This is a genomic window from Pedobacter sp. PF22-3, assembly GCF_026239555.1.
Taxonomy (GTDB): Bacteria; Bacteroidota; Bacteroidia; order Sphingobacteriales; family Sphingobacteriaceae; genus Pedobacter.
The window spans coordinates 173014-274738 of sequence record NZ_JAPIVP010000006.1 but is presented as its reverse complement, the minus strand read 5'-3'; the positions used below and the strand labels follow the sequence as shown (position 1 = coordinate 274738).

The window sequence follows — 101725 nt, the reverse complement described above, 5'->3', positions numbered from 1 at the left end:
CTCAAAAAGAAATACCTAATGCCAATATGTAACCTGGGATACCGCCGGGAGGGGATGTCATAACCATTTTTGTGCCCAAAATAGAATTTCGATCCCAGATCTGTTCAGAAATGCCATCCAAAATGAAATTGCAGCTATAAATATAATTATAGGGGGGATAAAATCAGGTGATATTCATTTTGTAAATTGCCAATATTCATAATTATAACAGACATGCGGATATTAGGAGCTATCGGGTGTAACGCAGCCGAGAACCACGAAGTGCTCAGCGAAGCTAAATCTGCCTAGATAGATCTCTCCATTCCACTGCGTTCCATCCGGTAGCTATCGGATCGAGATGACGGTATCTTCAGGCATAATTCCCTATAAATTGCCGAACCCAAGTAATTTAAACCCGATTGAAATGGAAAGCCCGCATCCCGATTTTTTCAATCGGGAGAGGACTTGTAATGAAAAGCGGGGTCAACCCCAACCGAAGCAATACTGCAATTGCTTTTCAAAAAAGTATAATGGTTCGTGCTAAAGGATTATGAATTTGACGACCAACATTAACTTAAAATTAACCATCTATTAACTCAACCAATTATCATAACATTAAGCCTCAAAACGCTTTATTTATTTAAAAATTATACTAACTTTGATGTTGGGCTTAGTAATTGTACTTTGTACACTAAGCAGGTTAAGAAATCAACAAAAAATTAAAATAAAAATGAGCATAATTGTTAATGTCCATGCGAGACAAATCCTTGATTCAAGAGGAAATCCAACAGTAGAAGTAGAAGTAGTAACAGAGGCAGGTGCATTTGGCCGTGCTGCAGTACCAAGTGGTGCATCTACCGGACAATATGAAGCTGTTGAATTACGCGATGGAGATAAATCTACATATTTAGGAAAAGGCGTTTTAAAAGCAGTAGAAAATGTAAATACCAAAATTGCTGATGCATTAAGAGGTATTGATGTTTTTGAACAAAACGCAATTGACAAACTTATGTTAGAACTTGATGGTACCGAAAACAAAGGTAACTTAGGCGCTAATGCTATTTTAGGTGTTTCTTTGGCTGTTGCAAAAGCTGCTGCTGATGAAATTGGCCAGCCGTTATACCGCTACATTGGCGGTGTTAATGCAAACACTTTACCTATCCCGATGATGAACATCATCAACGGCGGCTCTCACTCTGATGCACCTATCGCATTCCAGGAGTTTATGATTATGCCAGTTGGTGCGCCTTCTTTCTCTGAGGCTTTACGTTGGGGAACTGAAGTTTTCCATAGCTTGAAAAAAATTCTTCACGATAGAGGTTTATCTACTGCTGTAGGTGATGAAGGTGGTTTTGCACCAACTTTTGATGGTACTGAAGATGCGATCGAAACTGTATTAAAAGCAATTGAAACTGCTGGTTACAAACCAGGTTCACAAATCTGTTTGGCTTTAGACTGTGCTTCATCTGAGTTTTACAAAGATGGTAAATATGATTATACCAAATTTGAAGGTGCTACCGGTGTAATCCGTTCAAGCGAAGAGCAGGCACAATACTTAGCAGATTTATCAGCTAAATATCCAATCATTTCTATTGAAGATGGTATGGACGAAAATGACTGGACGGGCTGGAAAAGCTTAACTGATAAAATTGGTGAACATGTTCAATTGGTTGGTGATGATTTATTTGTAACTAACGTTACACGTTTACAACGTGGTATCGACGAGGCTACTGCTAACTCAATCCTGGTAAAAGTAAACCAGATCGGTTCGTTAACGGAAACCATTAATGCAGTTACTTTAGCTCAAAACAGTGGTTACACTTCGGTAATGAGTCACCGTTCTGGCGAAACTGAAGATGTTACAATTGCTGATTTAGCTGTAGCATTAAACTGCGGACAGATTAAAACCGGTTCTGCATCACGTTCAGACAGGATTGCAAAATACAATCAATTATTACGTATTGAAGAAGAATTGGGAGAAAACGCACGTTTCATCGGTTCGAAATTCAAATATGCTAAGAAATAAATCCCTAAATCTCCTAAAGGGGACTTACGGAAAGCTCAAAGCGCCTATAGGGCTTTGGGATGTTAACAAGTTGAAAAATTGAGTTGCGAAACATCCGGAGATTTTAAATCTTCGGATGTTTTTATTTTAATACTATATTTGTTTGTTGGATTTGGATTTTCTCAGATCTCACATCAAAAAACTCATATCAGGATATGAAACGTTTAATAGATCTTTTCCGCAATAAATATTTCCTTGCAACGGTTGCTTTTGCGATGTGGATGCTATTTTTCGACAAAAATGATATGATGTCGCAGTACGAATACCGCAGTCAGGCCAATAAACTGCAGGAAGAAAAAGAATATTTTGAGAAAGAAACCGCTCAGGTTAAAAAAGATTTAAACGAGCTGAATACCAATTTAAATACAGCCGAAAAATTTGCGCGCGAAAAATACTTCATGAAAAAAGATAATGAAGATGTTTTCGTAATTATCCAAGAAGAGAAGAAGGATTAATTTGTTTTTTGATTAGTGGCTGTAAACCTAAAGAAAATATAAATTATGAACACTGTTAAAAAGTTTAAGACATTTGAAGAATTGAAATCTTTTGAAAGTAAACCCGAAAAATATCCAGTAATTAAAAAAAAACATAATGAATTTGAAAAAGTCATTATGAATATCAGATCGATCAAAATTTTACAAGACAACCAGTTTACAGCCACAAAAAAATGATTAACAGTCTTAAAAACTGCTTGTTGACTATTTGCGGATTACTTGAAAAACACAAGGTACAATATATAATTATTGGAGGAACTGCTGTTGCATTGAACGGATATTACAGACTTACAATAAACAACGCAGGAGAACCAACTAATAAACCAGACATTGACATTTGGTATAATCCAAACTATAATAATTATTTCAATATATTAAAAGTTATAGAAGAACTGGGAGCAGATATTACAGATTTTAAAAATGAGCCAGATCCAAATCCACGCAAGTCTTTTTTCAAGTTAGATTTTAATGAATTTAGCCTCGATATATTACCAGAAATAAAAAGCAGCACGAAATTTCTTGCTGCAGACAGAACAAAAGAAACAGTTATATTCCAAGACGTTCCTATTCATTTCATGAACTATTCTAACTTAATTGAAGATAAAATAGCCACTGCCCGCAAGAAGGATTTACAAGACATAGCAGAACTAAAGAAAATTAAAGGCGAAGAATAATAAAAAACTTCATGTAAGAAATCATACCAATCAAAAATTACTCTGATGTTTTCGTGATTTTAAGGAAAAGAAAACGGTTTAGTTTGTTTACAGTTAATTGTTTAGCCATTTAATAATTCGCTATTCATAGTTGACCGATTTAAATAATTATACAGTTAACCCAAAATGCTCCACATCCTCTACATTATTGCCATAACTGCTGAGGCCATGACGGCAGCACTTTCAGCCGGCAGAAGAGATATGGATTGGGTTGGCGTTTGTATAATTGCCTGGGTTGCAGCCTTAGGTGGCGGAACGGTTAGAAATGTATTATTTGGCCATTACCCGATGAGTTGGGTAGAACATCCAGAATATTTAGTGATTACCGCGGTAGCCGCTTTGCTCGCTGCATTTATTGCCTCCATCATGACCAAACTAAAAAAGCTTTTTCTTTATCTTGATGCTTTGGGTTTAGTGGTATTTACGATTATAGGTTGTCAGGTAGCCCAACAGATCCATCTACCTCATTTAATAGTACTTTTTAGCGGAATGATTACCGGTTGTGCAGGTGGCGTACTCCGCGATGTACTCTGCAATGAGGTACCATTTCTTTTCAGAAAAGAGATTTACGCCAGTGCCGCCATTGTTACAGGCGCGATTTATATTGGAATAGAACATTTTCATGGTTCCGAAATGCTTGCAACGGTTCTGGCTGCCATAATAGGCCTAACATTGAGGTTGCTTTCCATTCGCTTCGCATGGCACATGCCGAAGTTTGTTTACCGGGATGAATGGCATTAGGTTAGTTTTTCCGTGGTGTCAGATGTTACCATCTGACACTATCAAAGTTAAAACACCTTCAATTATTTACAAGAAGATATCTATCAGTAATATGGTAACATCTGACTGCACATCCACCGCCCAGGACTATCAATCGAAAATATCTCTATAATCGGTGATGTTAATAGCATTCTCTAAATTACCTAAATAAAACGCAGCACTGCTGTATTTATAATTTTCAGGATATTCACTCAAATTCCAGTGAGATTGTAATGGATTTTGATGAATATACTCTAATTTAATTTCGAGAAGTTCTTTACTTCCAATCCAAACATCATCAAATCTATCTTCCCAAATTTTAAAAACCTGTTTATCATTTTCAATCCTGATCAGATTCAGTAGTAAACTTTGGGTAGATTCAAGATACTTGCGTACTTCAAAAGCACAAAACTTCTTTAAATCGCGCATGCTATCCGACAATTTATTTTCATTGTTAAAATGGAATAAAACATGAAAGTGATTAGGCATAATTACATATCCAAGAATTGAAATCTTATATTTTAAAGCGACAAAATTTAAACTATTGGCAATGATCAATTTACAAGAATCGCTTTCGATCAGCTTTAAATGTTTATAGCAACTGGTGGTAACGAAAAAACACTTTTTCTCCAAAAATGAACTTCTGTTTCTTAATCCCATAATAATTATACTTTAGTGGTGTCAGGTGTTATCACCTGACACTTATCGAAATAATCTAATGCCATCAGTTATTCACCAAAAGATAATCTATCAGTCAGATGGTAACATCTGACTGCACTAAAACATCTTACATTAATTAAAGTTCACCATTCCTTTTCCTTAAAAACCACTCTGTACCAAGCAAGATCATAATTAAACCAAACAACCATTTCATATTAATCAGCTCATCGTATTTGCGGTCTTCATAGCTGATGGTTTTGATGTTTTCATTTTTCAGGATTTCATCGGCTATTTTAAGCAGGTTATCAGGCATAAACAATCTACCATTGCTTTGTTTAGAGATGGTATTTAAAAGCTGGTGATTTGCAGTTGTTTGCTGATATTCTGCCATTAGCGCATTCACATAAAAACTTCCTGAAGCAGTAAATTTCTTTCCTCCTAAGTCGGTATTGGCTACATACGAATAATTACCTGCAGGCATTGTTCCGGCATCTAATTGATAGCTGGTTTCTGTTTTAGAGAAAGTATAATTGAACACCTTTCCAGCTTCATTTTTAACCTGCAGATTCACCTCAGGTTCGTTAACTGCCTGATAACTGTCGTTATAAAGGGTTGCATTAAACTGGATGCTTTCATTTTCATCATAAGCTGCCTTAGCCGTAAACACTTTAAACCTGCGTTTATCATCTTTAACAGAAAGGTATTGTACGGTTTTTGAAATCAGATCGTTTAAAACAGATTGCGGCGCTTCATTTTCAGCCTCTGCAAGTTTCCATCGCCACAACCCCTCTCCCATTAAATAACCGGTTTTTAAGCCGTTTTCATTTGCAAAAAACAGTAATGGTTGTTGCGTACTCACCTTACCAATGCGTTGGTTAAATACTGGAGTTGCTCCTGCATTTACGGTTAGCCTTCCAAAAGGACTGAGCAAGGGATCGAAAGACGAAAACTGTTTTTTATCTTCTTCCGTTAAATTGAAACTGGTAAAACCATTGGCAAAATCGGCATAAACTTCCTGAACAGAACCATTGGCAGAACTCAAATTTACCTGATTCTGCATCTGATTAAAAGCATTGATATTGCTCTGCGCCCCCAAAATATACCAGATCGGTTTCTTTAATCCAGTTAATTTCTTTAAAAAAACTGAAGAAATATTATGCACATCAGGCAATTGATACAAAATGATTAAATCGAATTTGGACGGATCTGTCGTGCTTAAATCATCAGCAAGGGCAACTTTAGCTTCGTAATGTTTATTGATCGAGATCGCCTCTTTTAACACGCCTAAATCGGGATGTGGCGCAACTGCAGCCAGTAACACTTTCTGTCTGCCATCAATCACCTCTATATAAAAAGTCTGAACGTTATTTCTGGTCGTAATTTCATTTCGTAAAGCCTCCAACTGAATGGTATACTGCTGAATACCGATTTTACCTGCATGAATTTTAACCGGGATCGTTTTATTGAAGGCACTTCCATTAATCAATATTTTCTGCTGTTCTATCTTCGCACCATTTTGGCTAACGGTTAACGAAGTACTTTCTCCATCGCTTTGAAAGGCCTGAACCTGAATTTCGACCGTAAAATCGTCATCCAGGTATACAATGTTATTGTAATTCACATTCGAGATCAATACATCGCGCTTCGGAACACTATCACCCAAGGCAATGGTATAAATTGGTGCATTGATCTGATTGACACTATATAAGGGGTTTCCGCCATGATTAAAAATTCCGTCGGTAGCTAAAACGATTGCTCCAACATTACGATTGGTATATTCATCTCTAATTTTCTGAAAAAATGCTGAGGCATCTGTTGATTTTCCCTGGTTTTTAAAGTCGAAACCGTCAGCCACCTGATCGCCAAAATGAAGTGCTTTTACTTCGTATTTGCCAGCCAGCTTATCCCGTAACTTTTCAAGGTTTTGTTCGTATAATTTTTGGTCGAAACCAGCTGCTTTAACCTGGCCGACTGATAGGGAATTATCTTGTCCGATGATAATTACAGGCTTATCTAAAGTATAATTTAAAGTTTTAATGAGTGGCGCAAATATGAACCATGCAATAGTTGTAACCACTACAATCCGCAATGCCGCTAAAGCATATTGAAGTTTTTTATCCAGATTTTTGTTACCTCGATAAAGCAACCAGGCATACAGCGTGCCTAAAGCCAAGCAGGCTAGAAAAGACAAAATAGAAGCACCCGAAAAAAAACCAGTCATAATTCATAAAGATGGTAATTTTAGGGAAATTTTCAAGCGCATTAACCGCAAAGTGCGCAAAGAATTTACGCAAATGCTAAAACGCAAATTTGTTTACCACAGAGAACACAAGGAATTTCACAACGCAGCACAGAGTTTTATGTTTGTAATTTGATACGCTGTGATCTCTGTATTAAAGAACCAAAAAATCTCTGTGACCTCTGTAGTTAATTACCTATTTTTAAACCAAATCAATCCTTAATGAAGTTAATCTGTTTAACATTTTTGCTATCCCTCAGCCTCATGGTCAATGCCCAAAATAATTTTAAAGCCACCCAGATTAAATTTGAAAGAGTAGAAAAGGCATACAATGAAAAATGGGAAACATTGAGAAAATTTATCCATGCTGGTAATTATGGTGATAAATTCTCTATGGTAATCAATGCGTATAAAACGGAGGGCAAACTTGAGGTGTGGTTAAAGAATAATTCGGCTAAAACCTATTCTTTATTCAGAACTTATGATTTTTGTGCGCATTCTGGTACCATTGGCCCAAAAGTGGTTGAAGGAGACGGTCAAACGCCCGAAGGTTTTTATTACATCAATGTTTTTAACCCAATGAGCAATTTCCATCTATCCTTAGGCGTAAACTACCCAAATACAGTTGATGATGTAAGAACCGGGAGAAACAGAAAACCTGGAAGTGATATTTACATCCATGGCAATTGTGTAACCGTAGGTTGTATTCCATTAACCGATGAAAAAATTAAAGAAGTATATATTTTGGGAGTTGAAGCCAGAAATGCTGGTCAGGAAAAGATTCCGGTTAACATCTATCCTTTCAAAATGATGGACGGAAATATGAAGAAATATAGTGCTCAATTCCCTGCGCAGGCCAGTTTTTGGAAATCGTTACAAGTAGGATATTTAGCTTTTGAAAAGAATAAAACCCAGCCGAATGTGAGTGAGGTTAAAGGGAAATATGTTGTAAAATAGTTAAAAAGTTGAAAAGGTGCAATGTTCTGCTCGCAAAACCTTGCAACCTTCCAATAATCGCTATTTCTTTTTAGTCTTCTGTTTTCTTTGATAAAAAAGCAAACCGGTAAAAGGAACCCCAAAAAGAAGTATGACATCAATAGCACAAGCACAGAAATTGAACCAATGGCGTGTAGTAGGTTCAGGAAACCGCTTTCCGCCTAAATATTCATAAAAAACAAAAGGGAAACCAATCACATTATTACCATCGGCTGCACTATTGAGTGCGGCGGTAATACCGAGTATTACAATCAAAGTACAGGCACTAATCAGAATTATTTTACTTAGGGTCATGGTTATCTTAAATAAAAAAATCTGCCAGAAAACTCAGTTACTGGCAGATTTTCGCTTTTATCTTTGGTCTTTAAGCTTTTTGCTTAATTACAGCATTCCGCCGCAAACAGACAATGTTTGTCCGGTTACGTACGCGCTCATATCAGAGGCTAAAAACACACAAACATTAGCAATATCTTCCGTTTCGCCGGCACGTTTTAATGGAATATCTTTTTCCCAGCCTTCAACTACTTTCGGATCAAGAATATCTGTCATTTCGGTACGGATAAAACCTGGTGCAACCACATTGGCGCGGATATTTCTCGAACCTAATTCTTTTGCAATTGATTTGGTAAAACCGATGATTCCTGCTTTAGAAGCTGCATAATTGGCCTGACCAGCGTTACCTGTAGTGCCTACAATGGAGCCCATATTGATAAAAACACCTTTGCGGGCTTTCATCATTATTTTAGAAGACGCCTTGGTTACGTTGAAGATTGATTTTAAGTTAATATTAATCACATCATCCCAGTTTTCTTCGCTCATACGCATCAATAAACCATCTTTAGTAATGCCCGCATTATTCACTACGATATCAATTGTTCCAAACTCAGCAACGATATCATTGATTAACTGTTCTGCCTCAGCAAATTTAGAAGCATCAGAACGGTAACCTTTAACCTTTGTTCCGAAGCTTTGCAATTCCTGCTCTAAAGCCTCACCTTTTTCTACTGATGATAAATAGGTGAATGCTACATTAGCGCCCTGCTCAGCAAATTTCTCCGCTATTTTACGGCCGATTCCTTTAGATGCACCTGTAACTAAGGCTGTTTTTCCTTCTAGTAATTTCATTATGAAATGTTGTAAAGTTGAAATATTTTAATGTTGTAAAGTTATAATTTATAGCGACAAAAGATTATGCTCTTTTCTGGCTAAGCTGGAAAATGTTCCCTTCAATATCCTCTCCATCACAAAAAAGGTAATCAATATTTTCAAAAGACTTAACATCTTTCATTTTAACACCTTTTTCCAGGAGCTTTTTTCTGAAATCTTCAATATCTTCATCTATACTGAACACCAATTTAGTATTACTTTCTGCTTTAAAAGGAATTTCATTTTTGAATGATTCTCCAATTCTATGGAATGCAATTTCAATCGAACCTGAATTGAAAACTAACCATTCGCCTTCAATTTCCTCAATTAAAGGAAGATTAAAAATGGATTGATAAAATACTTTTAGCGCATTAATATCATCCCCAAATAAAATTATTCTACTGAGTTTCATATTTATTTATTACAAGATTTATTATACGGCTGGTTCTTGTTGACTTAAACAGTGAAAGCTTCCCAATCCCCAGATAATATCAACAGAATTAATACCTACTACCTTACGATCAGGAAAACAGCCCTGTATAATATCTAAAGCTTTTTGATCGTTCACGTCATCAAAAACCGGAACAATTACCGCTTTATTAGCAATGTAAAAATTCGCGTAAGATGCTGGCAAACGCGTATCATCGTAAATAACCGGCGAAGGCATAGGCAATTCAACAATGTTTAATGGCCGGCCATCTTTCAATTTCATTTCTTTTAAAGTTGCTAAGTTTTCTTGTAACAGCACATAGTTTTCATCCAAAGGATTACTTTCTACAACAGTTAAAACTGTATCCTCATTTACAAAACGCGTAATATCGTCAATGTGTCCATCGGTATCATCGCCAACAATCCCATCGCCCAACCACAATACCTGATCCTGACCATAATATTCAAGCAGGTATTTTTCAATCTGTTCTTTGCTTAGGTGCGGGTTTCTATTCTCATTTAACAAACAAGCTGTGGTGGTTAAAACCGTACCTGCGCCATTAAACTCTACCGAACCACCTTCCATTACAATATCAGGATTGAACAATGGTAAATCAAAATATTTAGCAATTTTAGTTGGTACAACATCATCGAGATCAAATGGCGGATATTTTCCGCCCCAGGCATTGTAACCCCAATCTACAACAGCTTTTTCATTTCCCTTTAGCAAAAATGCAGGACCATGATCACGGCACCAGGCATCATTGGTTTCATTGAAATAAAACTCAACCTGGTTTAAATCGGCATCTACTTTTTGAAGTTCTGCAACGGCAAAAGCTTTCATTTCTTCGTCTTTTACGTTGATCCGAACTTTCTCGCCCTCAGCTACCGCTTTAATAAACTGGCAATATGGAGCGTAAATAGTTTCGATCTTACCCGGCCAACTAGCTTCTTTGTGCGGCCAACTTAACCAGGTTGCTTCATGTTTTGCCCATTCGGCAGGAAAAGCATAACCTTGCTGCTTTGGCGAATAATTGAACTGATTGATATTTAAATCTTTTTTAGGAGGAAAGTTTGACATCTAATTTTAATTTATAAATGAATGGTCCGTGAGGACACGAACCATGGATTTGGATGGTCGTCATCTCGATCCGATAGCTATCGGATGAAGCGCAGCGCAATGGAGAGATCTATTGATAAAATAACCGAAGATTAGATTTCTCGACTCCGTTGCACTCTGCTCGAAATGACGATTTTTGGAGATTTAATAAAATAAACTATCATCCATAGTTTTTCGCTTTAAGCTTGGGTCTTTACCCTTTCCGCTTAATCCCCATCAATATACCTCTTTGTAATCGGTTGATAAGAATCGATTCTTCTGTCTCTTAAAAAAGGCCAGTGTTTACGGAAGAAATCAGATTCTGATAAATCCAGTTCAACTACTTCAGTTTCCTCTAAATCGTGCGAGCCTAGGTAAAGCAATTTGCCCTGTGCATTGGTAGCGAAACTTCCGCCCCAGAATTTCATGGCACCATCTTGCTCAAAGCCAACACGGTTAACGCTTACTACAGGCACACCGTTTGCCACTGCATGTGAGCGTTGAATGGTTTGCCACGCATTGTATTGATCCTGGTTGGTTTCTTCATCCTGATCTGTAGCCCAGCCAATTGCAGTTGGATAAAACATAATATCAGCACCCATTAAGGCCGTAATACGAGAAGCTTCAGGATACCATTGGTCCCAACAGATCAAAATACCGATTTTAGCAAACTTGGTTTCGAAAACTTTATAACCTAAATCGCCCGGTGTAAAGTAGAATTTTTCGTAAAAAGCAGGATCGTCAGGAATATGCATTTTGCGATATTTACCTAAATATGAACCATCAGCATCTAAAACAGCAGTGGTATTATGATACAATCCTTCAGCACGTTTCTCAAACAAAGAAGCGATAATTACCACACCCAATTCTTTGGCTACCACCTGCAAAGCATCCGTAGAAGGACCAGGAATAGCTTCTGCCAGGTCAAAATTATCGTAGTCTTCAACATCGCAGAAATATAAAGAAGTAAAAAGCTCCTGCAAACATACAATCTGCGCACCTTTTGCGGCGGCTTCTCTTACTTTAACAATTGCTTTATCTAAATTTTCCTGCTTATCTTTAGTACAACTCATTTGCACTAAGCCAACTTTTACTTTCTTCATTTCTTAAAATTATTGGATGAGAGAATGGTAGAATGAATGAATTTCACATCATTCCATCATTAAAAATTCAGTCATTCTAAATTAGGTTGCAAAGTTACTATTTTGTTTAAAAGTAGAACGGCATAAAATTGTAAATGTTACTTTAAATCAGTTTCAATGTTTGTGCTTAAAATATTGACTTTTTTAAAGATCAGTGATTAGAACAACAGAAATGCTGCAAAGCATTCCCTTTATATCCTGAAACACTTTGCAAAATATTTAAATATTTTAGTACTATGCAACTTATTAGCCTTCTTCTCCTCCGTTTTTCATTTTCATTAAAATTGCATAAGCATTTTTTGTTACAACATTACCTGGTTTTTTATTGGTTTTAATTTCTATAAATCCATCTAACGCTGCCCCGATTTCTACAGGGATCAATTTGTATAGCTTATTGCCAACTTCTTCAAAAATGTAATATTTATTTTCCCATTTAACAACCGCATCCTCTGGTAAGGCATCAACATTTGTAGCGCCAATAGAAATCGCTGCATTTAAAAATGTACCCGGCAACAATTTATTATCCGAATTTTGGATATCGCAATGAACACTTGTAGTACGGTCATTTTCTATATTAGGGGTAATCAAATGTACTTTCGCTATGTATTTTTTTTCTGGATTTGCAGTACTGTTGCAGATCACCTCCTGACCCAACTTTAAACTGGCAGCATCTCTTTCAAATACGGTGAGGTTTGCATGCAATTCTCCAGGGCTGATTAATTCAAACAAAATATCGGTTGCATTAACAAATTTACCGGTGTTGACGTTAACCTTGGTTACATAACCACTAATCGGCGAATAAACTTTGATATTCCGGGTTATTGAATTTTCACTTAAAGTTTCAGGATTTATACCAATCAGCCTCAGTTTCTGCGCGAGTGCTTTGACCAAAACTTTTTGGTTATTATAATCACTCTCTGTTTGCTGGAAGATTTTATCACTTGTTGCTTTTGTTTGATTCAATCCTTTTTGTCTTGTATAATCTGCGGCTAAAAACTTTAACCTGTTCACCGAAGTTAAATAATCTTGCTGAAGCTGAATATATTGTTGATCCTCAACAGTAGCCAAGACTGCTCCTTTTTTCACAAGCATTCCGGGCATAATAATCATTTTCTTAATATAACCGCCCATAGGCACACTTACAGAATAGGTGTTTTCTGGTGGCACATCTACAACTCCGTTAACATTAATGGTGCTGTGCATCGCCTTTTGCTCTATTTTACCAATTAAAATTCCAGCATTCTTTATTTGTTCATCTGTAAGTTGCACCTCATCTGTATTTACAGTTGCGGGTTTTTCTGACCGAACAGCTTCTTTTTTATCTTTACTATTGCAAGCCATCAAAAGCGACAAGCAAACTAATCCTGCTAATATTTGAGTTTTCATTTTATCTTATTTATCTGTGGCAGTTATACGTTCAATTTCAAAAGCAGCTTCGTTAAATTGCTGCACTTTATCATAATATTCTACTTTAAGCTGTATAGACTGGTTAACCAGGAGCACCCAATCCAGGTAGGCAATTTCGCCCGCATTAAGTTTATCAGATGCTGTTTTAACAATATCACCGGCATTTCTCAATGCAACTTTCTGGTATGATTGGATCAGTTTTTCAAGCCGGGTATAACGTTCAACGGCACTTGTTAAGTTATTATCCAGCGTTTTTTTAGTCAGCGCCAATTCTTTTTCCCGCTGTTGTATTAAAATACCATTGGCTTTAATACGAGAATTTTGTGCGCCGAAAAAAATCGGAATTCCAACACCAACACTAACAGAAGAAAACCTTTTGCTTTTGTCAAAATACTGCTCAGTGCCGATACTATTGGTTTGCCAACCAATGATACTCGAGTTGTTGTAACCGAAACTTAGGGTTGGCATCAATTTACTTTTTTCGAGCGCCTTTTGTTGTCTTGCCAACACCAATTGTTCTTCCCCCAATTTTAGCAAGGGGTGGTTAATTTGTTCCTGCTTAAATAAAACTTCAGCGGCGTAAAGCAAACTATCAGCCCTTGGCTGCAGGTTTTCATCCGTATTTAATAAAAACTTAAACCTGTTTTGCATCAGTATATCATCTGTTTTCAGTATTTCGAGTTGATTGCTGATTTGCTGCTTTTGATTTTCTGCAGTACGAAGTTCCAGCAAATCCACATCGCCTGATTTAAACCGCTGAGTCGATTTATCCAGAAATGCACTGTAAACGCTATCGGCCCAAAGCAACAGTTTCTTTTTTTCATTTATCAGTAACAGATTATAGTATGCTGATTTAACTTCGGTTTTCAAATCGAGCTGACGGGCATCAACTTCAATCTCGCTGATGCGCAAATTTGTTTTATGGGTAGCAAATTGCCTTGCATAAACGGTTGGAAAATCAAGCGTTTGTAGCACAGAAAATTTATTATCATTCGCCAAACTATTGAATTTGCCATAATCGAAACTGATTGCTGTTTTTGGTGCGTCAAAACTGCTTTTGGTGATTTGCCGGTAATATTGAGCATTAGTTTTCGCAATCTGCAACGAGATGTTGTTTTTAACCGCAGTATCTAATGCTGCTTTTAAACCAATTGGCTTTTGAGCATTGGTATTTAAAGTACCAAAAAGTACGATTATTAAAATAACAGCTGGTTTAATTTTCGGTTTAAAATACGAGAAGCCCTTTTCAAATAATATATATAACATGGGTAATACAAATAATGTTAATAATGTGGATATTAATAAGCCACCAATAACCACAGTTGCAAGCGGTTTTTGAACTGCGCCACCTGCCCCGGTACTAATGGCCATCGGGATAAAACCTAATGATGGGACTAATGCAGTCATTAAAACGGCACGAAGTTTCGATTTTGTAGCATGGATTACGATGCGTTTTACATCCGTCCAACCCTCTTTTTTTAACCGGTTAAATTCTGAAACCAGTAAAATCCCATTCAATACCGCTACTCCGAAAAGGGCAATAAAACCAACGCCTGCGGAGATACTGAATGGAAGGTCCCTGATCCACAGGGCAAATATGCCACCTGTTGCAGAAAGCGGAATGGCGGTATAAATTAAAAGTCCCTGTTTAACTGAACTGAAGGCAAAGTACAGGAGTAAGAAAATGAGGAGTAATGCAATCGGCACCACAATGGCCAAGCGTGATTTTGCTGCCGTCATGTTTTCGAAAGAGCCGCCATAAGAGATGGTGTAACCCTTAGATAAGTTAAGTTTTGCCCCTGCTTTCTGCTGTAATTCTTCTACAATAGACTGCACATCTCTATCCTTAACATTAAAACCAACGATTATCCTGCGTTTGGTATCTTCTCTTTGAATTTGATTAACCCCTTCCACCTCTTCGATATTGGCAACCATGCTTAAAGGCACCTGATTGCCTGACTTGGTTAAAACCATCAGATTTTCTACGTCTTTGATATTTTTTCTGGCTGCTTCATCGAGGCGAACCACCATATCAAAACGTTTTTCACCTTCATAAACCTGACCAGCCACCTGACCTGCGAAAGCGGTATTCACCACGCGGTTAACATCACCTACATTGATGCCATATTTAGCCATTCCATCGCGGTTGTATTTGATTACTACCTGCGGCATTCCTGTAACTTGTTCCTCGTAAACATTAATTGCGCCTTTAACGGTGCCAATTATAGCACCTAAACGTTTGGCGTAACCCGCCAGCGAATCCAGGTCTTCCCCAAATATTTTACACACGACATCTTGCCTCGCACCAGTCATCAGCTCGTTAAACCGCATTTGTACCGGAAATTGAAAACCTACCGTAATGCCAGGAATGACTTCAACGGCTTTGGTCATTTTAGCGCTCAACTCTGGAAATGAGCTGGCAGAAGTCCACTCTTTTTTAGGTTTTAAAATCACCATCATATCACCTGCTTCAAAAGGCATTGGATCTGTCGGCACTTCGGCACTCCCTATTTTAGTTACTATTTTTTGTACTTCAGGAAACTTATCCAGTAGAATTTTAGCAGCTTTTTGCGTAGTTTCGATCGTATTGTTGAGGTTACTTCCTGTAAGTAAACGGGTTTCCACGGCAAAATCTCCTTCCTCTAATTGTGGAATAAACTCTCCACCCAGCGTGCCCATAATAAAAATGGATATTGCAAATAAGGAAAGTGTAAGCACCAGAATAGTTTTTGGAAAACGGAGTACTTTACTTAAGATTGGCTGGTACTTTCTTTCTATCCACGCCATCAGCTTATCGGTCAGGTTTTTCTTATGACTGATGGTTTTGTTCAGACATAAAGCCGACATCATGGGCACATAGGTAATGGATAAGAGAAAGGCCCCAAGAATAGCAAAAGCAATGGTCCAGGCCATGGGTTTAAACATTTTACCTTCAATACCTTCTAATGATAAGATGGGCAGGTAAACAATAAGAATAATAATCTGGCTAAAAACCGCCGATTTAATCATCGATCCTGTTGATTTTTCTACTTCATCGTCCATCTGGTTCTGATCTATCTTTCCGATAGCCCTAAAATGCTTACTGTGCGAGAAGCGGTGAAGAATGGCCTCTACCACAATTACAGAACCATCTACAATTAAACCAAAATCTATAGCCCCAAGCGACATCAAGTTTCCACCAACTCCAAACTTATTCATCAATATTATGGCGAAAAGCATGGATAATGGAATTACAGAAGATACAATCAAACCTGCACGAAGGTTCCCCAGGAAAAACACCAGTACAAAAATGACAATGAGTGCACCTTCCATTAAGTTGGTTTCTACCGTACTGATGGCGTTATCAACCATCTTTGTTCTATCAAGAAAAGGTTCTATAACCACGCCATCAGGAACCATGGTTTGAATTTTCGCAATTTTATCTTTTACCCGTTTTACTACAACAGAAGAATTTTCACCCTTTAACATCATTACCACAGCACCTGCAACCTCACCTTGGGCATTGTAGGTCATGGCGCCATAACGTATTGCTGAGCCATATTGAACTTTGGCAACCTGACCCATTAAAACTGGCATACCATTATCAAGGGTTTTCACCACAATTTTTTCGATATCGGCCAAATTGGTTGTTAATCCTTCACTCCGGATGTATAAAACAGTTGGTCCTTTTTCAATGTATGCGCCGCCCGTGTTTTCATTATTTTTTTCCAGGGCATCGAATATTTCAGCAATGGTAAGTCCATATGCTTTAAGCTGATCTTGCCGCACAGCAACTTCATACTGTTTCAACCTACCACCAAAACTTGATACCTCGGCTACTCCGGGCGTACCCAAAAGCTGTCTTCTCACTATCCAATCCTGAATGGTGCGCAATTCCTGCTCATTAAATTTTCCTTCATAGCCTTTTTTTGGTCGAACTACATATTGATATATTTCACCCAAACCAGTAGAAACGGGTGCCATTTCAGGAGAACCTATTCCTTGTGGAATTTCTTGCTGTACCTGCTGCAAGCGTTCGGCAATCTGTTGCCTGGCCCAATAAACATCGGTTTCCTCATTGAAAACAATGGTAACCAAAGAAAGTCCGAAACGTGAAAAACTCCGGATTTGCTTAAGCCCAGAAATACTGCTACAGGCCTGTTCAATAGGAAACGTAATGAGACGCTCAATATCTGGAGCGCCCAAAGATGGAGAAACGGTAATCACCTGCACCTGATTGTCGGTAATATCAGGAAGTGCATCTATTGGTAACTTGGTAACCTCGTAAGTACCCCACCCAATAAGTGAGCATACGAACAAAGCAATGATTAGTTTATTCCGGATGGAAAAACCAATAATTTTATTTAACATAATAGCTTAAATTAAAATAACAGATGTATTCAGAATCCATTAGAAAATGGTTCTGAAAAGATTTGAATAAGAAATTTTAAGCTATTGAAATGGGTGGACGGAATAAGCTTCCGAAATCAGGATTACTGTAACAGTTAGTATAATCGAAAGATTTTCTGATATAAATATTTAAACATACAGCTTTCAACAAAATAAATTTTTCCTCTGGTACACCTACTGAAATAATATGATGTCCATCAATTTTTTTGAAGGGAAGTTTCATGTCTTCTTCATCATCATTGTCATCCAAATCCTGGCCCAGGTAATGCATTTCAAGAAAATCGATGAAACTGATTTCCGCATTTAGCTGATGATGTTGTAAAAAGTGAAGAACAAGTTGAGGCGCTTTTATAACTTCACGAACGGAGGTGTTAAAAATGAGTACCGGGAAAAGTAGCAGAAGGACAACTTTATTCACTCGGCAAAGATAGTAAAGCATCAAAATAATTCAAACCTTCAGACTTATTATGTCTGTTACTTTACCAATTGCTTAAAAAAATTAAAAACTAAAACCAGCCAGATCGAATACCAGAAGTAAAAATGGTATTAAAAAAAAGTACAAATAAAGAAAGCGGATGAACATTGGAGCTGTTCATCCGCTAACTTAAATGGTTTAAGGATTAATATTATCCTTTTTAGGTTTTGGTTTTGTTTCTACAATCTCCGCTACGGCTACCACTTCTTTACGTGCTTGAGGATCCATTAGTTCCATTAACTTCAGGCCCAGCAGGCCATCCATAGCTGAACCGCCGTGATTACCTCCACTACCGCCAATCAATACATCAGGAATAAGTTTCACATTACCTTTTGATAACTCCTCGGTAATTTTATAACGGGTAAAGTTTTCGCCACCCAAAGCTTTAACAGCAAGTTCATAGGCTTCGGCGGTTGATTTACCTACCGCTAAAATTTTACCTGCTTCAGCACTACCGGTTAACGAAATCTGTTCTGCCTCTGCTGACGCTCTTAATTTAATCGCCTCCGAATCTGCCTGGGCCCTTGCCTTGGTGGCTTCTGCCTCTGCATGCGCACGCATTTTGGTAGCCTCAGCCTCTGCTCCTACAGCAAGTTTTACCCCAGCGGCATCACCTTCCGATTTTTTTACGGTTGCACTTGCGGTACGTTCGGCAATCTCTACACTTTGTTGTGCCTTTACAATATCTTTCTGCATATCGGCAATCGCGGTTTCTTTCTCCATCCCCTGGCGGGTTTCCTGTGCCTGCTTTTGGGTTTCGTAAGTAACCTTTTGCTCTTCTGCAATTTTACGATCGGTTAAAGTTTTCATTAACGATTCTGGTGGAACGATATCACCAATCAGCGTATCAACTGCATTAACATTATATTCATCAAGCACTTTACGGATATGCTCTTTTGCCGATTCCTGGCGTTCTTTACGGGTGCTCAGGAAAGCAATTACATCGCTGCCCTGTGCAGAGTTACGGAAATAGTTACCTATGGTAGGCTCCAACACCTGCGAAACCAGATTCACCATATTTCCAAAACGGGCAATTACTTTTGGCGCTTCGGTTGTGGGTACATGGATAATCTGCGCCACATCCAGATTAAAAGGGAAACCATCTCTTGAACGTACGGTAATAGTCGACAGATTTTTATCCAGGTTATGCGCTTCACTACGTGCCGATGCCCAATTGAGTACCAAATTGGTGGTGGGTACCAGTTCTACTTTCATAATGTATTTGTTAATCGGATACTTACCTGGACCAAGTGGCTCTAACCAAACGCCTTTAGATCCTTTGGCCACAATATTACCATGTTTAAAATCAACACCAGTTAAATCATCACCTTCCTTACCAATAAATGAAATCACCACGCCAACATAACCGATGGCAATTTCGGTCATGGGTATTTCTTCCAGCTGTATAGCCCATGGATTTAAATTGTACGAACCAGCCAGAATTACCTGTGGTTGTAAACCCCGGTTACCGCCATGTTTTACAAAGGCATCAAAATCCTGAAAATTATTATGGCCTTCTACCAGTTTACCTGCAATCTGATTGGCTTCGATCGGTAAACCATCCAGCGTAGTCACAATCCCTACCATACTTTCCTGAATCCGGATCATATCGGTAACCGAAACCTGAAACAACATGGTGTTGATCCGGTATGAGCCAGAAGTGATATAAGCCGTTTGCCTACCTCGCTGTCCGCCGTTTTCTAGGAACTTCACCGCGTCCTGAAAATTATCAGACTCTACTCTCTGTCCAAGGATGTTCCCTGTTGGAATTTCCGAACCATCCTTCGCCATAATGAGTCCGATTTTCCCTTCAGGAATAATGGTAAATTGTTCCATGGTTACGCTGTACTGCCAAAACCACATCCCGAAATACAACCCAGGTGCTAAGGTTTTACCCTGAAAACCAGCTTCGCCTCTAATGGCGATAATACGTCCGTCGGGCAGTTCTCGATCGGAGCCCAGGAGCACGAATTTTTTAGTAATCAACCCAATCCTGTCTTCGGGTACGATGACCATCCCGAATAAGAAACGTAAAATATATTTGTATAAAACGATGCACAACAGTGCCACTAAAACCCACCAATAATTAGAAATGAGCGCTTCCATAATGTTCTATATTTTTCTTTTTTTTAAGGCCTGATAAACCATTTATCAAGCACGATATAGATATCAAATGATATGCTTTGTTACCAGATTTAACAGTTATTTTTAAATTATTTTTGATCGGATTTAAGGCCAAAAAGAAGCATGGAGACGAACGATTTCAGGAATACCAACTGCAGATGACATTTTTACGATTTACTTAACCAATCGCTTATAATAAGTCAAAAATGATCTTTTCCTTTCGGCGTAATAGCTGTAAAAATTTTAATTGTACTTTTAACAATTATAAAGAAAAACCTGTCCTTTTTTAGACCTATGGAATTGACCTGATCTGGGGACAATCATTGCAAAAAAATAAACATTGCGATGGAACTTAAATATTAGCAATAGGATGAATAGATTTGGCTGGTAGCCGTATATCTTGGAGTCTGTCAGAAAGATTACACGCCTATTTCTTCTCTGTATTCCTGTTGCAGTTCGAACAGGCATTTTGCACAGAGGCAGCCATCGTAGAGTTCGGAGATGTATTGTACTTCGTTAATGCTGAGTTGCACCACGCTACACTGGCATTTGGTATATGAATTTGCCTTGCACTCAATAGCGGTTCCACATCTTTCGCAGGGAATGATTTCGTGTTTGCTATGTTTTAAGGTAGTGTTCATTTGTTCACTGGTTATTAGTTCAATCGTATTTGGTGCTTTAGAAACTAATGTACCAATGGCTAATGAACTACTGAACCAACACAAAAGTAAGCACAAAAAATAAGGTTTTGAGCGTTTGCCCAAAACCTTACGATATGATTAGATTCGTCATCCTGAATTTATTTCAGGATCTGCCTGATAGATGCTGAAACAAGTTCAGCATGACGGCTACTCCTAAAAGCTCCCTCTGTGGGATTTAAGGGTTTAACCAGAGCAGCTAATGCAACCTTCTTCCATTGAACAAACTGGTCCGTCAACGATTTCTTCTGCTACCTGATCTTGTGGGATTTGAGCAGGAATAACCGCTTCAATTGCTTTACCACCCTGATTTTCTACAGTAAATTTAACCGCTTGCGAAGCTGCTTGTGTACGCAGGTAATACATACCGGTTTTCAAACCTTTCTCCCATGCATAGAAGTGCATTGAAGTTAATTTTGATGTATTTGGTGCGTTTACGAACAAGTTTAATGATTGCGACTGGCAGATATAGGCACCACGGTCGGCAGCCATATCGATGATGTTACGCATCTTGATCTCCCAAACCGTTTTATACAATTCTTTAATATAATCTGGAATGCTATCAATAGCCTGGATTGAACCGTTAGCCAATATGATCTGATTTTTCATATCGTTGTTCCATAAACCTAAAGCTACTAAATCTTTCAATAAGTGTTTGTTTACGACCACAAACTCTCCACTTAATACCCGACGGGTATAAATGTTAGAAGTATAAGGTTCGAAACACTCGTTGTTACCTAAAATCTGCGAAGTAGATGCGGTTGGCATAGGTGCAACCAATAACGAGTTGTACACACCATCTTTAACTACTTTTTTGCGTAATGCATCCCAATCCCAACGGCCACTATCTGGCGTAACATTCCATAAATCAAACTGGAATTTACCTTCTGATAATGGCGAACCTTTAAACGTTTGGTAAGGACCGTGTTTTACTGCTAAATCGTGTGAAGCCGACATCGAAGCGAAATAAATCGTTTCGAAGATATCTTTGTTCAAACGTTTAGCCTCATCGCTTTCGAAAGGTAAACGCAACAAGATAAAGGCATCAGCCAAACCTTGCACACCTAAACCAACCGGACGGTGACGCATGTTTGAATTTTCTGCTTCCTGTACAGGATAATAGTTATGATCGATGATTTTGTTCAGGTTTAACGTAGCCTGATAAGTTACATCGTATAATTTTTGGTGATCGAAAGCACCGTTGATTACGAAACGAGGCAATGCCAAAGAAGCTAAGTTACAAACAGCAACTTCATCTTTAGAGGTATACTCGATAATTTCGGTACACAGGTTAGAACTCTTAATGGTACCTAAATTCTGTTGGTTAGATTTGCTGTTCGCTGCATCTTTAAACAACATGTAAGGTGTACCGGTTTCAATTTGCGAATCTAAGATAGCAAACCAAAGTTCTTGTGCTTTAATGGTTTTACGGCCACGACCCTCGGCTTCGTATTTAGTATACAATTCTTCGAATGCCGCACCGAAACAATCTGCTAAACCTGGTGCTTCATGTGGGCAAAATAAGGTCCATTCGCCATTATCTTTAACACGTTGCATAAACAAATCGTTGATCCAAAGGGCATAGAATAAATCGCGCGCACGCATTTCTTCTTTACCGTGGTTTTTACGAAGATCCAGGAATTCGAAAACATCAGCATGCCAAGGCTCTAAATAGATGGCAAAAGCACCTTTACGTTTACCCCCACCCTGATCTACATAACGGGCAGTATCGTTAAATACGCGTAACATCGGGATGATTCCGTTACTTGTACCGTTAGTGCCACCAATATAAGATCCTGTTGCGCGGATGTTGTGGATGCTTAAACCGATACCACCAGCACTTTGTGAAATTTTAGCAGTTTGTTTTAAAGTATCGTAAATACCTTCGATGCTATCATCTTGCATGGTTAACAAGAAACATGACGACATTTGAGGTTTAGGTGTTGCTGCATTGAACAAAGTTGGTGTAGCATGTGTAAACCAACGCTCGCTCATTAAATTATAGGTTTTAATTGCGCTTTCGATATCTTCTTTGTGGATACCAACAGAAACGCGCATAAACAAATGTTGAGGACGCTCTACAATCTGACCATTAACTTTTAACAGGTACGATTTTTCTAAAGTTTTAAAACCGAAATAATCGAAGCCGAAATCGCGGTCGTAAATGATCGAACTATCTAAAATATCCTTGTTTTTTTCTATAATCTCATAAACATCATCAGCGATAAGAGGAGCCTCTTTCTGCGCTTTCGGATCGAAATATTCGTACAACATTTTCATCGTACCCGAGAATGATTTAGTGGTGTTTTTGTGTAAGTTGGAAACCGCAATACGCGAGGCCAACAAAGCATAATCAGGGTGTTTTGTGGTTAACGAGGCAGCTGTTTCTGCAGCAAGGTTATCCAACTCAGACGTGGTTACCCCATCGTATAAACCTTCGATTACCTTTTTGGCAACGTCAATCGGATCCACAAGATCTGAATTTAAACCATAGCAAAGTTTTTGAATACGTGCTGTGATTTTGTCAAATTGCACCGGTTCTTTCCGGCCATCTCTTTTTAGTACGAACATATTTTATGAGATTTTTTAGTTAATGTTAGTAGTGAGTATTAAGTATCAAGACCTAATGATCACTTTATATTTTTGTTATTTATTAGTATCCAGTAGTGAGTATCAGGTATCAAGATTAAAACCTTCCACCCTCAACCTTCTAACCTTCCATCTTAGAAGTCTTCATCTAAAGAAAAAGCCTGTTTATTATTATCAGCAGCAGTTAATACACCGCTTTTCTGATAATCGCCCACACGTTTCTCGAAGAAATTGGTTTTACCCTGTAATGAAATCATTTCCATAAAATCGAATGGATTGGTTGCGTTGTATATTTTTTTGTAACCTAATTCCTGTAACCATCTATCGGCTACAAATTCTATATATTGACTCATTAATTTTGCATTCATCCCAATTAAAGCAACCGGCAAAGCATCTGTAATAAATTCTTTTTCAATTTCAACCGCATCGCTGATGATGCCATGAACCTGTTCTTCACTCAATTTATTGCTTAACATGCTATACAACAAGCAGGCAAATTCGCAGTGAGAACCCTCATCTCTTGAAATCAGCTCGTTACTAAAAGTTAAGCCCGGCATTAAACCGCGTTTCTTTAACCAGAAAATAGAGCAGAAACTTCCGCTGAAGAAAATACCTTCAACCGCAGCAAAAGCCACTAAACGCTCTGCAAAAGTTCCGTTTTCAATCCACCTTAAAGCCCATTCTGCTTTTCTCTTTACCGCAGGTACGGTATCGATAGCATGGAACAAACGGTCCTTTTCTTCCGGATCTTTAATATAAGTATCAATTAACAGGGCGTAGGTTTCGGCGTGGATGTTTTCCATCATAATCTGGAAACCATAAAAACAACGTGCTTCCGGCAATTGAACCTCACTCATGAAGTTAACAGCAAGATTTTCGTTCACAATACCATCACTAGCAGAAAAGAAAGCAAGGATGTGCGAAATAAAATGTCTTTCGCCATCATTTAAATTATCCCAGTGTTTCTGGTCGTCAGAAAGGTCAATCTCTTCTGCAGTCCAAAAACTAGCTTCGGTCTTTTTATACATTTCCCAGATTGCCGGGTATTTAATCGGCAAAAGCACAAATCTATCTTTGTTTTCTTGTAGTAATAATTCCTGTTCCATACGCTGATATTTAAATTCTATTTTTAACAAAGCCGACAAAGGCACGCATCCATCAATTTTATATGATGATTGTAATGTCTTGATCAAAACGCTGCTGTGAAAGTGCTAACCCTATTGCCTGGCAAACAACTGAGTTTTTAGTTGCGAAAATTTAGAATGATAATCTGAGAGATCTACTTGTAATTAACTAAAAACTAAGCTTTTATATTTGTTTCCAAACGCAAGAAGTTAAAGAACTTTGTTGTAACAAATATATACACGGCGGGCCTTTTTAGTGAACCAAAGTTGTTAACACCCAACCCAATTGCTGGGGAAAAACGATCAGCCCAATATCATTTTCAAGCGAAAAAAAAGCTAATCGTTTCTTTTCAAGGCTTTAGCAAACAAAAATGAGTGTTAATAACTTAAATTTTAGTAGTATTTTAAGTTCTAAATGAAGCTAAAAAGCGTGTTACTCAACCGTATAGCTGAGACTTACTTTGGCTACGCCTTTGCTGTAGATACCAATCTGTTTTGCAGCACGTTCAGATAAATCTATAGCTAATCTTTTAGAGAAAGGACCACGATCATTTACCTTCACGGTTACTGATTTTCCGTTATCCGGATTGGTTACCTTGACCATAGTGCCGAATGGCAGGGTACGATGAGCAGCTGTTAGTTTTTTATAACGGTATTTAGCGCCGCTCGTGGTTCGGTGACCTTCAAATTTTCTGTGATAATAAGTCGCGAGAACTGTTTTTTTGATACTGTCTGGTTCATTTGAGAAATCAGACTTTTGTGCTTTACCTTGTAAAAACAGGAAACAAAAACTTAATAACAGCAGATACTTCATAGGCTAAATTTTCTTTATCGAGCCTGCAAATATAAGCATTTAGTTTATAATCAATAATTTGTGGAAAAACAGGCTGTTTTTGTGCATTAAAAAAGGCGTAAAGCTTATCGCCTTACACCTTTACCTAACCCCTCTACACCTACCTTATTTTTGATCAGGCACGAAGTTCATGGAGATCGAATTTACGCAATGACGGGTGTCTTTATTGGTAAATCCTTCACCCAAAAACACGTGACCTAAGTGTGCACCACAATTGGCGCAAACAATTTCTGTACGTGAGCCATCAGCATCAGGAATACGTTTTACCGCACCTTTAATTTCATCATCAAAAGCAGGCCAACCACAATGGGCGTCGAACTTACTTTCTGAACGGTATAGCGGTGCATTACAACGTTTACAGGTGTAAGTTCCTTTATCTGTGGTATGCTCATATTTACCTGTACCAGGGTATTCGGTACCTTTATTTACAATTACTCTTTCTTCTTCGGGAGTTAATGGATTCCAGTTCATCTTTTTCTTGGGTATAATTTGTTCCGCTTCCTTTACTTGTTTTGTTTCTTTCTTATCCTGCTTTTGCGCACAGGCCGAAAGCCCTGTAATTAAAACAACAGCAGAAAGCAAAAATAGTTTATTTAACATCGTTTTCATACCTCAATATACGCTATAGATATTGTTTTGGTTTGCTGGTTTTAGCATATTGGGTAGTGTTTACAAAGGAATGATAATTCAGTTTGCAGTTGAAAGTTTGGAGTTTTCAGTTTTAGATGCTAAAGATACCATCATCCCAGAGATCGCTGGTTTGCCGTGGAAGGCTTGGAAAGTTTTTTTGAATTTTATCCGCCATTTTTTTTGCCACGGAAACACGGAAGACACGGAAAAATGATTAGAAAACAACTCGTCTTATTTCTAAAGTGGGCTGGCCAAAGTTTAATACTAAGCCAACGCTACATTCCGAGCATTTCAAGTAGTTTATAGTTTGAGCTAGATCTTCATTCGCTATTCCACTTTTTGATTTAATTTCTAAAACCACAGTATCAAAAACTACAAAATCAGCATAAAAGCTATGCGGAAGTAAAACATCCTTGTAGTAAATAGGATAATGTTTTTCTCTCTGATAAAAATATCCTCGGCTTTCAAATTCGACAGAAAGCGCATCCTTATAAACAATCTCAAGAAAACCACAACCCAAATCCTTATGAACTTCAATTCCAGCATTAATAATTAAATCAGTTTCATTTTTATAGGGAAAATTATCTTGTTTTATTTTATAATCCATAACGATAATTTTGAACTAATCTAATGATAATTCCAATATTCTCCCATTTTTATTTCCGTGCCCTTCTGTGTCTCCGCGGCAATATTACCTCCTGTCACTTCACACTTTCTCCCCTCTTTATTTATGACTATAAAGTACAATAAAACAAAAAAAGCGTCCCGAAACTAATCGAAACGCTTTTATATAAAGAGATTTATAAATCTTATTTTGCTAATTCTTCTGCCATTGCAGCACCGATTTCAGCAGGACTTTCTACTACACGGATACCACACTCACGCATGATTTTCATTTTAGCAGCTGCAGTATCATCAGCACCGCCAACAATAGCACCTGCGTGGCCCATTCTACGTCCCGGAGGCGCAGTTTGACCAGCAATAAAACCAACAACAGGTTTAGTACCGTTTTCTTTGATCCAACGGGCTGCTTCAGCTTCCATTCCACCACCAATTTCACCAATCATGATGATACCGTGAGTTTCAGGATCGTTCATTAATAATTTAACGGCTTCTACAGTCGGTGTTCCGATAATCGGATCGCCACCAATACCAATTGCAGTAGTAATACCTAAACCAGCTTTAACCACCTGGTCTACCGCTTCGTAAGTTAAAGTTCCTGATTTAGAAACCACACCTACGTGACCTTTTTTGAAGATAAATCCTGGCATGATACCAATTTTAGCTTCATCAGCAGTAATTACACCCGGACAATTAGGACCGATAAGCGTAACATCACGATCAGCAATATATTCTTTAACCTGAATCATATCCTTTGTAGGGATACCTTCAGTAATACAAACAATAACTTTAATACCACCTTCGGCAGCTTCCATAATGGCATCAGCAGCAAAAGCCGGTGGCACAAAAATGATAGATACATTTGCATCCGTTTGATCAACGGCATCTTTAACAGTATTAAAAACAGGCTTTTCTAAATGTAATTGCCCACCTTTGCCAGGTGTTACACCACCAACTACGTTTGTACCATAGGCCAGCATCTGCTCAGCGTGGTAAGTTCCTTCGTTTCCGGTAAAACCCTGAACGATAACCTTAGAATCTTTATTTACTAAAACGCTCATGTATCAATATTTTTTTGTGCAAAGCTAATATTATTGAACTGGAATTCAAATCTAAAACCATATTATTTAGTCCGTTTTTTCAGGAAAATGTAAGGAAATGGTTTTAGGCTGGAGCGGGAAGACTGAAGACTAAAGCGGAAAGACTAAAGACCAAAGCTTAAAGGCTAAAGTGGAAAGACTAAAGTTAAAAGCGCGAGGTAACTACGCTTCACCTTTCCTGGCGCCACATCAGGAGCAAGCCTTCGGTTATAAACCTGACAGCAACGGCAGCCTCCGATTTAAGCACTTGTTTATGTGATATTTTGGTGTGCTTGCTTGTTTCACAGGTCTTTTATCGGAGCTACAGTGGATGGCAGGGCTAAAGACCGCCAAGAACCACAAATCGCTCATTTACAAAAAATATTCTTTCTTTTGATTGGGAAATGAGCAGTCCCGTTCTTTTGGCGCGCATCAGTCCCGCTCTCCGTTACTTCTGATGAAAAATCAGAACCACTGCGATCGGGTTTAGTAACAATGGTGCAGGGCTTTTGGCAACTCCCTGACAAAACGCTTAAATTTACCTTTAGAGACCAAAGCAGAAAGACTAAAGTTAAAAGCGCGAGGTAACGACGCTTGACCTTTCCTGGCGCCACATCAGGAGCAAGCCTTCGGTTATAAACCTGACAGCAACGGCAGCCTCCGATTTAAGCACTTGTTTATGTTATATTTTGGTGTGCTTGCTTGTTTCACAGGTCTTTTATCGGAGCTACAGTGGATGGCAGGACTAAAGACCGCCAAGAACCACAAATCGCTCATTTACAAAAAAACACTTCTATATTGATTAGGAAATGAGCAGTCACGTTCTTTTGGTGCGCTTCAGTCCCGCTCTCCGTTACTTCCGGTGAAGGACCGGAACCACTGCGATCGGGTTTAGTAACAATGGTGCGGGGCTTTTGGCAACTCCCTGACAAAACGCTTAAATTTACCTTTAGAGACCAAAGCGGAAAGACTAAAGCTTAAACCCGATAACTATTATAAAACGAGCCAAATGACCAGTAGAGCATTATCCGTACTATTTTTCACATTTTTTATTTCAATCGCAGCAAAAGCACAAACTGCCGATACGAGTAAATATATTTTGCAAAACGATGCTGAAGTAGCGAAAGAAGAAGCCGGCACCCATAATGGTGGAGGCAAAACGATCGGTTTTAATTTCTTTGCCCAAGCTAAAAACCTCAAAACTATTTTCAAAAAACGTATTTTAAAACCGGGTTCGTCAATCGGTTATCACCTACAAAAGGAAGATGAAATTTATTATGTCATCAGCGGAAATGGGACCATGCAAATGAATGGAAAAACTTTTGCAGTTAAACCAGGCGATGCTGTTTTAACCCGACCAGGCAGTTCACATGGTATTACGCCAAATGCAGACAATGACCTGGTGATTTTGATTGTTTATGAAAAGAAATGATGATATTCGAATAAGGGTCTTCAACTCCGCTCAGACTGACAAAAAACAGAGAATACATCACTAAAATGGAACTGGAAAAGCATTACACAAATAGAACAGGCTGGTTAAGGGCTGCCGTACTGGGTGCCAATGATGGGATTATTTCTACCACAAGTTTGGTTATTGGTATAGCTGCTGCGAGCGATACGAGAAATCCTATCTTACTGGCAGCTTTGGCCGGTTTAGTTGCGGGCGCATTATCAATGGCCGCTGGTGAATACGTTTCGGTAAGCTCTCAGGCCGACATTGAAAAAGCAGATCTGGACCGTGAAAAAACGGAACTCGAAACCATGCCTGAAGTAGAGCTTAAAGAACTTGCGAAAATATATGTGGCCCAAGGGCTGGATGAAGATTTAGCCATGCAGGTGGCGATACAGCTAACAGAGAAAGATGCTTTGGCCGCGCACGCCAGAGATGAACTGGGCATTAACGAAATTACGCAGCCAAAACCGCTTCAGGCAGCTCTTGCATCTGGAGCATCTTTTATTACCGGTGGTATTTTACCATTTCTGGTTGCTTTTTTTGCTCCCATTAAATCGATGGTGTTTTATCAATATGGTTTCGCCATTGTATTTTTAGCTTTATCTGGTACGATTGCAGCAAAGGCTGGAGGTTCAAATGTAATTAAAGCCGTAGTTAGAATCTGCTTCTGGGGCACCGTGGCCATGGTGGTAACTGCTTTAGCAGGATATATTTTTGGCGCTAAGACAGGATAATTTTGAGTTCGCAGCGCTGTAATTTAGCGCCTGTACTTAAAAGTTTTGTCGGTTTGGCAACCAGTTACTGCCTTTTATAAACAACTTTAATTCAGCTGATCATAATCAAGATCTACATTCCGATGTTCAAAAGGAAACAACTATGAACAAAAAATGCCGAATGAATTAATATCCACTCGGCATTACTATATCATTTGCCTGAATTATGCGCCCAAAACTGAAAACTCCAAAATGGAAACTCCCAACTTAGCCCTTCCATCCTTTTACCCACTCGGTCTGTGCTTTTTCATCCTGGAAAGTCCAGGCCACAAACCGGCTGATTTTCTGGCCCTGGCTCATTTGCACGGTTCTTACTTCAAAGGCATTTACTTTAATTAGAGCATTATAAATGCTTTTCAGATTGGCGCTTTTTGATACCAATGAGGTAAACCACAAAACCTGGTTTTTAATCTGCGAACTCTGAATAATCATCTGCTCAACAAAAGCACGCTCACCTCCAGGGCACCACAGCTCTGCCTTATTCCCCCCAAAGTTCAGTACGTGTTTTACTTCTTTTTCATTACCTCCAAGGTTACGCCATTTTTGACGGGTACCTTGCTCGGCCTCTTTTAATGAAGAATGGAACGGTGGGTTACAAACCACCGCATCAAAACGTTCAGTTCTACCTACAATCCCCCTAAAAATACCCATTTTTGATGATTGCTGACGGATTTCTACAGCACCTTGCAGCGGTTTGTTGGCTTCGACAATGCGTTTTGCCGATTCAACAGAAAGTGGATCTATTTCTGAACCTACAAAACTCCAGCCATATTCCTGGTGACCAATAATCGGGTAAATACAGTTGGCACCTACACCAATATCCAATACATTAATACCTGTGCCTTTTGGGTTTCTACCTTTATTGCTTGATCCCAATAGATCTGCAACATAGTGAATATAATCTGCGCGGCCAGGAATAGGCGGACAAAGAAAATCCTGAGGAATATCCCATTGCTGGATATCATAAAAATATTTTAACAAAGCCCTATTTAGTGCTTTTACTGCATTTTGATCGGCAAAATCGATAGAATCGTCGTTATGTTCGTTTTTAAAAACGAAACGTCTTAATTCTTTTGAAGTTGCGGTAAGTTGTTTGAAATTGTAACGCGAACGGTGTTTGTTGCGTGGATGTAACTCGCTTTTTTCTTTGCGGTTATTTTGTTCTTCTTGAGCCAATGTGCTATGAATTAACTAAACAAGCTGTGTTGCCTGTTTCTGCTGCAAAGATACATAAAAAAGGTTGAGGACGGGAAGGTTAAAGGTTAGAAGGCGCTAATAGTTTGGAGTTGGGAGTTTTTAGTTGGGAGGAGGTTCAACTCCATACTCCAAACTAACCATTTGCTTTCGACTCCCTGAACGCCTTAGGCCAAACGCTCAATTCCAAACTAACCTTCCTCACCTTTTTCTATGGTTACAGGTTGAATGGCATTTAAATATTTCTGCTCATCAAACTGGTTTTCACTTTTAGCAATTACAATGGTAGCCACGCCGTTTCCGATTACATTGGTAATGGCCCTGGCTTCGCTCATAAAGCGGTCTACCCCAATTAAGATCGAGATATGTTCAATCGGCATAATTTTTAACGCGGTAAGGGTTGATACCAAAACGATAAAACCACTTCCTGTTACACCTGCGGCACCTTTAGAAGTAACCATCAACACACCTAAAACGGTAATCTGCTGCCCCAAAGTTAAATCGACATGAAAAACCTGGCAGAGAAATATCACCGCCATAGCCAGATAAATGGCTGTACCATCGAGGTTAAAAGAATAGCCGGTAGGAATAACCAAGCCCACTACCGATTTATCGCAGCCGATGCTTTCCATTTTCTGCATCATACTGGGCAAGGCCGATTCGGAAGAAGAGGTACCCAACACAATCAATATCTCCTGACGGATGTATTTCAGGTATTGCCAAAGGCTAAATTTATAGTATCTGCAGATTCCGTTTAACACAATAAAAATAAACAAAATACAGGTTAAGTAAACCGAGCCCATTAATTTGGCCATTCCCACTATACTTTCCAGTCCATGCGTACCAATGCTAAAGGCCATTCCGCCGAAAGCACCGATTGGGGCTAACCGCATAATCAGTTTCATAATTTTAAACAACACCTTCGATATTTTATCGAAGGCATTTAAAACCGCGGTACCTTCGCCACCGAGTTTATTTAATCCATAACCAAAAAGAATCGCAAATAATAAAATCTGTAAAATATTGCCTTCAGCAAAAGCGGCCATTACATTATGTGGGATAATATGCAGAAAGAACTCTGCCCAATTCATATCTTTTGCCTGCTTGGCGTAACCTGCAATTTTTGTCGCATCGCTGATCCTGGCTACCATCCCTGCACCCGGCTTCAATATATTGGCTACCAATAAACCAATGGCAATGGCAACCGTGCTCACAATTTCGAAATATAACAGCGCTTTACCACCAACCCTGCCTACTTTTTTCATATCGCCCATATGTGCGATGCCCAAAACAATGGTAAAAAATATGATCGGCGCAATTAACATGCTTATCAGGCTGATAAACCCATCACTGATTAGTTTGGCTGTTGGCGCAAAACCAGGAAAATAGGTACCTACACTGATTCCTATAATAATAGCAAGTAAAACCTGAAAGGTTAGATTGGAGAATATTTTCTTTACAAATTCTTTAAATGTCATTTACCTGATATGAGTAAGAAATATATGAGTAATTTTCTAAATAATACAAAAGTTCGACTTTAAAACAGCTAGTACGTTATTTATAAATGCTGACTTCAATTTTACCATCAGCAGTTATCGTGCCCCGATACATGCCTTCGGTATTAAAAGGCATGGCTACGTTGCCTTTTTTATCTAAAGCGATCAAACCACCGTCGCCACCCATTTTTCCCACTTTATCCAATGCCATTTTCGAGGCTTCGGCAACTGACAATCCTTTATATTCCATTAAATCGGAAATGGTTTTGGCTACCACATTACGGATATAAAATTCGCCCCAACCAGTACACGAAATACCTGCAGTTTCATTATTACAGTAAGTACCTGCGCCAATAATCGGTGCATCACCCACACGGCCATATTTTTTGTTGGTCATACCTCCAGTTGATGTCCCTGATGCCAGATTGCCTGCTTGATCCAAAGCCACACAACCCACTGTACCAAATTTATAATCGTGGTTTTTGATGCCAAGCAATCCAGATTTTTTACTACCAAGATCTAAAACTGCTTTGGTAGAATCTTCCTTGATCGCTTCCTGCAAACCATCCCAACGTTCTTTTGTCCAGAAATACTTCGGATCTACAATTTCAAGTCCTGCGTCTTTCGCAAACAGATCTGCACCTGAACCAACCATCATCACATGTTCTGATTTTTCCATCACCGCTCTTGCTGCTGAAATTGGATTTTTAACGGTTGTAACACCTGCAACGGCACCCGCCATTAAAGTTTTCCCATCCATAATAGCTGCATCCAATTCATTTCTGCCATCGTGGGTAAAAACGGCACCCTTACCCGCATTAAAATGTGGGTCGTTTTCTAAAACATGGATCGTTGCCTCAACCGCGTCGAGACTCGATTTACCTGCTTTAATTTCTGCATAACCAGCCTGTAAAGCCTTTGTTAGCGTAGCAACGTAAGTGGCCTCTTTCTCTGGTGTCATGTTTTTCTTCAAGATGGTACCTGCACCACCGTGGATCACCATAACATATTTTTTCTGCGCCGAAACATTAACTGCTAAGGCCAAAAGCATAAATAAGCTAAATATTTTGAACAATTTCATCTTCTTACCGGATTTAAGAAGATGTTAAATTAAGAAAATCCCGGAGAATAATTGCTTTTAAACTTTGGCAATCCCTTTAGAAGAGAACTGCAGATCATAAAGCTTTTTATAATAACCGTTTAGCTTTAACAACTGCTGATGGGTACCTTTTTCTTTGATTTCGCCTTTATCGAGCACGATAATCTGATCGGCTTTTTGAATGGTTGACAAGCGATGGGCAATTACAATTGAGGTGCGGCCCTCCATTAAATTATCAATGGCTTTCTGGATCAATAATTCGGTTTCAGTATCAACCGATGAGGTGGCCTCATCTAAAACCAGAATAGCAGGACTATGTACCAATGCACGGATAAAGGAAATCAACTGTGCCTGACCTGCAGAAAGGGTTGCTCCCCTTTCCATTACATTATACTGATAGCCACCGGGTAAACGTTCAATAAAATCGTGAGCACCCACCTTTTTAGCCGCATTTACTACTTCTTCAATCGTGATTTCAGGATTGTTTAGCGTAATGTTGTTTAAAATGGTATCTGAAAACAAGAAAACATCCTGAAGTACAGTTGCAATGTGGCTTCGCAGGTAATCGAGTTCAAAATCTTCTATATGGATGCCATCAACCGTAATATCTCCTTTTTTAACCTCATAAAAACGGTTCAGGATATTAATGGTAGAAGATTTACCTGCACCTGTTGCACCAACCAAGGCAACCGTTTCGCCAGCTTTCACCTCAAAACTGAGATCTTTTAGCACATAGCTGTCATCATTGTAGGCAAACCAAACCTTTTCGAACTTAATATTTCCATCCAGTTTGGCTGGCTTTTGTTTACCGTTATTAGGGGTAGTTTCGTCCGTATCTAAAACTTTAAAAACACGTTCTGCTCCCACCATACCCATTTGCAGGGTATTAAATTTATCTGCCAATTGGCGAATTGGCGTAAATACCATGCCTAGGTACATAATAAACTGCGTGATGGTGCCAGGTGTAACATCCAAAGGTTTGGAAAGAATGCTTTTTGCCCCATACCATACCAGTAAACCTAAAGACATAGCCGAAATCAACTCAACCACAGGAAAGAATATAGAATAATACCAGTTACTACGGATATTGGCATCGCGGTAACGTTTGTTAATGGCATAAAATTTTCGGTACTCCTGTTTCTCCCTGGCAAAATACTGTACAATAGAAATACCGGTAATGTGCTCCTGCAAAAAGGTATTCAGGTTAGAAACTTCATTCCTGATTTCCTGGAACGCGGCTTTAATGGCTTTTTGAAATTTCCGGGTAGCCATAATCAGCAGCGGAATGGGTAAAAGCACAACCAAACTTAACTGCCAGTCGGTATATAACATTACCCCTACAATAACCACTACCTGCAAACTGTCGCCAATCATGGAAATTAAACCTTCAGAAAATATATCAGCAATGGTTTCCAAATCTGAAACCGTTCTGGTAATCAATTGTCCTATTGGTGTTTTATCGAAATACTTAAGCCGCAACTTAGTAATGTGGTTAAAAACATTGATCCGCAGATCGCGGATAACAGACTGACCTAATGTATTGGTTAAAAGCGTATGGTTATATTGGACTATACTCTGCAAAATGAGCATAAAAATCATCAACATGGTCATGTTTACCAGGCCAGAATAATTTCCGGTTAAAATATAATGATCGAGTGTGTATTTGATCAAAAACGGACGCACAGGCGAAATGGCCGCCAGCAAAATAGTTAAAATAACCGACCATACAAACACGGTACGGTAAGGCTTTACGTATTGAAAAATACGTTTCAGTAATCCGGTGTTATATACGTCGCCTGTAACTGCCATTTTTAGGGTTTAGGGTTTAGGGTTTAGGGTTTAGGGTTTAGGGTTTAGGGTTTAGGGTTTAGGGTTTAGGGTTTAGGGTTTGAAAATGTATTTAAAAAAGGTTTAATTAGTAAATTAATAATTTCATTTTTTCATTGTATATGGCAAAGGTTAACCTCAAGCTCCTAACGGCCAACTATCCCAAATACGGATAGTCTATCTTTACTAAATATAAACCACAGGCAGGTACCGATTGCCCGGCTTTACTGCGGTTTTTACTTTCTATTATCGCTTTAAAAGCTGCTAAATTTATTTCTTTTTTACCAACCGATACCAAAGTACCCATAATGGCCCTTACCATGTTCCGCAAAAAACGATCAGCCTGGATGGTAAAAACCAAGCCGCCTTCCTGCCGTTCAAACACGGCTTTGGTGATCTTGCAATTATTGGTAAAAGTTTGGGTATTGGATTTGCTGAAACAAGAAAAATCGGTATAATTTAATAGCACAGCTGCGGCCTCATTCATCGCCTCAACATCAAGCTGATCTTTTACCAACCACGATCTGTTAATTTTAAAAGGGTCTTTTTCGAAGTGGATAAAATATTTATAAGCACGTGCTGTGGCATCAAAGCGGGCATGGGCGTCGTGGTGTACCGGTATCATGCATTTTGCAGCAATTTGATAAGGCAACATGGCGTTGATACCTGTAATGGCATTCAATACTTTAACCTCATCTACATCTTCAACATCGAAATGTGCATAAAAATCTGTGGCATGCACACCCGCATCAGTCCTGCCACAGCCCAATGTTTCGATAGGCTGCCGAAAAAACACAGACATAGCCTTATCCAACAATTCCTGAACGGTGATTGCGTTGGGTTGGGTTTGCCAGCCGTGGTATAAGCTACCATCATAAGCCAATTGGATGAAATACCTTTTTTTATTCAAAGCGATGCAAAAGTACAGTTTAACGGGCAAAGGGCAAAGGCGAAAGTTTGGCGTTGGGAGTTTGGAGTTCAGCGCAAATTCCCATCACAAATAGCAATTAATGCTTCTTATGAATCCCTCTCCTATCCAGGAACTTTAATCTTTCTTTCTTTTATCAAAAAAGGCTAGATTTGTTCCAATATATTTACATTCATGATACAAAGAATACAATCTATCTGGCTTTTTTTAGCGGCTTTAACATTGGTTTTAATGCTGTTTTTACCAATTGCAACAAAAACAGTTGATGGTTCGGAAGCAAACGTTTATACGAATGGCCTACATCATTATCTTGAAGGAAAAACAGGAAAGACATTAAATGTTGAGTTTTTTTTACCCTTACTGATTACTAATATTGCAGTCGCATTGATCTGTTTCATCAATATTTTCAATTATAAAAAGAGAAGTTTCCAAAAGCGTTTCGCCATCGTTACGATTATCCTAATTGTTGGTTTTGCCTTTTGGTGCAGCATTTATGCAAAAGAACTTCCTGGCGGCATTGCCGGAGCAAATTTTGGTTTCGGGGCTTACCTACCCGCATTAGCCATTTTATTTGTTGTACTGGCCATTTTCGGCATCAATAAAGACGAAAGGCTGATCCGTTCGGCTGAAAGATTGAGGTAAATTAATTAATTTCATAATAAAGAATCGGATGTTATCTACAGATCAAACTCAGGGATTATTGGAAAAACTAAAGACCCGTTTCGAAAAAAACATGAACCGGCATAAGGGATTGGAATGGCTAAACATACTTAATAAGTTAGAAGCCGATCCGCAGAAACTCTGGGCCCTAAATGAAATGGAAGAAACCGGCGGTGAACCGGATGTAATTGATTTTGATGAAAAAACCGGAGCATATCTTTTTTTCGATTGCACTGCAGAAAGCCCAAAAGGACGTAGAAGTTTATGTTATGATGCCGAAGCGCTGGCCTCAAGAAAAGAATTTAAACCAAAAGATAGCGCTATCAAGCTTGCAAATAAATGGGGCGTTGAACTTTTAACCGAAACACAATACCATTATTTGCAGCAATTTGGTACGTTTGACACCAAAAGTTCGAGCTGGATTAAAACACCTGATGATATCAGAAAGCTGGGTGGCGCATTGTTTTGCGACTACCGCTATGGGAAAGTTTTCACTTACCATAATGGGGCAGAATCTTATTATGCAGCAAGGGGTTTCAGAGCCTGTTTAAGCGTTTAATTTTAAAAATGATTTTAAAATATCCATCCTTCAGCATTTCAATTGTCTTTATATCCTGGATTGTTGGTATGTTGATAAACGCCTTCATCAAAAAAACTGATTTTTATAATAAACACCTAAACCACCTTAATTTTATTAAAAGCGAAAAAGCAAATAAAATTATTGGAATGCATTTTTTCAAATGGATTGTAAAAAATACCTTTTTCAAATTTTTCAATCAAAAACTTAAATTGAAATGCAAGATTGAAAAGGCTGATTTAATTAAATTACGTGCTGAAATGACAACATCCGAAATAGATCATTTAATCGCGTTTATTTTCGTAACCTGTTTTGCAATTGTTGCCTTTTACAATTTAAAATTTAAATCTGCCGGCACAATCATGTTTGTAAACGTGCTCATGAACCTTTATCCGTCTTTACTGCAACAAGAAAATAAAAGGCGAATAGATAGATTCTTCAATAAATTTCAGGGATTATCTTGAAAAACAGGTTTTTAAAACAAATAGGATGAATGTAACACCAGCGCAAAATGAAAAAATAGCTAAAATAACTTTTTCATCAGTTTACCCACATTACGTCACAAAAGTTGAGAAAAAAGGAAGAACTGTTGAAGAGTTGCACCAGGTAATTAGCTGGTTAACTGGCTATAATAAAGAACAACTCCAAAAATGCATCCAACAGAAAACAACCTTTAAGGATTTTTTTGAGCATGCGCATATACATCCGAAAGCAAATTTGATTACAGGCGTAATTTGTGGTTACAGAATTGAGGAAATTGAATATCCACTAACCAGACAAGTACGCTATTTAGATAAATTGGTTGATGAACTGGCCAAAGGCAAAACGATGGAGAAAATTTTGAGGGCTGGATAAACTAAAAATTGCATTTGATCAATCAAGTATGATCTCCTGATAGACTTCCGAATTCAACCCTTAACACTCAAAAGGTTTTTATCGCGAGAAGTTATTAAAAGAATTCCGTGCAGCAATTTGAGCCGTACCGACCTTCCATTTTACGTTTTTCTTTTTTCAGCACTTATTTCTTCCTTATTTCCAAACAATTAGCCTAAAAAACTATTTACTTGATTATCTGCGAAATACGGAATATTAATCGTACCTTTGCGGCTCAATTAAAAATAAATAGACGAATGACAAACCCATTTCAATTATTGGGGATAAGTGATGACGTCGTTAATGCCGTAAAGGACCTTGGATTCGAAAATCCAACGCCGATTCAGGAGCAAAGTATTCCTGTACTGTTAGAAGGCACTAATGATTTTGTTGGTTTGGCCCAAACAGGAACAGGAAAAACAGCCGCATTTGGTTTGCCGCTGTTAGAACTAATCGATTTTAAAGTTAACAAACCACAGGCATTGATTTTATGCCCTACCCGTGAGTTATGCTTGCAGATCGCTAACGACCTTAAAAACTTTTCTAAAAACATTGCTAATGCCCACGTTGTTGCCGTTTACGGTGGCGCGAACATTATGCAACAACTACGCGAAATACGCCAAGGCATTCAGATCGTAGTGGCCACGCCCGGCCGTATGTTGGATATCATTGGCCGTAAAGCCATTGATTTTTCAAATGTTAAATATGTGGTGCTTGATGAAGCTGACGAGATGTTGAACATGGGTTTCCAGGACGACATCAACGACATTTTATCAACCACTCCTGATGACAAAAAAACCTGGTTATTCTCGGCTACCATGCCAGCAGAAGTTCGCCGTATAGCTAAAAACTATATGGATAACCCTATAGAATTAACCATGGGCACAAAAAACACAGGTAATGTTAACATCGAACACGAATATTACATTGTTCGTGCACGTGATAAATATGCTGCCTTAAAACGTATTGTAGATTTTAACCCTGAAATTTTTGCTGTAGTATTTTGTAAAACCAAATTGGATACACAAGATGTTGCCGAGCACTTAATTAAAGATGGTTACAATGCTGATGCTTTACACGGCGATTTATCGCAACAACAACGTGATAAAGTAATGCAACGTTTCCGTGAGCGTAACATGCAATTGTTAATTGCTACTGATGTTGCTGCACGTGGTATCGATGTAAACAATGTAACGCACGTAATCAACTATTCGTTACCAGATGAAATTGAAAGTTATACCCACCGTTCAGGCCGTACCGGCCGTGCAGGTAAAACTGGTATTTCAATCTGTATCATCAACTCTAAAGAAGTTGGAAAAATCCGTCAATTGGAGCGTATCATTGGTAAACAATTTACTAAAGCTGAACTTCCAACAGGATTTGATGTTTGCGAAAAACAACTATTCTCTTTAGTACATAAAGTACATAACGTTGAAGTTAACGTAGAGCAAATTGATCAGTACATCCCACGTATTATGGATGAATTTAAAGATCTATCTAAAGAGGATGTAATTAAACGTTTTGCTTCGTTAGAATTTAACCGTTTCTTGGATTATTATTCCAAAGCACCAGATTTAAATGCTGCTTTAGGTGATGATCGTGGTGAAAGAGGCGAACGTGGCGAAAGACGCGGACGTGGTAGCGAAGGTTATACCCGTTTATTCATCAACTTAGGTTCTGTAGATGAGTTTACCCGCGGCGATATGTTATCATTTATCTGTAATAACGGAAAAATTGGTGGCAAGAGCGTTGGTAAAATTGATTTAAAAGGTGTTTTCTCTTTCTTTGAAGTAGAAGATGATGTTGCTGACAAAGTTTTTGAAGGCTTTAAATCAGTTGAATTTAAAGGTCGCCAGGTACGTATCGAGAAAAGCGGAGATAGCGGTCGTGGTGAAGGTGCTGGCGAAAGACGCGGTGGCGGTGAAAGACGTGGCGGTGGTTTCGGCGGAGAACGCAGAAGCGGCGGTGGCGGTGGTTACCGTGGCAATGGCGGTGGCGACAGAAGAAGTTCTGGCGGCAGCGGAAGACGTGAAGGTGGAAACAGCGGTGGCGGTTTCAGAGATTTCTCCGGACGTAGCCGTGATGAAAAAGGTGGAAGCAGAGAAGGTGGAAGCGGACGTAGAGAGGGCGGAAACCGTGAAGGTGGAAGTGGCGAACGCCGTAAAAAATGGTAAATCACTAAACCAAATATTTTTACAAGCCGGTTTCGTTTATTCGAAACCGGTTTTTTTTATGCAATTTAGTAATTCTAAAACTGTCAGGCCCAAGAAAAACGATCATACTTAATATTCTCAGCATCCATGAATTCACCAAATAATGAATAAGCCTTATTTCCACTAAACTGAAGCTTCAGAGTTTGTAGCAAACCAGATCTGTCACCCTGCTCTAAATTGAATATCTCGTAAAATTTAGCAACTTCTTCCAATTCAATAGAATAGCAATACTCATAATCAGAATCTCCCCATATTTCTTTTACCGATTTACCAATATCATATCCATCAAAATATAATTGGTCGTTGTCATTAAAATATAACTCCATAGATATTTTAATATCAGGTTTTTCCAGGTAAAATAAAGTTACTTTTTCCAAGGTGTTTAGATTATTTAATGGCTAATGCGCGTCATAAATTTATAGAAAATAATGCTTTTCCAGACTAAGAAAACATTATTTTAAAATAAATACCTTCTAGAATGGTTTATTCAGCTGGATTTTACAGATGCAGAATTACAGGCTGTACCTCTTGATAACACAACTTTTTTAAAGCAGATATTGATCCAAAAGTGTATTTCATAAATTTAGTATCAAGGAAAACAACTTTAATTATTTAACAATTGTAAAATAGTGGCTCGACTTTATATTTATCCTTAAATTGCACTACTTTCGCTCATTATGCAGGCAAAATACATTTCCTATCAGGAAACCGGTTCATTTTCAAAACTGGTTTTAGATTATATTAACGACGAAGAGCAGCTTAAAGCTTTTTACAGTTACCGCCCAGATATGGCCGGTTTAGCCAGCGCAATTGAGCATAGAAACTTCCTTGGAGACCGGACTACCTTAGTGCAGGTTCTGCAAGATCAATATCAGCACTTACGGCCCAATAAATCAGTTAGCAAAAACATAGAACTTTTAGCCCTCGGTAATACCTTTACGGTAACTACCGGCCACCAGTTAAACTTATTTACCGGACCGCTTTATTTTATTTATAAAATTGTAACGACCATCAATTTAGCCATCGAGCTGAAAATGGCTCATCCCGATAAAAACTTTGTCCCGGTTTATTGGATGGCTACCGAAGATCATGATTTTGAAGAGATCAACCACGTAAGCGTCGATGAAAAAAACATCAGCTGGATCCAGCAAACCAATGGTGCAACCGGAAGACTAAGTACCAAAACAGTTGCCGCAGCAGTAACTGCATATAGAGGATACCTTGGCATCTCGAAAAATGGAAAGCGGATTGCCAAACTGGTAGAACAGGCTTATTTGCAACATGATAATTTAGCCGATGCCACCAGGTTTTTAGTGAATAACTTATTTGAGAAATATGGCTTGGTGATTGTAAATGCAGATGACACTCAATTAAAAAAGCAATTTGCAAATATCGTTACCGAAGATATTATTCAGCATAACAGTGCAAAAAATATTGAAAACAGCTCTAAAAATCTGGAAGAACTGGGTTATAAAACACAGGTTAACGGTCGGGATATTAATTTCTTTTACCTGATTGATAACCTCCGCGAACGCTTGATTTTTGAAGATGGCAAATATGTTGTGAACCATACAGAAATCAGTTTTACAGAAGCCGAATTAAAAGCCGAAATCGATTCTCACCCTGAGCGGTTTAGCCCTAATGTGGTAATGCGCCCCATGTACCAGGAGGTAATTTTGCCTAACATTGCCTACATTGGAGGTGGCGCTGAAGTAGCTTACTGGATGCAGCTAAAAGCAAATTTCGATTATTATAAGGTGGATTTCCCGGTGTTACTGCTTCGCAATTCAGCTTTACTGATAGACAAACGCAGTGCAGAAAATCTGTACAGACTGGGCTTTTCTTTAGAAGATATTTTTCTTCCGGTGGAAGAACTGAAAAATATCTGGGTAAAGCGAAATACGACAGCTCAGCTTAGTTTAGCCGATGAAACACGGGCCATTAACAGCATTTTCGACCAAATTAAGTTGAATGCCTATAAAATAGATAAAACACTATCTGTGTCTGCCGATACAGCAAAGCAAAGAGCTAACCATTTGTTGGCTAACCTGGAAAAGAAACTATTCAGGGCAGAGAAAAGAAAACATGAAACGGCATTGCTACAGATTGATAACGTAAAGAAAAGACTATTTCCAAATGGTACATTGCAGGAAAGGATCTTGAATATTGCCCCCATGTATGTAAATTATGGAGAAGATTTCCTTTCGTCGTGCATAGAAAATTTTGAACCATTGGGCGGCGATTTTACGCTTTTATTGCCGTAATTTATTTTTAGATTCGTCATGCTGAACTCGTTTCAGCATCTATTGAAAAGACCCTGAAATAAATTCAGGGTGACGACAAATATTATAAAATGAACTTCATCACCTTTACTGAAACCAAGCTCAGGGCTTTTACTTATAGCGTTTTTAAAAAAATGGGCTGTTCTGATGAACATGCTAATTTAGCAACCGATGTTTTGATCCGCTCAGATTTACGTGGAATCGACTCGCATGGCGTTGCACGTTTAAGTGGCTATGTGCGCCTTTGGGAAAAGAAAAGAATTAATGCTAACCCGAACATTAAAATTGTACATGAAACCCCTACTACAGCAACAGTAGATGGGGATGCCGGACTGGGACTGGTTGTGGCGCCTTTTGCCATGCAGGTTGCTATCGAAAAAGCAGAGAAATACGGCAGTGGCTGGGTATCGGTCAAAAATTCCAATCACTTCGGCATAGCAGGTTACCACGCTTTAATGGCTGTAGAAAAAGATATGATCGGCATCAGCATGACGAATGCAAGCCCCCTCGTTGCGCCTACTTATGCCAACGAACGTTTACTGGGCACCAACCCCATGTGTTATGCTTTCCCTGCGGGCAAATATCCACCGGTAATTGTAGATATGGCTACTTCAGCCGCAGCTAACGGAAAATTGGAAATTGCGCAACGTGCCAATAAAAGCATTCCCGATGGTTGGGTCCAGGATAAAGATGGCGAAAATTCTACTAACGCTAACGAATTAAAAAATGGTGGGTCGCTTCTTCCTTTAGGGAGCGATAAAGATCATGGCAGCCATAAAGGTTATGGATTGGGTGCAACAGTAGATATTTTATCGGCAGTATTGTCTGGTGCAAATTACGGCCCATGGGTCCCTCCTTTTGTAGCATTTTTAGAACCATCTGCAAATCCGGTTGGTGAAGGACTTGGCCATTTTTTAGGCGCTATGCGTGTAGATGGCTTCAGACCAGCCGCAGACTTTAAAGATCATTTAGATAATTGGGTAGAACGCTTTAAAAGTGCTAAAACAATAGATCCCAACAAAAAGGTGATCATCCCGGGAGAACCTGAGCATGAATTTGAGCAGGAAAGAAAAATCAGCGGTATTCCGATCATTGATGCGGTGGTAAAAGATCTGAATGAGTTGGCGATAAAATTGGGTTTAGAGGAATTGAAATAATTGATTTTGTTTAACCGCAAAGCGTGCAAAGATAAGGCGCTAAGCGCACAAAGTTGGGTGTCGTAATTATATTTTTTACTTAAAAATCCTTCGACTATGCTACCATTGACTGAATCCACTTCGCGGTCGTCATTCCCGCGCAGGCGGGAATCTTAAAGCACTTGCATTACGATTCCCAATCAAGTTGGGAATGACGATCTCTCGAGAGATATACCTACTTAAAATTTATCTGTCAATCATATTGACTTTTATACCATAAATTATTCCTAAGGAGGACAACACCTGGAGATTTCGTGCTTTCCGTAGTTCCATGCCTCACTAGTCGGCAAGCGTGGCAAAAAATCTACTAAATTGAGTTCGATTAATAATTTTGCTTTTAGAACTATTCTTTAGGTATTTTAACATTAGTGTCGTCACCCCGAATTCATCTCAGGGTCTTAAATAGCAGGAAAGATGCTGACCACGAAGTGGCTATTAGGCCTTTAAAACAATAAAAACTGCTAATAAAATAAATTCAGTATGACGATCGTGTGAGGTAAAGCGGCGGTGAACACTAAATATGATTCCAATATAAATCGAACTTAGGTTATTGTATAAATAAGCCGCAGATTTAACCAGAATCTGCGGCAAAATTATTTGGTATGTTTTACACCCAACCATAGGAACCTGAGTTCGATTATTAATATCTGTTTGAAAGATGTTCTGCCGATATTTTTAACTCAAAGTCGTCACCCTGAATTTATTTCAGGGTCTTAGTAGCAGAAAAGATGCTGAAATAAATTCAGCATGACGATAGCTTAAGAAAAAGGAGGTTAAAACTAATCAAAATGCATAAATATTAATCGAACTCAGATTAGGGTGTCTTTTTAGGGCTTAACGATTAAATTATCTTTCAAGTAAAGTGCTTTGCTTGATGATCCGATCATTATCCTATATTCTCCAGGAGTTACTTCCCAAACATTGTTGATATTGAGTGTTTTAACCACTTCTTTATCCAGTTTAAATGAAATGCGCTTGGTTTCTCCAACTTTTAAATGCACGCGTTGGAAACCTCTCAATACAAGAACAGGCTGTGCCAATTTGCTGATCAGCGGCCTCATGTACAGTTGCATCACTTCATCACCATCGTAATCACCTGTATTCTTCAATTCGAAGCTAACAGTAGCTGTTTCATTTTTAGCGATAACTTTGCGGTCAAACTTTAAATTTTGGTAAGAAAAGTTGGTATAACTTAATCCATATCCAAATGGGAAAAGCGGCTCGCCACTTAAGTTGTTGTAATCATCGCCTCTACCGGTAGGCTTATGGTTATAAACCAGGGGCAATTGCGATTCATCAACCGGGTAAGTAATTGGAAGTTTACCTGATGGACTTACTTTGCCAAGCAATATATCTGCGATGGCAGTACCTCCGGCTTCGCCAGGGTACCACACGTTTAAAACCGCGCTTACTTTATTTAACCAGGGCTGCATATTGATCGCGCTTCCACCAGTTAATATCACGATAACCGGTTTTCCTGTTTTTGCGAGTTCATCCAACAACAATTCCTGGTTACCGGGCAGGTTTAACATCGCCCGATCCAGAAACTCTCCTTCTTTAATTCCTGCAACAAATACGATTACATCATTATTTTTGGCCGCAGCTACGGCGTCAGCTATTTCATTAGATTTTGCGGTATTATAATCCCAAATCAGTTTGATCTTACCACTGCCCTTAGGTTCAAAAAATTCTATTCTAAGTGCATACTCTTTATTTTTATCGAAATGGAAAGGAGCAGTCTTGGTACTGAAAGATTTTTTATCCCAGTTATCGATCAATAATTGATTATCGAGATATAATCGGTATCCATCATTACCCTCCAATCCGATATTAACATCAGCGGTTTGTGGAACTTTAATTTTACCATTCCACTTTACCGAATAATCATCCAGTTGAAGCTGTTCATCTGGTGGGTATAATGTCCAACTAAAATTAATTACCTTATCATTAACTTCTTTAACTGGTTTCCCAGAGAGCAGAATCCCTTTGTAATAGCTTCCTGTTAATCCTGTTTTCCCATTAGTGGAAAGAAACTGACTATCAATCGGAATATAAGAATGCAACGCTCTGGTACTGCCTTTTAAATAATTAACCTGAACATCATTAGATACGGCACTTTTCAGGCCATCCAATATATTTATTTTATTGTTTCCTGTGCCGCTGTAACCACCTAATCTGGCTTCAATAGCATCCTCACCTAAGAGCAGGATACGCTTTACACTTTTTAATGGAAGTGTGTTATGGTCATTTTTTAAAAGCACGAAAGATTTTAAAGCCGCCTCTTCGGCCAAATGGCGATTACTTTGATCGTTCAACATCTTTTCAGCAATACTTTCATCTACGTAAGGATGCTCGAACAGTCCCAGTTCGAATTTAGCTGTCAAAACTCTTGTCAATGCATCATCTATTCTCGATTTGGAAATACTACCATCTAAAAACGCGGGCAAAAAAAGTTTATAATGGTTATAATCCACCTGGAAAATTACATCGAGTCCGGCATTAATAGATTGCGCTGTGGCGTCTTTATAATCTTTAGCCGTAAAATGTAATACATTAGCGCCTCCAACTGCACCTGCATCAGAAATGACGAAACCTTTAAAGCCCCATTCTGTTTTTAGTTTAGTGGTAAGCAGCCATTTATTGGAAGTTGCAGGTGTACCATAAACACTGTTGTAGGAGGTCATTAATGAACGGATGCCCACATTTTTAACACCATCTTCAAATGCAGGAAAATGGATTTCCTCCAGAAAATGTTTGTCCAATTCTATGGGGTAACTATCGCGGCCACCATCGCCTACATTGGCAATAAAATGCTTTGGCGTAACAATGATATTCTGTTTTTCTATGGCGCTCATAAAAGCATGGCCCAGAACGGTTGTTAGATAAGGATCTTCTCCATAGGTTTCTTCTACCCTGCCCCATCTTACATCAGTAGCCATATTGATTACCGGCGCCAAAAGATCTCTTAAACCACGTGCCCTGGCTTCAGTAGCGATAGCTGTACCAATCTTTCCTACTAAAGTGGTATCAAAACTGGCTGCTAAGCCAATTGATTGTGGGAAAGCTGTAGCCCCTTGCCTAACCAAACCATGTAAAGCTTCGTCAAACGGAATAATTGGAATGCCCAAACGGGTTTCCTCAATAAAATATTTTTGAATTTTGTTAACCTTTTTAGCCAGAGAAAGTCCGTCTTCAGCGGTATTGTAGGTTAACATCTGTTGCGCATTGCCGCTGCCTTGGGCAGCCGCACTGACCTGCAAGCCAAAAATACCGTGTCTGAACTGGTTTTTATTTTGTTCGGTTACATCACCTGGAATCATGAATAACTGCCAGAATTTTTCTTCTGGCGTCATTCTCGAAATCAGGTCTTTAACCCTTAAATCTATACTTAACTTTGGGTTTTTATAGGGTAAAGACTGGCTTTTTTTGACCTGGGCAAAAAGGCTGCTGCTTAAAAACAATGCATACAATAAAAATAGGTATCTTTTCTGTTTCGGCATTACTAATTGGTTTCGGGTGTAAAAGAAAAAGTTAGGGCAATTTTCTCATCGGTTTTTGGAAAATCAAAATGCACTTTGCCATCTGTCAATTTCCATTTCACTTTTTGCTTATTGCTTAATAACGTAATGGAAGTTCCTTTTTTAGGAATGCTACCTGTCCAGGAAATTTCTTTCGGTGCATTACCATCCAATAGCGTAATACCATAAACGGTTTTGCCATCTTTACTTTGGGTAAACCAGTTTTGCCCATCATGGTAGTTTTTGGTAATTCTTGTGCCGTATATGGCTGCACCATTTTTGCTCGTCCACTTACCAATCTCTTCCAACTTTGTAATCACCTCATTGGGAAGTGTTCCATCTGCCTTAGGTCCAACGCCCAAAAGTAAACTTCCGCCTTTAGCCACTATTTCTACCAGTTTATGAGTCACTTCTTTTGCCGATTTATATTGATCGTTAGGCACAAAACCCCAGGCTCCTCCTAAAGTCATGCAGCTTTCCCAAGGGTAATCCAATTGTTTTTCAGGGATCTTTTGTTCAGGGGTTTGGTAGTTTTCGTATTGTCCATGTACGGTTCGATCTACCATAATTAAACCGGGCTGTGCTTTTCTGGCCATTGTGGCAATTTTAGGCATATCAATATCCTGGCTCCACTCCGGAATAGGCGCACCCCATGAAAGTACCTCTTCATTAACTGAAGCCAAGGGCCTTACCCAACCACCATCTAACCATAAAATATCAATGCTACCGTAATTGTTCATCAATTCGCCAATCTGGTTTTGGGTATAACTTTTGAACATATTCCAACGCCAGGGATTTTTTCTGATGTCGTAATTGTTATTTCTATTTGCGGTAGCGTATTTATCCCACCAATAGTATTGCGAATGCCAGTCGGGCTTTGAAAAATAAGCACCGATCATAAAATTTTCTTTGCGGAATGCATCGAACACATATTTAGCAACATCTTTTTTAGGGTTGTTGGCAAATGGACCTTTTGCAATGCTGAAATCGCTTTCTTTGGTATCGAACATAGCGAAGCCATCGTGATGTTTGGTGGTAAAAACCAGGTATTTCATTCCAGCATCCTTACCTGCCTTTGCCCATTGCTCAGGATTGAATTTCGTTGGATTAAATTTTTCGCTCTGGCCCCAATACCATTTTTTATAATCTTCGTATTTGATAGTGCTATCCCTTTCGATCCAATCTTCAGAGCAGATAGACCATGATTCGATAATCCCTGGAACAGCGTAAAGTCCCCAATGGATAATCATTCCAAATTTTTGATCTTGCCAGTGTTCTAATTTCTTTTTTACTGCGTCATCTTTAGGCCATTCGTATTTCGTTGATTCTTTGAGTATATCGTTTCGTTGGGCAAAAGCGATATTGACACAAGAGATAAAGGCAATTAAAAGGCTGGGTATTTTCATATTTTAATATCATTAAAAATCCCGGCAGAAACTGCCGGGATTTAATTTAAAAAGGATTAAGGCATCCAGAATATTTTAGTTTTGCGGGTGTCTTTTGATGCTACTGCCTGATAATTTTCATTATTAAGCGTTTTTTCCTTAGCTGGATATACCAAACGTGTTGGTGGTGTATCAAATCCGGCTAATTTTCCCGTGGAAGGAAAAGTTAAGACAGGAAATCCCGTTCTTCTGTATTCAGACCATGCTTCAATGGATTGCAAAACACCATAATGTAACCATTTCTGATTATAAATTAAGGAGAGTTTATCTGAAGATGAACCTGTATAACTTGCGCTAGATGAGTTAATCCATGTATCAACTACTGAAGAAGCTGGAGCAGCTACATTTTTAAATCCACCGCCCTGATTTAAATTATTAAGGTAATGATAGAAGGTTACGGATTGCCTTAATGCATTATCATAAGCAGTTTTAGCATCAGTTGAACTTCCCCATCTTTCAAAAGCCTCAGCTTTTAAAAAATTAACTTCAGACGAAGTAATGATAATTCCAGGTAGTTTTTGGTTATATAAAAATGTTGCAGAATCTAAAACTGCATAATCTGCAAAACTAGCTTCTTGCTGAGCCGTAGTAAAAGTAATTGGCATAGCTTTATACGTTGTGTTTGGTACAAATTTACCATTCACCGTGCGTCCAAATGCATCGTAAATTACAGGTATACGTGGATCATTTGCAGGAACCATTAGCGTGTTTAAGGCATAATCAGTAGCATACCAACTTCCTTCAAAAAATGCATCATGCAAATCGCTTGTGCTGTTGGTAAGTGGTTGAAGTAAGATATCTGAGTTGCCAGGAGCATATGTACCTACGTTACCGCCATCAACCAAAGGGTAAGTTACCTGATCGTTTAACATTTGCATGATAGCTGTTTTAGCAGTTGCTTCGTCCGTTTTTGAAATACGCATCAATAATCTCAAACGTAATGAATTGGCATAACGAGCCCACTTATTCACATCACCTTTTAGTAAAATATCTGCTTTACTAAATGATGAAGTTGTTGTACTTGCTTTAAAATATGCAGATATAGTAGCTAGGTCACTGATAAATGTAGTGTACAAAGCCTTTTGCTCATCGTATTTAGGGTTTTTGATCACACTGGAAGTTGGCAGACTACCTGCTTCAGAATAAGGAATATCTCCCCACATGTCAACCATTTTCGCAGCCTGTTCTATTAATACAATTTTCGCAGCCTGCATGATATTTTTTTGTGCAGTTTGTTCTGCCGGAGTTAAGGAATTAAACTTTGTTTCCATTGCTCTATATAGGGCTAATACGCCGCTACCATTTCCGCCAGTAGTGTAGAAATCATCCCAGTATTGCTGAGCATAATCTTCACTTTGTCTGTAGATAGCATTACTATTTCCAATATATGCTGTTTGAGCAAAAACCCCTGGCATTTGAGTTAAAAATGTGCGCACATTCCAATATTTGGCAGCAACACGATCATTGTTCAACATGCCAGTAAATAATCCCGCAACATTTGCTTCTGTTGCTTGTTCCGGATTATTAAATTTTTCTTCAAGTTCCTTTTTACAACCAACAATAGTTATTGTGGCAATTAAAAGGAAACTCATATTTATAATTAATTTTTTCATGATAATATCAATTTCTTAAAGCTAAAAATTTGCGTTCAAAGAGAATCCAAAGTTTCTTGATGCGGCACTAGAACCAACGTCTACCCCTTGTGACCACCATTTATTTCCTAGTGGAGCTTCAGGATCTAAATCCTTCAATGTACGGTAGAGGTAGAATAAATTACGACCTATTAATGAAACGCGTAAATTGGTTATGCTTAGCTTTTTGGTAAATGAAGCAGGAATTTTATAACTTAATGATACCTCTCTCATTTTAATATAATTATTTTTAAATATTTCACCTTCCGCTAAAGATCCCTGACCCCAGTTATAAGTAGTAATATAGTAATCGGCTGCAGACAAAACCTTAGTGTTAGGCTGCCCAGTGTTTTCATTTATACCTTTTAGTAATACACCATCATTATAGGTTTTACCATTTTCAGTAAATGTTAAGCCACCACTTGCAGCATCTCTAAATTCCATTGAATTCTCTAACATACCAGCACCACGCATAAACTTTAAGTTTGGTGCAATCATTTTACCACCGAAACGGTAATCAATAGTAAAATCAAGTGCAATATTTCCATAGCTTAAAGTGTTGGAAAAACCACCAACTGCTCTTGGTAAAATATTACCTGCCTTTACATAAGTATCGCTCATTACATAGTAGCCTTCATCAGTAATCAGATAATTACCATTGGCATCGGTTTTTCTTGGGAGAATGTAAATGTTACCCAATTCTTCTCCTTGTCTGGCCACAATTTTCGCAGTTGACTGATCTGAAAAATATGGAACAAGTTCAGATACACCACTCATCAACTCATTTACCTTAGTTTTATTGGTTGAGAAATTTAACCTCGTATCCCATCTAAATTTGCCCGATGAAATTGGTGTAGCATTTAATGCAACCTCAAAACCTCTATTGCCTATTTCGCCAATATTTACAATCTGACTTTTAGCACCCGTTGTGGTAGCAACCTCCAGCGGTAAAATCTGGTCTTTGATAATATTGTTGTAATAACTTACGTCTAATCCTAAACGACCGCCGAAAAAGCGAGTTTCCAAACCAAACTCAGCCTCATGTTTCATTTCTGGTCTTAAACCAAGATTTCCATATGCACTGGCTGATATTAAGGAAGGAACCGAACCATTTATAGATTGAAGAGATGTTTGCTTATATAAAATATTGGCCTGATACATCGGTGGTGCATTACCCACAACACCATAAGAAGCTCTTAATTTTCCATAGCTCCAGAACTTTGGTAATTTCCAAACATCACTAAAAACAAAACCACTGTTAACAGAATAATAAGAGTAGCCATTGTTTTCTACAGGAAGGGTAGATGCATACTCACGGCGACCTGTTGCTTCCACGAAAAGATAATCTTTATATGACAGGTTTAACATCCCTAAATAAGCATACTTAAGTTGTTCTTTACGGATATCAGATGTTTCGGCTACGCCAAATGAATTGGCTAGCGCGAACCAATTTTCAGAAACTAAACCATCACGTGTATTGGAAGATTGATCTTTATAAGATTCTTTTCTACCTTGATAGCCTCCACTTAATGAAAGGTTAATGTCTTCACCTATTTTATTTGAATAGGTTACCAATGCATCTCCATATAATATAGCATATTGTCCTTGTGTGGTTGTATAACCACCAGTACTGGTGTTACCATTCAATGCACTAGGAATTTCAGTATATTGACGGTTTTCGCTTCTTACTCCTGTGTAATCATTACCAATACGACCTCTGAATTTTAAGTTTTTTGCAAAATCATAGTTTAGCGTAAAACTCGATAGTAACCTGTTTTCATTTTCATTGTATTGGTTTTTCAATTGCTGCCAATAAAAATCTAACAGATTTGTAGCCCTAATGTTGAAAATGAATGGTTCAGGCCTATCCAGTTGATTAAACTGCGAATATTTGTAGCCGTTACTGGTTTGAAATTTCTCCTTCATCAAGCCCATATCTTCTGCACGGCTGAAAAAACCTCCGAAAGAACCTAACACCTGGCCTAATTGATATGGTCTATTCTTCGTGATGGTATTTACATAACTTACGATCACGTCTGCTGATACTTTTGGCGAAAGTTTAATCGTAGAATTTAAATTGAAAGAGTTCTTAGATCCAGTATTTCCAGGTTGAGTACCTTTATAATCCAGTCTAGAAGCTGAAAAGCGATAGTTTAAAGCATCAGTCTGGTTAGAGATAGCAACATTTGCGTTAGAAGTATATCCGTTTTGATATACATCTCTGTAATTATTAGGCTGTGGAGAATAAGAGCGGATTGAACCATCCCACCATCTTACTTGTTGGCCTTCCATTTTAGGACCAAAGTTGGCATAAGCCCTGAAGTATGGTCTGAAACCACTTGGGGAAGCAGCATCAGCAATCCAACCTTCTTCGGTTGCACCATTAGCTACGTTAGTTGCCCTATCATAACCAGGGCCATAGGTGTTTTGGAAATTTGGAAGAAAAGCTACCTGGTCCATTGAACCCTGATAGTTAAAATCAATTCCTAAGCCTCTGCTTTTCGAACCTTTTTTTGTTGTAATCACCACTACACCATTACCAGCATCAGATCCATAAAGCGCAGAGGCACTGGCACCTTTCAGTACCGTTAGGCTTTCTATATCAGCTGGGTTAATATCCAAAATGCCATTACCACGAATTCTTTGATCGCCCCAATAATTATTATTATTAGCACCGTCTGCCCCATTCTGCCCATCATTTCTGATCATTACACCATCTACCACATAAAGCGGCTGTTGATTATAACTAATTGAATTAACACCACGAATCTGAACATTTACCGCACTACTTGCACCACCTGGGGCTGTTGTAATTTTTACCCCCGCAGCTTTACCATAAAGTGCTGATGCAAAGTTGGTGTTACCAGCTTCTGTCAGTTGTTTAGCCGTTACTGTACTCACTGCATAACCAAGAGATTTTTCCTGCCTCTTGATACCCAGCGCGGTTGTTACTACATTAACTTCATCAAGCTGATTACTGCTCTCCTTTAGGATAACATTAAGTGATGTTTGACTATTTACGCTAACTTCTTGCTTAGCGAAACCTATTGCGGTGAAAACCAGCACCTCACCTGGATTTACTGTTAATGAAAATTTTCCATTACCATCTGTCTGAGTTACTTTGGAAGTTCCTTTAACAGAAACGCTTACGCCGGGAAGAGGGCCTGATGCGTCTTTTACCGTACCGGTAATATTTGTCTGTGCAAAAGCACTTATTGTTATGAAACATAACAATAACATACTCAAGCACTTTAAGTACATTTTTTTCATATTTTTTTTGTTTAGTTTAAGATTAGTTTAAAAATTTTTGACTTTTTACTGAGCCTTTTATCCTGTCATATCGTATTGGTTTGGTTAAATATTTATCTTCTATTTGTTAGTTATCTATTTAATCGAATTGGTTATGCTCGATTGTCAAACTTCCGGCAGCCAATAATTCGGCTTCATCCGTCAGGGCAGAAAGTTTTATTTCGGTTTGTTCAGCTATCCGGGGAATACAAAACTCATGAATTGCTTGTTGTATTGGCGGTAAAAGCATTTTCCCTGCCTTCGCACCTCTTCCACTTAAAACAATACACTCAGGATTTAAAAGATGGATTAATGTAGCCACACCCTTACCCAATTGAAAAATCGCTTTAGCCAAAACAGATATCGCAACAGGATCTTGCTCACTTACAGCATGTAAGAAATGATCTGCAGGGTGTTTACTTTTGTCTTTGAACAGTTTTTTCATGCTCGATTCGGCACCTGCAGCTATAGCTTCCTCTGCCCGTTTGGCCATAACCAATAAAGAAGTATCTACCTCTAAGCAGCCTCTTCTGCCGCAAGAGCACAAATTGTCGCTGTCTGAAAGTGGGATATGACTGAATTCACCGGCATTTCCGCCACTGCCCCGGTATAATTTACCATTTACAATGATCCCCAAACCTGTTCCCCAGCCAATATTAACCACCATTACATCCTTTAAATTAGCAGCTTCTCCGAAATTTAATTCGGCCATTGCAATTAAACTGGAATCGTTGTCTATATGTACTGGTAAATTGATTTCGGAAGAAAGGTACTGCTGTAAGGTTGTACCTTCATTAACTTTAAGAAAAGAATGGTTTATGCCTTCATCTGCATTAACAAAACCTGGCATACCAATCCCAACACCTAAAATATCTGCCCGGTTGATTTTAGATTGATCAATACTGCTGTTAATGAAATTAACAAGGTCTCCAATATTACATTCTTTTGATGACAGCTCAAACTCCAAAGTCTGGATTGGTGTAACCATTTTTCTTGAAAGATCGTAAATGGTTAACCTGGATGTAAGCTGATCCATCGCAATGGCTACAATATATTTTTTGAGATTGGGATTGATCAGGAACATTGCTGCCCTTCTGCCTCCTGTTGATGGTGCAAACCCCTCTTCTATAATATAGCCCTCTACAATTAAACCATTAACCACGGCGGTAACCAAAGGCAAACTCTTTTGCGTCAGCTTACTCAGATCTGTAAGTGAAAGCGATTTTTTATAGTATAAATGCTTAATGACACCAGCCCTAAGACGCTGATTTTTTTCAACAATTACAGACATGATATTTGATTGCAGTTCAAACTTAAAAAATATTTTTAAAACATCATTATACTTTTTAATTTTTTTTAAAAGTTAATTATAAATGTTTTATAAATAAAAAGGGCGAATAATCTTCGATTATCCGCCCTTTTTAAAGAATTATATTTTATTAATGGATCCCCATAAATAATCTGCTCCATCTTATTTTATGTAAAAAAGATGCAGTACTATCCCAGCTCATCCAAACAAATAAAGCCTTACCTACAATATGGTCTTCAGGTACAAAACCCCAATAACGCGAATCGGCAGAGTTATGGCGGTTATCACCCATCATCCAATAATAGTCCATTTTAAAGGTATAGGTTGTGGCTACTTTATCATTAATATACCAAACCCCTGCTTTTTGTTCCACTTTATTTCCTTCGTAAGTTCTGATTGCCCTGTAATACAATGGCATGGTATTGCTATCGATCTTAACAGTCCATCCTTTTGAAGGAATTTTAATCGGTCCAAAGTTATCCCTGTTCCAAACCCTATTTGGATCGTTCGGAAAAACTCCACCCGGAACGGCTCCGGCAGGATCAGGACTTAATGTTACCGATTTTACAAAATCAAGTGTTTTTAGCTTTTCAGCAATTTCTGGCGAAGCATCTACGATGTAGGTATTGGCGGCCACCGCCGGTACACTGCCTAAATTTAAATTAAACTCATCAAGCGCTGCATAATTAAAGTCCATGGTTTTAAACTCAATTCGATACGGCATCATGCCCGTACTTTTTAAAGGTTCATCTTTTCCATTTACATTGGCAATACCATTGCTCATCGAAATCACATCGCCCGGAATACCGATACATCTTTTAATAAAGTTTTCGCGTTTATCTACCGGACGGTCTACAATAGTATAGGTACTCCTCACCTGTTCCCGGCCCATGCTCCGTACTAAAGCATAATAACTTTCTGCCTGGTTTTCTACAGCAACGGTATCTCCTTCGGGAAAGTTGAATACCACTACATCATTTCTTTTAATTTTAGACAAACCTGGCAAACGGTGATATTTCCACTGCACGCCATCCCAGTAAGCTTTGGTAGAAGTAGTTAAAGGCATGGTATGGTGAGCAAAAGGAAAAGCAACCGGCGTCATCGGAATACGTGCCCCATAATTAACTTTACTTACAAAAAGGAAATCGCCAATCAGTAATGATCTTTCCATCGAACCAGACGGAATAGTATAAGCCTCGATAAAAAATACGCGGATGATGGTTGCAGCCACTACCGCAAAAACAATTGCATCAAACCACTCTCGTGTTTTCGTTTTTTTCTTCTTTGGGGCATCTTTTTTTCGTTGCCAGAATTTATAATTCATATATCTTATTTTTGGTTTAGCGATTTATAAAATCGGCTACCTGTTATCTGTAATCCTATGGTGTGATTTCACGGATTTAGTGATTTCACAGATGATATTTGCTTTGGCCTTTCAGCTTTAAGCTTTGGACTTTATTCAAAAATATCAGTAATACTGAAAAATCCTTTTTTATCTTTTAACCATTCGGCCGCTACTACTGCACCCAAAGCAAAACCAGCTCTGTTATGGGCTGTATGTTTAATTTCTATCTCATCAACCTCACTACTGTAAATTACCGTATGCGTACCTGGAATATTTTCTATCCTATGCGATTCTATTAGCAATTGTTCGGCTTTAGGAAATAATTCAACATCAGTTCCTACCACTTCGTTTAACCACTCTTGTTTTCTATCCAGGTTATCCACAATCCCTTCTGCAAGGGTAATGGCTGTACCGCTTGGTGCATCCAGTTTTTGTGTATGGTGAATTTCTTCAACCTGAACATCGTAAGCGGGATAGTTATTCATTAGCTTGGCCAAAGTTTGGTTAAGCTTAAAAAATAAATTTACGCCGATACTGAAGTTAGACCCATAAAGCAAAGTATTGTTACTTTTATCACAATCATCTTTTACTTCCTGCAGTTTGCCATACCAGCCAGTTGTTCCCACAACCACAGGAACATTGGCATCAAAACAGGCATCAATATTTTTCAAAACCGAATCAGGCGTACTAAAATCGATTGCCACATCAACTGACTTTAAATTTTGTCTGGTTAAATCTTCCTGATTATCGATCGTTATTTTCAGCACAATTTCGTGGCCACGTTCCAACGCAAATTTTTCGATAATCTGCCCCATTTTACCATATCCTAAAAGCGCTAGTTTCATCTATTTATGTTTGTTTTAGTTTATATTATCTATTTTTCGCCCTAAATCTTAGCTGTTAATGCGTTAAAACATCACCATTTTATATGTTATTGATTATCATGTTTTTTGACATTAAAATGTTAACGACAATTTTAATGCAGGTGTTAAATTTAAACCATACATGGAATCGGCATTAATCATGGATGGCATTATCCTAAAAGAAAGGTCATCATCAATATTAAAGAAGTGCAAACGGGCTGCCACATAGGCATCAATGATATTGGCCGCATAAAGTAATCCATAAGAAAAGTACACAATCTGCGAATTCCGCTTGTATAAACTTTTCCCGTCCAGAATACCTTGGTTGCTATATTGTGTTAAATCTAACTTTTTGCCTGGATTGCTCTCGCGGTACTGTGCCTCGCTCAAAAAACGTTTATAGTTCTTCCTGCTATCCATTAGTGATAGTGTAAGCGCAGTGGCACCGCCATAAATAGCCGCAATTTTACCACCAGTATAGATTTTTTGAAAAACCTGGCTTTTCCCTGCTCTTGTGCCATAACCATCGTTAAGCAATTGCATATTATATAATTGCCCCCATCCTGGTATAATCATCGATCTGAAAACAGCTTTTCTACCGGCAACCTTACCCGGGTTAACGTATTTGGCTTTCATCGAATCCTTTCTGGTCATCGGTTTTTTAGCCATAGTATCTAAAGATTTAGATAATTTAATCTTTGAAGTGTCAGCAGGTTTTAATAAAGTATCCTTAACCTGTGCAGCGGCAAAGTTCACCGTAAAAAATGCAAATGCAGCAATCAGTATAAAAAGCTTAGTCTTTTGCATTACCAGTCTAATAATTCCAGAATGCGGTTTAAGTCGTCATCGCTCATAAAAGGAATTTCTATCGCCCCTTTACCGTTCTGACTTACCTTTAACTTTACACGGGTAGCAAATTTAGATGCCAGATCGTCCTGTAATTTTTGGTATTGAAAGGAAACCGCTTTTTCTTTTGGCTTTTCGCTGGCTTTTAAAGGTACATGTTGCAAATTACGTACAAGCTCTTCCACTTTCCGCACAGATAAGCCTTTTTCTAAAATCTCCTGGTGAATAAACAATTGTTTATCAACCCCGTCAACATTAATCAAGGCTCTTGCATGGCCCATGCTGATTTTCTGATCGCGGATAGAAGCCTGAATAGCAGGAGGAAGTTTTAACAAACGCAGGTAATTGGTAACCGTGGTACGGTTTTTACCTACACGTTCGCCTAATTGCTCTTGTTTTAAACCCACCTCATCAATCATCCTCTGGAAACTCAATGCTACTTCAATAGCATTTAAATTTTCGCGTTGAATATTTTCGATCAGGGCCATTTCCAACATCTGTTGATCATTGGCACTACGGATATAAGCAGGCACCTTTGTTAAACCAGCCAGTTTCGAAGCCCTGAACCTACGTTCGCCAGAAATGAGCTGGTATTTATTTGCAGCCAGTTTTCTAACGGTAATGGGCTGTATTAAACCTTGTACCTTTATCGAATCGGCAAGCTCGTTTAAAGCAACCTGATCAAATTCGGTACGGGGCTGGTATGGATTGGTTTCAACTTCAGTTAAACTTACGTGACTGATATTGCCAATCTGCTCGGTTTCGCTCACCGCATTAACCTGCTGTTTCGGTGGGTGAGTAGATTCGCTATCATCTAAAAGCGCACTTAACCCTCTTCCTAAACCTGTTTTTCGCTGAAAAGATGTCATCTATAATTTATAAAGTTGCTGTTCCAATGTTCTCTTCTTCCTTTAAAAGACCGTTTTTCTTCACAATTTCGCGGGCAAGGTTCAGGTAATTAATAGCACCTTTGCAATTTGCATCGTGCATAATTACCGAAACACCGTAACTAGGTGCCTCACTTAAACGCGTATTACGCTGAATAATGGTATCGAAAACCAATTCGTGAAAATGCGTTTTAACCTCCTCCACTACCTGGTTAGATAAACGCAAACGTACATCGTACATCGTTAATAAAATACCTTCAATCTCCAGATCAGGGTTTAAACGGTTCTGAACAATCTTTATAGTATTTAATAACTTCCCTAAGCCTTCTAGAGCAAAATACTCGCACTGTACAGGAATAATAACCGAATCGGCAGCAGTTAGAGCGTTAATGGTAATTAAACCTAAAGATGGCGAACAATCGATGATAATGAAGTCATACTGATCTTTAACTTTCTCTAAAACCGCTTTCATTTTATACTCACGGTTATTGAGGTTGATCATTTCGATTTCCGCACCTACCAGATCGATGTGGGCCGGTAATAAATCTAAATTCGGTGTATCCGTTTTTTGGATGGCCTGTAAAGGATCGATATCATTAATGATACACTCGTATATGCTATCTTTAATATTCCGGGGATCGAAACCGATACCTGAAGTGGAATTGGCCTGAGGATCAGCATCTACCAGTAAAGTTTTGTATTCTAGTACGGCCAAACTAGCAGCCAGGTTTATAGATGAAGTTGTTTTACCAACACCACCTTTTTGATTTGCTAATGCAATAATTTTGCTCATCTATGTATCCGAAATTTACTTAACGTTTATTTAGGTTGTGTTATTTATGCGTTTAAATTGGCAAAAAGTTCTATTTTTGCCTTGTTTACGGCCTTTTTCACAATCAGCTAAGATACAAACTATATGGCAATTTTAGCAAGAAGCGTATTTGGGTTTTACACATCTTATTAACAATTATCCATGATCACGATTATAGCTGCAACCAACAGGCCCAATAGCAATACGCTAAAAGTTGCTAAATATTACCAAAAGCAATTAAAAGAAAAAGGAGCTGAAGCCAATTTGTTTAGCCTGGAGCACCTGCCTGCAGATGTTTTGAATACCGATATGTATGGCAAACGATCAACCGCTTTTCAAGAAATTCAGGACATGATCAACAACACCGAAAAGTTTTTGTTTATCATGCCAGAGTATAACGGAAGCTACCCGGGCGTACTAAAAGTGTTAATTGATGCCTGTAATTTCCCGGATAGTTTTTATGATAAAAAAGCAGCTTTGGTTGGCATTTCTTCGGGCAAATATGGCAATATCCGGGGTGTCGATCATTTTACAGGTGTTTGTCATTATATCCACCTGAATATTTTACCCTTACGGTTACACATTCCCAATATTAAAACAGAATTAGATGCAGCAGGTAACCTTAACCAGCCAGATACGGTTAAGTTTACCGATGAGCAGATAGAGAAATTTATCAAATTTTAACGCAACAGCTTTATTTCTGATCGCTAGCTCGTCCCAGCGGGGCGATTCCTTGGTAGCCAATTGAAAATTGGCGTTTTTGTTCCGTAGGAACGTTTCATGTTTTCGACATTAATACATGCACAAGCCGTGTCACCTAAACCCGATGTAAACGGTCCAGATTTTTCAGCAGGATAAAGTGCACAGCGTGACTGAAGCAACCTAAACGCTACCAAACTTGCTTTCCGAAAAATAATTTCAAAGTTTTTTTCATTTGGAAAGCAAAACCTGTGTGCCATAGGAAGATTTGTCCCTGCTCTTCGCTTTACTCCGTTGCACTCCGTGTTCGCTGCGATCAGGTTTAGACACTCAGGACAGCGCTGTAAAACCCGCGAAAATTCTAAAGGCATTGTCATTTATTGAACTTTGCAACCACGAATCTTCTTACAGTCTGTGCCACCTAAACCCGATTGAGCGGAATAGCCCGCAGCGCAGCGAGGACTATAAGCGAAAGCGGGAATACAGTAACCTCAGTGCTTCGAAAACTGCTTTCCCAAAAATAATTTCAAAGTTTTTTTCATTTGGAAATCAAAACCTGTGTTTCATGGAAATATTTGTCCCTGCTCTTTGCTTTACTCCGTTGCACTCCGTGTTTGCTGCGATCAGGTTTAGAAACGCAGGGTAGTGCTACAAAACTCATGAAAATTTTAAAGATATCGCAATTTATGCGCTTTGCAACCACAAATCTTCTTACAGGCCGTGCCACTTAAACCCGATTGAGCGGAATAGCCCACAGCGCGGCGAGGACTATAAGCGAAAGCGGGACTGAAGCAGCATAAACGCTACCAAACTGGTTTCCTTAAAAATCATTTCAAAGTTTTTGATTTGGAAAGCAAATCCTGTATTCCATAGCAGCGTTTGTCCCTGCCCTTTGCTTTACTCCGTTGCACTCCGTGTTCGCTGCGATCAGGTTTAGACACTCAGGACAGCGCTGTAAAACCCGCGAAAATTTTAAAGGCATTGTCATTTATTGCACTTTGCAACCACAAATCTTCTTACAGGCCGTGCCACTTAAACCCGATTGAGCGGAATAGCCCGCAGCGCAGCGAGGACTATAAGCGAAAGCGGGACTGAAGCAGCCTAAACGCTACCAAATTTGCTTTCCGAAAAATCATTTCAAAGTTTTTTTGATTTGGAAAGCAAAACCTGTGTGCCATAGGAAAATTTGTCCCTGCTCTTCGCTTTACTCCGTTGCACTCCGTGTTCGCTGCGATCAGGTTTAGACACTCAGGACAGCGCTGTAAAACCCGCGAAAATTCTAAAGGTATTGTCATTTGTTGCGCTTTGCAACCACGAATCTTCTTACAGGCCGTGCCACTTAAACCCGATTGAGCGGAATAGCCCACAGCGCAGCGAGGACTATAAGCGAAAGCGGGAATACAGTAACCTAAGTGCTTCGAAAACTGCTTTCCGAAAAATAATTTCAAAGTTTTTTTCATTTGGAAAGCAAAACCTGTGTTTCATGGAAATATTTCTCCCTGCTCTTTGCTTTACTCCCTTGCACTCCGTGTTCGCTGCGACCAGGTTTAGGCACGCAGAACAGTGTTGCAAACTTTCAGAATCAATAGTTCATAATGGTAAAAACCCTTCCAAAATGAAAAGGTATTTTTTGTTTTTTTAAGCGAAAAATAATTTAAACATCTAGAAAACAACAATTTAAACACAACAACAATCTGCTGGCATCACTATTGACTGCAAGCTAAACAGATGCTATTTATCTAACCTTTGTTGTGTAATTTAGTTCATCAGTAAACAGATTTAATTATAACTTACTTTTACCACGAAAAGAGAGAAATTAATTTGCGTTCTTCGCGAAAAACTTTCCACTCTTTGCGGTTAACCAAGTCATCATGAAAATAAAAACCAAACTCCGCCTCGGATTCGGCTTTCTCTTTATCATCGTTTTATCCTTCGGATTAATTGCGCTCTTTTTCTTAAATGAGCTTTCCGATAAATCGAAGGTAATTCTTAAAGACAACTACAAATCTTTGAAATATGTTGCCGCCATGCGCAATATAATCGACCAGCATGCTTTCCCATTAAACAGCACACAGCTGACTACATTTGAGGATAACCTGAAAAATGAGGGCCTGAACATTACCGAACCCGGTGAAAAAGCAGCCTTCAAGAAATTAGAAATAGCTTTTAATGCGCTAAAAGGTTCACAAGCATCAACTATTAAAGAAAGTAGCATTAAAAATTTGCGCGTTGCACTGCAAGATATAGAACGGGTAAACATGAAGGCCATTTACGATAAAAACGAACTGGCAAACGAAACCTCATCAAGGGCAAACCTGTATATCATGATTGCGGCAACCCTTAGTTTTATCATCCTTTTTACCTTCATTGTAAACTTTCCGGGATTTGTGGCCAACCCCCTTGCAGAATTTAGTGCGGCCATTAAACAGATCAGTCGTAAAAATTATAAACAGCGTTTGCATTTCGAAAACGAAGATGAGTTTACAGAACTGGCAAACTCCTTTAACGGAATGGTGGTTAAATTAAATGAATGGGAAAACAGCAATTTATCTAAAATTAAATCCGAAAAGTTGCGTATTGAAGCCATTATTGCACAAATGCAGGATGCTATTATCGGTTTAAATGAGAAAGGAGAAGTGCTCTTTTTAAACCACCTGGCGGCAAAACTGATTAGCCTGGATGAAGATAAGGTTATTGGCCAAAACGTAGCCGAACTGATGCAAAAAAATGAGTTGCTGAAACGGATTATTAAACCTGAAACCAATGATAATACCTTAAAGATTTATGCTGATGATAAAGAATCTTATTTCTTGCTGGAAAATCGTGAAATCATCATCCCAAATTATGAAGAACAAGATGATAGCACCTTAATTGCCTCATCTAAATCTGCCGGCAGCGTTTACACCTTAAAAAACATTACGCAGTTTAAAGAGCTTGATGAAGCTAAAACCAATTTTATCGCCACTGTTTCACATGAGTTAAAAACGCCGCTTTCATCCATCAAAATGAGCTTGAAATTGCTTAACGATGAACGCGTGGGCATGATGAACGAGGAGCAGCACGAGTTGCTTAACCACATTAAAGAAGATAGCGACAGACTGCTAAAAATCACCAGTGAACTGCTAGATCTCTCGCAGGTAGAAACCGGTAATTTAAAGCTCACTTTTGCCATAACCAAACCTGAAGAAATTGTGAGTTATGCTATTGATGCAGTTAAATTCCAGGCCGAACAGAAATCGATTCAACTGGTGCTTAATTACGACCAGAACTTACCAAATGTGAATGCCGATATCCAGAAAACAGCCTGGGTAATGGTTAACTTTTTATCTAATGCATTGCGGTACAGTTCAGAAAAATCGAAGGTAAACATCGACGTCTTACAAAAAGATAATTTTATTGAATTCTCTGTACGCGATTTTGGAAAAGGCATTGACGAAAAATACCAAAAAAGATTGTTTGATAGGTATTTCCAGGTACCAACTGATGGTCAGAATAAATCTGGCTCCGGATTGGGCCTAGCCATTTCTAAAGATTTTATAGAAGCCGAAAACGGAAAAATATGGGTAGTAAGTGCCATTGGAGAAGGAAGCAAGTTTTGTTTTAGTTTACCAATTGCGGAGTAGGGTCCGTTTTCCACCACCGAGCGCACTGAGTTTTTCACGGTGGCGCACAGAGCATAAACAACACAAATAGCATAATTACACGATTGGCGGAACACCAAGTTTTCACAGCGTATAACAGAGACTAAAGTATCAGAAATAGAGGAGCTAAATAATTAACCCTTTGTGTTCCGTGCACGTTTCTCTGTTTTCTCTGTGGTTAAGCTGAACGCCAACCACTCAACGCCTCACGCTTACACAATATACGGCTCCATTTCCTTATCAATACTTTTACGCAGTTCCATTAATTTAATGGCGTAGCCATGCATGGCAATTTCTTTTTCGGTTTTAGGTTTAAAAGCCGGAATTGGCTTCGGTTGACCATTGTCATCTACCGCAACAAAAACGATAATACAGTGTGTATTTTTAACAAAATCAGTTTGCTCTACAGGTTTTGAAAAAGCATCAACAGCAATATGCATACTGGTTTTACCCGTGTAAATAATGCGTGCTTCCATCTTTACCAAATGCCCGATATGAACAGGATGAAAAAACCTGATTCCACCAACGTAAACGGTTACACAATAGGTTTGGCTCCACTGCAGGGCACACGCAAAAGCAGCCTGATCAATCCACTTCATCATCATCCCACCATGCACTTTACCCCCATAGTTAACATCAGAGGGCTCGCTTAAAAATTGAAGTTCGATATGGTTTTTGATTTTGGGCATGTTAATATCCAGTTAATTGTTTGGTTTTAATCTATTCGCTAAGATATTATAAAATAAGCTATTTTCCTGCTGTTTGACAGCTTGGAATGTTTAAATGTCAGTTGGCAACAACTTACACCTCTAAATACTAGTGCGGCCGTTATTCTCGCGCATGCGGGAACCACGAAGTGCTCAGCGAAGCTAATCTTCAAGCGTTTGCATTAAGATTATTCATGAGTGTTTATTTATTCAGTTGTATTCATGAGCACTCCGTGGTTCCCAATCAAGTTGGGAATGACGATTTGTAGAGGGATATTACCAATAAAATTTATCTGTGAATCTTATTGATTTTTATGCAATACAACACGTTTAACTGTGTCTATCCATGGCAAAAAACAGCAACAAAAAAGTCGTAGCGAGACGCTACGACTAAAAAACAGTGTCAGTTGGTAAAACAACTGATACCACTAATAATTAATTCAAATTATTTAGCTACGATACTAATCGCATATCCACCACCCGGGGCGCAATACTGCGTCAATTTCGTTTTATTGGTTACCTCCATTTTGCGGATGGTATAGGCTTTTGGGTTGGTTTCATAGTGGGCATCCTTTGCATCAGCATAAATGGTTGCTGTATATTTTTTACCCGGATCTAAAAAGCTGAAGTCGATTTTGGAAGTCCGGGCTTCCTCATCATTGGTACGGCCCACAAACCAATTATTTTTACCTTTTGCCTTACGTGCAAAAGTGATATAATCACCAGGTTCTGCTTCCAACACTTTGGTATCGTCCCAATCTACCGCTACATCTTTAATAAACTGGAAAGCATCCATATACTTATTATAAGTTTCTGGTAAATCGGCAGCCATTTGCAAAGGGCTATACATGGTTACATAAAGTGCCAGTTGACGTGCCAAAGTACTGTGTACAAAAGAAGTATTTGCCGGATTGTATGCACTTACCCTGGTTTCAAAGATACCGGGGGTATAATCCATCGGGCCACCGATCAAACGGGTAAAAGGCAAAATGGTAGTATGATCGGCATTATTGCCACCAAATGCTTCATATTCGGTTCCCCTGGCCGATTCGTTTCCGATTAAATTTGGGTAAGTCCGTGCCAAACCTGTCGGGCGGACAGCCTCATGCGCATTCACCATAATTTTATATTCGGCAGCTTTTTCAATGGCATACAAGTAATGATTATTTAACCACTGACCGTAATGGTGCTCTCCCCTTGGAATGATGTTACCTACATAACCACTTTTAACCGCATCGTAACCGTTGGCTTTCATAAATTTATAGGCCGTATCCAGATGGCGTTCGTAATTACGAACCGACGAAGAAGTTTCGTGGTGCATAATCATTTTTATGCCTTTACTTGCCGCATAACGGTGCAGCTCTTTTACATCAAAATCGGGGTAAGGGGTAACAAAATCAAATACATAATCTTTCGTTTTACCAAACCAATCTTCCCAACCTTCATTCCAGCCCTCAACCAAAACGGCATCTAAACCATTTTTCGCAGCGAAATCAATATATTCTTTAACGTGCGCTGTATTTGCGGCATGTTTTCCATTGGGTTTTGTTTTCGAATAATCGGTTACACCCAATTGCACACTGGTTAAATCATTGTAGGCCCAGGTACTTTTTCCAGTGATCATTTCCCACCAAACCCCAACGTATTTGGTTGGTTTTATCCACGATACATCTTTGAATTTTGTTGGTTCGTTAAGGTTGTAGGTAAGTTTTGAAGTTAAGATATCTCCAGCTTTATCACTAACAATAATGGTACGCCAAGGAGACAAACAGGGTGCCTGCATATAACCCTTATCGCCAACTGCATCTGGTGTTAACCATGATTCTAAAATCATATGCTGATCATCCAGATTTAACGACATCAAAGAATAATTGACCAACGCTGCTTCGTGTATGTTGATATATAAGCCATCTTTGCTCTTCATCATCAAAGGTGTTTGTAAGCCGGTTGGCGAAAAAGTAGTCTGTGAGGCATTTGGTGTTACAGCAGCTTTCATTTTACCACGAACTTCCGACAAATTTGAAGTCACCGTGCTATATTCCTGTGTATCATAATCTCCGGGAAGCCAAAAAGCTTTATGATCACCAGCCAGGGCAAATTGCGTTTTCTCTTCCTTTATCACAAAATAATCTAAATTCTTCTGCTCAGGAAATTCATACCTAAAGCCTAAACCATCGTTAAATAAACGCAAACGAACAATAATGTAACGGTTGGTTTCTTTTTGCGTTAGTGTTACAGCCAGTTCGTTATAATGATTTACAATTTCCTTTACCTCACCCCAAACCGGTTTCCAGGTTTCATTAAAAGTGCTGGTTTTGGTATTGGTGATGGAAAAACCGTTTATTAAAGATTTACCCTCTTTAAGTTCCAGACCTAATTTACTCGTTTTGATTACATCTTTGCCTTTGTATGTTAAGCTATAGGTAGGTACGCCCCCTTCAGCCAAAGCAAAGCTGGCCACCAGATTGCCATCCGGCGACTTCAGTTCTTTTCCGGGAACGTTCCCGAAAGTTTGCCCAAAAAATAGCAGAACGAATATTAAAGTAAGGATTTTAACGCGGTTAACGGATTGGTTAGTTTTTTTATTCATGTTATCTTTTAATTGTTATTGTTAATTTATTACGGTAAAACTTGCAGGTTTTGGTATTATCTAACACAGCAATGTTTATAATGCTCCGGTTCGTGGAGACACGAACCGCGGCGACGTATGAAATTTATATTGTATTCTTGCGCCATGGTTCGTGTCCCCACGAAACATTTGTTAAAATCCTGCGGGTTCTAAATTGTTAATATTATTCCAAAAGCAGCGTATCGTCATCCTCTGCCATGGTTCGTGTCGCCACGAACCATTTGCTAAAATCTGCAATGTCTAGATTGTTCGTATTACTCCAAAAGCAATTTATCATCATCGTCATCGTCAGTCAAACTCAGCTGCACACTATCGCTACCGGCAATACCTTCTATTGAGCCACGGATATGGGTCGCGTTTAACAGTACTTTCTCCAATTGTTTTTCACGGGCTTTCCATAAACGTTCCATGGCATCGCGCTCGCGCTGTATAGATAGTTTCATGCTCATAAAACCCTCTCTAATGGCTTTCCATTGTTCAGAAAATTCTGCCCCCATTAAATAATCGTATAACATGTGCATTTTTTCGCCACGGTTTTCCTGCGATTTTACTGCTCCTGCCAAGCGCAAAATACCTTCGCGCAATACATAGGCTACCGCATTTACTTCTTCGAAAGAACAGATCCACACCCCATCACGCTGACCGAAACAATCCATACCCTTTGGATAACACTGACTTACAATTACTGCTACATCAATGCCCATGCTCCGCATATCTTTCTTCAGTTTTTCGATCCAGTCGCCACCAAAATCTTTGGTACGTTTGCTTTCGTAAATTATTTTACCGCATTCCTGTCCAAATTGATTACGCACCACCTGTACACAATCTGCCCCACGCACACCCTTACCTACTTCTTCAATTAAATCGAAAGGGTAATTGGTACGCAGCAGTTCTTCCAGGATCAATTCCTGCACCTCGCCCTGCAATTGCATACTCCCCTGCTCGGCTTTACGTTTCATCTCTTCAGCCAATTTTTTCTGGTCGTCGAGCTGTTTTTCCAGTTCCTTTAAGCGCAATTGATGCTCCGTATCTTTAATGCTATTTTTTTCTGCCTCTTGTTTACGGATCTGTTCTACCAGCTCATTACGCTGTTCCTGCATTTTACGCTGAAAGGCAAGTTCCATTTCTTCTTCCTTAACTTTAAGGCTTTCCTCCCGACGTAAAAAATCCAGTTCCTTCTCGCGGGCCAACTTTAGTTTTTCGGCATTTTCTTTGGCATTACCTTCCAGTATCTGCAGCTTATTTTCAAAATCGGCCGAGATACTTTTACGCAGGTTTTCCTCCAGATTATCTTTAAGCTTGGTTTTTTCTTCGGTAAGTTTAGCCTCAAAAGCTTTCAACTGCTGCTGTTTTTCTGACTCAAAAACTTGCAGTTTACGTTGATATTCTTCGTCTTTCTGCCTGGCATAAGCAGCTGCTTTCTCACGTAACTCTTTCTTATAATCTTCAGCCATGGCTTCTTCCATCGGAAAAACATGGGCACAATTGGGGCATTTTATTTCAGTAGCCATAAATTATTTTTTACCGCAGCGAACACTGTGGATTACAAAGATATTAAAGCTTTTTATGATTGTGTAAAGGAGTTTTGCACCATCAATATAACCTAAAGTACTTTGGATCTGATTTCATGACCAGCAGCCAGCAATTTACTGACCGGACATTTTGCTGCAATCTCTTCCAACCTGATTTTCTGTTCTTCGGTAAGCACGCCGGTACAGGTAATTTCTTCTAAAAATATCGTTTCGCCGTTTTCAGTATCAATGTTTACTTCTACTTCAATTTTATCAATCGGCCATTCTTTTCTATCGGCATACATCCTTAAGGTAATGGCTACACAAGAGGCTAAAGAAGCCATTAATAATCCCTTTGGGGCAAAACCTTTATGTGTACCCCCCAATTCCAGCGGTTCATCTACTATAATATCATGCGAGCCATTGGTAACCGAACAGGCATAGTGTTCTTTATTTATCGTTGCTTTTACCATTATAATTCGTTTTAGTAACCCAAATATTGGGCTTTAACTTTAAACATACGTAATTGTCTGGTCTTTTTTTTAAAATGGATAAAACTGAAATCTGATTTTACAATAAGTGACTGTAATTGCGCGCTCCCCAAAAAAACTCAAACATTATAACATACCAATTGTTTCTTGTTAAAAACATTACCTTATGAAATACAGAAAGTTAATTGGAAAATATTTAAAGCACGAATCGGATAACAGTGCAAAAATAGCCCTGGCCTTAGTAGCTGGTTTAGCTGCTGGAGCAGTAATAAGTATTCTATTTGCTCCGGACAGTGGTGCAGGCACCCGTGGAAAAATTGTTGGCGGTGCCAAAAATCTTCGTTATGGTTTTCAAGACAAATACAACCTGCTAAAAGAGAAAGTTTTTGGCGTAGAAGCTATTGAAGAAGATATTGTTGAACATGAAGTACCTCATTTTAAACACACGATTGCTAAAAAACGTAAATCGGATGTAAAAGAAATTCTGGAGAACGCTCATGAAAATGGACAGGTTCAGGAAGGACAGGGTTAACATACAATCGGCAAAATAATCTTAGTTTTACGAGATTATTTTGCCAATTATGATTTTTATTCTTTCTAAAATTTTAATCTTTCTGCTGCAACCCGTTATTTGGATTTTTGTAGTATTGCTATTTGCTCTTTTCTCTAAAAAACAGCAGCGCCGAAACAGACTTTTTATCATTGCTACTGCATTATTGTTTATTTTCTCGAACGGTTTTATTATCGGAAAAATCTATAATCTGTATGAAGCTAAATATCCGGAACCTAAAAAATACGATGTTGGCATTTTGTTAGGTGGTTTCTCAAAATCTACCCAAAGGGGTGAATTAGCTGTTAGCGACAGAGGTGATAGGTTAATACAATCAATTTATTTATTAAAAACTGGTCTAATCAAGAAAATCCTGATCAGCGGAGGCTCTGGAAAATTAATTGGAACTGAATCTATCGAAGCAGATATGACTTTAAAGTATTTGAAAAATATCGGCGTACAGGATTCATCAATCTTAATTGAAAACAGGAGCAAAAACACGATAGAAAACGCAAAATACAGTGCAGCGTTGGTTACTAAAAATCAGCCAAATGCATCAATATTGGTCATCACAAGTGCATGGCATATTCCCCGTTCAAAAATGATTTTTGATAAGGCCTTTAACAGGAAATTAGATTATTACCCAACAGATTATATTGGAAAGGAAAAGTATGATATCTCTGATTATTACATGCCCGATGCTGGTGCATTAACCCAATGGCAATATATTTTAAAAGAATGGGTTGGTTTGGCAGTTGACCATTTGAGAGCCTAACTGTTTAATGGTTCATTGGTCATTGGTCATTGGTTTATTGTAAGAAATACAAACTAACAAACAAATGACCACTGAACTAATTAACCACCTTACCCTTCAATTGCTTTCCAAAGCATATCTTTCAATTCTAAAATATTTTTTTCTGCAACTGATGAGATAAATATCGATGGAATATTAGGTAGATCCTGCTTCATTTCTTCCATCAGCTCTTCATCTAACATATCTGATTTGGTAATGGCTAAAACATGTGGTTTCTGCATTAATTCAGGATTATAGGATTCTAACTCGCTTTTAAGAATTGCGTATTCTTCTTTAATTGTGCGACTTGTATCAGCCGGAACCATAAACAATAGTACAGAGTTACGCTCGATATGGCGTAAGAAACGGTAGCCTAAACCTTTACCCTTTGATGCACCTTCAATGATGCCGGGAATATCGGCCATTACAAAAGATTTTCCTCCTCTATAACTTACAATACCCAGATTAGGCACTATAGTGGTAAAAGGATAATCGGCAATTTCTGGCTTTGCCGCCGAAACCACAGATAGCAAAGTAGATTTTCCTGCATTCGGAAAACCAACGAGACCTACATCGGCTAAAACCTTTAACTCTAAAATGTTCCATACTTCCTGCCCCTGCTCACCTGGTTGTGCAAAGCGCGGCGTTTGCTGAACTGCATTTTTAAAATGCGCATTACCTAAACCACCACGGCCGCCAGCTGTTAAAATCTTGGTTTCGCCATCTTTGGTAATTTCGAAAAGAATTTCTCCGGTTTCAGCATCTTTGGCAATGGTACCAAGCGGAACTTCTAATATTTCATCCTTACCTTGTTTACCAGATTTATGTGAACTTCCACCAGCTCCGCCATCTTCAGCAATAATGTGTTTACGGTATTTAAGGTGTAATAATGTCCAGATATGGATACTGCCTTTAACGATAATGTGGCCTCCGCGACCGCCATCACCACCATCAGGGCCACCCATTGACGTTAAAATATCACGATGTAAATGTGCTGAACCTGGCCCGCCTTTACCGGAACGGCAACAAATTTTTACATAATCTACGAAATTCGAACCCTGTGACATATTTTATTATTAATGTTTAATAATGGAAAGTTAAAAACAACAATTCCTTTAAAATTAAAGAGTTATAACGTTTTAACATTATAACTCCTTGTATGTTTTTGAAATGATATCAGGAATTAAAATTAACCCTGATGCATTTTTATGATACCTGATAATTGGTCTGTATACCTAATATTTAATTAAATGAATTAAACCTTATATTGATCAATTACTGCGCAAAGATCGTTATAAATGGTTTCTATTTCACCTATTCCGTTTACTTTATTCAACTTTCCCTGCTCCTCGTAATAAGGCAATACATGAATCGTTTTGTTAAAGTATTCCGAAATTCGTTTTTTCAGTTTTTCAGCATCATCATCCGGACGGCCGCTAATTTTATGGCGCTCAGCAATACGCTTGGTAAGCTCATCCTGATCAACATCTAAAGCAATAACACCGGCAATTTTACTGCCTTTACGCTCTAAAAATAAATCAAGCTCAATTGCTTGCGGAACGGTACGTGGAAATCCATCAAAAACAAATCCTTTAGCATCAGGATTTTTATCTACCTCTTCTTCAAGCATGGCAATTGTAATGGCATCAGGAACCAATTCGCCGTCAGCCAATAACTGACTCACTTTTTTTCCTAATTCTGTTTCTCCTTTAACGTGTGCTCTAAAAAGATCGCCTGTTGAAACGTGTACCAACTGATATTTTGCAATCAGCTTTTCAGATTGGGTGCCTTTACCCGCCCCTGGAGGGCCAAAGAGAACTAAATTAAGCATTCAGGTTGTTTAGGTTATCTTCAAAAATTAAAAAAGCCTTATTCCTATGGCTCGGTTATAAGTAATATTTAAATCTCTGATTAATAGGATTAGACATTGCTTACTTTCAAGGCTGCAAATATATAATTATTAATTTAGATGCCATTTAAAATTGATAATATATTTAAAAAAGAGCTGTTTTAATGACATTTATCTTAATCTAAGAAGAATCTTGTGCCATTTTTATATTTAACAGAATTTTCTTTAAACACCAGGTCATATTACCGAAAGATTCTTTTTACATTTTCATAAATTTTATAAGAATTTAATATTTGAAATACCTTTAAGCTTAACCCAGGCCAAGTAAATTGGATATGCACCTGCTTTTTACAAGATGTTTAACGTCCATAAAGTTCGGTCTCTGCTTTCAGCCAGTTTATCATATCCTCGTTTACAAAATTTTTATCTGCTCTCCATGTCCAATTTCCTGTTGCCTTACCCGGTATGTTCATCCGGGCCGTTTCATCTAACTGCAGAATATCCTGCATCGGGATGATGGCAATTTTGGCAATTGAAGCATAACACAGTTTGATCAGGGTAGTATTGATATTTTTTTCATTAACCGCTGTACCAACATACCTGGAAAGTCGTTCTCTGAGATTTGTATCTGTTTCATTTTTAAACCAGCCCAAGGCAGTGTTATTATCATGCGTTCCGGTATAAACAATACAATTTGTGGAGCCAAACTGATGTGGAATATGCACAGACCCGGCTAAATCTTCTCCAAATGCAAACTGCAGTACTTTCATGCCTGGCAATTTAAATTGTTTGATCAGCTGCTCCACATCAGTTGAAATTTCGCCTAAATCCTCGGCAATAAAGGGAAGTTCCCCTAATTTCTTTTGTATTTGCTGAAAAAAATCGGCACCAACTCCATGCTCCCATGTACCATCAACAGCATCTTCACTACCAGCCGCAACCTGCCAGTAATTAGAAAAGGCTCTAAAATGATCTAAACGGAGGAGATTAAACAGCTGTTGATTTTTCTTCAGGCGGTTTTCCCACCATGAAAAATTATTCTTTTTCATCTTTTCCCAATTGTATATCGGCATGCCCCAAAGTTGCCCCTTTTCGTTAAAATAATCAGGGGGAACGCCGGCTACGACTGTCAGATTTCCACTTTTATCCAATAGAAAATTTTCGCGTTGTGACCATACTTCAACTGAATCATAATCAAGGTAAAATGGAAGATCACCAATCAGGCCTACGCCTTTCGCATTTGCATATTCTTTTAAACGGTACCACTGGCGATAGAAAATAAACTGGTTCCATTTTATTTCTTCTATTTCTGCCTGATGACTTTTTTCAAAATCTGTAATGGTTTGCGGATTTTTTAATTTAAATTTTTCTGACCAGTTAAACCATTCTTTACCCTTAAAATATTGCTTTATACAGGCGTAAACAGAAAAATCAGCTAACCAGCTTTGTTCAGTCTTGCAAAACACCTCAAATTCATTAACCAGATTTTCATCTCCGTTAGCTTTAAAAGCCCGGTAAGCCTGATGCAAAGCCTGCTGTTTCTTTTTTTCGGTTTTCTCAAAATCAATTGGCCCTGTTTCTGGCAGCATAGCGGCATTCAAATCAATTTCGCTTAAAAGCGCTTGTTCAAATAAGCTTTCAGGACTGATGAGCATCGTATTTCCGGCAATTGAAGAGTTGCTTGAATAGGGCGAATATCCAGTTTCTTTTTTGGTTGGGTTAAGCGGTAAAACCTGCCAGTAACGTTGGCGTGATGCAGCAAGAAAATCTACAAATTGATATGCATTTGGACCTAAATCGCCAATACCAAAATGGGATGGCAAAGCACTGATGTGCATGAGCACACCTGCAGCACGCTTATTATTTTCAGGAATTAACTTAATTACCGCCAATTGAATAGAATTAAACAACTGGCTAATCAGAACACCTTTGTAAAGCGGATCTTTATACTCTTTTTTCCCGGTCAGCAGGTTTTCCCAGCCAAGAGGCGCCTCATTTGGTAACAACACTTCGGTATCTTCCCAGTCAAAATCATCGGTTTTTACATTTTGATTTTTACAGCATTTGGCAAAACCTAAAGGAACTATGGTGATTAGCCATTGATCTTTATATCGCCTGGCAAAAGCACAAATATGTTGACTATACTTACCCTGAACCTGCAAAGGGAGATAAGCTCCTTGTTCAAAAACATCGGCCTCAGCTTTTCTAATCTTCAGTAAAGTTTTGGTTAGCCACATTTTTATCTTTCCCGAAAATTTTTCGTCCAGCAGTTTTTTAATATCCACAGGCTCATTAAATGCGGCCAGCACATTAGCTCTTCGATCAAAGTCAACAGGCCTTCTGTTATCTGGATCAACCAGACTTAAATCCCATAATTCTGTTCCCTGGTAAATATCTGGGATGCCCGGACAAGTGAATTTAAGGGTGAGCTGAGCTAAGCTGTTGAGGACTGCGAAATCAGCAATTCGTTTTAAAAAACTTCTGATTAACCTATTGCTCTCCTGTGGCTCAGTTAATATAAGCAGCGCAAATTCAATAAGTTTATCCTCGTAATTTTCATCAGGATTTGCCCAGTTTGACCGCTTTTTGGATTCCCTTAATGCTTTTACAATAAATTGAGCCAAACGATTATCGATTTCAGTATCATCATCTTCATGAAAGGGCAAAGCGCCAACAATGGTTTGCAGCACCAGATAAATATCATTATCATGTAATTGCTTAAAAGATGGATGCTGATTTTGTAAAGTGATGAAAGTTTTTTTCAGCTGTTGCACCAATTGAGTCCATTCATCCGGAAGGTCGCTGAATACATTTAATCTTGCCCTAACATCTTCCCCTTTTTTGGTATCGTGGGTAGAACTTCCATTCATGCTAAATGGCCAGTCTTGCTGTCGATTATACATTTCATCGTGAAACTCCTCCACGGTCATTCCGAAAGCGTCTGGTGCATCGCCTACTTCTGCATGGCCTATAAATCGGTTATAGGTAAACATGGCGGTATCTTCTACCCCTTTGGCCATTAGTGGTCCTGTAAACTGCATGCAACGCTGAAAAAAATGACCCAGCTTTTTGCTGTAGGCCATATTTTTCTTTTTTGGGAATTCTAAAAAGATTTTAATTAACAGTTCGCCTGCTTTAGTTAGCTTTTTATGCTGAAGAATTGGTTTAAGCAAACTTTGAATATGAAGTGCTTCTGCCTCTGCCAGTGGAAATAGATAGTTATAATATCGGTATACAGGCATGGCAATCAGCATTTCGGCGAGTGCCATTTTAAGATCTTTATGATTTATGGCTGAAAAATCCTCCAGTTTAAGTGTCAGTAAGCCTTCAAATAAATTATCCAGCTCACCTTGCATATGCTTAAACAAGATATTGCTTTTCTTTTCGTAAATCAGTTTAGATGGATCGAGTTTTTTACCGGTTACTTCCTGATAAAGTTTATTAAATGGCTTTTCTGCTGCTTTGTTGGTAAAAAGATTGTTCACAGTTGCCAAAAAGTCGTAGCCCGTAGTCCCTTGCACTTTCCAGTCTTGAGGTAATGCTTCACCGTTTTCGAGAATTTTTTCAACCACGATGTAAATGTCTTTGCCTACCGCTTTCCTGAGCCGTTGTAAATATTCCTTAGGGTCGTAAAGTCCATCAACATGATCGATCCGCAAGCCCTGGAAAATGCCTTTATCAATCAGTTCAAAAATGTAACGGTGATAAAGATCGAAGGCCTCCTGATGCTGCATATTGAGGCAAACAAGGGCGTTAACGGTAAAAAACCGGCGGTAGTTAATATTATAATCGGTTTCCTGCCAGTTACATAAACGATAATGCTGATTTTCGATAATCCTGGTTAAAACCTCAGTATCACTATTTATTTCCTCAAGGTTCTGTACCGAAAGGGCCTTTGCTGTTTCTGCATTAACCGGCCAATTAGATTCGCCGTAATTAAGGTAGTATTGACCTTTAATGTCCACTAACTTTATTTTCTGTGTTGCAATTGCTTCTTCAAGGTCTTCACCTAAAAAAGGGACCATCAAACGGCCATCGCCCTTTTGCAGATCGATGTCGAAAAAGTTGGCAAAATCAGATGCACTTCCTTTTTGCAGTACATCCATTAACCATGCATTATCTGGATGGAAAGCCATATGGTTAGGCACAATATCCTGCAGCCAGCTGATGCCCGCAGCTTTTAACTTTTTAGAAATCTTTATCAATTCAGCCTCTGTTCCGATTTCGGGATTTATCTTCAGCGGATTTACCACATCATAACCATGAGTACTGCCAGGCATAGCCTCAAAAATTGGTGATGCGTACAAGGTGCCAATTCCCAGTTCTATTAGATAAGGGATAATTTGATCTAGTGATTTAAGGTTAAAATTTTCGTGAAACTGGATTCGATAGGTAGAAGTTGGTTTATGCATCTGCTTTGTAAAGAATAAGAATGGATTCGGAAAATAAATTAAGCTGGCTCTCTGCCACTATATGGTTTGATTCTAGGTTTGGTCCATTCCACTGCGTTAGAGAAGAGTCTAATAACACCAGGGCATGTTGAAACGAAGGGTCAATGGATAAAGTTTGTTTTTGTTTAGAAAAATTGAATAAGGCCAAAATTTCTTCGCTGTCTTTCCAGCGTCTTAGTACAATACAGTTTTGTTCAGGAAATGCCTCTGCCTGCACATTTCTCCGATCCAGGTTGGCAAGCACAGGATGTTTTTTCCGCAATGCGATCAAAGTTTTATAATAACTGAGCATGATCTTGTGATTCGGTTCTCCCGTTTTATCCCAATCGAGCTTTGAATGTTCAAAAGTAGACGCCGCCTGTGGATCGGGTATTTCGCCATGTGTATGGAAGGCCGCAAATTCTGCCTTTCTTCCTTTTCTTACCGCTTCAATCAATTCTTCATCGCTATGGCTTACAAAAAACTGGAAAGGATTGGTTTCTGCCCATTCCTCGCCCATAAATATCAGGGGTAAAAACGGGCTGCAAAAAACTGCACCTGCCATCAGCTTCAACATTTCGAAACTAACCAGGACACTGCTTCTTTCGCCCAGCATACGGTTACCCACCTGATCGTGATTTTGCGAAAAAACAACAAATTTAGCACCTGAAACTTGTTGTAGAGGCATTCCAAACTTTCTTTGCCGATGTGGGGAGTACTGGCCAGTGTACACATAAGCATCCTGGTAGGATTTGGCCAGATCTGCTACACCATTAAAATCTGAATAATAACCTTCTTTTACCTGCCCGGTACAAACCCGAAGCGCGTGGTGAAATTCATCTACCCATTGGGCATCCATGCCATAACCATATTCGCTTTGATGCCTGATATAACGCTCATCATTTAAATCAAGTTCAGCAATCAATTGATATGCCCTGCCGGTAGTTTGCGAAAGTTTTTCAGTATAGGTTTTAATGTCTGCAAGAATATGGACCGGACTAAAATCTTTAATGGCATGTACCGCATCCAGCCTAAGCGCGTCGATATGAAAATCCCGAAACCACATCAAGGCATTTTCGATAAAGTAATTACGCACGGCATCGCAGCCTGCATCATCAAAATTAATGGCTTTGCCCCATGGTGTTTGGTATTTATCGGTAAAATATTCGCCAAAATCAGAGAAATAGTTCCCTTCAGGCCCAACATGGTTATAAACAACATCTAAAATGACGGCCAAACCTTTAGCATGACAGGCATTAACCAAGTGCTGCAAGGATGATGGCCCGCCATAGGTATTTTGCACCGCAAAGGGAAATACACCATCATAGCCCCAGTTTCTATTGCCCGAAAATTGTGCTACCGGCATAATTTCGATAGCCGTAATGCCAAATTCAACCAGATAATCTAGTTTAGCCTCGATTGCAGCAAAATCTCCATCTGGTGTAAAAGTTCCGGTGTGGAGCTCATAGATAACAAGATTGTTTAGATCTACTCCTTTCCAATCGGCATCCGTCCACGAAAAAGCATTTAGATCAAATGCAGTAGATGGTCCATTTGGTCCTTCTTCCTGAAATAAAGCAGCTGGATCTGCCCGTTCTAACGTTTCTCCATCTGTTAAGGATGTAATTTTGAAGCGATATTGATCATTTTTTCTGACCTGGTCTGTTTGCAAATACCAATAACCATAGCCTTCATCAAACAGCTGTAAAGTCAATTCGCGATCTGCTATCAAAATAGAAACCTGCGCCGCCAAAGGTGCCCAAAGTCTGATTTCGGCTGCCCCGTTCTCCTTAAAGTTTAATCCTATTTTTCGCTTTTGTATATCTATTTCCATTGAAGAACTTTAGAAAAAAACAAGAAAAATGCGCTAAAAGTTTTAGAAGTGGCCAGCTCATTTATTAAAGTTTAAAAAAGCCAAACCTTCTAAAATTTTATCTGGTTATATCTATACCTATTAAAACATCATTATGGACGGGAAAAAAAATATTACACGACGCGAGGCGCTAGGAGGTCTCGGTATCGGGTTGGCCAGTATGGCCATTGCACCAACACTAAATGCGGCAACGGTAGACAAAACTTATTACCCGTCACTTGCTGCGCTTGAGGATCCCACAACAAAGTATCCTCGACCACCTTTTAACCATCAAAACCAGCCTTGGCCGGCACTGGCCAGCAAAATGGTACCCAGGCCCGATCACGGCGAAACCAGTTATAAGGGTTCGGGGAGATTGATGGGCAGAAAAGCACTGATTACCGGTGGCGATTCGGGTATGGGAAGGGCCGCAGCTATTGCGTACGCCAGAGAGGGTGCAGATGTCGCCATTAATTATCTACCGCAGGAGGAGCCAGACGCTAAAGAAGTTGTTGAGCTGATTAAAAAAGCTGGCCGCAAAGCCGTTGCAATTCCGGGAGATATCAGGGATGAAGCTTTTTGCAAAAAGCTGATTGACACTGCTGTAAGTCAGTTGGGCGGACTTGATATCTTGATTAGTAATGCCGCAAGACAGCAAAGCACACCTTCGCTTGCGGATTTAACCAGTGAGCAATTTGACTGGACCATAAAAACGAATATATATGCGCCCTTTTGGATTATCAAAGCCGCCTTACCACATTTAAAACCGGGCTCATCCATTATTGGAACTACTTCGGTACAGGCCACAGATCCGTCACCTGATCTTTATGATTACGCACAAACAAAAGCCGCTACCACCAATTTTGTAAAATCACTGGCCAAACAACTTGGTCCTAAAGGCATTCGGGTAAACGGAGTTGCCCCTGGACCGATATGGACACCTTTACAAATGGGAGGTGGGTCGACGCCTGAGAAACTTAAAGAATTTGGTAAAGATACGGCTTTGGGCAGACCGGGACAGCCTGCCGAACTGGCATCCATTTATGTTCAGCTTGCTGCAAATGACGCTAGTTTTTCTACTGGGCAGATATATGGTGCTGCCGGAGGGAATGGGCAGCCTTAAAAGCAGCTAACTAATGGACAATTACTATCGATATTGGTGATGATTCCTAAGATAGAATCATCATTTCGATTGTAGTGGAGAGATCTATTATACACATAAAAAGATCTCTCCCTACCCATATAGACAGACCTGTCCGCACAGGCGGACAATACGCATTGCTTTTTTCAAGGAGCAATTTAGTTAAGATTTATAATTTACGGGTGGATAAAGTTTATGATTTATCCATCGGTTCCTGTTGCTTACCTGTCTGTTCTGCAAGCATACTGTCAGGCATTATATTTCCTAGGGCTACCTGCAATTTGTTTTTTAAGCCAGAGATGACCATATCCTTTCCGGCAATCATAGCTTCATAACCATCTTTAGCCACATCTACAGGATCTGCAAGTTCACCTTCCTGTACCGCTTTAGAATCGAGCATATCCGCTTTCCTGAAAAAATCGGTATCTGTAGGACCAGGCAATAAAGAGGTGATGGTAACTGGTGTATCTTTAATTTCAGCACGGACAGCCTCATTAAATGAATGCACAAATGCTTTTGTTCCGTGGTAAACTGCCTGATAAGGTCCCGGAACTTTTCCTGCGATAGAGGCAACGTTTAAGATCTTACCAGTTCCACGGGCTACCATCTCACGTACATAAAATTTGGTTAAGGTTACCAAAGCCGAAATGTTGAGTTGGATAATGTTGAGTTCCTTACTCAGATCGGTATCTACAAACTTGCCATAAACTCCCTGCCCCGCATCATTAACCAACACGTCGATCTGTATATTTTTTGCCTGTATTTGTTCATACAGATCAACAGCTGCGTTAGGTTCAAAAAGATCCGCGGTAATTGTGATTACCTCAACCCCCTGTTCTTCAAGCACAACTGAAGCCCGTTGCAGGCTGGCCTCTTCCCTGCCTACAATAACCAGATTAAAGTGATCTTTTGCAAAAAGCTTTGCCAGTTCATAACCAATACCGCTACTTGCCCCGGTAATCAGGGCAAAATGTTTTGTATTTTCCATAACATATATTTTTCAGGTTCATTGTAAACCACCATTAATTGATGGTTTCTTAGTCGGCATTGCTTTTGCCGGTCTGCTTGTCAACATCCGAATCAGATTTTGTGGCTTGTTTAGCTGTTTTCTGATTGACATCATTATCCTGTTGATCCATATCAGCATCACTTCCCTCTAACTGTGAGACTGGGATAACGCCTACTTTCTCCTCGTTCTGTGCATCAGAATCTGTTTTTTTGTTTTCCATAATTTTTAAGCTTATTTTAATTGATATTTGCGGACAGATGAATCTGCCCTTATTGGCAATAAATGATATTTCGCCAATAAAATGCCTCCGTAATTATAAAACCTGTTAAAACCTTTGGCAGTTTGGTTTATTTCAAAAAAAACAACCAGGCTAATGATAACCTGGTTGAAATGATGTTAAGAATACTGTTAGAATTAATTGGTCTATGCCGGGATTTTTCTTGGCACTTCCCGATCCCAAAATCTGTGCTGAGCAATCATTTTGATAAACAGTTCCACTGACGAAGAAAGATTGTCTGAAACGATTATGCCCTCACGCAGCACTGTTTCCTGCGAATATTCATCAGGAAGTTTTTTATAAAAATAGGTAGCCTCCAGCACTTGTATGGCGGTAGCATCGGCAGCTATTGCCTTACAGTGTTTAAAAGCTTCGTTCAGAAAATGTACCGCATTGGCTTCTGCTTTTAACGTTGCAGAACTGTTTGTTCCTCCCGGAAGATAAACGGCATCATAAAGTACAGAGGCCGCCGTTAAGAAACTTTCATCCACATCGATCTGCTGATCATCCTGCGAAAGAATAGTACCCAGCCTTGGTGCAATAATATGCACAATTGCACCCTGGCCAACCAGTGCATCTTTCACGGTACTTAAGGATTTACCATCCACACCATCTGCTGCAAGGATAGCGATTTTTCTGGTCGCGATGGAATCTTTAGGCGTGCCGGCCATGCTCAAAGCCTCAGATTTTGCAACTTCACCTTCTTTCTGTTCTGGGGTGTAATCAGCAGGATCGGCATCAGCCGGGATACTACCATTAAGTTCTGCTAAAGGAACGGTTGGAACGTGAAGTCCAAGCGCATAAGCTACAGCTGCCGCCAGGCCTTTATCAACATGGTTCAGCAAACCCAGCATGCGCTCTCTTATGGCCACCGTTTTTACCTTGCCCAACTCAAAGCTTAATGCATCGATGAGGTGGTTTTTTTCGGCTTCAGACTGACTATTAAAGAATAACCTGGCCTGCGAGAAGTGATCGAAAAAGCTCCTACTTCTTGCGCGTATTTTCTTCGCATCAATTCGTTCATTATAACTTACAAAACCGCCCTCGGCTGCTTTGGCCTGTTGTGGATCGTTTGCAGCGATTCCGTTGGGTCCATAACTGGTTTTGCCGCGGTTGATGGTTTGGCGCATATAACCGTCGCGCTGGTTATTATGTACGGGCACCACCGGCCTGTTAATCGGAATCTCATGAAAATTTGGTCCGCCCAGCCTGATCAACTGCGTATCGGTATAAGAAAACAGCCTTCCCTGCAAAAGCGGGTCATTGGTAAAATCTATTCCTGGCACAACATGCCCCACATGAAAAGCAACCTGTTCCGTTTCGGCGAAAAAATTATCGGGATTGCGGTTTAAAGTCATTTTTCCAATGCGCTGCACTGGAACCAGCTCTTCGGGAATGAGTTTAGTCGGATCCAATAAATCGAAGCCAAACTTAAATTCGTCTTCTTCGGCTACAATCTGAACACCGAGTTCCCACTCGGGGAAAGCCCCAGCTTCTATTGCATCCCAAAGATCCCTTCTATGAAAATCGGGATCTTTTCCGGAAATATTCTGTGCTTCATCCCAGGCAACAGAATGTACGCCTAATAATGGTTTCCAGTGAAATTTCACAAAACTGGACACGCCAGCTGCATTAACAAAACGGAAAGTATGCACGCCAAAACCTTCCATCATGCGGTAACTTCTTGGAAGGGCCCTGTCGCTCATCACCCACATAATCATATGTGCAGATTCGGGCATAAAGGAAATAAAATCCCAAAAAGTATCGTGTGCCGATGCAGCCTGAGGCATTTCATTATCTGGCTCCGGCTTTACTGCATGTACCAGATCAGGAAATTTAACTGCATCCTGGATAAAAAACACTGGCATATTATTACCTACAAGGTCAAAATTACCTTCCTGAGTGTAAAATTTTACCGCAAAACCTCGAACATCGCGGGCAAGATCGGTAGAACCTCTTGATCCTGCTACCGTTGAAAAACGAACGAAAACAGGCGTTTCCTGGCCCGGATCGCAAAGGAAAGCTGCCCTGGTGAGGTCAGACATATCTTCGTATACCTTAAATACCCCATGCGCTCCAGATCCCCTGGCATGCACAACGCGTTCGGGAATCCGCTCATGGTCGAAATGGGTAATTTTTTCCCTTAGTATAAAATCTTCTAATAAGGTTGCACCGCGATCGCCGGCTTTAAGTGAATTCTGATCATCGTTTATTCTAACACCATGATCGGTTGTCAGTTTTTCACCGGTAGCATCTGCAACAAAGGCCTCCAGTTTAGCGGTTTTATCATTGTCCTGTTTTATCGGACCGGTATCTTTTACCATTGTTTTTTTTGCCATTTTCTTTCTCCTTTTCTAAGCCTCTTCGGCGGCTTCATAATTAATTTCACTTTCAGCAATATCGGTCAGCTTGGTATCAGCAAGTTTTTCTTCCGCAAGGGTTTGTTCAAGCAAATCTGCAATTTCTGTTAAACCCAATGTTGTAGCCAAATGGAAAAGTCCACCATAAGAAGCAATTTCATAATGTTCAACCTTTTGACTGGCGAGTATGATGCCCACATCACGTGTTGCTGTTCCGGCTTCTGTTTCCTCAATAATACTTTCACCCTCTTTACTCAATCCTTCCATGGCATCGCATTTTTTTGCTATGGGTTTTTCGCCAAGCAGCTCAAATACTTGTTCAAGCCTGGCTACATGTCCTTTGGTTTCGGTAAGATGAGATTCGATTGCGCTTTTTAATGCTGGTGCTGTTGCACTCGCAATCATTTTAGGCAAATTTTTAACCAAATGATTCTCTGCCCAGTAAAGATCACAGATTCCATCTTTAAAGAGTTCTTTTAAGGCCGGAGAAGCCGCTACCGTGGTTTTAGCGCTAAGTTTTGGATTACTGCCGCTGTCTTGTTTTTTCATGGTATGTTTTGTTTAAGGATGTTTCTTTGTTAACCATCATCTATTAGAACCCTATATTTCGCCATATAGTTTCGGTAATTTATCCTTGTTTTAATACGTGTTTATTAAAGGATAGCTATTCCGTGCAACCTTAATCGACAAAGAGGAAATAACCTCACGCACAGAGATGCTGAACTTCATTAAAATTTTTGTTAGGTGACCAGTTTCTGATTAAAATTTTCGGACAACCATCTTTCGGCCGGAAAGCAATCATAATAACTGCGCTAAGCATCAAATAACAGGTGCGGGGAAAAAACCCAAAACCATTCTTGATTTTACCCTGTTCTAAAATAAAGAATCTACTAAGAACATTATTATGGCAACTACAAAAACGGCGGCGAAAAAAACCGCAAAGCCTACAGGAAAAACAGGAAAAATTGAGCATTCAGAATTTCACGATTTTTTTGTAGATGAATTAAAAGATATTTATTGGGCTGAAAAACATCTTGTGAAAGCGCTTCCGAAAATGAAGAAAGCGGCCACAAGCCCTGAACTTGCAGCCGCTTTTGAAAAGCATACGCAGGAAACAGAGCAACATATCAGCACCCTTGAAGAAGTATTTAGCCTTTTAGGTGAAAAAGCAGCTGCAAAAAAATGTGATGCCATGGCTGGTTTACTGGAAGAAGCTAACGGAATTATTGCTGATACTGATAAAGGTACCATGATCCGTGATGCCGGACTGATCCTTGCTGCTCAAAAAGTTGAGCATTATGAAATTGCAACCTATGGAACATTAAAGGTATTTGCAGAGAATATTGGCCACAATGATGTAGCTGAACTCCTTTCACAAACCCTTGAAAATGAAAAGGCAACAGATGTAGCCCTAACAGAAATAGCGGTTAACGCAGTTAATGCGGAAGCTGTAGCAGAATAAACAATTTAAAAGGCTCTTCGGAGCCTTTTTTGTTATCCTATTTTATTTCCTTGATCGTCACCCTGATCCGATAGCTACCGGATTGATTTCAGGTTTTTTTTTTTGCAAAAAGATAATTCAGCAGAATTACCTAATGTGCAACTAAAACACTAATTGAAATCATCGTTGAAATTACGACCAAAAAAAGAAAGATTTTTCATTGCATTCAGAATGACAAAATGAAAACCTTTTCGCTACCACCACAGTTATATTTACATGGAAAATTTAGATCTATTGATAATCCCCGCAGCCAGACAGGGCGAAACTGAAGTATTAAATGAACTGATCAGCAGGGGTGCCGATGTAAATTTCAGGGATGAAAAGGGATATACGCCATTAATTATCGCCTGTTACAATAACCGTTTATCATGTGTAGAAATACTCTTAGCAGCAGGTGCGGATATAGATGCTGCCGACTATGGCGGCAATACGGCATTGATGGGGGTTTGCTTTAAAGGTTACCTGCCCATTGCAGAACTACTGATAGCCAATGGTGCAAAATTAGATCTTCAGCATGGAAACGGTGGAACCGCCTTAATGTTTGCAGCCATGTTCGGCAGGAACGATCTGCTGAAACTCTTACTTGAAAATGGTGCAGATAGTTCTATCACCGATATGCGTGGACAGCGAGCTGCAGAACTTGCAGCCATGCAAGGCAATGAAGAAGGACTTGCCCTATTACAACCTTAAGGTCTGCCATCAAGCAGTCCTTTTACCAGCATTTTCCATTGCGGATAGGATAAGCCCAGCTTTGCACTAACGCCAACAATCATGTTTCGTGTCCTATCAATCAAATTTCCATCATTAACATTTGCCTGCTCATTCCTGCCATGTTCTTCTGCCCGTACCGTAATCCGATCCCTGCGTATAATAAAGGTAGAAGTAGCATGGTCTTTTAAAAAATGAGCAACCTCTTTATCCTCATTTAAAGGCGAAGAACAAGGACGTACACACATGCTGATCATTTCATAATTACCTTCATGCACTCTTTTAATTTCTTCAACCAGCACCCAATCAAAACCATCACCAGATAATGGACCGGGTCCTGGGATATCTATTCTGATAAAGTCCCCTTTTTGAGCCGATCGCAGCGCTTCTTTCCCATCAGGCGAAAAAATTTTAAAGTCTGATAGTCCGGAGATTTTGCCCCATTCATTCACCGCAAGCAACCTTTTTTCAGCTGCTGCGAAAAATTCCTGAGCCTGAATAAAGCTGCTTAATTTACGTTCTTCAACTGCATCCATCTGGCTTCCAACAAGCTGTTGGGGAACCAAATCCTTCGTTAATTTTTCCATAGTCTTTTTTCTATAAAACCATGTGTCTCTCCGCTTAGTTTCGTTATTTATCAAACAGGATGAAATCTTTTAAAAAAAACAACATCAAATTTATTGAAATAAGGTTATACAGCTTTTAACGCGATTGAACTTTAGAAAATGATGTAAGGAGTTGCTTTAAATGTTAAGTATAACCTTTAAGGTGAAGGGATGTTAATTTTACTTTTTGCTAGCTCTAATCAACTTTAACTTAAAACGTACGTCGCCCTGATCCGATAGCTATCGGATTTATTTCAGGGTCTGTTATGTCAAAGATGCTGAAATAAATTCAGCATGACGAATTGATCTAGTCAAGGGAATAAGAAAAAGTTTTGCTTGAATAATCTACCATCCATTAATTGTTAATACAAGAATAGATGCAACTAGATATATGTATTAATCTCCTTTAATTAAGCAATGCATTAACCGAATCTAAGATATTGTTCAAATCGAAAGGTTTGGCTATAAATTGATTTGCTCCTGCATCATTAGCAATCTGTTCTCCATCCCTGCTGGCTGAAATTACAATAACCTTTAGCTTATTATGGGCCGAATGGTTTCTTAACTGCCTCAGCACTTCCTGCCCTGAAAGCCTCGGCATCCACAAATCAAGGATCAATAAATCTGGCTCCTCCTTATCAATAGCTGCCTGTACTTTTAAACTGTCATTTACCGAAATCACCGTATGTCCCACATCATTCAAAATCATTTCCAATACATCAATAATCCCTTCGTCATCATCGCAGATCATGATTTTCTTATTATCCATTCGTTTCCTTTCCTGCCTTCGGTAAAGTAAAACTAAATATAGAACCTTTGCCTATTTCGCTTTCTACCCAGAGGGTACCATTGTGATTTTTAATAATCTGGTCGCAGATATACAGACCTATCCCCATACCTGGGAATTTCTTCTGGATTTCTACTCCCCGATAAAACCGTTCAAAAACTTTTTTCCTGTCTTCAGCACTCATTCCCAAACCAAAATCCTTTACTGATACCTTTACATAATCACTTACGTTGGCGATATTCACTTCAATTTTATCAGAATCAGGAGCATATTTAATTGCATTTGATAACAGGTTACTCACTACCTGGGCGATGTGTGATTCATCGGCCATTACGTTTGCTCCAGTTTGTCCACTCAATATAATTTGGTGACCAGGAACCGTAGCACGCATGCCCTCTACCGCTTCGGAAATCATCACATCAAAATCAAACTTCGTCATATGCAATTCCATGTTACCACTTTGGATGCGTGAAACATCAAGCAATTCACTAATTAACGAGTTCAATCTTTCTACATATACAGACACTTTACCAAAAGTAGACAAAAATTTCTCGCTCGCATTTTCTGGCATGGCACGTTCTAACAGCTGCACATAACCTTTTATAGTGGTTAGCGGTGTGCGGAGTTCGTGACTGGCAATGGATAAAAAATCATCCTTTCTGGTCTCCACCTCGCGCTTTTCGGTAATATCTTCTATAGCGAGTAGAATCTGGTCTTTAAATTGTCCCTCAAACTCTACCCGGTATGCATTTAGAAGCATCAGTTTCTTTCCGATGTGTGGAAAATCATGTTCAACCTCAAAATCTACAACAGGATTATTGGTCGGCAGGATTTTAACAAGTAAATCTCGCAGCTTTGGAATATCCCATTGATGGTTACCCAAATCATATAATTGACGGCCTACTGTTTCTTCCTTACTTACCTTAAAAGTCCTTAAAAAATGATAGTTAGCACTCAACACATTGAAATCAGGATCTAGCACTAGAAGTCCTTCGCGTACCGTTTCAATAATACTGGATAGGAACGCTTCGCTTTCCCGAAGTTCTTTTGTACGCTCCTTTATCCGCTTTTCCATCACCAACTTTTGTTGACGCAGGTCCTGTTCCACACTCTTTCTGGAGGTTACATCATTTTGAACACCAATAAAATGGGTGATTTCGCCATCCGCATTTTTAACCGGCGACATATAGAGTTCGTTCCAGAAGAGGTCACCATTTTTTTTATAGTTTCTGATTTCTACCCGGCATTCTTCACCCTCAGTAATACATTTGGCTAAAATTGCCCGCTCTTTTTGGTTCCTGTCTTGCGCTTGCAGAAATCTGCAATTGTGGCCAATAATTTCCTTTCTGGAATATCCGGTAATATCTTCAAAGGCCTTATTACAATAGATAATTGGATTATCGGGTTGAGTATGATCGGTAATGATGATGCCAGAAATAGAGGCATCCAATGCCATGGTCATCAGTTGAAAATTAGATGCGCCTGCATTTCCTGTAAGTTCGAATTTTCGATTGTTAGATGTTTCCAATTGATCAGTATAATATTTTGAGTAGCTGACTTATATTTTAAATAGTGATTTGATCATCTCTAATTTAGTTTAAATGAATAAAATCCATCATATAACCCCTTAAAAGATCTTTTGTTTTTTTTTATTTATAACTACAATGCGGTAATATGGGCAAAGCATAGACAACTGTTGAGGGATTAAAAAATAGACAGATCAAAGTATTTCATCCTCAACCGGTATCTTCGCTTTGCAGCAAACTGAAACCTGATTGTTTTATAATATTTTACTAAAATAGCTTTTTTAAAACAATTCTGAAACTACAGCTGTTACAATGCCACATCTACTTAAAAAACTATATAATCGGTTAGTTGAAATCGATCGGGCTGCCGGTAAATCCGGCAGCTTTTTTTTATTAATGCCGACTTAGGCAAAATCCACCTGAAAATTTACCTTATCATTTACCGGCAAGTAACAGATAGATCCTGCCATAGCTTCGCTCCCTATACCAATGATTTCACCACGGTAGTTTACAATTTCCGAGCAAAGATATCATCCAACACCAAATCCTCTGAAGCCTTTATTTGCCGATTTGGTACGGTAAAACCGCTTAAAAACGTGGGCCTGGTCTTCTTTTAACTTATCTGCTCCAGAACTGAAAACCATGGAGTTAGCTCAATAAATAATCTTTTTATTCTGTCCTTAAGGGGAGCTAAAACATTTTCCAAAAATAGATGTTTATCTGCAAATACTCCCGTTTGCGGAGATACAAACACTATTATAACGCACAGATTGGAAAAAATAATCAACAAACCTGCATCAGGAAAACTTATTTACCGGATTTTGCTGATCCTTGCATTGGGCATACTGCTTGTTGCCGAAGGCTTCTTTGGTTTAAGGCTCCATGAATTATCGGAAAAACAGGAACAGATTAAACACGATTATTCCAGGGTAAACAACATCACTTATGGGCTTTTTTCTGTACAACAATGGAAAGACAAAGTTGCAGACATTGTTCACCACCAGGTTTCGGGGCTCAAAATAACCCGCAAACAAAAAAAGGTACTGCAGGGTGAAGTGGAACAGGTGTTGTTAGCACTTATTGATAAGGCAGAAGCCCTGGTAAACAAACCAAAAAAAACCATCAGTGGGAAGATTCAAAAGTTTGCCATCAAAAATTTTGTTAATTCAGATAGTATCCGCGCTGAAGTGCCCACCTTTGCCAGAAAAATAATTGCTGAAATAGATAATCCTAAAAATAAAAAGCAACTGGGCAAAATGGCCTTAGGCGAATTTAATGAGATAGCCAAAGAGGAAAGTCAGGATACGGCATTTGTTGCCAATAATGCCATAATGAAAAAAATTTACAATCGTTATGGTGTATCGAACAATCAACAGTTAAACCAAAAGCTAACAGGTTCATTAAGCAGCATTCGGCAACAAACCTATTACTACTGTTTTGGCATGTTAAGCTGCGTAATTGTTGTACTGGCCTTATGGTGGCTATTGCGCAAACGTACTGATCTGCACACCACGCTTTTCATCATGTCGCTCCTTTTCGCCTTCATCCTCTTAGCTGTGGGCCTAACTGCATCTATGATCGAAGTAGACGCCAGAATCAGATCTTTAGATTTTGTTTTGCTTGGAGAACACGTGGTTTTTAACGATCAGGTACTTTTTTTCCAGAGCAAGAGTATCATGGATGTTGTTCGGGTATTGATCAGCCAATCGGCGATAGATTCAGTGCTGGTTGGTGTACTGATTCTGGCTTTCAGTATCCTGTTTCCTGTAGTTAAGTTAACTTCAACCGGTATTCATCTGCTGGGTGGCAAAAAGTGGGCAGAAAATGGCATCATTCGGTATTTTGCTTTTCAATCGGGTAAATGGAGTATGGCTGATGTAATTGTAATCGCCATTTTAATGGCATACATTGGCCTTAACGGACTTCTTGAAAATCAGTTGCGCGCATTGAACATCAATAATGATTCGCTTACGATCCTCACGACCAATAACACTGCCCTGCAACCGGGCTACATTATTTTTATCTGTTTTGTACTTTATGGATTGATTCTTTCGACTATCCTTAAATCTATTACTCCGCACGAGGTGCATTAAATCCGAAAATGAATGAGCGAATTGCAAAAAGATAACACCAGTACAAACAACAGGGTTAAGCCAAAACAATCCAGATCAGCATCTTTTATCCTGATTGCTGCGCTTTCACTACTATTAGTGGCTGCAGCCTATTGTGGATACCATTTCCGTAAACTTGCTTATGAGCAGAAGCATATTAAGGAAGATTATAGCCTTTCTAACAACATTACTTTTGGTATATTTTCGGTAGACCGCTGGGGAGATAAAATATCAGCTGTGGTTGATCGAAAGGTAAAGGGATTTAACCTCACCAAAAGCCAAAAAGTGGATATGCAACAAGAGGTTGAAAAACAGTTGCACGGTATGGTCAACAAAGCTGTGGCTGAAGTAACAAGGCCTCAGAAAGGACTTGGTGCAAAACTCAAAAAACTTGCTTTCAATACATTTGTAGATGTAAAAGAAATCCATGCATTGGTGCCATCTTTCTCCCGTACCATTGTTACCAAAATAACCAGTCCTAAAAGCCTAAAAAAGTTAAAATCTGTAGCTACTGGAAAACTTGATGAACTGGAAGCGCAGACTTATGACCGAAGCAATGAGACCATTTCATCAGTAGAGCATAGCATTTTTCAAAAGTACAAAGTAGACAATGCAAATGCTTTTGAAAAGGTTATAAATTCAAAGCTCGAACGGATTAAGGCTTTAAGCTACCAATATGCCATTGGGATGACTGCCTGTATCCTTATTGCCTTAATGCTCTGGCTATTATTGCGTAAGCGGGTAGATAGTGAGGTGACACTTTTTGTGATTTCATTACTTTTTGCCTTTATTTTACTTGCAGTAGGTGTATCTTCTCCTATTATTGAGGTAGATGCCCGAATTAAGACACTTGAATTTGCCTTGCTTGGGGAAAAACTTGTTTTTACCAATCAGGTACTCTTTTTTCAAAGCCAAAGTATATTGGGTATTATTGGCACCCTGGTAGAACAGCCTAAACCAGATGCCGTATTGGTAGGCATACTGCTAATGCTCTTTGTGGTAATACTGCCTTTATTACGTCTTATTGCCCGGGGACTGCTCGTATCATGCAGTACATTGTTGGGAAATTCGAAATTTATCCGTTTTCTAGCCTTTGACCTAAGCAAGTGGGACATGGCCGATGTGATGGTAGTTGGGATAGCCATGACCTATATTGGTCTTAACGGGATCTTAAAAAGCCAGCTATCGGGGCTTAATATCGATACCGAGGCACTTAAAGTAGTAACGGTAAATAATTCTGCGCTACAGCTTGGCTTCTTTGTATTTGTAGCTTATGTGGTATATAATATTATTTTATCTTCTATTTTAAAACGCATGGATGAGCAAAATGGTCCCTGTAATTAGCATTAATTAATTGTAAATTGCTGGCTAACCAATTACAGCAATATCTTTTATTGGTAACGCTATTATTCACTTAAAGCTAAAACAAACAATTAATAGCCTTTTTAAATTTTATAGTAAATATTACATCGCTTTTGCTATCGCGCTGAGTGTAATGGATTGCTTTATTAAGGTGTTGAAATGGTCTTCGACTCTGCTCAGAATGACATACTTGATAATTTTATTAATTTTTTAAATAGGCGCTAAAGATTTAAAAAATCTTGTAACTCTGGTAAACTGGTAACTCATCAAAATTATTACTTTTGTATTTAACGGGATATAATCAATGCTAGCTACAACCAACACTTCCGATTTTATTTCACTTGCGCCGATACCGATCTTCGTTATTGATCCCGATTCACTGCAATTGGAATATGCAAATGCCCGGTTTTTAGCTGTAATAAATCAAAGTCTGGACGAAATTTTGAAACTGAATTTTCATGACATTTTTGGCCAAAGCCTATTTTCAGCCACCTCTGATTTCTTGCTGCAGTTGAAAAATACTTCAAACCATGATACCATACCCGTACAGATTCCTGATTTAGAAAGCAGCATAGCCCCATTTTCAAATTATAGTTATTTTGCCAGTAGATTAGTTGAGGCAACGGGTAAACTTAAAATTGCCATTTGGTTAATTGGTAAAGCGATGCCGCCAGGGGAACAGGATGCATCTGTTACTAGCCCAAACGTAGCATACCAGGAGATTGAGAAAGAAATGCCGTCAGCAATGGAACATACGGTAAAGCAGCCTACTATAGAATATGTACAAGTTACAGAAGAAAGCCTGGAGATAAAATATGAGCCTTTACCCATTGCTCAAGATGATGTTCAAAAGAGCAAAGCGGAAGGGAAACAGCAAACTTTGGGAGAAACCTGGACACAACTGGAAGCAAGCCGTGAATGGTTTAAAAATATGGTTCGATCCTCTCCTGTTCCTATGTTGATTACTAAGGGTGAAGACATGGTGTTTGATGTGATTAATAATGCCATGCTCCATTTAATTGGTAGAGATAGCTCCGTTTTGGGAAAGCCCTGGTTTGAGGCTATTCCCGAATTGGTTGGACAACCCGTAACAGATGAACTGTTTTACGCCTACCGTTCGGGGCTCACGCATCATGTGCCCGGTGTTGGCATATCACTGATCAAAAATGGCGAACCAACATTAGGCTATTACGACCTGACCTATACCCCTTTGAAAATAAATGGAAAGGTAATTGGGTTGATGCAAACAGCCACCGACATTACCGAGCATGTTACTTCAAAAGAAAAACTTCTAAAGGCTTATGAACAGATCAGGTTATCGAAAGAAGCCGCTCAACTAGGCACTTTTGATATGGATATGGTTACTGGCCATTTACAATGGGATGATCGGTGCAGGCTGTTATTCGGGATAAGCCATTCAAACGAAGTTGATTTCGAGCGGGATTTTTTACAGAACCTTCATCCGGAAGATTTAGATCGGATAAATGCGGTTTTAGCTTACGTTTTCGACAAACAGGCCAGTAATGGCATTTATGATGTAAAATATAGAACTATTGGGTCTGAAGATAAACGCCTGAGATGGATCAGAGCCAAAGGACAGGTTTATTTTGATGCCAACGATAAACCGCTGCGATTTATAGGTTCGGTGCTGGATATTACTGAGCAAAAAGAAGATGAACAGCGCAAAAATGATTTTATTGGTATGGCGAGCCATGAGCTAAAAACACCGCTTACCTCGATAAATGGTTACCTCCAACTTTTGCAACATCATGCCCGTTTGCAAAGTGAGGACAGGATGCTTGCCACAATTGATAAATCGCTAAACCAGGTGAAGCGGATGACCCGAATGATCGATGGTTTTTTAAATGTTTCCCGTTTGGAATCAGGTAAAATAGCTATTCACAAACAACAATTTGAAATTACAGGCTTATTAAAAGAGATTTGTGAGGAAACCTTGACGTTAACCAAAGGTTATGATGTAAAACTCCGCCTCGCCGATGAGGTAATGGTTTATGCCGACCGCAATAAATTAAACCAGGTACTCCAAAACCTGATTGGTAATGCCATTAAATATTCTGATTTAGGAAGCGAGGTTAACATACAATACGTAGTTGATCAAAGCCATATTACTATTAGTATTATTGATAAAGGCATTGGCATTAAGCCCGAGCATCAACAAAAACTTTTCGATCGGTATTACAGGGTTGAAAATGACAGTACCATAGCTGGTTTCGGAATAGGTTTATATCTCTGTGCTGAAATTGTAACCCGCCATCAGGGTAAGATATGGGTAGAAAGTGAATTTGGGAAAGGCAGTACATTTTCATTCAGTATTCCGCTTGGTACTATAGGCTAATGCATTAAAAACTCATCTGGTCAAAAATTACCAAATCGCCGACAGATTAAGGTAAGTCATTTCAACCGCAGTGGAGAAATCTTTTTATATAGTCCAAAGATCTCTCCACTCCGCGTTGCTCTGGTCGTGATGACGATTATTCTATTGGGGTCTATCTAAGGCAGCCATTTAATCCCTATTTTTTTCCCTTTTCAAGATACTCCATTGCGTTCGCTACATAAACCAACGGGGCATTCCAATTGATGGCAATTTCATTACTTGCATAAGATTTTACATCATCCAGGTATGATAATTCCGGCTCGGACTCATATTTTAATCCATCTTGTTTCTCCCGGTTCGGCCCACCAACCAGCAAGCCTGGAATAGGTTCAACAATACCATCTGCGAAAGATAAGCGATGATGTGGGTGCAGCGGTGATTTGTAACCAATACCTGTTACAAAAGAATAACCGGTGGCATTTTTACCCAAAACGTAATCCAGGTTACTCACCGCAGCATCGAGATAAGCATCCTTTTTGGAAAATAAATAAGCATTAATTAGTAATATGCTTTGATTCATCGCTGATGAATTACTTCCCCATGCAAAGTCGTAAATCGAGGCGCCGATCACGGTATGATATGGGCCTGTTTTAAAGGCAGCTAAGTAGCGATCAGCAAGTGTAAGTATTTTCTTCTTCAAAATACTGGTTACACTTTTGTAATGCTCAGGAAGCTGCCCCTCGCATCTAATCAACGTATAATACCCGAGTATGCCCACATTACTCCAACTAGGCAAGCTTACCGGCGCATTTAAACGGGAAAAAAAAGCATCAAAATATGCTTGTTCTCCTGTTGATGCCAAAAGTTCTGCCGAAGCCCAGATCCATTCATCTTCAAAGTCCTTATCTCCGTAAGCTCCTGTGGTTACTTTAAGGTCGTACGTTTTGTTGAGTACATCCTGATCGTAAGCAACGTTTGGATTATTTAACGCCCAACGCCAGGCATTCCTGGATGCTAACAGGCAACTATCTGCCAATCCGGGATATTGTTCTGGAAAATGTTTAAAAATGCGATAAGCCTGTGCGGCAACAGCCGCTAAATTAAGTGTAGCTGCAGTACCTTTCGCCACCACGTAACGTTTTGATAAGGCTTTATCTGGCATTACCATACCGTCGAAATCCAGGTTTGTACATTTATGATAAACTCCGCCATCGCCAGGATCCTGCATTTTAAGCATCCATCGCAAATTATAAACCGCCTCTGTTAAAACATCCGGAACTTTGTTTTTTGCATGTGGGATATGCACCTCCTGGCCAAGGAAATATTCAGAAAAATCTTCATAAGCAGAAAGTAAGGTTGAGGTAGAGATACCACTATTCACCACATATTTATTGTAGTCTCCGGCATCGTACCATCCGCCAGAAACGTTAATCTTACTATCAACCTTACGGTTTTTAGAAGCCGCCGATGGATGAATATAAACCGATGTATCAGGATGCTCGGCAGCACGATTCCATTTCCCTGCATAGTTCACATCCAGCGTAAATGAAGCACGCTGGTAATAAAATGCTTTTAATGCGGCCAATGCTAAATCTTGGTGCACACCATCTGCAATCTTAAAAACAGGAGAATCAGGAACTCCAGCAACTCGGATGATATATTCGCCTGGTTGATCGAAAGTACTAAAATCTGCTATTCTCGTTGTAATTTTTGAATAGCCGGTAGTTTTTGGCTCCGATAGTACGCCTGTGTACACTGCCTTTCGCCCTGGCATAGATAACAATTCGAACTTACTTTCTGAAACCGGATGGAGTAAAACTGCACTTTTTTCTAGCTTTGGATAATAACCACACTGGTTCAGCACAATCTCCGGAGCTGCCATTTGCTGCGCATTTACCACAGTTGTAAGCAACAATAACCCGATTAAAAAAAACCTATATACCATGCCATTCATCATAAATATTTTTCAAACTCAGATTGAGTGAGCACTTTCAAACTCACCTCATCTACGAACATGGTGCCCGTAACATAGCCCAATGCAAATAAAAATTTAATTTTCGTAACACCTGGTGGAATGATGTAGGCTTTTTCATATAACTTCCAATCTTCATCTCCGGTAACTGAAGCAATGTTGATTCCCTCGCCTATTTTAGCTTCCTGTTTATTAAGCATTTCGAAAAGAAATAATGCACCATTCCAGGCGTTTTTTCCGGTACTCACACCATCTGCCTTAATTTTAGCGCTCATCAGCATGTATTGGGTATTTTTTGGTAAAGAAACAACCTGATGCATACCCATCCATTTAGAAGAATCTGAAGAAAATAGCGCGGCGCTCATTTTCCCGGCACTATACATGTATGGCGTTACTTTTGCCGAATAATCAACCCAGCCTTCTAACTCATTTTCAAAACCACCGTTAAGCACCAGGTTTTTTTGTGCAAAAACAGTAGAACCAGCTACCAGCATGATGATGCCGGCAAGGATATATTTTATCAATTTCATTATCAATGATTTTAAAATTACAAATCTGGAGGGAGTCTGGAGCGTATTTGCAGTATGGATTTTCGTAGTAAGATCGTCATTGCGAGAAGGCTTTTTCAGCCGACGAAGTAATCTTTATGGCAGCGATTTACTGGCGAAAAAGATTGCTTCGTGCCTCGCAATGACGATATTTAGCATATATTATATCAACATAAAGGTTTTCTGGACTTTAATAAAAGTTAGAACAACTTTATTTATAATACAATCTCACTAAACGGAAATATTTGCTTTAATTAAAATTAATACACCCCAATATCATCAATGTAAATCGTTTCTGGAGCGTTGCCACTCAACTCCTGAAAACCGATCCAGTTTAAACTTGTAGGTTTGCCCGGCTGACTAGCGTTCTGAAAACGATCTATTGGAACCACATAGTTTGTCCACTTGCCTGCATGCAGTACAACACTTACATTACGGTTGTCAAAATCACCTAATGCAACCTTTACCACTTTACCTTCAGTACCTGTTGTACCATAAATAGAAAACTTAACATAGGTTTTATCACTTAAATCAACAGGCGTGTTACTGCCAACGGCATATCCTGCATAATTTCCAGTATAGGTAAGTTTGATTGAATGGTTACCGCGTTTTACTATCTCGGTATTATTCACATCTGCATTAGCACCTCCAAAATTGAAATCGTAACCCGCTGTTATCTGATCATCATAAAATAAATGCCTGAATCCAAATGGCAACAGTATCGGAACCACAACGCCATCATAAGATACATATGGACCAGTACCCGTACCACCTGGAGTGGTAACACTTACTGCACCCAGCGCACCTGTTGGAACAGTTACCTTCAGTTCAGTGCTCGTTGAAGAGACTACATTAGCTTCTGTTGTACCGAATTTAACGCTTGATACCTGATCAAAACGTAAGCCGGTAATGGTAACTACATCACCAGGGTTACCAGTAAACTGACTCAGATCACTAATTGCAGGAGCAGGTTGTTTAATGCTAAAGTTAAAGGAAGTACTACCATATGAATTGGTCAATGTTAATTTTCCTGTTTGATTGATCCAGGTAGCGGTTGTCGGGATCATCACGATAATGCTGTTATCACTAAAAAGTGCAGTATTAAGATAAGCTGATGCCCCATTGAATTCTACTTTGTTAGTTGACTTCAAATTTACCCCTTCAATAACATAAGTTACACCAACATCGCCAGCAGTAACTGTTGAATCTAGTGGCGTAACTTTAGTATCTCCTGGCCTAACTAATGTACGAACCCGGGTAATACTTGGTGCGCCCTGTCCTTCTTTTTCCTTTTTGCAAGAGGTGGCAAAGATCAGCATGCAAAATATGCCAATCAGATAAAGGGCTATAATATTTTTATATAACGTTTTCATATTAGCTTATTTAAAATTGTAAGGCACTGGAGCCAATAGTAATTTTGGATTTAGAATGGTTTCTGTTGTAGGATAAGGCAAACGGAAATTGGCATCGGTTGGGGTATATTTTTGTCCCCAGATTACAACAGGTGTGGTATTGCTGTAAATTCCTCTTTCCTGATTGGAAATAATGGCAATTGCTTTAGGATGTGAGGTCACATTAAAACCATCTAACCTACCCAGATCAAACCAATAATCTGCCTCAAAAACGAATTCCATACGGCGTTCCTGGTAAATATCCTGGATAGTGATCGAAGTTTTGGGAATGAGTCCTGCCCTTTTTCTGATTTTGTTAAAAGGTACAAGCGCTGCATCATCAGCAGTACGATCAGCACCTGCAAGCACTGCCTCAGCTTCAATTAACAATACATCGGCATAACGCATTAAATATGTATTATTACCTGTCGAAAATGCTGCACCTTTACCGCCATTATCTGCAGGTGTGCCCACAACATATTTTTTAATAAATGCCGGCATCCCCTGGGCAACCGCTCCGGCAGGTAAAGTGTAACCTCCTTTGGCCTGGTTAATTTCAGGGTAAACATCTCCCTGCATCATCACCGTTGGCTTTCTCCTTAAATCGCCGGGCTCGAAAGCGGTAAGCAAATCGATAGAAGGTGTAACGCTTCCATAACCATCACCAGTACCCGTAATTTCAGAATTAAATGCAAGGAAAGATTGTAGTGCATTACCATGTCCATATGAGGATCCGCCCAACCATTGAATAGCGGCAACACTTTCCTCGTTATTATTATTAGCTGTTTTAAACAAGTCAGCGTAAGTTTTGCCCGAAATATCTACTCCATACAATTTAAATTCGCCACTGTTGATCACCTGTTCGGCTTTTAACCGGGCATTGGCATAATCGCGCATGTACAAATAAACTTTAGCCAATAATGCAGATGCTGATCCGCTGGATACTTTACCCTGAGAAACAGAACCCGTTCTGATCATTTTATCACAATTCTCTTCCGCAAATTTGAGGTCGTTGATCATGAATTTGTAAACGTCAGTTACCGGATTGGTATTAATCTGATAATTGCTCACATAATCCAGGCTGTTTTCAATAATAGGCACGTTTCCCCACGTTCTTACCAAATAGAAATAAGCCATAGCCCGCATAAATCTGGCTTCGCCAATTGCATTATTAACGATTGGTGCAGGCACGCTGGCTGGCACCTTGGCTTTCAGATTATTAATTAACGCATTAGATTGTGCAATTACACTATATAGCGAATTCCAGGCTGATGCCAATTGGGTATTATCTCCTGTTACAGAAAAATTTCCAAAGTTGATCACATCCGGAGAATAAGTGTGCGCATTGCCGCTTAATAATTCTGAAATACACCAGGAAGCTTTTGCATTCCAATCGAACCATGGAGAGTTGTACAGGGCAATGGTACTGGCCTGAACCTGTTCGGTGTTTTGGTAAAAATTATCAGCACTAAGTGAATCCTGTGGAGGAATATTAAAAAATTCTTTTTTACAGCCTGCGCTAACAAAGGCTATAAAAATAAAGCTGTATATTAAATATGATTTCATTTTGTTCAATAATTGTAGGTCACTAAAATTGTGCATTTATCCCAAAAGTGATGGTCCTGGCAATTGGATATCTTCCCAGGTCGATATTATTTAAAATGGCACTCTGGTTCATCGCCCCGATTTCCGGATCATAACCCTTATATTTTGTAAAGGTGTAAAGGTTTTGTACGCTTGAGTACACTTTTAAATTTGAGAATTTAAATTTCCTGATCCATGAAGCAGGCACTCTGTATCCCAAACTAACATTCTGGATGCGTAAAAAAGATCCGCTTTCCACATAACGGTCAGATACAAACAGATTGGGATTATCAATACCGATTTTAGGTGCAGGAATATTGGAATCTGGATTTTGTGGTGACCAGAAATTGCTATATGCCGCATATTGATTCTGATATACAGCCGCCAGGTTACCCATGGTATTGTTTAACAGGTTCATAATTTTGGAGCCGTAAGATCCGTTCAGGAATAAGGTAAAATCAAAAGCTTTATAACTAAAAGTATTGGTAATACCATAGGTAAATTTAGGATTTGGATTTCCGATCGCTGTACGGTCTTTTTCGTTTATTACGCCATCACCGTTTACATCTTCATATTGCACATCGCCCAGCCAGGTGCTGCTGCTGTTGTTGGCAATGCCTCGGCCAAATTGAACCGGAGCAGATTGAAGTTGATCTTGTGTTTTGAATATTCCCTTTACTTTATAACCATAAAATTCACCTACCGATCTGCCTACCACGGTACGGGTAACCGGAGTTTGCAGGTAAGCGTTGGTTACTGTTCCGAAGAGTTCGGTAAGACCGTTACCAAGCGCTTTAACTTCATTATTATAATGCGATAGCACTACACTTGTATTCCATTTGAAATCGCCCTTTTCAAAATTGCGCGAGTTGATGTTCAAATCAAAACCTACGTTGTCAATTTTTCCAAGATTTACATACGGAGGGTTAATACCGCCCAAATAATCAGGACCACCCACTAAATAGCCTGGAAGCGTAAGCTGGAATAAAAAGTCTTTTGATGTTTTTTTGTAAACATCTATACTCGTGCTAATCCTACCGTTTAGAAAGCTCATATCAACACCACCATTGTATTGGATGGAAGTTTGCCATTTTAACGATTTGTTGTCAATCCGTCCGGCAAGAAAACCAGT

Annotated in this window: 79 protein-coding genes (1 of these 79 cut by a window edge); 24 read left to right on the top strand and 55 right to left on the bottom strand. The window is 39.1% G+C overall.

Annotated elements, in window-relative coordinates:
- The first annotated feature begins 709 nt into the window (after positions 1-709).
- The 4 genes from eno to OQX63_RS10680 all read left to right on the top strand — a co-directional run bounded on the left by eno (position 710) and on the right by OQX63_RS10680 (position 3992).
- Positions 710-2005, top strand: coding sequence for a phosphopyruvate hydratase (eno, locus tag OQX63_RS10695; RefSeq protein ID WP_265850862.1), 1296 nt, complete (start codon positions 710-712; stop codon positions 2003-2005).
- A gap of 194 nt (positions 2006-2199) precedes the next feature.
- Positions 2200-2499, top strand: coding sequence for an FtsB family cell division protein (locus OQX63_RS10690; protein ID WP_025145767.1), 300 nt, complete (start codon positions 2200-2202; stop codon positions 2497-2499).
- Positions 2500-2711: 212 nt separating this feature from the next.
- Positions 2712-3212 (top strand): hypothetical protein, encoded by a 501-nt coding sequence (locus OQX63_RS10685; RefSeq protein ID WP_265850861.1) that lies wholly within the window; start codon positions 2712-2714, stop codon positions 3210-3212.
- Positions 3213-3377: 165 nt separating this feature from the next.
- Positions 3378-3992, top strand: coding sequence for a trimeric intracellular cation channel family protein (locus OQX63_RS10680; protein WP_265850860.1), 615 nt, complete (start codon positions 3378-3380; stop codon positions 3990-3992).
- Positions 3993-4121: 129 nt separating this feature from the next.
- On the opposite strand, the gene OQX63_RS10675 is transcribed toward OQX63_RS10680, so the two are convergent.
- Together OQX63_RS10675 and OQX63_RS10670 are read right to left on the bottom strand one after the other, a co-directional pair.
- On the bottom strand, positions 4122-4670 hold the full coding sequence (locus tag OQX63_RS10675; protein ID WP_265850859.1) for an REP-associated tyrosine transposase: 549 nt from the start codon (positions 4668-4670) through the stop codon (positions 4122-4124).
- Positions 4671-4806: 136 nt separating this feature from the next.
- Positions 4807-6891 (bottom strand): hypothetical protein, encoded by a 2085-nt coding sequence (locus OQX63_RS10670; RefSeq protein WP_265850858.1) that lies wholly within the window; start codon positions 6889-6891, stop codon positions 4807-4809.
- A 240-nt stretch (positions 6892-7131) separates the two neighbouring features.
- Here OQX63_RS10670 and OQX63_RS10665 point away from each other — a divergent pair, with 240 nt between their 5' ends.
- A complete protein-coding gene (locus tag OQX63_RS10665) occupies positions 7132-7866 on the top strand; it encodes a L,D-transpeptidase family protein (protein ID WP_265850857.1) in 735 nt (244 codons plus the stop codon).
- Positions 7867-7926: 60 nt separating this feature from the next.
- On the opposite strand, the gene OQX63_RS10660 is transcribed toward OQX63_RS10665, so the two are convergent.
- From OQX63_RS10660 to sucD, 16 genes are all read right to left on the bottom strand, one after another.
- The gene (locus tag OQX63_RS10660; RefSeq protein ID WP_265850856.1) at positions 7927-8199 is read right to left on the bottom strand and encodes a hypothetical protein; all 273 of its coding nucleotides are present in this window, start codon (positions 8197-8199) and stop codon (positions 7927-7929) included.
- Between the two features lie 87 nt (positions 8200-8286).
- Positions 8287-9030, bottom strand: coding sequence for a 3-oxoacyl-[acyl-carrier-protein] reductase (fabG, locus tag OQX63_RS10655; protein WP_265850855.1), 744 nt, complete (start codon positions 9028-9030; stop codon positions 8287-8289).
- A gap of 64 nt (positions 9031-9094) precedes the next feature.
- Positions 9095-9463 (bottom strand): VOC family protein, encoded by a 369-nt coding sequence (locus OQX63_RS10650; RefSeq protein ID WP_265850854.1) that lies wholly within the window; start codon positions 9461-9463, stop codon positions 9095-9097.
- Between the two features lie 21 nt (positions 9464-9484).
- On the bottom strand, positions 9485-10561 hold the full coding sequence (locus OQX63_RS10645; RefSeq protein ID WP_265850853.1) for an agmatine deiminase family protein: 1077 nt from the start codon (positions 10559-10561) through the stop codon (positions 9485-9487).
- Positions 10562-10806: 245 nt separating this feature from the next.
- A complete protein-coding gene (locus OQX63_RS10640) occupies positions 10807-11682 on the bottom strand; it encodes a carbon-nitrogen hydrolase (protein WP_265850852.1) in 876 nt (291 codons plus the stop codon).
- 285 nt (positions 11683-11967) lie between these two features.
- Complete coding sequence (locus OQX63_RS10635) at positions 11968-13107, bottom strand: efflux RND transporter periplasmic adaptor subunit (RefSeq protein WP_265850851.1); 1140 nt, start codon at positions 13105-13107, stop codon at positions 11968-11970.
- A 6-nt stretch (positions 13108-13113) separates the two neighbouring features.
- Positions 13114-17478: a CusA/CzcA family heavy metal efflux RND transporter gene (locus tag OQX63_RS10630; RefSeq protein WP_265850850.1), complete on the bottom strand. Its 4365-nt coding sequence runs from the start codon at positions 17476-17478 to the stop codon at positions 13114-13116.
- A 76-nt stretch (positions 17479-17554) separates the two neighbouring features.
- On the bottom strand, positions 17555-17935 hold the full coding sequence (locus tag OQX63_RS10625; RefSeq protein ID WP_265850849.1) for a hypothetical protein: 381 nt from the start codon (positions 17933-17935) through the stop codon (positions 17555-17557).
- A gap of 195 nt (positions 17936-18130) precedes the next feature.
- Positions 18131-20098: an SPFH domain-containing protein gene (locus OQX63_RS10620; RefSeq protein WP_265850848.1), complete on the bottom strand. Its 1968-nt coding sequence runs from the start codon at positions 20096-20098 to the stop codon at positions 18131-18133.
- A 437-nt stretch (positions 20099-20535) separates the two neighbouring features.
- Positions 20536-20757, bottom strand: a complete 222-nt coding sequence (locus tag OQX63_RS10615) for a cysteine-rich CWC family protein (protein WP_265850847.1) — start codon at positions 20755-20757, stop codon at positions 20536-20538.
- A gap of 243 nt (positions 20758-21000) precedes the next feature.
- On the bottom strand, positions 21001-23385 hold the full coding sequence (locus OQX63_RS10610) for a ribonucleoside-diphosphate reductase subunit alpha (protein ID WP_265850846.1): 2385 nt from the start codon (positions 23383-23385) through the stop codon (positions 21001-21003).
- Between the two features lie 152 nt (positions 23386-23537).
- The gene (locus OQX63_RS10605) at positions 23538-24509 is read right to left on the bottom strand and encodes a ribonucleoside-diphosphate reductase small subunit (RefSeq protein WP_090501671.1); all 972 of its coding nucleotides are present in this window, start codon (positions 24507-24509) and stop codon (positions 23538-23540) included.
- A gap of 451 nt (positions 24510-24960) precedes the next feature.
- Positions 24961-25341, bottom strand: a complete 381-nt coding sequence (locus OQX63_RS10600) for a septal ring lytic transglycosylase RlpA family protein (RefSeq protein ID WP_265850845.1) — start codon at positions 25339-25341, stop codon at positions 24961-24963.
- A gap of 144 nt (positions 25342-25485) precedes the next feature.
- Positions 25486-25989, bottom strand: a complete 504-nt coding sequence (locus OQX63_RS10595) for a methionine-R-sulfoxide reductase (protein ID WP_265850844.1) — start codon at positions 25987-25989, stop codon at positions 25486-25488.
- Positions 25990-26224: 235 nt separating this feature from the next.
- Positions 26225-26617, bottom strand: a complete 393-nt coding sequence (locus OQX63_RS10590) for a GxxExxY protein (RefSeq protein WP_265850843.1) — start codon at positions 26615-26617, stop codon at positions 26225-26227.
- A 202-nt stretch (positions 26618-26819) separates the two neighbouring features.
- Positions 26820-27692, bottom strand: a complete 873-nt coding sequence (sucD, locus tag OQX63_RS10585) for a succinate--CoA ligase subunit alpha (RefSeq protein WP_265850842.1) — start codon at positions 27690-27692, stop codon at positions 26820-26822.
- 1027 nt (positions 27693-28719) lie between these two features.
- Here sucD and OQX63_RS10580 point away from each other — a divergent pair.
- On the top strand, positions 28720-29142 hold the full coding sequence (locus tag OQX63_RS10580) for a cupin domain-containing protein (protein ID WP_265850841.1): 423 nt from the start codon (positions 28720-28722) through the stop codon (positions 29140-29142).
- Positions 29143-29207: 65 nt separating this feature from the next.
- A complete protein-coding gene (locus OQX63_RS10575) occupies positions 29208-29897 on the top strand; it encodes a VIT1/CCC1 transporter family protein (RefSeq protein ID WP_265850840.1) in 690 nt (229 codons plus the stop codon).
- Positions 29898-30143: 246 nt separating this feature from the next.
- On the opposite strand, the gene rlmF is transcribed toward OQX63_RS10575, so the two are convergent.
- The 5 genes from rlmF to truA all read right to left on the bottom strand — a co-directional run bounded on the left by rlmF (position 30144) and on the right by truA (position 36462).
- Positions 30144-31112, bottom strand: coding sequence for a 23S rRNA (adenine(1618)-N(6))-methyltransferase RlmF (gene rlmF / locus OQX63_RS10570; protein ID WP_265850838.1), 969 nt, complete (start codon positions 31110-31112; stop codon positions 30144-30146).
- Between the two features lie 209 nt (positions 31113-31321).
- Complete coding sequence (dctA, locus tag OQX63_RS10565; protein WP_265850837.1) at positions 31322-32608, bottom strand: C4-dicarboxylate transporter DctA; 1287 nt, start codon at positions 32606-32608, stop codon at positions 31322-31324.
- A 76-nt stretch (positions 32609-32684) separates the two neighbouring features.
- Positions 32685-33707: an isoaspartyl peptidase/L-asparaginase family protein gene (locus OQX63_RS10560; protein ID WP_265850836.1), complete on the bottom strand. Its 1023-nt coding sequence runs from the start codon at positions 33705-33707 to the stop codon at positions 32685-32687.
- 57 nt (positions 33708-33764) lie between these two features.
- Positions 33765-35534: an ABC transporter ATP-binding protein gene (locus OQX63_RS10555; RefSeq protein ID WP_265850835.1), complete on the bottom strand. Its 1770-nt coding sequence runs from the start codon at positions 35532-35534 to the stop codon at positions 33765-33767.
- Between the two features lie 175 nt (positions 35535-35709).
- Positions 35710-36462 carry a tRNA pseudouridine(38-40) synthase TruA gene (gene truA / locus OQX63_RS10550; protein WP_265850834.1) on the bottom strand — a complete coding sequence of 251 codons (753 nt, stop codon included), beginning with the start codon at positions 36460-36462 and terminating at the stop codon, positions 35710-35712.
- Positions 36463-36654: 192 nt separating this feature from the next.
- Between truA and OQX63_RS10545 the strand changes: the two genes are divergently transcribed.
- The 5 genes from OQX63_RS10545 (at position 36655) to OQX63_RS10530 (ending at position 40764) form a co-directional block, all read left to right on the top strand.
- Positions 36655-37122: a DUF4293 domain-containing protein gene (locus OQX63_RS10545; protein ID WP_265850833.1), complete on the top strand. Its 468-nt coding sequence runs from the start codon at positions 36655-36657 to the stop codon at positions 37120-37122.
- 28 nt (positions 37123-37150) lie between these two features.
- Complete coding sequence (locus OQX63_RS10540; RefSeq protein WP_265850832.1) at positions 37151-37699, top strand: DUF4256 domain-containing protein; 549 nt, start codon at positions 37151-37153, stop codon at positions 37697-37699.
- Between the two features lie 8 nt (positions 37700-37707).
- Positions 37708-38181 carry a hypothetical protein gene (locus OQX63_RS23460; protein WP_416276530.1) on the top strand — a complete coding sequence of 158 codons (474 nt, stop codon included), beginning with the start codon at positions 37708-37710 and terminating at the stop codon, positions 38179-38181.
- A gap of 25 nt (positions 38182-38206) precedes the next feature.
- Positions 38207-38572, top strand: coding sequence for a DUF2200 domain-containing protein (locus OQX63_RS10535; RefSeq protein ID WP_265850831.1), 366 nt, complete (start codon positions 38207-38209; stop codon positions 38570-38572).
- A gap of 275 nt (positions 38573-38847) precedes the next feature.
- Positions 38848-40764, top strand: a complete 1917-nt coding sequence (locus OQX63_RS10530) for a DEAD/DEAH box helicase (protein WP_265850830.1) — start codon at positions 38848-38850, stop codon at positions 40762-40764.
- A gap of 83 nt (positions 40765-40847) precedes the next feature.
- Here the strand turns inward: OQX63_RS10530 and OQX63_RS10525 are convergent, their stop codons facing one another.
- Positions 40848-41180, bottom strand: a complete 333-nt coding sequence (locus tag OQX63_RS10525; protein ID WP_265850829.1) for a hypothetical protein — start codon at positions 41178-41180, stop codon at positions 40848-40850.
- Between the two features lie 300 nt (positions 41181-41480).
- Between OQX63_RS10525 and bshC the strand changes: the two genes are divergently transcribed.
- Both bshC and OQX63_RS10515 read left to right on the top strand, forming a co-directional pair.
- Complete coding sequence (gene bshC, locus OQX63_RS10520) at positions 41481-43067, top strand: bacillithiol biosynthesis cysteine-adding enzyme BshC (protein WP_265850828.1); 1587 nt, start codon at positions 41481-41483, stop codon at positions 43065-43067.
- Positions 43068-43156: 89 nt separating this feature from the next.
- Entirely contained in the window at positions 43157-44242 is a 1086-nt protein-coding gene (locus tag OQX63_RS10515; protein WP_265850827.1) for an Ldh family oxidoreductase, read from the top strand.
- An 866-nt stretch (positions 44243-45108) separates the two neighbouring features.
- Here the strand turns inward: OQX63_RS10515 and OQX63_RS10510 are convergent.
- The 10 genes from OQX63_RS10510 to OQX63_RS10465 form a co-directional block, all read right to left on the bottom strand.
- Positions 45109-47781, bottom strand: coding sequence for a glycoside hydrolase family 3 C-terminal domain-containing protein (locus OQX63_RS10510; RefSeq protein WP_265850826.1), 2673 nt, complete (start codon positions 47779-47781; stop codon positions 45109-45111).
- 2 nt (positions 47782-47783) lie between these two features.
- The gene (locus OQX63_RS10505; RefSeq protein WP_265850825.1) at positions 47784-49205 is read right to left on the bottom strand and encodes an alpha-L-fucosidase; all 1422 of its coding nucleotides are present in this window, start codon (positions 49203-49205) and stop codon (positions 47784-47786) included.
- Between the two features lie 56 nt (positions 49206-49261).
- The gene (locus OQX63_RS10500) at positions 49262-50857 is read right to left on the bottom strand and encodes a SusD/RagB family nutrient-binding outer membrane lipoprotein (protein WP_265850824.1); all 1596 of its coding nucleotides are present in this window, start codon (positions 50855-50857) and stop codon (positions 49262-49264) included.
- Between the two features lie 21 nt (positions 50858-50878).
- Entirely contained in the window at positions 50879-54145 is a 3267-nt protein-coding gene (locus OQX63_RS10495) for a SusC/RagA family TonB-linked outer membrane protein (protein ID WP_265850823.1), read from the bottom strand.
- Between the two features lie 118 nt (positions 54146-54263).
- On the bottom strand, positions 54264-55454 hold the full coding sequence (locus OQX63_RS10490) for an ROK family protein (RefSeq protein WP_265850822.1): 1191 nt from the start codon (positions 55452-55454) through the stop codon (positions 54264-54266).
- 148 nt (positions 55455-55602) lie between these two features.
- On the bottom strand, positions 55603-56796 hold the full coding sequence (gene lepB, locus OQX63_RS10485) for a signal peptidase I (RefSeq protein WP_265850821.1): 1194 nt from the start codon (positions 56794-56796) through the stop codon (positions 55603-55605).
- Between the two features lie 131 nt (positions 56797-56927).
- Complete coding sequence (gene dapB / locus OQX63_RS10480) at positions 56928-57662, bottom strand: 4-hydroxy-tetrahydrodipicolinate reductase (protein WP_265850820.1); 735 nt, start codon at positions 57660-57662, stop codon at positions 56928-56930.
- Positions 57663-57773: 111 nt separating this feature from the next.
- Positions 57774-58487, bottom strand: coding sequence for a DUF5683 domain-containing protein (locus tag OQX63_RS10475; protein WP_265850819.1), 714 nt, complete (start codon positions 58485-58487; stop codon positions 57774-57776).
- On the bottom strand, positions 58487-59395 hold the full coding sequence (locus OQX63_RS10470; protein ID WP_265850818.1) for a ParB/RepB/Spo0J family partition protein: 909 nt from the start codon (positions 59393-59395) through the stop codon (positions 58487-58489). Before OQX63_RS10470 ends, OQX63_RS10475 begins: the two co-directional genes overlap by 1 nt.
- A gap of 7 nt (positions 59396-59402) precedes the next feature.
- Positions 59403-60206: a ParA family protein gene (locus OQX63_RS10465; protein ID WP_090498626.1), complete on the bottom strand. Its 804-nt coding sequence runs from the start codon at positions 60204-60206 to the stop codon at positions 59403-59405.
- Positions 60207-60386: 180 nt separating this feature from the next.
- Between OQX63_RS10465 and OQX63_RS10460 the strand changes: the two genes are divergently transcribed.
- Both OQX63_RS10460 and OQX63_RS10455 read left to right on the top strand, forming a co-directional pair.
- A complete protein-coding gene (locus tag OQX63_RS10460) occupies positions 60387-60908 on the top strand; it encodes an NADPH-dependent FMN reductase (RefSeq protein WP_265850817.1) in 522 nt (173 codons plus the stop codon).
- A gap of 1886 nt (positions 60909-62794) precedes the next feature.
- Complete coding sequence (locus OQX63_RS10455) at positions 62795-64546, top strand: ATP-binding protein (protein ID WP_265850816.1); 1752 nt, start codon at positions 62795-62797, stop codon at positions 64544-64546.
- A 230-nt stretch (positions 64547-64776) separates the two neighbouring features.
- Here the strand turns inward: OQX63_RS10455 and OQX63_RS10450 are convergent, their stop codons facing one another.
- The 4 genes from OQX63_RS10450 to OQX63_RS10435 all read right to left on the bottom strand — a co-directional run bounded on the left by OQX63_RS10450 (position 64777) and on the right by OQX63_RS10435 (position 69884).
- Positions 64777-65253, bottom strand: a complete 477-nt coding sequence (locus tag OQX63_RS10450) for an acyl-CoA thioesterase (protein WP_205056539.1) — start codon at positions 65251-65253, stop codon at positions 64777-64779.
- A 463-nt stretch (positions 65254-65716) separates the two neighbouring features.
- Positions 65717-67861, bottom strand: coding sequence for a glycoside hydrolase family 97 protein (locus OQX63_RS10445; RefSeq protein ID WP_265850815.1), 2145 nt, complete (start codon positions 67859-67861; stop codon positions 65717-65719).
- A 293-nt stretch (positions 67862-68154) separates the two neighbouring features.
- The gene (locus tag OQX63_RS10440) at positions 68155-69411 is read right to left on the bottom strand and encodes a DUF2130 domain-containing protein (RefSeq protein WP_265850814.1); all 1257 of its coding nucleotides are present in this window, start codon (positions 69409-69411) and stop codon (positions 68155-68157) included.
- Between the two features lie 92 nt (positions 69412-69503).
- Complete coding sequence (locus tag OQX63_RS10435; protein ID WP_265850813.1) at positions 69504-69884, bottom strand: OsmC family protein; 381 nt, start codon at positions 69882-69884, stop codon at positions 69504-69506.
- Between the two features lie 184 nt (positions 69885-70068).
- Between OQX63_RS10435 and OQX63_RS10430 the strand changes: the two genes are divergently transcribed.
- Both OQX63_RS10430 and OQX63_RS10425 read left to right on the top strand, forming a co-directional pair.
- Complete coding sequence (locus OQX63_RS10430) at positions 70069-70434, top strand: YtxH domain-containing protein (protein WP_265850812.1); 366 nt, start codon at positions 70069-70071, stop codon at positions 70432-70434.
- A 49-nt stretch (positions 70435-70483) separates the two neighbouring features.
- The gene (locus tag OQX63_RS10425; RefSeq protein ID WP_265850811.1) at positions 70484-71227 is read left to right on the top strand and encodes a YdcF family protein; all 744 of its coding nucleotides are present in this window, start codon (positions 70484-70486) and stop codon (positions 71225-71227) included.
- Between the two features lie 89 nt (positions 71228-71316).
- Here OQX63_RS10425 and obgE read toward each other — a convergent pair whose 3' ends face one another.
- The 4 genes from obgE to treZ all read right to left on the bottom strand — a co-directional run bounded on the left by obgE (position 71317) and on the right by treZ (position 79358).
- Positions 71317-72312 (bottom strand): GTPase ObgE, encoded by a 996-nt coding sequence (gene obgE / locus OQX63_RS10420; protein WP_265850810.1) that lies wholly within the window; start codon positions 72310-72312, stop codon positions 71317-71319.
- Positions 72313-72500: 188 nt separating this feature from the next.
- On the bottom strand, positions 72501-73076 hold the full coding sequence (locus tag OQX63_RS10415; RefSeq protein ID WP_265850809.1) for an adenylate kinase: 576 nt from the start codon (positions 73074-73076) through the stop codon (positions 72501-72503).
- 377 nt (positions 73077-73453) lie between these two features.
- Positions 73454-77506: a malto-oligosyltrehalose synthase gene (gene treY / locus OQX63_RS10410; protein ID WP_265850808.1), complete on the bottom strand. Its 4053-nt coding sequence runs from the start codon at positions 77504-77506 to the stop codon at positions 73454-73456.
- Positions 77499-79358, bottom strand: coding sequence for a malto-oligosyltrehalose trehalohydrolase (gene treZ / locus OQX63_RS10405; protein WP_265850807.1), 1860 nt, complete (start codon positions 79356-79358; stop codon positions 77499-77501). The genes treY and treZ overlap by 8 nt, the downstream gene beginning before the upstream one ends.
- A gap of 133 nt (positions 79359-79491) precedes the next feature.
- On the opposite strand from treZ, the gene OQX63_RS10400 reads away from it, so the two are divergent.
- Entirely contained in the window at positions 79492-80499 is a 1008-nt protein-coding gene (locus OQX63_RS10400) for an SDR family oxidoreductase (protein ID WP_322974364.1), read from the top strand.
- Positions 80500-80710: 211 nt separating this feature from the next.
- Here the strand turns inward: OQX63_RS10400 and OQX63_RS10395 are convergent, their stop codons facing one another.
- The 4 genes from OQX63_RS10395 to OQX63_RS10380 all read right to left on the bottom strand — a co-directional run bounded on the left by OQX63_RS10395 (position 80711) and on the right by OQX63_RS10380 (position 84712).
- Entirely contained in the window at positions 80711-81505 is a 795-nt protein-coding gene (locus tag OQX63_RS10395) for an SDR family NAD(P)-dependent oxidoreductase (RefSeq protein ID WP_265850806.1), read from the bottom strand.
- Positions 81506-81554: 49 nt separating this feature from the next.
- Positions 81555-81746, bottom strand: a complete 192-nt coding sequence (locus OQX63_RS10390; protein WP_265850805.1) for a hypothetical protein — start codon at positions 81744-81746, stop codon at positions 81555-81557.
- A 203-nt stretch (positions 81747-81949) separates the two neighbouring features.
- Positions 81950-84142 (bottom strand): catalase, encoded by a 2193-nt coding sequence (locus OQX63_RS10385; RefSeq protein ID WP_265850804.1) that lies wholly within the window; start codon positions 84140-84142, stop codon positions 81950-81952.
- Positions 84143-84157: 15 nt separating this feature from the next.
- Positions 84158-84712 carry a ferritin-like domain-containing protein gene (locus tag OQX63_RS10380; RefSeq protein WP_265850803.1) on the bottom strand — a complete coding sequence of 185 codons (555 nt, stop codon included), beginning with the start codon at positions 84710-84712 and terminating at the stop codon, positions 84158-84160.
- A gap of 355 nt (positions 84713-85067) precedes the next feature.
- On the opposite strand from OQX63_RS10380, the gene OQX63_RS10375 reads away from it, so the two are divergent.
- Positions 85068-85625: a ferritin-like domain-containing protein gene (locus OQX63_RS10375; RefSeq protein ID WP_265850802.1), complete on the top strand. Its 558-nt coding sequence runs from the start codon at positions 85068-85070 to the stop codon at positions 85623-85625.
- Between the two features lie 255 nt (positions 85626-85880).
- The gene (locus OQX63_RS10370; protein ID WP_265850801.1) at positions 85881-86354 is read left to right on the top strand and encodes an ankyrin repeat domain-containing protein; all 474 of its coding nucleotides are present in this window, start codon (positions 85881-85883) and stop codon (positions 86352-86354) included.
- On the opposite strand, the gene OQX63_RS10365 is transcribed toward OQX63_RS10370, so the two are convergent.
- The 4 genes from OQX63_RS10365 to OQX63_RS10350 all read right to left on the bottom strand — a co-directional run bounded on the left by OQX63_RS10365 (position 86351) and on the right by OQX63_RS10350 (position 89934).
- The gene (locus tag OQX63_RS10365) at positions 86351-86959 is read right to left on the bottom strand and encodes a hypothetical protein (protein ID WP_265850800.1); all 609 of its coding nucleotides are present in this window, start codon (positions 86957-86959) and stop codon (positions 86351-86353) included. The two genes, OQX63_RS10370 and OQX63_RS10365, sit on opposite strands and share 4 nt — an antisense overlap.
- A gap of 424 nt (positions 86960-87383) precedes the next feature.
- Positions 87384-87746, bottom strand: a complete 363-nt coding sequence (locus OQX63_RS10360; protein ID WP_265850799.1) for a response regulator — start codon at positions 87744-87746, stop codon at positions 87384-87386.
- Positions 87739-89292: a PAS domain-containing protein gene (locus tag OQX63_RS10355; RefSeq protein ID WP_265850798.1), complete on the bottom strand. Its 1554-nt coding sequence runs from the start codon at positions 89290-89292 to the stop codon at positions 87739-87741. The genes OQX63_RS10360 and OQX63_RS10355 overlap by 8 nt, the downstream gene beginning before the upstream one ends.
- A 528-nt stretch (positions 89293-89820) precedes the next feature.
- Positions 89821-89934 (bottom strand): ATP-binding protein, encoded by a 114-nt coding sequence (locus OQX63_RS10350; protein ID WP_265850797.1) that lies wholly within the window; start codon positions 89932-89934, stop codon positions 89821-89823.
- 126 nt (positions 89935-90060) lie between these two features.
- On the opposite strand from OQX63_RS10350, the gene OQX63_RS10345 reads away from it, so the two are divergent.
- From OQX63_RS10345 to OQX63_RS10335, 3 genes are all read left to right on the top strand, one after another.
- A complete protein-coding gene (locus OQX63_RS10345; RefSeq protein ID WP_265850796.1) occupies positions 90061-91383 on the top strand; it encodes a paraquat-inducible protein A in 1323 nt (440 codons plus the stop codon).
- Between the two features lie 12 nt (positions 91384-91395).
- Complete coding sequence (locus OQX63_RS10340) at positions 91396-92745, top strand: paraquat-inducible protein A (protein WP_265850795.1); 1350 nt, start codon at positions 91396-91398, stop codon at positions 92743-92745.
- 322 nt (positions 92746-93067) lie between these two features.
- The gene (locus OQX63_RS10335) at positions 93068-95119 is read left to right on the top strand and encodes an ATP-binding protein (protein ID WP_265850794.1); all 2052 of its coding nucleotides are present in this window, start codon (positions 93068-93070) and stop codon (positions 95117-95119) included.
- Positions 95120-95294: 175 nt separating this feature from the next.
- Here the strand turns inward: OQX63_RS10335 and OQX63_RS10330 are convergent, their stop codons facing one another.
- The 5 genes from OQX63_RS10330 to OQX63_RS10310 form a co-directional block, all read right to left on the bottom strand.
- Positions 95295-97010: a glycoside hydrolase family 9 protein gene (locus tag OQX63_RS10330; protein WP_265850793.1), complete on the bottom strand. Its 1716-nt coding sequence runs from the start codon at positions 97008-97010 to the stop codon at positions 95295-95297.
- 41 nt (positions 97011-97051) lie between these two features.
- On the bottom strand, positions 97052-97600 hold the full coding sequence (locus OQX63_RS10325; protein WP_265850792.1) for a carbohydrate binding domain-containing protein: 549 nt from the start codon (positions 97598-97600) through the stop codon (positions 97052-97054).
- A gap of 278 nt (positions 97601-97878) precedes the next feature.
- Complete coding sequence (locus OQX63_RS10320) at positions 97879-98991, bottom strand: IPT/TIG domain-containing protein (protein WP_265850791.1); 1113 nt, start codon at positions 98989-98991, stop codon at positions 97879-97881.
- 6 nt (positions 98992-98997) lie between these two features.
- The gene (locus tag OQX63_RS10315; protein WP_265850790.1) at positions 98998-100575 is read right to left on the bottom strand and encodes a RagB/SusD family nutrient uptake outer membrane protein; all 1578 of its coding nucleotides are present in this window, start codon (positions 100573-100575) and stop codon (positions 98998-99000) included.
- A 22-nt stretch (positions 100576-100597) separates the two neighbouring features.
- Positions 100598-101725, bottom strand: partial view of a TonB-dependent receptor gene (locus OQX63_RS10310; RefSeq protein ID WP_265850789.1) — the 3' end only. The gene runs 2283 nt beyond the window's last position; only the last 1128 of its 3411 coding nucleotides appear in the window; the start codon falls outside the window, past its right edge; it ends in the stop codon at positions 100598-100600.

Coding starts and splice junctions, on each gene's coding strand:
- eno (WP_265850862.1), top strand. CDS start 710: ATGAGCATAATTGTTAATGTCCATGCGAGACAAATCCTTGATTCAAGA.
- OQX63_RS10690 (WP_025145767.1), top strand. CDS start 2,200: ATGAAACGTTTAATAGATCTTTTCCGCAATAAATATTTCCTTGCAACG.
- OQX63_RS10685 (WP_265850861.1), top strand. CDS start 2,712: ATGATTAACAGTCTTAAAAACTGCTTGTTGACTATTTGCGGATTACTT.
- OQX63_RS10680 (WP_265850860.1), top strand. CDS start 3,378: ATGCTCCACATCCTCTACATTATTGCCATAACTGCTGAGGCCATGACG.
- OQX63_RS10675 (WP_265850859.1), bottom strand. CDS start 4,670: ATGGGATTAAGAAACAGAAGTTCATTTTTGGAGAAAAAGTGTTTTTTC.
- OQX63_RS10670 (WP_265850858.1), bottom strand. CDS start 6,891: ATGACTGGTTTTTTTTCGGGTGCTTCTATTTTGTCTTTTCTAGCCTGC.
- OQX63_RS10665 (WP_265850857.1), top strand. CDS start 7,132: ATGAAGTTAATCTGTTTAACATTTTTGCTATCCCTCAGCCTCATGGTC.
- OQX63_RS10660 (WP_265850856.1), bottom strand. CDS start 8,199: ATGACCCTAAGTAAAATAATTCTGATTAGTGCCTGTACTTTGATTGTA.
- fabG (WP_265850855.1), bottom strand. CDS start 9,030: ATGAAATTACTAGAAGGAAAAACAGCCTTAGTTACAGGTGCATCTAAA.
- OQX63_RS10650 (WP_265850854.1), bottom strand. CDS start 9,463: ATGAAACTCAGTAGAATAATTTTATTTGGGGATGATATTAATGCGCTA.
- OQX63_RS10645 (WP_265850853.1), bottom strand. CDS start 10,561: ATGTCAAACTTTCCTCCTAAAAAAGATTTAAATATCAATCAGTTCAAT.
- OQX63_RS10640 (WP_265850852.1), bottom strand. CDS start 11,682: ATGAAGAAAGTAAAAGTTGGCTTAGTGCAAATGAGTTGTACTAAAGAT.
- OQX63_RS10635 (WP_265850851.1), bottom strand. CDS start 13,107: ATGAAAACTCAAATATTAGCAGGATTAGTTTGCTTGTCGCTTTTGATG.
- OQX63_RS10630 (WP_265850850.1), bottom strand. CDS start 17,478: ATGTTAAATAAAATTATTGGTTTTTCCATCCGGAATAAACTAATCATT.
- OQX63_RS10620 (WP_265850848.1), bottom strand. CDS start 20,098: ATGGAAGCGCTCATTTCTAATTATTGGTGGGTTTTAGTGGCACTGTTG.
- OQX63_RS10615 (WP_265850847.1), bottom strand. CDS start 20,757: ATGAACACTACCTTAAAACATAGCAAACACGAAATCATTCCCTGCGAA.
- OQX63_RS10610 (WP_265850846.1), bottom strand. CDS start 23,385: ATGTTCGTACTAAAAAGAGATGGCCGGAAAGAACCGGTGCAATTTGAC.
- OQX63_RS10605 (WP_090501671.1), bottom strand. CDS start 24,509: ATGGAACAGGAATTATTACTACAAGAAAACAAAGATAGATTTGTGCTT.
- OQX63_RS10600 (WP_265850845.1), bottom strand. CDS start 25,341: ATGAAGTATCTGCTGTTATTAAGTTTTTGTTTCCTGTTTTTACAAGGT.
- OQX63_RS10595 (WP_265850844.1), bottom strand. CDS start 25,989: ATGAAAACGATGTTAAATAAACTATTTTTGCTTTCTGCTGTTGTTTTA.
- OQX63_RS10590 (WP_265850843.1), bottom strand. CDS start 26,617: ATGGATTATAAAATAAAACAAGATAATTTTCCCTATAAAAATGAAACT.
- sucD (WP_265850842.1), bottom strand. CDS start 27,692: ATGAGCGTTTTAGTAAATAAAGATTCTAAGGTTATCGTTCAGGGTTTT.
- OQX63_RS10580 (WP_265850841.1), top strand. CDS start 28,720: ATGACCAGTAGAGCATTATCCGTACTATTTTTCACATTTTTTATTTCA.
- OQX63_RS10575 (WP_265850840.1), top strand. CDS start 29,208: ATGGAACTGGAAAAGCATTACACAAATAGAACAGGCTGGTTAAGGGCT.
- dctA (WP_265850837.1), bottom strand. CDS start 32,608: ATGACATTTAAAGAATTTGTAAAGAAAATATTCTCCAATCTAACCTTT.
- OQX63_RS10560 (WP_265850836.1), bottom strand. CDS start 33,707: ATGAAATTGTTCAAAATATTTAGCTTATTTATGCTTTTGGCCTTAGCA.
- OQX63_RS10555 (WP_265850835.1), bottom strand. CDS start 35,534: ATGGCAGTTACAGGCGACGTATATAACACCGGATTACTGAAACGTATT.
- OQX63_RS10545 (WP_265850833.1), top strand. CDS start 36,655: ATGATACAAAGAATACAATCTATCTGGCTTTTTTTAGCGGCTTTAACA.
- OQX63_RS10540 (WP_265850832.1), top strand. CDS start 37,151: ATGTTATCTACAGATCAAACTCAGGGATTATTGGAAAAACTAAAGACC.
- OQX63_RS23460 (WP_416276530.1), top strand. CDS start 37,708: ATGATTTTAAAATATCCATCCTTCAGCATTTCAATTGTCTTTATATCC.
- OQX63_RS10535 (WP_265850831.1), top strand. CDS start 38,207: ATGAATGTAACACCAGCGCAAAATGAAAAAATAGCTAAAATAACTTTT.
- OQX63_RS10530 (WP_265850830.1), top strand. CDS start 38,848: ATGACAAACCCATTTCAATTATTGGGGATAAGTGATGACGTCGTTAAT.
- bshC (WP_265850828.1), top strand. CDS start 41,481: ATGCAGGCAAAATACATTTCCTATCAGGAAACCGGTTCATTTTCAAAA.
- OQX63_RS10515 (WP_265850827.1), top strand. CDS start 43,157: ATGAACTTCATCACCTTTACTGAAACCAAGCTCAGGGCTTTTACTTAT.
- OQX63_RS10510 (WP_265850826.1), bottom strand. CDS start 47,781: ATGCCGAAACAGAAAAGATACCTATTTTTATTGTATGCATTGTTTTTA.
- OQX63_RS10505 (WP_265850825.1), bottom strand. CDS start 49,205: ATGAAAATACCCAGCCTTTTAATTGCCTTTATCTCTTGTGTCAATATC.
- OQX63_RS10500 (WP_265850824.1), bottom strand. CDS start 50,857: ATGAAAAAATTAATTATAAATATGAGTTTCCTTTTAATTGCCACAATA.
- OQX63_RS10495 (WP_265850823.1), bottom strand. CDS start 54,145: ATGAAAAAAATGTACTTAAAGTGCTTGAGTATGTTATTGTTATGTTTC.
- OQX63_RS10490 (WP_265850822.1), bottom strand. CDS start 55,454: ATGTCTGTAATTGTTGAAAAAAATCAGCGTCTTAGGGCTGGTGTCATT.
- lepB (WP_265850821.1), bottom strand. CDS start 56,796: ATGAATTATAAATTCTGGCAACGAAAAAAAGATGCCCCAAAGAAGAAA.
- dapB (WP_265850820.1), bottom strand. CDS start 57,662: ATGAAACTAGCGCTTTTAGGATATGGTAAAATGGGGCAGATTATCGAA.
- OQX63_RS10475 (WP_265850819.1), bottom strand. CDS start 58,487: ATGCAAAAGACTAAGCTTTTTATACTGATTGCTGCATTTGCATTTTTT.
- OQX63_RS10470 (WP_265850818.1), bottom strand. CDS start 59,395: ATGACATCTTTTCAGCGAAAAACAGGTTTAGGAAGAGGGTTAAGTGCG.
- OQX63_RS10465 (WP_090498626.1), bottom strand. CDS start 60,206: ATGAGCAAAATTATTGCATTAGCAAATCAAAAAGGTGGTGTTGGTAAA.
- OQX63_RS10460 (WP_265850817.1), top strand. CDS start 60,387: ATGATCACGATTATAGCTGCAACCAACAGGCCCAATAGCAATACGCTA.
- OQX63_RS10455 (WP_265850816.1), top strand. CDS start 62,795: ATGAAAATAAAAACCAAACTCCGCCTCGGATTCGGCTTTCTCTTTATC.
- OQX63_RS10450 (WP_205056539.1), bottom strand. CDS start 65,253: ATGCCCAAAATCAAAAACCATATCGAACTTCAATTTTTAAGCGAGCCC.
- OQX63_RS10445 (WP_265850815.1), bottom strand. CDS start 67,861: ATGAATAAAAAAACTAACCAATCCGTTAACCGCGTTAAAATCCTTACT.
- OQX63_RS10440 (WP_265850814.1), bottom strand. CDS start 69,411: ATGGCTACTGAAATAAAATGCCCCAATTGTGCCCATGTTTTTCCGATG.
- OQX63_RS10435 (WP_265850813.1), bottom strand. CDS start 69,884: ATGGTAAAAGCAACGATAAATAAAGAACACTATGCCTGTTCGGTTACC.
- OQX63_RS10430 (WP_265850812.1), top strand. CDS start 70,069: ATGAAATACAGAAAGTTAATTGGAAAATATTTAAAGCACGAATCGGAT.
- OQX63_RS10425 (WP_265850811.1), top strand. CDS start 70,484: ATGATTTTTATTCTTTCTAAAATTTTAATCTTTCTGCTGCAACCCGTT.
- obgE (WP_265850810.1), bottom strand. CDS start 72,312: ATGTCACAGGGTTCGAATTTCGTAGATTATGTAAAAATTTGTTGCCGT.
- OQX63_RS10415 (WP_265850809.1), bottom strand. CDS start 73,076: ATGCTTAATTTAGTTCTCTTTGGCCCTCCAGGGGCGGGTAAAGGCACC.
- treY (WP_265850808.1), bottom strand. CDS start 77,506: ATGCATAAACCAACTTCTACCTATCGAATCCAGTTTCACGAAAATTTT.
- treZ (WP_265850807.1), bottom strand. CDS start 79,358: ATGGAAATAGATATACAAAAGCGAAAAATAGGATTAAACTTTAAGGAG.
- OQX63_RS10400 (WP_322974364.1), top strand. CDS start 79,492: ATGGACGGGAAAAAAAATATTACACGACGCGAGGCGCTAGGAGGTCTC.
- OQX63_RS10395 (WP_265850806.1), bottom strand. CDS start 81,505: ATGGAAAATACAAAACATTTTGCCCTGATTACCGGGGCAAGTAGCGGT.
- OQX63_RS10390 (WP_265850805.1), bottom strand. CDS start 81,746: ATGGAAAACAAAAAAACAGATTCTGATGCACAGAACGAGGAGAAAGTA.
- OQX63_RS10385 (WP_265850804.1), bottom strand. CDS start 84,142: ATGGCAAAAAAAACAATGGTAAAAGATACCGGTCCGATAAAACAGGAC.
- OQX63_RS10380 (WP_265850803.1), bottom strand. CDS start 84,712: ATGAAAAAACAAGACAGCGGCAGTAATCCAAAACTTAGCGCTAAAACC.
- OQX63_RS10375 (WP_265850802.1), top strand. CDS start 85,068: ATGGCAACTACAAAAACGGCGGCGAAAAAAACCGCAAAGCCTACAGGA.
- OQX63_RS10370 (WP_265850801.1), top strand. CDS start 85,881: ATGGAAAATTTAGATCTATTGATAATCCCCGCAGCCAGACAGGGCGAA.
- OQX63_RS10365 (WP_265850800.1), bottom strand. CDS start 86,959: ATGGAAAAATTAACGAAGGATTTGGTTCCCCAACAGCTTGTTGGAAGC.
- OQX63_RS10360 (WP_265850799.1), bottom strand. CDS start 87,746: ATGGATAATAAGAAAATCATGATCTGCGATGATGACGAAGGGATTATT.
- OQX63_RS10350 (WP_265850797.1), bottom strand. CDS start 89,934: ATGGTTTTCAGTTCTGGAGCAGATAAGTTAAAAGAAGACCAGGCCCAC.
- OQX63_RS10340 (WP_265850795.1), top strand. CDS start 91,396: ATGAGCGAATTGCAAAAAGATAACACCAGTACAAACAACAGGGTTAAG.
- OQX63_RS10335 (WP_265850794.1), top strand. CDS start 93,068: ATGCTAGCTACAACCAACACTTCCGATTTTATTTCACTTGCGCCGATA.
- OQX63_RS10325 (WP_265850792.1), bottom strand. CDS start 97,600: ATGAAATTGATAAAATATATCCTTGCCGGCATCATCATGCTGGTAGCT.
- OQX63_RS10320 (WP_265850791.1), bottom strand. CDS start 98,991: ATGAAAACGTTATATAAAAATATTATAGCCCTTTATCTGATTGGCATA.
- OQX63_RS10315 (WP_265850790.1), bottom strand. CDS start 100,575: ATGAAATCATATTTAATATACAGCTTTATTTTTATAGCCTTTGTTAGC.